Here is a 97,700-nt window from a genome sequence, read left to right as displayed (position 1 = left end):
GCCGAGTGGGCGCACCGGGTCTTCGTCAGCGAGATCGGCGCGCTGCTGCGGGTGCCGCAGCCGAGCGCGTCCCGGCTGATCGACGACAGTCAGACTCTCGTGCGCGAACTGCCCGGCACCCGGGCCGCGTTGGAGGCCGGGACGATCAGCTACCGGCATGCCCAAGTGATCCTCGACCAGGCTAAGACCCTGCCCGCCGAGGTGCGGGCCGCGTTCGAGGAGGCGGTGTTGCCGCACGCATTCCGGCTGCCGGCCGGTCAGCTGCGCCGGAAAGCGGTCGCGTTGCGGGAACGCCTGCACCCCGACTCCATCCGCGCCCGGAAACGGGCGGTCACGGCGGAGCGGCGGCTGGCGTTCGAGGCGGCGCCCGACGGGATGGCCTGGTTGAACCTGTTCGGGCCGGCCGCCGACGTGCTGGCCGCGTTCACCCGGGTCGACGAGATCGCCCGCAGGCGGCAGCATCCGACCGACCCGCGCACCCTCGCTCAGCTGCGCGCCGATGTCGCCGTCGAACTCCTGCACGACGGGGAACTGTTCGAGCCGGGCGAACTGACCGCTGAACTGCAGGGCCTCCTCGAGGACGCCCGCGCCGACGCCGGGAAGCCCGTCCGGTCCACGCGGCGCCGGAGGCCGGGCCGCGGCATCCGGCCGACCGTGATCGTGACCGTGCCGGTGTTCACCCTGATGGGTCTCAGTGACGAACCGGCCACCCTTGACGGGTACGGCCCGATCGACGCCGACACCGCGCGTGAACTCTGTGCGAAGGCGCCGTCGTTCCTCCGGTTGCTGGTGCACCCCGAGACCGGCGTGCCGCTCTCTCTTGGAACTGAGCACTACCGGGTGCCCGAAGATTTGAAAATCTGGTTGCACACCCGCGACGGCACCTGCCGGGGCGTGAACTGCGGCCAACCCGCCGCGACCAGCGAGATCGACCACACCATTGCCCGCGCTTTCGGCGGACCGACAGACGCCGTCAATCTCGCCCACCTCTGCACACCCTGCCACCGGCTCAAGCACGCCAGCACCTGGCATCCGGTTCAGCAAGGCGACGGCGTCATTGCCTGGACCTCACCCACCGGCCGCGTCTACACCACCCGGCCCGCGCTCGATCTGCCCGGCACCAGCCTGCCCGACCCAAGGATGCCCAGCACCAGCCCGCCCGGGGTCGGGTCTACCGACACAGTCCCATCGACCCACGATCTCATAGACGCGCAACCGCTCCGTGAATCACAGACCGCGCCGCACCTCGAGATTGAACCGCCGCCGTTCTGACGCCGACGCGCTTCAGCAGCTCAGCTTCAGGAGCTCAGCACATCCGCATTACCGAGGCGATCGCCACATGGTCGTCACGACCGCACCCGTCGACGCGATGAACTCGCCGCGGCGCTCGAATCCCACGCTGGCGTATCTGGCGTCGTTCGCCGGATTCGATGACTCCAGATAAGCCGATGCTCCGAGCACGTCGATCCGCGCCAGGTTTTCACGGAGCAGATTCATTCCGAGCCCTTGTCCGCGATGCGCACTATGCGTCGCCAGCAGACTCAGGTAGTAGTGGGAATCATCGGGACGGACATCCTCGAATTGCTCGACGAGACGCTCGATCCCGGCGGCAGCCGGCTCCCCGACCAAGTGGTTCAGAAACTCTTCGAAGCCAGCCGATTCTTCGTCAGTCAGCTCGGTGCTCCCCGGCGGCAACCACACCGCCGCCGACTCCACCTGGTCAGTGACCAAGGTCCAGGGGTATCGCAACGCAGAACCGGCCAGGTAGCGCCAGAACTGCCGCATCTGCGTCTCGCGTCGTGCCTCATCCGGAAACATCGGCGCCCAGAGCGGGTCGGCCAGGAATGCCGTCGACACCGTCGACACGAGTGCCTCGAGATCGCGATCCGTGGCGACCCGCACGGGAGTGAACCCTTCCAGCTTCTGCATGACATCAGGCTACGGCCCTTTGTTCTCCGCAGGGCGGAGCTGAGACTCGACATGCGGTGCTTCGCAGACGAAGAAAGCCGGGCGCTGAATCAGCGCCCGGCTTTCGGAATGTACCGGTGAGAGGGATTCGCCCCGATCAGCTCAGCTGATCATCACCCGTGATCAGCTGTTGTCGGCGACGAACTTCTCGAATGCCGCAGCGTCAGTCAACGAGCCGGTGAAGGGCTTGCCGTTGACCAACGTGGTCGGTGTGCCCTCAATGGCCTTCACGTCCGAGCCAGGAATAGGACCGGCCAGTGCCGCGTCGTTCACGCTCTGAATCCAGGACGTGTAGGTACCGTTCGCCACGCAATCGGCGACGCTCATCGCCCCCACGCTGACAGCGATCTCACCCAGCTGCTCATTGGTCAGCCCCTCCGAGTTCTCCTTCGGCTGCTCAGCGAAGAGCGCGGTGAAATAGGCCAGAGTCTTTGACTCGTCCTGAGCCGCAACGCATGTCAACGCCGAGCCGGCGCGAGAGGAGTAGTCGGTTCCCTGCGAGAACCGGTTCAAGAAGTTCATCGGGTGCAACCGCAACGTGATCGCTCCGGTGTCGACCTGGTCGGTCAAGAACGCACCGTTTGTCTTGTCGAACACACCGCAAATCGGGCACATCGGGTCAAAGTACAGGTCGACGACGGTCGCCCCGGTGCCGACCTTGAGGTAGCCCTCATCGAAGAACGCAGCACCCTCGACTCCGGTGGGGATGGGCGGCGGTGTCGCCGTTGATGACCCGCCTGAGCCCCCGCCCGCACTCGGCTCCGGCGCGCATCCTGCAACCCCGAGGGTGACGAATGCGGTGATCGCCATTGCGGTCACCAGGGTGCTGAAACGGCGGGAGGTCAGGGTGCTGCGAGCCATCGTGATGCTTTCGTGTTGAGGTGAACCGGCTGGATCAGCCGATTGTTTCGAACGGGTTAGGCGGAGGGTGCCGTCTGAGCGATGCGCCCGAGCAGGCCATTCACGAAACCGGCTGAGTCGTTCGTCGACAGCACCTTGGCTGCTTCGACGGCCTCATCGATGGCCACGGCGTGCGGAACGGCATCGTTGAAGAGAATCTCCCAGATGCCGATGCGCAGAATCGCCCGGTCGATCATGGGCATGCGTGACAGCGTCCAGCCCTGCGAGTACGTCTCGATGAGTTCATCGATTTCTTCGCGGTGGTCGACAACGCCATCGACGATCTCGCGCGCATACAGCCACGAGGCCAGACGATCGGGCTCGCTCGCTGCACGCACCGCCTCAGCGGCGAGAGCATCCTCAATCGTGGTCTGACGAACGTCAGCAGAGTAGAGAATGTCGATGGCGCGCTTGCGCGCCTTGGTACGAGCGCTCACTAGTTGACGCGGCTCAGGTAGTCACCGGTACGGGTGTCCACCTTGACCTTGGTGCCGATGTCGAGGAACAGCGGAACCTGAATCTGGTAGCCGGTCTCGACGGTCGCCGGCTTGGTGCCACCGGTCGAGCGGTCGCCCTGCAGGCCGGGCTCGGTGTAGGTGATCTCCAGAACGACGGATGCCGGCAATTCGACGTAGAGCGGGTTTCCGTCGTGCAGCGCGATGGTGACGGCCTGGTTCTCGAGCATGAAGTTCGCGGAGTCGCCCACGACGACGGCCGGAACGTGAAGCTGGTCGTAGTCAGAGACATCCATGAACACGTACGAGTCGCCATCGGCGTAGAGGTACTGGAAGTCGCGACGGTCGACGTTCTCGGTCTCGATCTTCGCACCGGCGTTGTAGGTGCGGTCGACGGTCTTGCCGCTGACGACGTTCTTCAGCTTGGTGCGCACGAAAGCGCCACCCTTGCCCGGCTTGACGTGCTGGAACTCGATGACGGTCCAAAGCTGGCCGTCGATCTTCAGTACAACGCCATTTTTGATATCGGCGGTAGATGCCATGGAGGGATGATCCTTCGATTGGGAAAGTGGTGGCCGGAGAGGGCCTCAAACGAGTGTAGTTGCCGCAGCCGCCTGAGCCAAAGAGAGCGGTTAGGCGCGGTGCGTCAAAAAGTTGAGCGCGAGACGGTACGAATCGAAGCCGAAACCGGCGATCACACCGGTCGCGACGGCACTGACCACACTCGTGTGGCGGAAGGTGTCGCGGGCGTGCGGGTTGGAGATGTGCACCTCGATCAGCGGCACCCCGGCCTTCGTGACCAGCGCAACGGCATCCCGCAGCGCGTAGCTGTAATGGGTGAACGCCGCCGGGTTCAGGATGACAGGGCTGCCCGTGTCGACCGCCTCGTAGAGCCAGTGGATGAGCTCGGCTTCGTCATCACTCTGGCGCAGGTCAATGGTGTCGGTCGGGCCGGTCTCTGCTTGCAACATCGTGCGCAAATCGTCAAGGTTGGCCGAGCCGTAGACATCAGGCTCACGACTGCCGAGCCGGCCGAGGTTCGGTCCGTTGAGAACGAGAATTGTGCGCATTCTCTCAGCCTAGAGCAGTGCGGATGCCCGCCGACGGAGCCGGAGAGTCGCACTGTTGGGTGTGCGGAGTCGTTCAGTGCACGATGCGGTAGGTCAGATGGGTGACGAGCTCCGAGCTGCTCACCGCCACCTGTTCTAAGGCGAGATCGCTGACGCCGTCGAACAGTCGCTCGCCGGCGCCGAGCAGAATCGGTGCCAGGTGCAGGCGAAGCACGTCGATCTGGCCGGCCTTGAGATACTGGCGCACCGTGTCGGCGCCACCGGCGACAGCCACGTTGCGCGGTCCGGCCGCGACGCGCGCCTGCTCCAACGCTGAATCGATGCCGTCGGTGACGAAGTAGAACGTGGTGCCGCCCTGCATCTCCACCGGAGGGCGCGGATGATTCGTGAGCACGAAAACGGGGGCGTGATAGGGCGGGTCTGCTCCCCACCACCCGGTCCAGTCATCAACCCATTCGCCCCGGATCGGGCCGAACATGTTGCGCCCCATCACGAAGGCACCGGCGTCGACGATGGCGGCGATCGCGTCGGCGTTCTCGTCTGGCTCCTCGAACATCCACCGGTGCAGGAGTTCACCGCCTTTACCGAGCGGATCCTCGAGGCTCTGATTCGGCCCCGCCACGAATCCGTCGAGCGAGATCCCGATATCGCAGGTCACTGTCGTCATCGTCGTCTCCTCCACCGGTTGCCGCCGCGACACATCCAAGCATCGTTCGCCTGGTTGCGCGAGGGCTGGGGCGGCGCTTAGCCGGGCGCCTACGCCTTCCGTCTCCCCCGCTGCTTCACTGTCGCGGTTGGCTCGTTCGGCCCGTTCTCGCCATCCGTCGCCCCATCGAGGCCCGGTCGCTCCGCGCCGCGGGCCGGGCGCCCACCACGCAGCAGCCACACCCCGACCATCACCCACCAGACCGGAACGATCAGCCATCCGCCTCCAGCGGCGAAGACTCCGAATCCGAGAATAAGCAATTGGGCGATGTGGAGCGGGGGAAGCAGCAATCCGAGGGTGCCGAACACGAGTCCGACCATCACGGCCAGGCCGATCAGCCAGCCGAACGTGCTCACTCCGCGAGGCAGCAGCTGCCGGCGGTGCATCTGGCGATTGAACCAGAACAGCCACACGCCCTGCAGGAACAGCACCAGAATCGAAACTGCGACGGAGATTGTGTATGACACGACATGTGCGACCAGCAGAATCCCCGAGCCGGCGCCGACAATCAGCAGAACGGCGAGTACCGGCGTGAGCACCTTTTCGCCCGCTGACGGCCCCGCGAAGTGACTCAGGTGCATGATCAGAGCAGCCGTCAGCGCATTGGTGACCGCCGTCAGCACCTCGTAGCCGGCACCGAAGACATACGGCCCGTCGTACGGCACCTCCGTGGCAAACATGACCAGGAGCATCACGCTCGCAATCAGTCCCAGAATGGCGACCGCAAATGCGACCCACGCCATCTGTGCATCACGCGTCACGCTGGCCATGTGTTACTCCTGATCTGATTCCCCACCGATTCCTTCCTCCCTCGACGATACGCCGATCCGAGGGGGCTGAGCTGCACCGAGCGGTCCCGGGCGCCCTCCTCCCGACCACATGCACTCTTACCAACGGTGCTCGAGCAGGCTACGCTCGGGCACATTCGGTCATCGCGTGCAGGCACAGTGGCGCCGGGTGATCGCCGCGACGAACAAACAGATCGGACATCACCATGAAGGCACTCGTCTACAAAGGACCCGGACAGAAATCGTGGGAAGAGGTCCCGACGCCGACGATCCAGCATCCGACCGACATCATTGTGAAGATCGACACGACGACGATCTGCGGCACCGACCTGCACATTCTGAAAGGTGACGTTCCCGCAGTCACCCCCGGCCGCATCCTCGGCCACGAGGGCGTCGGAACGATCACCGTTATTTAGCGAGACCTACGGGACGCTTGATGCGGTCGTGGGTTCCAAATACGAAACCCGGCTGGCCCTAAGCTCCTCGGTCATCCTGCCTCTCGAACCCAACAGGCTGAATGTCGAATCATGCACGATCCTGGCGGGCCGATACAGCGCTCCCGATCAAATCGGCATTCTTGCTCAAACAGAATTAGTGCGATCAGGTGGTCAGGTTGTCGCGTCGCCCCGATTGCCGAGCGCATACCCACTCGTTGCCAGTTTTCTTAGCAGGCTAGATCGATTTGTCCCGATTCTTCTCGGCAGCATCGGCGCCATCATCTCAACGCTGCAATATCGAATGAGGTCAAGCGAATTCGCCGCGTATCGTTTCTCTGGAACGCGAAAAGGCGCGCTTTTTCAGATGCTGATGATCGAACAGTTGATCTGTGCGGGCGCATTCGCCACTTCCGGGATTTTCGCTCTCTATCTCTTCCGGACTCGGCTGGAGTTTCCCGAAATTTTGGGTGCGTGGATGATGGTGGCTGCAGGAGCATGGGTGGCAGTGTTCGCGATGACAGCGCCATGGCTCATCCTCAGAAATCCGATGCGCTTAGCAAAGGATAGGTAAAATTGGGTCCCGCTGCCTCACCGAACACGTTCAACAGTAAGGTCGGAGCATGACCGATCCATCTGGTACACAAGAAAGAAGCGTCAACATCTCGTCGGGAGGGGGAGGAAGAGTCCAGAGGCCGACGGACTGGCTCTCGAGTTTGGCTTTTTTCTTCTCGCTTGTGGCACTTGGCGCAGCCGTCTTCTTCGGATTTGGCGCCGTGTCCACCTTCAGTATCGGCCTTGCCTACGTGTCGATTCAGAGACGGAAACTGCGGTCTCAACCGCGCAGCGTTCTCGCATATATGGCTGTGATCATCTCCTATGCGACCGCAGCGTTCTCACTAATTCTCAGTCTCTATATCGCGGTGGCGACTCGCCAGCAATTCCCAATGTTTGGCTAATTAGCGAACACAGCGGAAACCGTTCTCGGTTTTCTTGATCCTGATGAAATTGCAGTGTTCGCATAGTGAATCTCAAAAAAGGACCATCTTCCGGCGTATCGTCCGATCTGGCGGGCTCAGCCCCGATTCTCGTTTGACGCACCCGAACTGTCTCGAAAATCTAATGATTTCCGAGACGCCCGACAAGGCCTGCGTGCGAGAACGTTCAATCGCGAAATTCCGCGCATCGGGATTGTCTCGATAAGTCGTCTCGCTGCACGGCGTGTCTCGCCCTGGTCAAATGGGGTTTGTGAGACATGCTGAGGGGATGAGGCTTCTTGGATACACCCGTGTCAGCACCAGCAACCAGGATGCACAACTTCAACTCGACGCACTCCTCTTAATAGGGGTGCAAAAACGAGACGTATTCGCCGACGTCACCTCAGGCAGCAAAGCGGCCGCCGCACGGCCCGGCATGCAGCGGCTTCTCGACTACGCCGAACGCGGCGACACAGTTGTGGTCTGGCGAGTCGACAGACTCGGCCGCTCCCTCATCGATGTCCTCAACACCGTGAACGGTTTCCGCGACGCCGGAATTAATGTCCGTTCGATCTCGGACGGCATCGACCCTGCTACTTCTACCGGCCGGCTGATGTTGAACATGCTCGCCACTCTGGCCGAGTATGAACGCGAGCTCATCATCGAACGCGTGAATGCGGGCATCGCTGTCGCCCGCGGATCAGGTACCCGATTCGGCCGTCCGATCAGCGATCCGGCCGTCAGCAGTGAGAAACTCGAAATCGTAGCCCGGGCGCGGGCCTCAGGGAAGACCGCAGAGCAAGCAGCTCAGCTTGTCGGCTGGAGCAGGGCGACGCTCTACCGTCACCAGCAAAACCACGCCACGAATTTCCCGACGTAACTTTCGCCACCCAGCCCGCAGGAGTCCGCCGGTGTCGAGGATCTGCCCGCTACCGAACCCCACGTGGTAGAATTTTACTACTTAGTAAAAGGTGGTGGGTATTGTGGCGGCAACGATCCTCGCACGGTCCGCGAGAGCGGCCAGCGGTCTCAGTCAGAGCGAGCTCGCGCTGCGTTCCGGAATCGCCGGGTCCTCGCTCTCCCTCATCGAGCACGGCAAACGCGAGCCAACGGTCGCAACTTTGGAATCGCTCCTGCGCGCCACGCGTCATACAGTGGTCACGATTCCCACCGTGCGCAGCGACGCGGCCCGCATCGCATCGGAGATCAGCTCCGCCCTCGCCAACACCGATGAGGCCTTGGCGTTTCGGCGCTTCCTACAGCTCGCCGACAACCTCGCCGCCGAACACGGCGCCACCCGGGTCGGCCTCACGCTGACCGAACCGCCCCCGACGGGATCCAAGCAGTGGGATGCCGCAATCGCCGCACTCTGCGAATTCCGTCTCAACACAGACTCCCTCCCCGTTCCCGACTGGGTCAGCACAAAGACGGGGAGCCCGGGGAAGCCCTGGGCACCACGGACCAGTGACTACGACATCCCGGCCGACCCGGCACAGGTCCCGACCGAGTTCCTCAACCGCGGCATCCTGATTGAGTCCGCAACTTTGGAAAGCATCTAGTGCCCGGCGATCAACTCGACCGCGACGATCTCATCAACGGCATCAACGCGGTCATCACGAAGCTCCGTGCGGCCGGCCAATCGGCTGGCATCCGCATTGTCGGCGGTGCCGCGCTCGCACTCCGCTACTTCGACCGCCGCACCACTACCGACGTCGACGCACACCTGCAACCCGAGCAACCGATCCTCGCGGCCGCCATGGAAGTCGCGAACGAAAACGGTTGGCCACACGATTGGCTCAACAGCAACGCCAGCATCTTCATCCCCGCCTACGGCGCCGACCCTGAATGGGAAGTCCTCTACGCCAGCGAGGACATCACCGTCGAAGTCGCCTCGCCACGCGCTCTGCTCGCCATGAAGCTGAACGCCTCACGCCCCGGGCGGGATGTGCAGGACATTGCCAACCTTCTCGCCATCTGCCACATCCGCGACGTCGACGCGGCTGAAGAGCTCCTCAACGGTTTCTACCCCGGCGACGGACTTCCCGACAAAGCCCTTCGCCTCCTGGAACCCATATTCGCTCATGGTCTCCCCGGCATCCCCGAGGTACCACCCGCACCCTCGATTGGAGGACCACCCTCAGCGTGTTAGCGCGGAAGGGACCCTCCCCCGAGTGGGGAGGCGCGATTCTCATGGTCACGAATCGACCATTTACTACACGATCAGCTCTGGAACGAGAGCGATCCTTAGAGAGATATGATCCACGATCAGTACTTGCAGACTCGAACCCTTCTAGAGCAGCATTGGGCCGGGCATGATGTCGGGCAACTAAATGTCCAAATTTCGCCCGCGCGGGCGAAAATCCAGCTCGGTCCGGCACCTGGGACCGATTGATATGCCCTGCAGGAGTGGCGCGTGCGTGGAAGCGGGGGTGGAGTTATGCCTTGGCGACCGTGGGAGTCATCGCGACTGCCGCGGGATTCTACTGGGACGCGCAAAATGCCAAAGCGCCGTGGTTCGCCGTTCGATAAGCGCACGGATGCTGGCCACGCCATCGGGGAATGGGCGACGGCAAAAGGCGTGAAGTATCTGCCCACTTATGTCGAGAGAAATCTCGGTGAGCTGGGCGCAGTTGGTGGTCCTTCAGCCGAAAGGCAACGGAGCCGCCGTTGTATGAAAGGCCCGTCACGTTCAATGGCGGGGCGGGCATGTATTAGCGGGAATGTACTGGGGGCCTTCCTGCAATGCTGCCCCGCGAACGCGAAAATGGGGCCGGAGAATCGTCTCCGAACCCCACTTTTTACCTGTAGTCCGTCGTTATTTTGCAGACTGCGTGCGCCCCTCTGCGATGGTCAGAACGTGCTCGTCTGGCGCTCGCACCTCAATCTTGCGGGGCTTCGCCGTTTCACTCACCGGGATCGCAATGGTGAGCACACCGTTGGCGTACGTCGCGTTGATCTGCTCGGTGTCGATACCCTGCCCCAGACTCAACTGGCGCAGGAACGATCCGGACAGGCGCTCCCGGGTGATCCATTTCACGTTCTCGTGACTGGCCATGGTGCGCTCGGCGCGAATGGTCAGTAACTGCCCGTCCACGTCGATGTCAACAGAACCGGGGTCGATGCCGGGCATGTCGGCGTTGAGGATGTAGACGTCGCCCTCCCGGTAGAGATCCATCGGCATTAGACGTGGCCCACGGATGTCCATGAGCGCGCCGGTGACACGGTCCAGGTCACGGAACGGATCGAAGTTCACAGCCATGTTTCAACTCGCTTTCTCTCGGGGCCCGGTGACTCGGACCGCCCACTATTCATCAGAGTCGAGCCCTTCCGGCTCGGCTATTGCCGATATTAATCCCGTTCTCACCGGTTTCAAGGGCCCCGCCGGCGCTCAGCTGCGCGAATCAGCGGGGTTGATCATGTCCGGAAGGGGATCGCTCAACGACACACTTTGTCACCACCCGTCAGTACCGTTCTATTCGACGGAGCAATGTCGGTGTGGCTTTTGCCGAAAAGTGGCGGTGTTCTTTCGCCGCAGAATGGCGATATCGCCATCTCACAAGGGGAAGGTCATATGGGCGTCGGTGTGCCGGCGGTTCGACGCAATCGCCCGTGTCCTGATTGCGGAACCTCCAACGGACAGTCTCGGTTGCAAGTGCGGCAGCGGCAAAGCCGTCGCGAACAGCTACCGGCAAAACCAGGCGCAGGCGCGTGAGCAGTCTGGGCTGCTGCCGACGTGCCTCGGGCCCAGCAGACCATCACTGATAGGGTCGGGCCGATAGCATGGTCCACTTGTTTGAGGAGACAGACGTGAGCTCTGAAAGATTGATGCGACACACTCGCCGCAGAAGGTTTGGAGTTCTTTCTGTGCTGCTTCTCGTCATAGCTGTGGGGGCGGCTTGGCTCGGTGTGATCGTTCTGACGAGCGATATCCAGCCCGCGAACCTCATAGTTTGCGATAGCGCTTCAGACCTTCGGTGCAGCGACAGCTTCTTTTTCGGCCGAAAAGGTGGGCAAAACACTCTTGGGGCTGCGCTTGTCGCGCTAGCTGTCGTGTCCGGTTTCGTGTCAGGCGGCCTAGCGGTGTCGGCGGCGCGGAAGCCAGTCGGTGAAACCGCGCCGCCGACACATGCCTAGTTAGTCAGTGGCACCCAGCCAGAATTGTTGTCGAAGAACGCACGCACATTCGCAAAGTAGCCGAAGACAGAGCAGGAACGGCCTCCACCTGACGCCACGCCTTCGCAGGGCTTTTCGTTCGTGCCTCCTGTGTTGATTCCACTGATCACGCCCACACCGAGCACACCGCCGCCGGCAGCGCCGACAAGGATTGGACCCCCGCTGTCGCCATTGCCAAACAGCGGGTCTGTCGTCACGCTCTTGACTGTGACCAGGTTGTTATAGCAGGAGCCGCCGAAATAGCAGATGACATCATTCGTCGACTGCACTTCAGCACGGCAGTTGACACCCGAATATGAGCCGCTCGGGCAAACAACGTCTCCCTTCACCGGGTAGTACGCACCCTTCACATTGTTGTACTGGCCCGAGTTGTAAACACCGACGTAGACGCTTCCTTCGTAAGATGCGCCGCCGAGTCGGCGGATATCTGAGCCGCCCGAGTTCCCGCTTTGAAGCGTCCCGACGGACCAGTTGCTGCTGGCAGCTTGGCCGGAACGCCATGACTCGCCTGTGCTGCCGCAGTGATCCGCGGTGAGCATCGCAACGGCGCTGAATCCAGTCTGTCGATTGATCACCGGGAATGCGGAGGTGCAGGCATTCCCAGCCGGACCATAGATTCTTGCCCCGCCCCAGAACGGCGAATCATCACCCCAGCGCCACCCGTTTGCTTGCTGTGGCGCGGTACCAATGCTCTCAAATCGGAGCGGAACGACACTCATCGACTGCAACTCCTTCTGATCTGAAGGTGCATTTCGCTTTGAGGTCTTCCCCTCTACGAGTGTGACAATTAGACCGCTGTTATTCTTGGCTGGACTCACCGACGCGATCGGGACGCCCGAAGCTACGCCTTCGTTGGCGAGCTCATAGGCCAGCGACGAGAGCTCTGCCGAGCTGTACTCGTCCTGCACGAACCGATATGCGCCTGGGAATGCCTCGCCCAAGATCGGCTCCAATTCGGGACTGTTGCTACCGACGACGTGTACTTCCAGAGTCGAAGTCGCTGCGTCCCAGACCAGATCGTTAATCTTCTCGCCCGCGGATGATTCCACGGTTCGCTGTATTGCCGCGCGTATCTCGGGTGGAATCCCCTGCTTGTCAGGCAGCGAAACGAGGGATCCCCCTTTGCCATCAGGTGTGACGTTCAGCGTTTCCCCTGCGGCAGCTGGCGCCGCCGAAACAATTCCGATTCCTACAGCGACGAGCAGTGCGAGCACTCCTCGAGTTGAAGCCGTTGTTTTCAGCATTCTTTTCCTCCCCTTGGGATGTTGAACGACTGGCTTCTTCGAAAAGCTATCGGAGGTCAGACAGAATCGTCAATCATTCATGCGCATGCGGACGTCATGGAACCGCCGCCACGGATGGGTGGACAACAACGGAGCCTGCACTTCGCTGGGGCTGCTGCGACCGCATTCAATCCCGCAGACGCGCCTCGAGGCCAACTACTCGGCTGGTCTTCCCCAACCCCCGAAACCCGCGAGACCCCCGTCAACACGGGGATTTCGTACGTCAACACGTTCGCAACTTCGACCTAACCGATCACGGCCGGGTAGATCGCGCCTGGTCTCGATCGTCAGATCAACCATCGGCATATGACTGCGCGTCGCCCATAGCCGCCCAGAAGCCGGACCGCCAGTGGACACTCCCTTGTGGGGGCTGGACTCCGCTGAGCGTGCGGGCATGTGTTGGCCGTATGACCCGCCCGAGATTAGGCCCGGGGGCGTCTTGCGCAACAACCATCGTGTGTCGAATTCGTTCGTATTTGCTACACGGCCCCCGCCCCTTCCGCGGTCCCCATCCGTTGATTGAAATTGTGGGCGGTGAAATCGGGTTCTGTACTGTGGCTTTTGGCGCTTGATGGCGGTGTTTCTTTGACGCTTGACGGCGGGATCAGGTCGGTCCGAAAGCGAGGGTGCTGCGCGCGGCTTCGATGACGTCGTTGGTGATGATGTCGAGGTCGTTGATTTTGAGGACGCGTTCGATTTGTGGGAAGAGGCGTTCGAGGAGCTTGAAGTTGCCGCGAGTGATACGTTCGGCGGTGGCGAAGGCTTGGGCGTCGGTGAAATCGTGGAGGTCGAGCGTTTTGTTGCTTCCACTGACGCGTGAGGACGAATTGCAGTTCATCGTGACCGAGGGTCCGGTATTGGTGGGCGAAGCCGAGCCTGCTGTGCTGGGTTGACGGGCGCGACGCTGCGTGCGGACTCCTGAACCTGCGTGCGCCCCGCTGTCTGCCAGCGCGGTCGGGGGTCGTCCCGCCGGCGCGGCGGCCGAGGTCGATCTGCCGAGCGAACGTCCCATCCATATCCGCTTGAGCTCCAGCTGAAACGGCAGTCTCGCCGCCACGGCGCGAACTTGCTCATCGATGCTCTCATGCGATCGACACCATCGCCGCCTTCGGACACTCCTGGCGGATCCCACGAGTGGAGCTGCGGCTCCGTGGGGAACCACTCCTCTGCCGAGGCTGCCGCAAGTCCCATCACCACGACAAAGCCCCGAGGGATCATCCCTCGGGGCTTCGTCTTTTCGCCTCCTACTCGGCAGGCCTCCGGTTAGCTGCTCTGCCCATCAGTAGCGTTCCTGCCTGCGCCGGCGGCGGATGACCATGAGAACCAGACCCCCTCCGACGAGCAGCGCCGCGGCGGTCAACAACACACCGGTGAAGCCTGCACCTGTGTGTGCGAGGCTGTCGAGCATCTCCGACACGCTGGGCACTACAGGCACTACAGGCGGTGCAGTGAGCGTGACCGAGTCGTCGGTGTCCGGCGTCCGATCGGAGGTAGCCGTCGCTGTGTTGACGAGCTCCCCCGTGTTCACATCTGCGGCCGTGAGCTGGTACTCGGCGGTCGCAGTTGCAGTTTCACCCGGGGCGAGGACCCGATCCTCGTCTCCGGGCCACGTGTACACCAGATCCGACAGGCCCGGCATCGGGTCGGTCACGACGACGCCCTGGAGGGTCACGTTCCCGGTGTTCGTGATCGTGAAACCGTAGCTGACCGTATCGCCTTCCTGCCACACCCCCTGCTTGATGGTCGCGGTCTTGTCGAGCGTGATCGCCGGAGCGGCCGAGATCACGAGGGTGAGCGAGTCATCATCGGTGACCGGTTCATCACCAGGCGTGATGCCCTTCGTGGTCGCAGTGTTCACCACCTTTCCCGCATCCACGTCCGCCTGCGTCAGTGTGTACGACGCGGTACCGACGAGAGTCGCGCCAGGTTTGAGCACCTTCTCCTCGCCCGGCCAGTCCAGATCGATGTCCGACAGGCCCTCCATCTCGTCGTCGAGCTCGACTCCATGCAGAGTCAGCACGCCGAGATTGGTGACATCAAACCGGTAACGGACAACATCGCCGGCCTGGGCCGGGGCGCCACCCTCGATCCGACCGGTCTTCACGATCTGAATCCCGGCATCCACTGGCGTCTGCAACGTGACCGTATCCTCACCATGCACCGGAACGTCACCCGGACCCATGCCGTCCACGGTCGCCGTGTTCGTCACCTCACCGGGCCCGTCGACATCCGCCTGGGTGACCGAGTACTTCGCGGTCGCGACCACGGACTGCCCCGGAGCAAGCACGCCTTCCGCCCCCGGCCAGGTGTATGCGAGGTCAGAAAGGCCTGGCAGCGGGTCCGTCACGACCACGCCGGTCAACGTCACGTTGCCGGTATTGGTCGCGGTGAACTCGTAGTGGATGATGTCGCCGGCCTTGCCACGTTCGCCCGGCGTGTACTTGCCGTCCTTGTCGAGCGTGATCGCCGGAGCGGCCGGGATCACGAGGGTGAGCGTGTCATCGTCGGTGACCGGTTCGCCCTGACGCGGCGGGGTGCCGCGCGTGGTCGCCGTGTTCACCACCTTTCCCGCATCCACGTCCGCCTGCGTCAGCGTGTACGACGCGGTACCCACGAGAGTCGCGCCCGGTTTGAGTACGTTCTCCTCGCCCGGCCAGGTCAAGTCGATGTCCGACAGGCCCACCATCCGGTCGTCGAGCCCGACCTCGCCGAGAGTGACGACACCCAGGTTCGTTACCTCGAACCGGTAACGGACGACATCACCAGCCTGCACCGGCGCATCACCCTCGATCCGACCGGTCTTCACGATCTGGATGCCCGCATCGGCCGGGGTCTGCAACGTGACAGTGTCCTCACCATGCACCGGGGTGCCGGCGGGACCCGTACCGTCCACGGTCGCCGTGTTCGTCACCTCACCGGTCCCGTCGACATCCGCCTGGGTGACGGTGTACGACGCGGTCCCGACCACGGCCTGTCCCGGCGCGAGCACACCCGCGACACCCGGCCAGCGATATTCCTTGTCGCTGAGGCCCGGCATCGGGTCCGTCACGACCACGCCGGTCAGGGTCACGTTGCCCGTGTTGGTCGCCGTGAACGTGTAATTGATCGTGTCGCCGGCCTCGCCCCGCTCGCCCGGCGTGTACTTGCCATCCTTGTCGAGCGTGATCGCCGGAGCGGCCGGGATCACGAGGGTGAGCGTGTCATCGTCGGTAACCGTTTCATCACCGGGCGTGATGCCCTTCGTGGTCGCCGTGTTCACCACCTTTCCCGCATCGACATCCGCCTGCGTCAGCGTGTACGACGCGGTACCGACGAGCGTCGCACCCGGTTTGAGTACGTTCTCCACGCCCGGCCAGGTCAGATCGATGTCCGACAGGCCCACCATCACGTCATCAAGCTCGACGCCATGCAGAGTCAGCACGCCGAGATTAGTGACCTCGAACCGGTAACGGACAATATCACCAGCCTGCACCGGCGCATCACCCTCGATCCGACCGGTCTTCACGATCTGGATCCCGGCATCCACTGGCGTCTGCAACGTGACCGTATCCTCACCATGCACCGGAACGTCACCCGGACCCATGCCGTCCACGGTCGCCGTGTTCGTCACCTCACCGGCCCCGTCGACATCCGCCTGAGTCACCGTGTACGACGCATTCACGACCACGGCCTGCCCCGGCGCGAGCACACCAACCACACCCGGCCAGTGATATTCCTTGTCGCTCAGTCCCGGCAGCGGGTCCGTCACGACCACACCGGTCAGCGTCACGTTGCCCGTGTTGGTCGCCGTGAACGTGTAATTGATCGTCTCTCCGGCCTCGCCCCGCTCGCCCGGCGTGTACTCGCCGTCCTTGTCGAACGCGATCGCCGGCGCCCTGGTGATCGGGATCGTGAACGTGTCGTCATCACTCACCGGCGTACCGGTCGGTGTGCGCCCGGACCCGGTCGCCGTGTTCACGACCTGCCCCGCATCGACCGCAGCCTGCGTCACCCTGTACGTCGCCGTCGCCGTCACCTTCTCCCCCGGGGCGAGCACGTTCGGCCCGCTCGGACCCCACGTGAAATTCCACCCGGTCAGGCCCGGCAGCGGGTCAGCGATGGCCACGTTCTGCAACGTGATCGGACCATCATTCACGAGGACGAACGAATAGGTGACCACGTCACCGGCACGCGCGGGCGTGCTCTGACTCGTCTTCGTCAACGTGACATGCGGCACCGCGGTACTCGTCACCGTGTGCGAATCCGTGTCGGTGACCTTCTTACCTGCCGGAGGCTTCCCCGAAACAGTCGCCGTGTTCAGAACCCGACCGGCATCGATGTCCGCCTGCGTGATCGTGTACTTCGCCGTCGCGGTCATCGGAACACCCGGTGCCAGCAGGCCAGTCGAGCCGGGAGGCCACGTCAACTGGATGTCGAAGACATCCTCGAGCTCGTCACTGATGTCGATGTCCGTCAGCGTTACATCGCCGGTGTTCCGGATCGCGAACGTGTAGGTCACGACATCCCCCACCGCAGCGTACGTCGGCTGCTCCGACCCCTTCACGAGCGTGATCTCCGGGCGCGTGACCACGGTGTCGCGGTCTTCCGCCGTGCCGGTCAACGGCTTTCCGGGGTTCGCGGGATCCGGCGCCGACACCCGCGCCGTGTTCACCAGCTCCGCGGTATTGATCGTGGATGACACCCGCACCGTCACCGTCCGCGTCAACGAACCCTGACCCGGCATGTTCGGAAGCGCCCAGGTCACCACACCACCGGACTCCGTGCCGCCGTCCGAGGCCGACACGAACGTCACCCGAGAGGGCAGCGTGTCGGTCAGAGTGGCACCGGTCAGGGTCTCGAAGTCCAGCGGGTTATCGACGGTGATCGTGTACGTCAGGACGTCACCCGGCCGCGCAGTCGTCACCCCGTCCGTCTTCATCACGCCGACATCACCGGCCGCGGCCGTCGGCTTCACCGACATGTCATCATCGTTGTTCGGCATGTTCCCGTCGAACAACAACCCCGACACGTCTGCCGTCATCGTCAGTGCGCCCGTCGTCGTCGGCCGCACCGGGATATCCAGCGCCTGCGGTACCCCCTTCGCCAACTGCGCCGTCGGCGTGCAGGTCAGGACCGCCGGACCGATCGCGGTGCCGAACACCGGAGTCCCGTTGCCATCCACCGCGGTACACGTCCACCCCGTCGGGCTGAACGAGGTCACCTCAAGACCCGCGGGGATCGCGACCTTCACCTCACCCGTCGTGAATGGCGCACCCCCATGGTTCGTCACCGTCCACGGCAACACCCCCGGCCGGCCTTTCTGCAACTGTGGTGTTCCCGCCACGACCGCAAGATCGGTCTCTTCGATCGTCGCAGTCACCGGCGCCGGCTCCGACACGTTGCTGAGCCCGGTCGCCTTCACCGCGAATGAGTTGCTCGCCTTCGCCCCAAATCCCGGTGCATTGATCACCGCACCCGTGTACTGCATCGAGAACGAATCACCCGCCGCCAGCACCCCCGGCCGCACGACCTTGATCGCCTGCGCACCAGAGGAGGTCGTACCCCATCCGCTCACACACCCCGGCACCGTCGCAACCTCGGCACGGCACGGCTGCGTCGACGTCGAGAACGTCGCCGTCGCACCGTTCGTGGGACCAGTCACCGATGCCACCGTCTCCTGGAACGTGGACCCCCGCGGCGTGGACAACGTCGCGGTACTCGTACCGGTGTCGCCTACGTACGGGAGGATGTCATACCCCACCACGTCAGACAACGGCGTGTTCCCCGTGTTCGTCACCGAGATCCGATACTTAATGCTCGTTGAGTTCGGCGGCACCCCGACCGCGTTGTTCGGATCCGAATACCACTTGCACCCGTCGGGCTGCGACGCGTCGGGCAGACAGATCTCCTTCAACACCTGCATCGCCGCGACGCTACCGACCGAGACACTCGCCGGAGGATTCGCCTCCGAGAACCGCGTCGTGGCCGGATTACCATCGAGATCCGGGGTATCCGTGAACTGGTTCGTGAAAGTATCACCCGACTTGACTGTGTTCGTGTTCGCAATGAACCCCCGCGCCACGTTCGTCCCCAAGGGAGCGGCCGCGGTCGGACGGGCGACCACCGACATGACCGGCAGCGTCATGTTCTTGCCCCACGCTGTCCCCGCCGGCCACGACGCGACCGCCACCTGACGCGGCACCCCGGCGACGGTGACCGTGCGGTACGTGAACTGCACGCCAGCCGGCACCGACCCCGCCGGGAACTTCGCCGAACCCGGCGTGATATTCCACCCCACCGGCGCCATGAACACATACTCCGGCGTGATGTCCCGAGTCAGCGGAACCTGCGCGGTCGTCCCGCCCACGGTGAAGGTCACATCGGTCGTGGTCGTCGCCTTGCTCGCCCCACCCGCGATCGTCGGATTGCCCATCGTCGCCGTGAGCACCGGGTTCGGGCCCACCAGGTGCACGGTGAACGTGTTCCCGGCCGTCAGGTTCGGCACACTGGGGTTCTGATAGTCGAGAGAGCCTGTGAACGTGTTCGCGTGCGAGGAATCCGGCGTCGCGTTCGGACCGAGCGTGCCGCCCAGGGTCATCACGAAGCTGTTCCAGCCGCCATCGGCCGGCGTCGTCGAACCGCCCGTGATCGGGTTCACGGTCGTCGCGGTGAACGAGGCGATCCGCCGCCCGGCCGGGGCGTTGTAGACGGTGACGTTCGACGCAGTGCCCGTGGTCCCGTCGTCCAGGGTGTACTGGATGTTCGCTGAAATGTGAATGCAGCAACCGCCGGCACTGGACCAGGTCAACGGCTGAAGCGAGGTGATCGGAAGCTCCGGATCGTTCAGCGTGGTGTCGGTGATCGTCGCGATTGCCGGCGCATTCCCGGAGTTCACCGCCCAGACGTTCCACCAGAAGGACTTGTTCGAGGTCGGGATCGGAAGGTCGACCGTCCCCGACGGGTGATCATTGTTGTTCCCGCCGAGGGTCTGACTCGAGTCGTTGGACGTGTACCCGCCCTTCCAGGCGGCGATCCGCCCGAACGGGGCGATCAGCACGACGGTGCCCGTCGTCGGGCCCAGTACCGTGTCTGGGAATTCTGGATGCCCCGGCCATTGCATCACTGCCGACGCGGTGTTCGTGCGCCGCGCACCCCCCGGCGCGCTGGGACTCACCTTGTACAGATACCGCACCGTGAATGCGGTGCGGAAGGTCTGTTCCGGGATGGTGTTCGGCGGGGCGAGGGACGGCGACGTCACCTTTGACGTCGCGAACCGGAACCCGGCCGGCGCATCCGCCGTGCCCGTCGAGGTTCCCGACACGGTCGTCGTCCCGTCCGTCGCCGTCCACACGATCGTCGAGCCCGCAAGAGCCACGATCTGATAGACCGGCAGGTCCGGCTGATCCAGGGTGTTGTCGGTGACTACCGCGACCCCGGGAATGTTCGCGGTGTTGTATGTCGTGACGCGCCATTCCTTCAGATTCACCCCGGTCGCCGGCACCACCACCGTCGCGTCCGCCGTCAACGCACGCCCAGCACCGTCGTACGTCGACTGCTTCGGATCCATCGCCGCACGCGGGAACGGATCCGAACACTTCAACTGGAACGGGCCGCTCGGAGCGAGCGTCGCGAATTTCTGCACGCCCGGCGTCGCCGGCAGGCTGATGTAGGTCGCGTCGACACGACCCGTCGGACCGTTGAACTGCGTCGTAAAATTGCACGGCTGCCCCGCCGGCGCGACATTCGCGCGGGGAAAGGTGATCGTGATCGTGTGCGGGTTCGCCGCCCACCCGACGAGCGACGTATCACCCGTGTTCGCCCACGGCGGACCGACCCACGTCAACAACCAGCCCGTCGCCGCACTCCCCGTCTTGGTGTAGCTGCCGGGGGCACTGACCAGCTCCGCGCCCGGCGGCAACTGATGCGTGACCGTGTACGCGGACGAGCACTGGAAGTCGTAGGTGAACCGGTTGGCTTCGTTCTTGCACCCGGTCGACATGCGCAGCTGGTAGGTGATGTCGGTGTCGGTTGAGAAGAAGCCAGATGCCGGGGCTTGGATGTTGGTCGAGATCGTCGGATCCGGGGTGGGGATATGCCAGATCACGGGCGTCGTCGTCGCGGTTTGCTCACCGACCGCCGTTGTGGCGTTTCCGCGCACCGCCTGTGTGATTTCGAAGCCGTCCGGGAAGATTGCGTACGCGGAGTCCTGCCGCTCCGGTGTGTACCCGGACTGGCCCAGGTCCTGCCACCCATACTCGAGCGTGAACTGACCCGACGCACCGGCGGAAAGGTTGCCGAGCGCGACGGTGTACCCCGCCGTCTCCGACCCGGCGAGAGATCCGCCGCTCAGCGGGGGCGTGAACCCCGTCTGCCTCAGCAGACGGTAGAAGTTGTAGTTCGGGTCCAGCTGCGTCGGATCGAACTTCACCGTCGCGCTGTCGCACGCCGCCGACACACACGAGAAGTCGACCCTGAAACCGATCCGGCGCGGAGACTGCGACGAAGTGAGCGACGTGATCGGTGCGCCCGATGCGGAATCCACTGCGACCACGGTGACCAGGAGCTGCGCGGTCCCCGCCGCCTGCGCCGACGGCACACCCGACCCGAACAACAGCGACAACACCATCAGCGGCACCATCAACGCCATCGCCAACAAGCGCACCAATCGATTACGTCCAGCCATCACACTCGCCTACCCCGTTGTTCGGCCCTTTGAGTAAAGCCACACTAAGTGGACTCGCGAGAGCTCGAATCCTTACGCGAGTTTCGCATATTCGCCTCGTCATGCGGGGACGACATGGGTCTTCGTGCCGGCGGCGTTGTCGCCGAACGCGTCCCCGGCCTGATCGAGCTCGTCGACGCGCTTCACGGTGTACTTCTCGTTCTGGTGGCGGGGTGCACTTCATGACCACGCCGAACACGCGCTCACCGACGAAGCCGTTTGCTCCGGCGCCGAATAGGGGCCGTAAAGTTCTCGCGCAGCCATTGGTTGCCTTCAGCTGGTGTGAAGCGCTCGAACTAGGCCCGGCCCGGCATCTCCGAGTTCCCCTTATCCGCGTATCCAATAGCTATGTGTCGACGATGCTCGCCGCGAAGAACCGTTCGATGTCACTCTGTTCGATGTCAACCGATGCGAGGTTGCCGGCGGCTCTGCCTCTCCGTACTTTCCTACATACAAGAATCCCGCCTTGCACTTGCCGGGGGAGGCAAAGCTGAGGCGGGATCGACCTCAATCCTGGCACAGAAGACAATTCTTCTGCCGTGACTCGGCGCATCGGCCCTTGGCCGTAAGGGGAATCCCCTGCGGGACGCTCGTTGCGGGAGCGAGTAGCGTGTGGCTTTCGGCGCTATGTGGCGGCGTTCTGTGATCGCTATTTGGCGCATCTACATGGTTGCCGCGCTAGTTGAGAGCGGGTAGTCAGCGTCTTGTATCCCATGAGATATAAGCATGGGTTACGAGACGGCTCACCCCCGCGGGAGCATTTGCAGCAGCGTCAAAATGCCAGCGCGGTTCTGGCGAATCAGGGACTACACGTGGAAGAGGCATGGTGGGTACGTGACATCAAACCGCGATCACTAAGTGATACGACGAATGCCGCCCGCGGAAGCTTCCGTTATCAGGTAGCAACAAACCAAGTCGTGATTGGTCTCTCGACTTGAGTTCACACTCTCTCGAAGAGGGTTGAACATTTCAGATTGCCCCAAAGCTGGACTGATTTTCTATTGGCTCGAAAGAAAAGCGATTATCGCTGCGAGGAGCAAGAACGCATCGACAACTGCCGCGAGATATCCGATCGTCCTGAAACGAAGAAAGACCTCCCAGAAAATCCGTCCAAGAACTCCTATCCACATCCCACAAATTGACACCAATATTGCAATCCCGATGATGGGGTCGGACGGAAGAAAGAGAGCGCCGTAGACGAGCACAAACACCCCAGACAACAGACCGAGACCGCCATAGATAGCAATCTGACCGAAAAGATTAACCCGAAGCTTCTTCGTGACTAGCTGCGCCAATACGTTGAGGATGGCTGCGGCCGGGATCCCAACGACGCTGGAGATGGCGATGTATGAAAGCCACCTGCCGAGCCAACCGGGAACGTCTATGTCCGGTGAAACGCTTGTGTAGGTCAATGCGACAAACAACGCTCCAAGAACGATGGCGGTCTCTACAGAAGAAAACAGCAATACCGCTTTCTTCTGCAGGGACAAGTCACCTGCCGCCGGACCCGCCTGTCGAGTGGACATGCTCCTAGCTGCTGTACTTTGAGGCGTTCGTGCTGCGTTCACCGCACACTCCGGTCAAGCAGATGAATCCTTCGTTGTCGTATTTGAACAGGGATTCCCACGTGTACTTGAAAAGGACCCAACCCGCATGGTTTGGTGCGGGGAGACGAGTCCCAATCACTTCTACAAGTCCCGATGAGTAACTTCGCACGAGGACACCGTACGAAATTGCGCCGGCATTGCAGAACGGATTGCCAACGGAATGCGTAATTCTGGCTTGAGCGTAGGTAGAGGAAATCTGTTTGTCGCTGAAAGTAATTCCCGTCGAGGGGGCAGTCATTTGCTGGTACAGGACGCCGTTCTTATAAAGATGTGTCGTGCCAACGTACTTCGTGGTTGAAAGCGAGGCCGAAGTAAAGCCTGCGTTGACATAGACAGAGGTCCTGTAGTCGTCGTCGCCGGGCGGAACATAACCTCTACCGTCACCTCCGAATTGCATGCCTGTTTGAAGGGTGCATGCGAAGACGTCATTTCCGGACACCATCGCCACTGGAATAAAAGTGTCGTATTCAAATACGACTCCTGACACGGCAGCGGAAAGTGTAAGCGCATCGTTGGCGGCTGAGAGGGCGTCCTGTCGAGAGTTCTCATCAACCGCTCGTGGAGTTGCTACGGAAAGTGTGAATGAGCTGGAATCGCCGTCCGTTGCAACTGGGTCGATGTTGTAGGTGTATTCAGTGCCGGGCGTGAGGGCGGCATCGGTAAACTCTCGATCATTCACCGTCCTCTCTCGGGTGCCTTCCGAAACTGTATATCCGGATAGGTTGTCGTTTGCCCATGCCAGCGATACTGAAGTCGGAGTTACGGCAACAGCAAACGTGGGTTTGAAGAGTTCCTTCGGGACTACCGGATTGGTCTCGGAAGTAACTGTCTCCTCTACCTTCCCCGGATTCATCGCCGTCGAGTTCTGGAGTGCGTCCTCCGCAGCAATTTCAGGATCCGGTATCACTGCTTCACCGGTCGGAGGAGCACTAAAGATGCGAATCAATACCGGTTCTCCAGCTGTGTTCCGGCCAACAACTACGCGTTGCCCTATCTCATCGGAATCCTTGATGATCTCGATGGGCTGGCCCAATTTGTCTACAAATGACTTTGTGTTCTCGAGCACAAGCGCAATTGGCGAGCCAGCCTCGTCCGCCGAAGCTGGTGCAACGAAAGCCCCGCCAATAGTTATTGCAAGAACTGCCGAAAAAACGAACAGCTTTGAACGTTTCATGGTCCCCCCAATGGTTGTTCCTCCATACTCTAGGAGCTTTATCCCTCTACGCCCGGTCCGGAGTGCCGGCGCGGCGGCGCTCTGACCCTTTGCCCCGAGAGCTGCAGTGACGGTTCGTATGGGGATCGGTCAGTGACCCAAACCCCTGATTGAACCTGGAGTAGTCCAGGGTTCAATCTTCGCCACGGTGTAAGGAGAAGGAATAGGCCGTAAAGTTCTCGCGCGGCCATTGGTTACCTTCAGCTGGTGTCAACTTCATGAAGTGCTCGAACTCGGCGCGGCCCGGCATCTCCGAGTTCCCCCTTATCCGCGTATCCAATAGCCATGTGTCGACGATGCTCACCGCGAAGAACCGTTCGATGTCACTCTGTTCGATGTCAACCGAAGCGAGGTTGCAGGCGGATTCGCCTCCGTACTTTCCTACATACGATGACATCCCCGCTCTACCTTGTCTCGGAGAACGAGCTGACGCGTTAGAAGAAGGCTTTCTAGCTTTGTGGAGGCATTACTGTCAGTCCGATGGCGGCTCTTAACTGGTCGGGAACGCGCGGTACAGACGCCGAACGACTAACGAATCAGCCGGTAGGCGCCTGGCCTCGGACCTCTCCCGGCCTGACCCGAACGGGTCGGCAGGCGTACACTCCCCTCATGGATGACCTCGCGAGCATCGACGCCCCGATCTGCCCCGACTGCCTCACACAGGGCAAAGTGATCGATATCGGATCTCATTCGTACTGTGTGTGCACGGGTCGTCATGTACCAATCGGGAGCAACTGGAAGGTGAGCTGATGCGGATCTACACAGACGCCAAGAAGGGCGACGAGACGATGCGCGTCGAGGTGCACGCCGACAAGTTCCATGCCGGCCTCGCAGAACTGAAAGCGAAACTACCCGAGGGCTGGCAGATTCAAGCGATCGAGGTTGACCCGGACGAGCCTGTCGGCGGTCAGTCGTAGGGTCGCCTTCGTCGGGAGGGAGCAGGCGCTGATGAAGGTGTACGCAATGGTCTGGCACGGGGACAATCCCGAGTTCGTCGAGTTCGAGGCCGACGACTACTCTTCGGCAGTGAAGCGGCTTCGTGCTCTCGTCGACGCAGGCGAAGATGCGGTATGGATCGACGCTGACGATGACTTCGGCGGGGACTAAGAGTGTCACTCCTCCTGGCCTGATTCGAACGGGCCGGGAGGCGTACACTCCCTGTCATGGACGACATGCTCGGCGTCGAACCCGTGTGCCCGGTGCACTTGTTGCCGTATGAGATCGGGGGCCTGCCCTACCGTCCGTACTGGATCTGCCCAGAATGCAGAGTGCCATTGATCAGCAGCAGAAGGGCGTGACTGTGAGGCTCATAGCGGTTATCCGCAACGGCGGCCCCGACGGCGAGACGAACCAGATCGAGTCCGAAGCCGACTCCTACCTGAGCGCGTTCCATTCCCTGTGGGCCCAAGTGCCGGTTGGGTGGGTCATGCTGTTCGTGCAGCAGAAGTAATGGCCGTCAGCAGCGGGTTCGTGGTCGTGGCGCGAAGTCTCCGCCCACATCGGGCGGTGTTCCGGAGGATCATTCCGGCATGCTCGCCCTGCTATTCGTCTCAGGCACGCCGTCAGTTGGCGTCAGCCTAGAGATCGATCGGTTCGATCAGTGCGGGGTCGACTTTCGCTGCCTCGTCGCGCACGCTGTTGACTCGGCGCGAGACGGGATACGTGGTCATGGTTCGCGCCATGGCCAGGGACGACCGGTCGAGCATAGCCAGCATCTCGTCATTCACTTCGAGCTTCCCCTGATGAAGCCATTCGTCGAGTACATCAGGAGTGAGGAACACCGGCATGCGGTCGTGGATCTCCCCGCTGGCGTCTGCGGCTTCTCGGGTGATGATCGTCATCGATAGTGCCCACGCGCCGTCGTCTTGCTTCTGCGCTTCGTACAGGCCTGCAGCGGCGAGGATGCTCTCAGGGCCGTGGATGAAGTACGGCTGTTTCCCGTCCTCGAGCGTTTGCCATTCGTAGTAGCCGGCCATCGGTACGACGAGGCGTCGCGATACGAAGGCGTTGCGGAAAAGGCCGTTCGTCGCGACAGACTCGAGGCGTGCGTTAATCGGCGCCGGGCCTTTGCCTTTCGCCCACGACGGCTTGAGGCCCCATGTCGCGCCGTCGACGCTGCGCGTCAATTCGCCGTGATGTTCCCACTCTCGAACCACCGGTACACGATCGGTGGGGGCAACGTTGTACGACGGCCGCCAATCGCGAAAGTCGCCGCCCTGGGCCACGAACTCGTTGATGAGATCGTCGGTGTTCTTGTCCATCACAAAGCGTCCGCACATGCGGCAAGCTAACCTCGTTCATCGTCAGAGGGCAACGGATGGCGAGGGCCAATCCAGACTTCGTTAGAAACTCGGCCGACGTCGACGACGCCGGGTCTTGCGCTGAGCAAGTGAAAGCACGGCCAAGGTGATTAGTCCGATGGCGATCCACGGGTGCGCGGTAGCTGCTTGCGTAAACATGTTCAGCAGGGCCACTGCAGCGGTCGAAAGACCGGTGAAACATTCCTTGCAGGATGAGGTCGGCGAGAAGATTAGGTTCCATGGCCAAACCGTAGTGGTGAGCGCTGACACTCGACAGGCGACCGAACCAGTATCTGCAATTCGAGGGCTGGCAGGTGCCGATGCAGACGATCATCGTCGGCCGCGACCATTTCGTGGAGCAGCCGGAGTAGCATCGCCGGCATGGATGACCTCGCGAGCATCGACCCGCCGAACTGCCCCGACTGCCTCGCGCGCTGTCAAGCAGTCGGGATCGGCTCAGTCTCGTACTGGGCGTGTCCGGAATGTCGCATCCCCATCCTGAGCGATTGGAAGGCGCGCCGATGAGGATCTACACGACCATCACAAATGGTGACGAGTCCGAGCGAATCGAAGTGCATGACGCCGACTACGACACTGCGATTATCAAGTTGCTTGCGCTCGTTCCTGAAGGCTGGCTGATGCAATCCCTGCGCGTCGACCGGGATAGCACTGTCGGCGGTCAGTCGTAAGGTCGGTTCGTGGCTTTCCCGAAACCGATCCGTTATGACGTCGACACCTGGCTTTGTATGCGCACCGACCCGGTGCTTCCGAAAGCTCTCATCCAACGCGTGCACGACGTCAGCGGAACCGACGTTTATCTGCTCTTCAAATGGGATCTCGACCCCGCAAAGCGCGTGATGGTCGGTCGGTACCCGTCGCTCGAGAAGGCGGACGAGCTCGTACTGTTCGACAACCCGGACAAGCGGCCCAATCTTCCGCCAGGGTCGCGGCCGGAGGGGCCTCGCTGAGCTTCGCTAACCAATCCGACGGTAGGCAGTCGGCTCGACGTCGGCGCGGGTGTATTCGATCAACCACAAGCCGGGTACGACCTCGCCCGATTGATCGAGCGGATCGACCAGGACCGCGGGCAGTTGACCGTATTCGTTCAGTTCAAGGGTCACAGTCCGTCGCCTGTTCCACTTATCGGCGGCAAACAGCGTGATCTCAATTGAACGCGGACTTGGCATCGGCCCCTCAGACCTTGAAGAATTGTGCACGTATTGCCCCGAAACAAGTATCCCGCCTTGCACCTGCCGGGGGGACAAGATGAGGCGGGACCGACTCAATCCTTGCACAGGCGACAATTCAGGAAAGTGCTACCCCGGCCCACAAGACCTACAAAAAACGCCGCGGACCTACCGAAGTAGATCCGGGGAGTGGTCGCGCTGGAGATGCCTTTTTCTGCCTTCAGCCGACTCTGATGAACGAAGAACGGTAGCATGGGCTGCTCCGCCGCTGCCGCTCCTGTCTCATAAGGCGTTGCTTCGCCCGTGACACTCGCGCATCGTTTTCCCGGTCGTACACTCGGATAGTTACAGGGCCGCGTTCCCTCGAGGAAGAAGTGCGCGAGACATGACCGACGACGTTTTTGAGATGCCGGCGAGCGTTCCGGGACCGGTGATGCACGGCAATCCCTCGAGTGGCCTGAGTCGGTGGTTGCTCCGTGACGCCGTGCAGCCCGTGGGCCCAGAAAGCGAGGAAAATCGCACTGCCGCGCTCTCCTGGTGGAAGGTCATGTGTCTGACGGGTGTCGACTATTTCTCCACGCTGTCTTACCTTCCAGCCATCGCAGCTTTGGCCGCCGGTGCGTTGTCTCCCTTGGCGACGCTGCTGATTGTGGCTTTGACGCTACTTGGGATGCTGCCGATGTATCGCCGAGTGGCCAAAGAAAGTCCCAACGGCCAAGGCTCTGTCGCGATGCTCGAACGGCTGCTTCCGTTCTGGTGGGGCAAACTGTTCGTCCTCGTTCTGCTCGGCTTCGTGGCCACCTCCTGGATTATTACCATTACTCTCTCCTCCGCCGACGCGACGGTGCACTTGCTGGAGAACCCTTACATCCCGGAGGAGTTCAGAGGACTTGCCGTGCCGGTCACCGTGCTCTTTCTGCTCATTCTTGGCGGCGTCTTCCTGATGGGCTTCACTGAAGCAGTCCGAGTAGCGATCCCGCTGGTGGCTGTTTTCCTCGCCTTGAATGCGGTCATAATCGGCGTAGGCCTGGTGGACATTGCGACCCATCCGTCGACGGTGACCGACTGGTTCTCCCTCTTGACCTCCACCGGCGGAGGGCTCGGAGGAATCCTCGTGCCGGCGCTCCTGGCCTTCCCCCTGCTCGTGCTGGGGTTGTCTGGTTTTGAAACAGGCGTGAGCATGATGCCTCTGGTCGCAGCGCACGGCGCAACGCCAGCCGGGCGGCTGGCTTCCCGAATCCGAAATACGCGAAAACTACTGACCGCTGCCGCCTTGATCATGAGTGTCTACCTGCTCGCAAGCAGCATCGTGACTACTCTGCTCATCCCTCCTGGCGAGTTCCAGGAAGGCGGACAAGCCAACGGCCGCGCGCTGGCCTACCTGGCCCACGAACTGATCGGAAACGGCTTCGGGACAATCTACGACTTCAGCAGCATCCTAATTCTCTGGTTCGCCGGCGCCTCGGCCATGGCAGGCCTAATCAACATCGTGCCCCGCTACCTACCCGCCTACGGAATGGCGCCGGAATGGAGCCGCGCCGTCCGCCCGGTCGTCCTGGTGTACACCGCCATCAGCATTATCATCACCATCGGATTCGGCGCGGACGTCAACGCCCAAGCGGGCGCCTACGCCACCGGCATCCTCGCCATGATGGTCTCCGGCGCCTTCGCCGTCGCCGTTTCCGCCCGCCCGGCTAGGGTTTGGATTCCTTACCGTCGTCCTGCTGTATGCGCTGTTTGAAAACATTCGTGAGAAACCTGACGGCATAGCTATCTCAGCCATGTTCATCCTCGGCATCGTCGTGGTCTCCCTGGTGTCCCGCATCACCCGCACGACAGAGCTTCGGGCGGATCGGATCGAATTCGACGAGGCCGCACGACGATTCATCTCCGATTCCCTCCACCACGACAACAAACTCAACCTTGTCGCCCACCGCCGCCAACGCGGCGACCGCGCCGAATACGCTGAAAAAGAAGAAGATCAACGCTGGATCAATCCAATTCCCGACACCGCGGACATCCTCTTCCTTGAGGTCGAAGTCGTTGATCCCTCCGAGTTCCGCGAGGTTCTGCACGTCAGAGGTGAAGAGGTGGACGGGTACCGGATCCTCCGCACCAGCAGCCCCGCAGCGCCCAACGCAATCGCCGCGAACTTGATAGCGCTCCGCGACACCACCGGTGTGCGCCCGCACGCCTATTTCGAATGGTCCGAAGGCAACCCGCTGATCCATATGTTCCGCTACCTCCTTCTAGGACGAGGCGACACCCCACCGGTCGTTCGAGAGATCCTGCGCGAGAGCGAACCAGATCCGCGCAAACGTCCCCTCATCCACGTTGGCGGCTGACCAATATCCCGCGGTTCACCTGGTCAACAGCCTCCGCGAGGCCAGGATCAACGTCCGATCGATTTCGTTGCCTCACCGAGGGGCTTTGTGTTCGCAAGGGGATCCTCTTACGGACACGCTATTGACATTCCTTCAACTAAGGGCCAGCCTTCGTTTACCACATAGCTAAATATCATGCAAATCGACTCGGGGGGGGGGTCAACATGAAAGTTGGCAACAAACGATTAACTCTGGCCGCGACAGGCTTCCTTGCGGCAGCGGCCCTTATCGTGGGTTTTCCAGCCACAGCGCAGGCCGCCAATTGGTATACCTGGTACGACTCAGGTGCAAGCAACGTTGCCCAGAACGTGTGGCATTCGGTGACCACGGGCGCCTCATATAACGGCGCGGTTGTCACATCGTATGGAGATTCCGCCCTCGCTTGGGTTTCAATCACCGGCATGGGCGCGACAAGTGCAACCGCCAAGGTGACGGTGACTTTCGCCTACCAGCCTGTCAGCGCATCGTGCAAGTGGACCGCTGCCTTTGGCACTGTCGGTCCTCTGAAGTGCGACCTGCGTTTCTAGACCACAAGACAAACCAGAATGGACTGGCTCAAATGAACTCAAAAATCTTCAAGACCCGCCCCCGGCTTACCAAGAGACTCGCATTGGCACTCATCCCCCTAGCCGCCCTCGGGTTGGTAGGCGTGGGTATCAGCCAAAGTGCGAACGCTCAGGATTCGAATGACCCGGCAGTGGAGGTTGCACAAGGAACAATTTCCGCGTCCTTCGACGCGACTCAGGCCGTGGCCGACGAATTGCCCACGTTCCTGCAAACAGGGCGTCAGGCACTCGAAGGAGTGGTGACAAGCACCACACGGCATCTTGGCACCAACGACGGTGTCGAATATTGGATTGCGGCCAACGATAAGGATCAATTCTGCCTAGTAGTCCTTCTACCCGGGCCGGGGCAATACGCGTCCATGACTTGTCAGGATGGGAACAAGATCCTTTCAAGTGGAATCGGAATGCAAGCCGCGGACCGTGAGCACGCCATCGTGGCATATGTCCTCCCCACGGGATACGACGCTGACCTCGCAGGTTTCACGAAAGTTGGTGACCAACTGCTCGTTGGGGATTCGAGCGTAGCTGCACCCGAGCTCACCGCTCATAAGTCCGGATCGATGTCAAAGGGCGTCGTTGACGAGATCACTCTCCCGAACTTTCCGCCATTGAGCTCAAAGGACGTGGGTTAGATATGTCTTCTGACACAATTCAACGGCAAGATGTGGCTCCATCACGGACAGTCGGCGCGCGTGATGGCCGAAGATCCTTACCCTGGGCCGTCGCTGCGCTTGTTGCCGTGATCATGGTTTTCGCCAACCCTCTCTCGGCGTCTGCCGCCACCCACACGTACAAGAATTCCGACATAGGTGTGGGTGTGTGGGCGAACGACACCTACGGATACAGCCATGCCAACAGCGTTGAGGCAGAGGGACTGATATCTCAGGTGCAAGTTTCGAATGGAGTGTTCACGTCAACCGGAGAGGGCCTCATTACACAGACCTACGCTCAAGCTCAGGTCTGGGCCAAATGCCGCTGGATCACTCCCCCAGGAGTATCCTGGACCCAGAACCTCAGGTGCTGGGATACGTACTAGGCGCTCGTGCGGTTCGTCCAAGAGGGGACCGAGCATATGCTCAAGAAAATTCTTGTCGGAGTCGGTCATGTTCTCCAATGGGTCGCTTCCGTCATCACCCAAGTTGGCGGCGCGCTCAACGGCGGTCGATCCGCTGACGCTTCTGCGCGATCGCTCTATGAAGAGAGAAAAGATTTCCGCCCGTAGCCATCAGGGTGTGTACTCGAACTCGTAGCACCGATGTAGGCCGGCCACGTTTCTGTGGCCGGCCTTTCGTGTGGGATTGCTGCTTGATCGGTTTCCCGAGATAGCTTCACGCTTCCGGAACGTCTCCTGGCCTCAAGTCTGGGCGAATCCGACGCCACATTGGATGCCTCATCCGGCCATCCGAGGTCCATTCCAAGAACTCGACTTCGATCACGATTCGTGGTCCCGCGACCCCGTCGCCCACCACAGATTGCTTGAGCTGTTCCGCGAGGCGCGAGCCGTCGAATTTGTTCCAGCCTCCGGTGAGCGTTCCCACATACCGGAAGCCGCCGGCGGTCGCGTCGGGGACTGCAATGGTCAACTCGGCGACCGACCGGTTCCCACCCGGCCGCCAGCCTGTGACCACCGCGAGGTGTTCCAGGTTCAACTTCGCCTTTACCCAGTCTCGGGACCGTTTACCGGGCAGGTAGAGGCTGGTTCGTCGCTTGGCGACCACGCCTTCCAAGCCCCATTCCGCTGCCGCGGCCAGGGCCGAATCTATGGCGCCGTCAAAGGCCGGCGGCACATGGATTAGTGACCTCTCGACTACCATCTGCCCGAGTACCTGCCTCCGAACGTCGTAAGGGCTGGTAGTCGTGTCAACGTCATCGAAGGACAAGACGTCGAACAACATCAGGTGGGCGTGCGCCCCGGCGCCAACTCTCGGCGCGCGATTGCGTCCGGCGCGCTGTTGCAGGTGAGAGAAGCTGGGGATTCCGTCCGGTCCCAGGACGACAAGCTCACCGTCCAGAATGGCTCTGTCGACGCTCACGGCGTTCAAGAGCGGCCCGACAAGCTCGGGGAATGCTGGTGTCAGGTTGTTGCCGTTTCGGCTGCGGAGAAGGGCTTCCGACCCGTCGACTGACGCTTGCACCCGGAAGCTGTCCCATTTCACCTCAAACGCCCACTCGGGTCCGGAAGCCACCGGCCGACGTCATTCGTCGGCTGCGACTTGCATATCAGGTCGCCGGGCTGCTCACCGAGCGGGACCAACCGCGAGTTGTCCAGGCATGGTTTCAAGGGATGAATCCGCAGCTCGAGGACACGGCGCCGGCGCGGCTTATTCGCGAGGGCGATCCGGATGAAGTTGGTCCCCGCGTGTTGGCTGCTGCTCGCGCATTCGCCGCCGTCGGATAGTGGGCATTTCACCGGAGACGGCCAACCGTTTGGCCGTCCGCACGGAGCCCGGCGAGGTCTGGCGCATCGGATACGGGCCGGCCCCGTGGAACTGGGTCGATTGGGCTCACGCCATCAATGGGCGATTCAACGGGCGTTGGGACGCACTCGGCTCGGCTTACCGCACGATCTACGCAGGATCGAGCCTGTTCGCGTGTCTCGTCGAAGTCCTCGCGCGCTTCCGCCCTGACCCCATGCTCCAAGCCGATATGGCTCAGATTCAGGTCGATGAAGTGGACGCCGCTCTCTATGCGTCCGTGCCAGCAGGGATCGTCGACGAGTCGTGGCTCAGCGCCCGCCGGGCCTCCCGCGCGACCTTGAGAGGGCGCTAGATCGGGGATGCCGTCACGACGCTCGCCGTCGGCGACCAGGTGATCCTGGCGTGCATCTCGGCCTGCGGCAAATGCGACTACTGCAAGCAGGGCGTGTTCTCGCACTGTCTGGGCGATGAAGGCTCCCCCGGCATCGGCTGGATCTTCGGCCACCTCATCGACGGCACCCAGGCCGAGTTCGTGCGCGTTCCCTACGCCGAGACATCCGTCTACCGGCTCCCGATCGGGGTCAGCCCGCAGCTCGGCACGATGCTCTCGGACATCCTGCCGACCGGGCATGAGATCGGAGTGCAATACGGCGCCGTGAAGCCCGGCGACATCGTCGCCGTCGTCGGCACCGGGCCCGTCGGCTTGGCCGCCATCGCCACCGCCGGGCTCTACGGTCCCTCCCGCATCATCGCGATCGACATTGACGCCAACCGCACCGAGGCTGCCCGATCGTTCGGCGCAACGGATGCCGTCGTCTCGACCGATGCGGACTGGAAGGAGCAGGTGATGGCGCTGACCGACGGCCTCGGCGTCGACGTGGCCATCGAAGCGGTGGGGGTGCCAGCCACTTTCCAAATGTGTCTCGACATCGTGCGGCCCGCCGGTCACGTCGCCAATGTGGGCGTTCACGGCAACCCGGTCGAACTGCCCCTGCAAGATCTATGGATCTCCAACGTCACCATCACGATGGGACTCGTGAACACCAATACGCTCGGCACGCTGCTCAAGATGGTGGCCCAAGGCAAGATCCCGGCGGAGAAGTTCATCACCCACACCTTCGCACTCGCCGACATCCTCGAGGCATATGACGTGTTCGGCAAAGCGGCCGAGACGAAGGCTCTGAAAGTGGTGCTGAACGCCTGAGCGGCGCCTGGACGCGCGGCCCGGGCGACTCCTGATCCGAGGATCACAACACCGGATGCGACGCGTGAAATGTCAAACTGCTGAGAGTAGTGTGTCGGCATCCGCGAACTGCACCGTCGGCCGGTTCGCACAGTGGGGGTTCAAGAGACGCGCCAGGTTTCCGGTCCTGAACCGTCACGGTCGACAACCGGAGAAAGAAGCGCATGATGTTGCGCAGCGTCGGTGTTGCAATGGCCCGCCACCGCCTGGTGGTGCTGCTCAGCTGGGTCGTGTTCCTCACCGTCTGTCTGGCGACCGCGCTCTTCGGCGTGACTGGGGAGAGTCTCTTTCAACGGCTCTCCAGCGCTGGGCCGACGGTATCCGGCGAAGCAAGCGAAGGCGCCGCCCTCATCAGCGCCGACACGAATGCGACGACCGAATCGCTCTCTCTGCTCGTCTACAACGTCGACCCTGCGTCGCCGCAACTGAACGCGATTCTGTCCGACGCCACGACCGAACTGGAGACGATCGACGGGGTGACCGAGGTCATCAATCCCTTGGTCGTCCCCCCGCTGCCGAACGGGCAGCCCTCGCCGATCGCCGGCGCCTTGCTCTCCCCCGATGGAAAGGGCGTGCTGCTCAACGTCTCGATGGAGACCACCGATGGCACGCTCAGTGACAGCCTGCTCACCGAGGTGGAGGCTCAGCTGAATGCCACAGCCGACGAGATCCGACTCGCGTACCCCGACGCGACGGTCGAGGTCGGCGGCAGCCCCCTGGTCGTGAAGTCTCTGGTCGAAGTGGCGCAGAACGATCTGAAGACGGGCGAACTCATTTCGTTGCCGATTGCGCTGCTCGTGATGCTCGTGATCTTCGGCGGGTTTCTGGCCGCCGCGATGCCTCTGATCGGCGCGCTCGCCTCCATCGTCGGCGCCCTGGGCACGCTGTTCGCGTTCACGTTCGTGATGGACATCAACATCACCGTGATGAATGTGATCACGGTGATTGGCCTGGGCCTCTCGATCGACTACGGCCTGCTCATCGTCAGCCGGTTCCGCGAGGAGTTTCGAGGTCGAGTCGCGGCGCTCGGCCCCGACGTGCGGCAGAGCCGGACCGAGCGCCACGAGGTGATGCTGCAGGCCGTCGGCGCCACCGTCGATACCGCGGGGCGCACGGTGCTCTTCTCCGGGTTGACGTTCGCGATCGCCACGCTGGGCCTGCTCGTTTTCGAACCGGCCATCATCAAGGCCATCGCGATCGGCGCCGTCTGTGTCGTGGTGATCGCCATCCTCACCGCTCTGGTGCTTGTTCCGGCGCTGCTCGGCTACTTCGGAGAACGCCTGCTGAAGCCTGGACTGTTGACCAGGATCCCGGGTCTCGGCGGCATTCTCACCCGGTTCGGCGATGTCGCCCCTCCCGAAGGATTCTTCTCGAAACTCACGCGCCGCATCCAACGCCGGCCGATTCTGGTCGCGCTCGGCAGCACCCTCGTGCTGCTCTTGCTCGCCAGCCCGGCGCTCTCGCTCGTCGTCTCGAACAGCTCCGACGAGGCAATCCCGGCGTCATCGACCCAGTCCGGCTTTCTGACTGCGCTGGGCGAGCATTTCCCTCAGGCCACTCCGGCGAAGGTCGAGCTGATTTCGAAAACGGACCAGGGGTCGGCCGCCGCCTGGGCCGAACAGGTTGCCGCGTTGCCGTATGTCACGGGCGCAACTCCCCCGGTCGCGGTCAACGGCTACTGGGTGTCCCGGGTGAGCGTGGCACCGCATGAAGGGACGTCGGTCGTTGAGGAGATTCGCGCCGACCGGCCCGACTTTCCGAATTGGGTCGGCGGGGTGGATGCGGCGTCGGTCGACTACATCAACTCGCTGCTGGCCAGCACACCCTGGGCAATCCTGATCATCGCGGTCGCCACCTACCTGCTGCTGTTCCTGATGACCGGGTCGGCGATCATTCCGCTGACGGCTCTGATCATCAGTGTGCTCTCGCTCGGAGCGTCGGTCGGGGTGCTCGTCTGGGGTTTTCAAGAGGGGAATCTGGCCGGCCTGCTGAACTTCGACGCCGCATCCGTCCCCGGGGTTGACGCCCTCGTGCTCACGCTCGTGCTCGTCTTCGGCTTCGGGCTTGCCATGGACTATGAGATGTTCCTGCTGGCGCGCATCAAAGAGCATCATGACCGCGGTGAGAGCACACGGCTGGCAATAGAGACCGGATTGCAGAGCTCCGGCCGGATCATCACCTCGGCCGCCCTCATCATCGTGCTGGTGTTCGCCGGGTTCGCCACCGGCGAGCTGATGCAGATGAAACAGATCGGTGTCGCCCTGGCTGTGGCGGTGTTGCTGGATGCGACGCTCGTGCGTTCTGTGCTGGTGCCGGCGGTGATGACGGCACTCGAGAAGGTGATCTGGTGGGCGCCCCGTTGGATGCAGCGCATCCATGGCAGGTTCGGCCTGAGCGAGGCCCCGTCAGAGCCGCGAACCATGGCGAATGACCAGTCTCACGTGTGAAAAATGGTCATTCGCCACGGTTCGGCGGCTGAAGAAGCGAGTTTAGGAGCCGATGGCCTGGTACGCAGCGAACAGCAGCGAGGTGTCGGGTCCTTCGAGAACCGTCGGCTTGCCGATGTCGTCGAGCACGATGAAGCGCAGCATTCCACTGCGGGTCTTCTTGTCGCGCTGCATGGTGGCCAGGAGGGTCTTCCACCGGCCGACCGGGTAGGTGGTCGGCAGTGTCAACGATTCGAGGATGCGGCGGTGCCGGTCGACGACCTCGACCGGGAGGCGCCCGCTCAGGCTGGCGAGTTCCGCCGCGAACATCATGCCAACGGCAACGGCGGCACCGTGACGCCAGCCGTAGCGCTCCGCGTGCTCGACGGCGTGCCCGAGGGTGTGACCGTAGTTCAGGATCTCCCGGAGGCCGGTCTCCTTGAAGTCCTCCCCAACAACGCGCGCCTTCATGGCGATCGAGAGTTCGATCACGCGGCGGAACTCGGGCGTCGTCGGATCCGTCGCCACCGCCACATCCGCTTCGATGATGTCGAGGATTTCGGGAACCTGGATGAAACCGGCCTTCACGATCTCGGCAAAACCGGCCAGGATCTCGTTGCGGGGCAGGTCGTCCAGTGTGTCGAGGTCGCAGATCACGGCGGCCGGTGCGTAGAAGGTGCCGACGAGGTTCTTGCCCTCTGCGGTGTTGACACCGTTCTTGCCGCCGACCGACGCGTCGACCATGCCGAGCACGCTCGTCGGAACTTGAATGAGCTTCACGCCGCGTAGCCAGGTCGCTGCGACAAAACCGGCGAGGTCGGTGACGGCTCCGCCACCGAAACCGATCACCGCGTCGGTGCGGCTGAAGTCGGACTGGCCCATCACGCCCCAGCAGAACGCGGCTACCTCGACGCGTTTAGCGGCCTCGGCGTCGGGAACTTCGGCGAGCAGAACCTCATAGTTCGGAAGCAGGCTCTCGCGCAGAGCAACCGCACGCGCACCGACGGTCGACGTGTGCACGATGAGCACCTTGCGCACTGTCCCGCCGAGCTGTGCCACGATCTCATCGCCCAAGCCGCGCCCGACGATGACGGGATAACTGTCGACACCGCTGACGGTGATCGTCGTGACCTCCGTTGCTCCCGAGGTGTTGGCGTCGGCGTTCAGTTCAGTCGGTTCAGTCATGATCTCTCTTTTGCCCACGTCACGATCTCGTCGGCGATCTGATCGATCGGCCGATTCGAGGTGTCAATGTGGATGCTTGCCAGCGCCTCGTAGATGGGGCGCCGTTCATCGAAAATACGTTGCCAGTCGGCGATGCCGTTCTTCAACAGCGGGCGCTTGGAACCGGTGATCCGGCTCTTCACCGCCTCGGGGGTCGCGCTCAAGAACACGACGGTGCAGGCGAGGAGGTCGGCCTGTGTGGCCGGATCGAGCACGGCGCCGCCGCCGAGCGAGACGACCCCTGCCGTACCGAGCGCGTCGACCACGGCGGCGCGCTCAAGTTCGCGAAACCGTTCTTCGCCGTGCACCGCGAAGATGTCCTTGATCGGGCCGTGAGTGGCGACGACTCGCTTGTCGGTGTCGACGAACTGCACGCCGAGGGCCGCAGCGACGCGTTTGCCGATGCGGGACTTGCCGGCAGCCATCGGCCCGATGAACACCATCGGGAACGGCGTGCGGTCGGCGCTCATTACAGGGAGGCGTCGCTTGACGCGCCCGTCTTGACGTTCTCCGGGATGTTGGCGAGGTACGACTCGAGGTTGCGACGGGTTTCGGCGACCGAGTCGCCACCGAACTTCTCGAGCACCGAGTTGGCCAGCACCAGGGCGACCATTGCCTCAGCGACAACACCGGCAGCCGGAACAGCGCACACATCGGAACGCTGGTGGTGAGCGGCCGCCGCCTCCCCGGTTGCGATGTCGACGGTGCGGAGGGCGTGCGGGATCGTGGCGATCGGCTTCATGCCGGCGCGCACGCGCAGCACGGTGCCAGTGCTCATCCCACCCTCTGTGCCACCCGCACGGTCGCCGACACGCTGAATCGCACCATCGGCGTGCACGAGCTCGTCGTGGGCGACGGAACCGCGACGCGTCGTCGTGGCAAAGCCATCGCCGACCTCGACGCCCTTGATCGCCTGGATGCCCATCAGGGCAGCCGCGAGTTGGGAGTCGAGTCGACGGTCCCAGTGCACGAACGAGCCGAGACCGGGAGGAAGGTTGTAGGCGAGCACCTCGACGACACCGCCGAGGGTGTCACCGTCTTTGTGCGCGGCGTCGACTTCGGCGACCATCAGTGCAGAGGTCGCGGGGTGGAAGCAGCGCAACGGATCGGCGTCGAGCACGTCGACATCCGACGGAGCCGGCAACGGCGCATCGTCAGGCACCCGAACCGGACCGATCGACAGCGTGTGGCTGACAAGTGTGATGCCGAGCTCTTCGAGGAATCCGCGTGCCACTGCACCGAGGGCGACGCGTGCCGCCGTCTCCCGCGCGCTCGCGCGCTCGAGTACCGGGCGGGCATCCTGAAAACCGTACTTCTGCATGCCGACCAGATCGGCGTGGCCGGGTCGCGGCCGGGTGAGGGCGGCGCCGCGTCCGCGGGCGAGCTTCGCCGGGTCGACCGGCTCCGCGCTCATTACCTCGACCCATTTGGGCCATTCGCTGTTGCCGATGCGCAGGGCGACCGGGCCGCCGAGTGTGAGGCCGTGGCGAACGCCACCGGAGATGTCGAGCACATCTTCCTCAAACTTCATGCGAGCGCCTCGGCCATAGCCGAGTTTGCGGCGCGCGAGATCGAGACGGATGGATTCCAAAGTGACCGGGACTCCGGCGGGCAAACCCTCGACAATGGCGATGAGTTCGGGACCGTGGGATTCTCCGGCAGTGAGCCAACGAAGCATGGGTCTATCTTTCCATAGCCACAGCAACTGCGATCACCGCGCTCCACTGCGTCAGTTGAGAGTTGGCAGCACTCCCCGCATCGCCGCCAGCACATCGTGCTCACGCTCCACCGGTTCGAACGGATCGCCGTTGACAAAGATGCGCACCTGGATGAGCGCCTGGTGCAGCAGCATCGACAATCCGTTGAGCACTGTGCCGTCGACCTGCTGCCAGGCCGTCGCGAATGCGCTCGGCCAAGGCGAATAGCTCACGTCAAAGAGAACGGTGTCGCGGCGGAAACTGGCCGGAAACACGTCGCCCAGTTGGGTTCCTCCGGGCAGAGTGCTGATCATCACGTCAGCCGGGTCCGCCAGAGCGGAGACCTGTGCGGTGTCGTTCGGTCCGGTGGCGACGGGCAGCTCCGACACCGTCACCACGAGTCCGCGCGAACGCCCGAGTTCGACCAGGGGCGCGGCCTTTCGGGGAGTGCGCACCAGGATGTCGACTGACTCGGCCCCGATTTCGGCGGCTGCGATCAGCGCAGAGGATGCCGTGGCACCGGCGCCGAGGATGACGACACGGCGTGCCACCGTCACTCCGCCCTCCGCGAGGGCGCGAACCAGCCCGGTGACATCCGTGTTGAACCCCGACAGTGTGCGGCCCTCTGAGCCTTTCTGCAGGAGCACGGTATTGACCGCCCCGGTGTGCTGGGCGAGCGGATCGAGATCCTCGATCAGCGCCGCCGCCTCCGTCTTCAGCGGCATCGTCAACGACAGTCCGCGCCATTCAGCGCCGAGCCCGTCGACGAATTGGGTCAGTGATCCCTCGGACACCTCGATGGCGTCATAGGTCCAGTCCAGGCCAAGTGCCCCGTAGGCGGCCCGGTGCAGGGCCGGCGACTGGGAATGCGAGATGGGCGAACCGAGCACGGCCAGGCGTGCTCCAGAAGTTCCACGTGGTGCCTGCGTGATCGGTGCCTGCGTCATTGTCTAGCCCTCAGCTTGTCTAACCCTTAGCCATATTCGGGGTGCTCATCCATCCACGCTAGCCACTTTGCCACTGCCGCGTCGTGTTCCTCGATGGTGGTCGAGAAGATCGTCTCCCCGGTGTCCAGGTTCCAGGTCACGAAGTAGAGCCAGGTTCCGTCGGCCGGGTGCAGCGCCGCATCGATGGCCAAGTCGCCGGGGTTGGAGATCGGCCCGACCGGCAATCCCGGATGAATGTACGTGTTGTACGGGTTGTTCGCGTCTTCGCGCTCTGCATCGGTCGTGCTGACCCGGTGGGTGTTGCCGGTACCGTAGGCGACCGTCGCATCGGATTGCAGCAGCCCGCTCGACCACTGACCGGGATCGAGGCGGTTCAAGAAGACACGCGACACCTTGTAGTAGTCGTCTTTCAGACCTGCCTCACGTTGGATCAGCGAGGCCAAAACGATCGTCCGCCACCGGTCGGCCGGAGCAACCCCGGCCGCGTCGAGCGCCTCGAACTGACGATTCACCAGTGTTTTGATGACGTCGTGAGCGTTCGTGCCCGGATTGAACGTGTAGGTGGCCGGAAACAGGAATCCCTCGAGTTTCGTCGCTTCGGGCGGCAGCCCGTACGAGGAGACATCGGCGGCGGCAGCCTGCAGATCAGCGAGCGGCATATCCAGGCCCTCCGAGACCAGCTGAAGCACGTCGGCCTCAGCGGTCCCTTCCGGGATGATGACGGTCTGGTCGAGCTTGTTCGCCGGGTCCATCAGCGCGGTCAGCGCCGACCGAGCACTCATCTCCTTGGCCAGCTTGTAGACGCCCGGTTGAAAAATCGGCGACGGGGACTGCTTGAGCAGCAAGGAATAGAAGGCGTCAAAGCTCGCGACGACCTTCTGGTCGGCCAGCGTGTGCGCGATGTCTTCGCCGGTCTCGCCCTCGTGAATCATCACGTTGACCGTTCCCGTTCCAACGCCTTCGAAGTCGGCGGGCCCCTGGGTCTTCGAGATCAGCGCGTTGATCGGACCCTGGAAAGCGAATGCTCCAGCGGCCATCAGCGCGATGAGAACGAGGAGAACAATCAGACATCCCCACGCCCCCTTACGGCTCTTCTTCTCCCGGGGCGCCTCAGCCGAGAGCTGAGCACGGCGCTGGGTGCGGTCGTGGCTGTGCGGTGCCTGTTCTGATTCGCGGGCAGCACGTCGCGACCCGGGCGCAGACTCGTGAGTGGCGTGCGCCGACTCGTGCCCGAGGGCAGACTCGTGCGCGCCGTGCGCCACCTCATGGTGGTGAGCGGATGGCCGGGCGGCACCCGAGACCGGCGGTGGCAGCGTTCCCTGCGAGTCGTCGGTGACTGCGGCAGCACCTCCGATGAACTCATCCCAGCTCAGCTCGCGGTGCGCCTCAGAGGCAGCGCCAGCCGCATCGCCTTCGGACGACGGATCAACATCGTCGGCAGGCTTTTCGGGGAGGGAGTCCGACACTGTCACGGCCTTTCGGTCAGGTCAACGGGTGAGCCAGCCGGCTGCCCGGAGGAACGCTCGGTGTCAAGAGCGTGTTGCAAAATGATAGTTGCGGCGACCTGATCGATGACTGGACGCTGCGTTTTCGCCTTGCGTCCCGACGCCCGAAGGGCCGACTGCGCCGATACGGTCGACAGACGTTCGTCGACAAGCCGAACCGGCAATTCGAGCGCAACGGCCAGGGCCCCGGCGAAGTCGCGGGCATCCTCGGTCGAGGCTGTCGACCCGCCCGACATCGACAACGGCAGGCCGACGATGATCTCAACCGCGTCCAGCTCGGCGACGATCACGCGGATCCGCTCGAGGTCGGCGTGGCCGCCCAGGTCACGGCTGACCGTCTCGACCGGAGTGGCGAGCATGCCGTGAGCATCGCTTCGCGCCACCCCGATCCGTGCTTTTCCGACGTCTACGCCCAACCGAACGCCGTGACGCATGCCTTAGCGGCCCACGGCGTCACGCACGGCGTCCAGCGCTGCGGGAACCGCAACCAGGTTCGGTCCGCCACCCTGCGCCATGTCGTCCTTGCCGCCTCCGCCACCGCCGAGAATTCCCGCCACGGCCTTGGCCAGCGCGCCGGCCTTGTGGCCGGCGTCGCGCGCTGCCTGGTTGGTGGCCACAATGACGACCGCCTTCTCGCCGACGGATGCCGAGAGAGCGACCACTGCTGGCTCGCTGCCGAGCCGTTCGCGGGTCGTGGTGACCAGCATCCGAACGTCGTCTGCGGAGTTCAGGGTGCCGAGATCCTCGGCGACCAGCATGACGTCTCCGGCACGACTGGCCTTTTCGAGCAGGGCCGGAACACGGTCGGAGAGCGACCGTGCTTCGAACGCGGCAATCTTCTTCTCCGCAGCCTTGAGGCTCTGCACCAGGTCGTTGATGCGCTCGGGCAGTTGTTCGCGCGGGGTCTTCAGGTTCTGGGTGAGTGTGGAGACGATTGCTCGCTCGGCGGCCAGGTCACGGAAGGCGTCGAGGCCGACGAGCGACTCGACACGACGGTTGGTCGAACCGACCGAGACCTCACTGACCAGGTTGATCATGCCGATCTCGGCGCTCGTCGCCACGTGGGTGCCGGCACAGAGCTCACGCGACCAGGGGCCGCCGATGTCGACGACGCGCACCCGGTCGCCGTACTTCTCGCCGAAGAGCGCCATAGCGCCGAGCGCCTTGGCCTCAGCCAGCGGCAGTTCGCGGGTGACGACCTCGAGGTTGTCGCGGATGGCGTTGTTCGAGATCTCTTCGATCTCGGTGCGGGTCGCGGGCGACAAAGCCTGGTTCCACGAAAAGTCGAGTCGGAAGAAGCCGGCCTTGTTGTACGACCCCGACTGGTGGGCGTTCGGGCCGAGCACCTGACGGAGAGCCGCGTGCAGCACGTGCGTTCCGGAGTGTGCCTGGCGGGCGCCTCGACGCCAATCGGCGTCAACGATGCTCGTTGCCTGCTCACCGACACCGACCTCGCCGGAGCGCACGGTGACCTTGTGGCTGATTAGGCCCTTGACGGGCTTCTGCACGTCGAGAACCTCGAGCTCGAAACCGGCACCGACGATGAGGCCGGCGTCGGCCTCCTGTCCGCCCGACTCGGCGTAGAGCGCGGTTTCCTGCAAGATCACTTCGGCGGTTTCGCCGGCGACCGCGCTCGTCACCGAGACGCCGTCAACGATGATTCCGAGAACGGACGACTCGGTCTGCAGGTTGTTGTAGCCGGTGAAGACCGTCTCGCCGAGCGCCCGGAAGGTGCTGTAGACGGAGAGGTCGGCCAGGTGGGTCTTCTTCGCCTTGGCGTCAGCCTTGGCCATGGCGCGCTGCTTCGACATCAGGGTGTCGAACGCCTCGCGGTTGACCGAGAGTCCGGCCTCCTCAGCCATTTCGAGGGTGATCTCGATCGGGAACCCGTAGGTGTCGTGAAGCAGGAACGCGGTGTCGCCGGCGAGCTCAGTTTTGTTCTGGTTCTTCGTCTTGGCCACGGCCAGGTCGAGAACGCTGCTGCCACTCGCGAGGGTGCGCAGGAACGTTTCTTCTTCGGCGTAGGCAGCCTGGCTGATGCGGCTGTAGTCGGCCTTGACCTCGGGGTACGAGGAGCTCATCGCATCGCGCGAGGCCGGGAACAGTTCGGGGAAAGTGGCGTCTTCGACACCGAGCAGGCGCATGGCGCGCACGCTCCGGCGCATCAGGCGGCGCAGGATGTAGCCGCGGCCCTCGTTCGACGGCATCACGCCGTCGCTCATCAGCATCAACGAGGAACGCACGTGGTCGGCGACGATGCGCATCCGCACGTCGTCACCGTGGTCGGCTCCGTAACGGCGACCGGACAGCGCGGCGGCGCGGTCGAGCACCGGACGCACCTGGTCGATCTCGTACATGTTCTCGACGCCCTGCTTCAAGAAAGCGACGCGCTCGAGGCCCATGCCGGTGTCGATATTCTTCTTCGGCAGTTCGCCGAGAATCTCGAAGTCATTCTTGCTGGTGCCCTCGCCACGCAGGTACTGCATGAAGACGAGGTTCCAGATTTCGACGTAGCGGTCGTCGTCGGTGGCCGGGCCGCCGTCGGCACCGTAGGCCGGGCCGCGGTCGAAGAAGATCTCGGAGCAGGGGCCGGCCGGGCCGGGCTGACCGGTCGACCAGTAGTTGGTGTCCATGCCGAGGCGCTGGATGCGCTCCTCCGGCAGGCCGAGTGCGCGCCAGTAGCGAATCGCCTCGTCGTCGTCTTTATAGACGGTGACCCAGAGGTCCTTCTCCAAGAAGCCGTAGCCGCCGGCGTTCTCCGGGGTCGTGAGCAGCTCCCAGGCATAGTTGATCGCCTGTTCCTTGAAGTAGTCACCGAACGAGAAGTTGCCGTTCATCTGAAAGAACGTGCCGTGTCGAGGGGTCTTGCCGACCTCTTCGATGTCGTTGGTGCGAATGCACTTCTGAACGCTCGTGGCCCGCGGGAACGGCGCGGGAACAAGACCGGTCAGGTACGGCACGAAGGGAACCATCCCGGCGACGGTGAAGAGCAGTGTCGGGTCGTCGCTCACCAGGGACGCCGAGGGTACGACCGTGTGTCCACGATCGGCGAAAAAGTCGAGCCAGCGCCCGCGAATGTCTGCAGTCTGCATGTGTTCCGTAGTTCAGAGATGTCGAATGGGAGGAAAAACTGAAAGTGTGCGTTACTTGGCGTCGTCCGACGCCGCTGCCTTGTCCGACGCTGCGGCATCGTATGCGGCATCGTCGGCTTCGATGTCGACCGACGACTCGGCGACCGGGGCCGTCGTCTGTGCGGAGGGCGCCGTGTACGGCATGGCCGACGGAGCGCTCGGCGCATCGACGTCACCGAGGGCGGCACGCAATTCGGCTTCGCGCTGACGGTAGCCGTCGGACATGGCCTCGCCGAATTCGCGGGCTTTGGCATCGAGATCACTGAAGAATTGTTTGCCCTGCTGGGTCTTGTTGACCTCGTGCGCGACGACGAAACCGGCCGCGACTCCGACAACCAACCAGATGAAGTTCTTCATTGCAATGCTCCCTGATGTCTGGTGACCGGCGCGACGTGCGCGCCCGGTCTTCGTTCAAGAGTAGTGGCTCAGCCTTTGCGGCGGCTGGAGCCCGAGCGACGGCCTGTTGCCAACGCCGCGCGCACGCCGGCCGAGAATCCGGCGATTTTGATCAAGGGGCCACCGACGGTGGCGGCGAACAAGGCGATGAGCGCCGACACGTTGCCGGTCACATCCGCCACGTTCGTGGTGATCGTGTCGACTCGGGCCAACTGCTTGTTCGTCTCTTTGATCGTCTCGGCGCTCTCCTGCAGAAGCGGCGTGACGTTGTCGCTCACTTCGCGGATGGCGTGGGTCGTCTCGTCGAAGACACGACCGAGTTTGATGAGCGGAATGGCGAGGAATCCCACCAGAACTGCGAAAACAAGTGCGGCGATCAATCCGACGATGTCTCCACCAGTCATGTGAAAAACCTTTCATTCCAGAAATGGCATACATCCACGCGAATCGGGCGTGGATACGCAAAGGGCGGACCATCCAATGGATGATCCGCCCTCCAGCGTAGTTCAGTTGCGAAGCAGTGTGCTGCTTAGCGTGCTGCGTAGTACTCGACGACGAGCTGAACTTCACAGGTCACGGGGACCTCTGCACGCTTCGGGCGACGCACGAGGCGGGCCTGCAGCTTGTCGAGTTCAACCTCGAGGTAGACGGGCAGCTTCGGCAGAACATCGACGTGACCGCCGGCTGCTGCAACCTGGAAGATGTCCATGCCTTCGCTCTTCGGCTTGACGTGGATGAGCTGACCCGGCTTCACGCGGAACGACGGGCGGTCAACGAGCTGGCCGTCAACGAGGATGTGACGGTGCACAACCATCTGACGAGCCTGCGCGGTGGTGCGAGCGATAGCCGAGCGAACGAGCAGAGCGTCGAGACGGGTCTCGAGGATCTCGACCAGGTTTTCACCGGTCAGGCCCTGGGTGCGACGTGCTTCCTGGAAAGCAATCTTCAGCTGAGCTTCGCGGATGCCGTACTGGGCACGCAGACGCTGCTTCTCGCGCAGACGAACTGCGTAGTCGGAGTCAGCCTTGCGCTTGGTGCGGCCGTGCTCGCCCGGAGCGTACGGACGCTTCTCGAGGTACTTGGCTGCCTTCGGCGTGAGGGCGATGCCCAGCGCGCGCGACAGGCGGGTCTTGCTACGGGTACGTGACTTGGTAGACACGGTGTCCTTTCAATAAATCTCAAACAGGGAATCCCAGGCACAGACAGGCTGTCACGAAGACAGGGCCGGATGCCCGGGGAAAGTCAGAGGGGTGTTGCCACGGGCCGCTCGGCTACAGAGCGAATCCCAACTCTCTGATCTCAGTCGCAGCCGCACGCCGAGATCAGTAGTAGGCAGCGACCAGACTAACACAGAGTGCCGCCCTCACGAGTGAGCGCGGCACCGCGGCATGTCACTCTCCCCGTACGATCCTGCGGATCTTGATCAGTCGGGCCGAGATTTCGCGCTCGTTGCCGTGCTCCGTCGGTTCGTAGTAGCGCACTCGCTTCAATTCGTCGGGCGGATACTGCTGAGCAAGCACGCCCAGGGCGTCGTCGTGGGGGTACTTGTACCCCTTGCCATGCCCGAGCCGCTTGGCGCCGGCGTAGTGGGCATCGCGCAAATGCTTGGGCACGCGACCGGCCTTGCCGGCGCGCACATCACCGATGGCGGCATCGATGGCCATGTACGCGGCGTTGGACTTCGGCGCGGTGGCCAGATGCACAACCGCCTGCGCGAGCGGGATCCGCCCCTCCGGCATGCCGATCAGCTGAACCGCGTCGGCCGCGGCGACAGCGATCACAAGCGCCTGCGGGTCGGCCATCCCGATGTCTTCCGAGGCGAGCACGATAATGCGGCGCGCGATGAAGCGGGCGTCTTCGCCGGCCTCGATCATGCGGGCGAGGTAGTGCAGCGACGCGTCGACATCCGAGCCGCGTACCGACTTGATGAACGCGCTGATCACGTCGTAGTGCTCGTCGCCGTTGCGGTCGTAGCGCAGCAGCGCGCGGTCGACGGCCAGGGCGACGACCTCGGTCGTGATCACGGGCTTGCGTGTCGCCGTGCTTGACTTGCGTGCTTTGGCCGTGGTGCTGGGTGCGACGAGAGCCGAGGACGCGGCAGACACCGACGCCGCCTCCAACGCGGTCAGTGCCCGGCGTGCGTCGCCGGATGCCAACCGGATGATTGCGGCGCGCGCGTCGGTTTCGAGCACGAACCCGTCGGCCAGACCTCGGTCGTCGACCACAGCGCGATCGACGACGACGCCGAGGTCTTCGTCGCTCAGTACTTCGAGGGTGAGCAACAGGGAACGCGACAGCAGCGGCGAGATGACCGAGAACGACGGGTTCTCGGTGGTGGCGGCGACGAGAATAATGACGCCGTTCTCGACGCCCGGCAGCAAGGCGTCTTGCTGCGCTTTGCTGAACCGGTGGATCTCATCGAGGAAGAGCACCGTCGAGAGGCCGTAGAGGTCGCGGCTCGTGCGCGCCTCCTCCATCACCTGACGCACGTCACGCACCCCGGCGGTCACCGCCGAGAGTTCGACGAACCGACGGCCTGAGCTGTGCGCGATCGCCTGGGCCAATGTCGTCTTGCCCGTGCCGGGAGGGCCCCAGAGAATGACCGAGACCGAACCCTGCTGCCCGGTCTTGTCGCTCGCCAGGCTGACGAGAGGCGAGCCCGGCGTCAGCAAATGACGTTGACCTGCCACCTCGTCGAGACTTTTTGGGCGCATGCGCACCGCAAGAGGCGTGGCGCCTCGCTGCAGTCCGGGCTGCAGGCCTGGTTGAGCATCCGACATGCCTCAAGCGTAGTTTGTGCCGCCGACGGCGAACGCCTGGCCGTTCAGGCATTTGTTCAGTTTCGCCAGGTTGCGTAGAGTTCAACGAGGTCCGGGGCTGTGATGTCCCGGCCTTCTACTGTCTGGCGACCGCACGGGCGCCACCAGAACCGCCGGCCCCCCGGCCAATCAGGAGGACTCGAGTGGCACAGAACCCCAAGCAGGATCGCGAAGCACGTGCTCGCGTGCGCAGCTACCAGGCGCGCCGCACCGTGAACGAAGCCCAGCAGAAGCGTCGCAAGCGGGACAACATCGTCGCCGGCAGCGTCCTTCTCATTGTGCTCACGCTTGCCCTCGGCGCCCAGCTGCTCTATTTCAACGGCGGCCCGGGAACCCCCGAAGCGACTCCGTCGGCAACGCCCTCCGCCTCGCCGTCTCCGACGCCGGGAGCTCCCGCTGCAAACACCGGCGATGTCCCGCCGAGCACGCTCGCCGAAGACCGCACCTGGACGGGCACACTGACCCTCAACGACGTGCCGCTCGGCTTCGAGCTTGACGGCGCCGCGGCCCCGCAGGGCGTGTCGTCGACCATCAGCCTGATTCAGAAGGGCTTCTACAACGGGGTCTCCTGCCACCGCCTTACCAACGGCGGATTCTTCGTGCTGCAGTGCGGCGACCCGAGCGGCGACGGCACCGGCGGTCCGGGCTACAGCTACGGACCCATCGAGAATGCGCCGACCGACGATGTCTACCCGGCCGGCACCCTGGCCATGGCTCGCGCCGGTGGCAATGCGTCCAGCATGGGCAGCCAGTTCTTCATCGTCTACGACGACACCACGATTCCCGCGGATGCCGCCGGCGGCTACACGGTCCTCGGAAAGATCACGAGCGGGCTCGATGAGCTCAAGGCGAAAATCACGGATGCCGGCGTCGTCGACGGCAAAACGGATGGCGCCCCAGTGGTCCCGACGACAATCACATCAGTAACAGTTCAGTAGTAACTTCCGGGTGCCGGTCGGCTTGCAATAGGCTTGTGCCCGTATTGGCCCGTTGTATCGGCCCGTTGACGGGCGGACAACTAATTTAAGGTGAGGCTCTTGACTACGACAGATCAGCAACCATGGGGTCGCGTAGACGAAACCGGCACGGTTTACGTGCGCGAGGCGTCAGGCGAACGTGCCGTTGGGCAGTACCCCGACGCCACTCCGGCGGAGGCGCTCGCTTACTTCGAGCGTAAATACGTCGAATTGAACGGTCAGGTGACGCTTCTCGAGCAGCGTGCCAAGGGCGGCGCTCCCGCTGCCGACATCGCGAAGGCCGTCGCCAACCTGCAGGCCGCACTGGTGAACGCCAATGCAGTCGGCAACCTCGCCGCGCTCACCGAGCGTCTCGGAGCCCTCGGCGGCACCGTCAGCGAGCTGACAGAGCAGCAGGGCGCAGAGGCCAAGGCTCAGTCTGCCGCCGCCCTCGCCGAGCGTGCAGCCATCGTCGAAGAGGCCGAGCGGCTCGCCGCTGAAGACCCCGCGAAGACGCAGTGGAAGCAGACCAGCGCAGCCCTCGACGCTCTCTTCGTGAAGTGGCAGGCGCACCAGCACGACGCGCCGCGCATCCCGAAGGGTGAGGCGAACGAGCTCTGGAAGCGGTTCCGTGCCGCGCGCACCACCATCGAGCAGAACCGCAAGGCATTCTTCGCTGAGCTCGACAGCGCACACAAAGATGTTCGCAACCGCAAGCAGCAGCTGATCGCGCAGGCTGAAGCCCTCGCCCCGCAGGGTGCCGACGGAATCAACAGCTACCGCACCCTGCTCGACGAGTGGAAGCTCGCCGGCCGCAGCGGCAAGAAGCAGGACGACGCCATGTGGGCGAAGTTCAAGGCTGCCGGAGATGTGCTCTACGGCGCGAAGTCCGAAGTCGACGCTCTCGAGAACGAAGAATTCGCCGGCAACCTCGAGCAGAAGCTTGAGCTTCTGACGGAGGCCGAAGCGCTGCTCACCGAGACCGACCGCACCAAGGCGCGCACCACGCTGTCGGGCATCCAGCGACGCTGGGATGAGATCGGCAAGGTTCCGCGCGACCAGGTCAAGGTCGTCGAGGATCGCATGCGCAAGGTCGAAGCTGCCGTGCGCAAGCTCGATGACGACCACTGGAAGCGCAACAACCCCGAGACCCAGGCGCGCACCGCCGGGCTCGCCGGCCAGCTGCACGATGCGATCGCCAAGCTCGAGGCCGAACTGGCCGAGGCTGAGGCGAGCAAGGATGCCGCGGCTATCGCCGAGGCCACCGAGGCTCTCGCCGCCCGCAAGGCCTGGCTGAACGCAATCGAGAAGTAACGCTCCACAGCGTCACGAGGCCAGGATCTGTCCACAGATCCTGGCCTTTTTCTGTGGGCGCGACCCTCGACCACGAGTCTGGGCGAATGAATTACCGACTCGCTTCCGTGCTCAGCGCTGCCGAACTTCCGATCGCGGAGCTGTCGAGCGCCCGCCTCGATGGCGAACTCTTCGGTCTCGGCGAGTTATGGTGTCCGATCGATGTGCGCGTTGAACCTGCCACTCGGGCCCTGGCCATCGCACGTCTCCTCCCCCGCCGCGCGATCGTCGAGCTGTCGAGCGCCGCCTGGATTTACGGGGTCGCGCCTGAGCCGGCTCAGCACCGAGTCTGCGTTGACACCCGGGCGCGAGCGGTCATACCGTCGTCACCTCGGTTTCAGGTGCGCGAGCTGCGGCAGGTGAGTGAAGACACCCAGCTGATCGGCGGGATTTCGGTCACGACGCCGCTCCGCACGGCCATCGATCTGACCCGGTGGGAGTCATCGAGCGCGCCGGCTCTTCCCTGCATCGTGGCGCGCCTGCTTCGGTACAGCGGTCACAGCACGGTCGATCCCGTCGCCGACGGCCTCATCGCGCATTCCAAGGCGGAGGCGCTGCGAGCACTCGGGCGGTTGACGGCGACGCAGCGCATCCTCGACGGCGATGGCGAGGATGCGTTGCTGGGCCGTGAATGATGATGCCCCGCGCGGTGACGATCTAGCCGTCGCTGACCCGGTACACGTCGTAGACGGCGTCAATGCGCCGCACCGCGTTCAGCACCCGGTCCAGGTGGGTGGTGTCGCCCATCTCGAACACGAACCGACTGAGCGCGAGCCTGGCGCTCGACGTGTTGACCGTCGCAGACAGAATGTTGACGTGATGCTCAGACAGCACGCGAGTGACGTCGGAGAGCAGTCCGGAACGGTCGAGAGCCTCGATCTGAATCTGCACCATGAAGAGACTCTTCGAGGTGGGCGCCCACTCGACGTCGATCATCCGCTCGGGTTCCTTGAGCAGCGATTGCACGTTGTGACAGGACTTCTGGTGCACCGAGACGCCGGAACCGCGGGTGATGAACCCGACGATCTCGTCGCCGGGAACCGGAGTGCAGCACCGTGCGAGCTTGACCAGGATGTCGGGGGCACCGCGCACGAGGATGCCCGAGTCGCTGCTGCGCAGGGTCTGCGTGCGGCCCCGCGGTGCTACGGGAAGATCGGTGCTGTAGATCTCTTCGACGGTCTGCAGTGACGCGACGACCTTCTCGAGCACCGACTGGGTCGACACGTGACCCTCGCCGACGGCAGCGTACAGCGCCGAGACGTCTTCATACTTCAGCTGAGCCGCGACTTCCGCGAAGGAGTCCTGGTTCATCAGCTTCTGCAACGGCAGGTTCTGCTTGCGCATCGCACGGGCAATGGCGTCGCGGCCCTGCTCGATCGCCTCGTCGCGGCGTTCTTTTGTGAACCACTGGCGAATCTTGTTGCGTGCGCGGGGACTCTTGACGAAGTTCAGCCAGTCCTGACTTGGACCCGAGTCGGGGTTCTTCGAGGTGAAGACCTCGACGACGTCGCCGGTGTTGAGCGTGCTCTCCAGCGGCACGAGACGGCCGTTGACCTTGGAGCCCATCGTGCGATGCCCGACCTCGGTGTGCACGGCGTAGGCGAAGTCAACCGGGGTCGCGCCGGCGGGCAATCCGATCACCCGGCCCTTCGGCGTGAAGACGTAGACCTCTTTGGCACCGATCTCGTAGCGCAGGGAGTCGAGGAACTCGCCGGGGTCGGCGGTCTCGGCTTGCCAGTCTGAAATGTGCGCGAGCCAGGCCATGTCGGTGTCGTTCGGCGAGGAGCCGCCGGCCGACTTGCCGTTGACCTGCTCCTTGTACTTCCAGTGGGCGGCCACACCGAACTCGGCGCGCTGGTGCATTTCCTGGGTGCGGATCTGAATCTCTACCGGGCGACCGCTCGGGCCGAGCACGGTCGTGTGAAGCGACTGATAGAGGTTGAACTTGGGGGTGGCGATGTAGTCCTTGAACCGACCGGGCAGCGGCGTCCAGCGGGCATGGATCGCACCGAGCACCGCGTAACAGTCACGCACCGAGTTGACGAGAACACGGATGCCGACCAGGTCGTAGATCTCGTCGAACTCGCGACCGCGCACGACCATCTTCTGATAGATCGAGTAATACTGCTTCGGTCGCCCGGCAACCTTGCCCCGAATGCGTGCGGCCTTCAGATCTTCATTGATGTTGTCGATGACCTGCTGCACAAACTCTTCGCGCTGCGGAGTGCGCTGTTTGACGAGGCTCTCGATCTCGGCGTAGAGCTTGGGGTAGAGCACCGCGAAGGAGAGGTCTTCCAGCTCCCATTTGATCGCCTGGATACCGAGGCGGTGCGCGAGCGGGGCATAGATTTCAAGCGTTTCGGTCGCCTTGCGAGCCGCCGACTCCGCCGGCACGAAGCCCCAGGTGCGCGCGTTGTGCAGCCGGTCGGCCAGCTTGATGATCAGAACCCGGATGTCTTTCGACATCGCCACAATCATCTTGCGGACGGTCTCAGCCTGAGTGCTGTCGCCGTACTTGACCTTGTCGAGTTTGGTGACGCCGTCGACCAGCATGGCGATCTCGTCACCGAAGTCGGCGCGCAACTGGTCGAGGGTGTACTCGGTGTCTTCGACGGTGTCGTGCAGCAGTGCCGCCGCGACGGTCTTCGGGCCGATGCCCAGATCGGCAAGAATCTGCGCGACGGCGACCGGGTGGGTGATGTACGGCTCGCCGCTCCGGCGTTTCTGGCCGGAGTGGGCACGTTCTGCTGCGGTGTAGGCACGCTCGATGATCGCCAGATCGGCCTTCGGATGATGCATCCGAACCGTCTTGATCAGCGTGTCAACGGCGCCGACCGGTTGCGCTCGGGAGAAGATGCGGGGAACTAGACGGCGCAGTGACGCGGCCGACGGAGTCGTTGTGTCGCTCATCACGTGACCTCACCTCTACGAGCCACCAAGTGCTCAGTTCTTAATTATCGCTGCTGCAGTGAGGGCGCGTGACCAGGATGCCGACACAGAACCCTCGGAAACGACGAAACGGGGTACACCCGCCGCTCACGCAGCAGACGCCCCCGTCTCGTCGATCACCGAGCAGATCAGACCGTGACTTCGGATCCGGCCTGCTGGTCGGCCTTGGCCCGGAGCGCGAGCGCCTTCTTGTCGGCCTTGCGAATGGCCGGCTCGTTCTCACGCAGCTGCGAGTAAAGCGGAGCTGCGATGAAGATCGTCGAGTAGGTGCCGACGAGCATACCGATGAGCAGAGCCAGCGAGATGTCGCGCAAGGTACCGGCACCGAGCAGGAACGCTCCGATGAACAGAATCGACGCGACCGGCAAAAGCGCCACCACTGAAGTGTTGATCGAGCGCACCAGGGTCTGGTTCACCGCGAGGTTCACCGAGCCCGCAAAGGTGCGGTTCGACTCTTCTGCGGTGTTCTCTCGAACCTTGTCGAAGACCACGACCGTGTCATAGAGCGAGTAACCCAGGATCGTGAGGAATCCGATCACCGCGGCCGGGGTGATCTCAAAACCGGTGATGCCATAGACGCCGGCGGTGATGATCAAGTCGTGAATCAGGGCGATCATCGCCGCAAGCGACATCTTCCAGGTGCGGAAGTACAGGGCCATCACAACGGCGGCCAGCACCAAGAAGATGGCCAGGCCGCGCAGGGCCTGTCCGGTGATGTCGGCGCCCCACGACGGGCCGATGAACGAGGAGGTCACCTGGGTGCCCGGCACGTCGTACGCCGTGGCGAGGGCGTCGCTCAGCTCACGGCTCTGATCGCTGGTCAGCTGGTCAGTCTGCACACGGATGGTGTTGGTGCCGACGGTGGTGACCTTCGGTACAGCCTCGGGCACGACCGAAGCGACGGCCTCGTTGGCCGGCGTCTGGTTCTGAGTGGGGACATCCGAGATGATGAACTCGGACCCGCCGGTGAACTCGATCCCGAAGACGAATCCGCCGCGCAGGAATGGGCCGACGAGGGCGATCAACATCATCACCACGGCGATCGAGTACCAGAGCTTGCGGCGACCGATGATGTTGAACGAACGCTTACCGGTGTGCAGGTCGTTTCCGAACTGGGCGAAACTAGCCATTAGGAGTTCTTCCCCTCGGTCGACTGATCGGAATTCGCGGCAGCCAGTTCGGCGGCCTTCCGCTCGGCGATGGTCTGACGTTTGGCTGCTTCTTTACTGGAAGAAGCGACCTTGGTGGATGCGACGGCCGCCGACGGCCGGAACTGGGCCCGGCCCCGATAGGCGGCGCCCAATGCTCTCGGATCGAGGCCGCTGAACTTGTGGCCCTCGCCGAAGAACCGGGTCTGACCCAACAGCTGCAGCACCGGGTGGGTGAAGAGGATGACGACGATGACGTCGACGATCGTGGTGAGACCAAGGGTGAGTGCAAAGCCCTTGACGCTGCCGACCGCGACGATGAAGAGCACGGCGGCGGCGAGGAAGTTCACGGTGTCCGAGGCAAGAATCGTGCGGATCGCCCGCTTCCAGCCGGCCTCGATCGACGATTCCAGACCTCGGCCATCCCGGAGTTCGTCTCGAACGCGTTCGAAGTAGACGATGAACGAGTCAGCCGTAATACCGATGGCGACGATCAGACCGGCCACACCGGCCAGCGAGAGTCGATAGCCTTCCCGCCACGACAGGATCGTGATGACCAAATAGGTGATGAGGAATGCGACGGCCAACGAGGCCACGGTGACGAAGCCGAGCATCCGGTATTGGATCAGCGAATAGATCACCACCAGGATCAAACCGATCAGACCGGCGATGAGGCCGCTGACCAGCTGGGTGGTGCCGAGAGTCGCTGAAATCGTCTCGTTGCTCTGCACGACGAAGCTGATCGGCAGGGCGCCGAACTTGAGCGAATCGGCGAGGGCCTTGGCCGACTCCTGGGTGAAGTTACCGCTGATCTCCGGCTTGCCGTTGGTGATCACGGCGAGGGTGCGCGGGGCCGAAATGACCTTGCCGTCCAGCACGATGGCGAACTGGTTCTGCACGCCCTGGAGGCCGCTCAGACGCTGGGTGACGTCGGCGAATGCCTTGGTCCCCTTCGAATCGAAGGTCATGTTGACGACCCACTCGCCGGTGGTCGCTCCGCTCTGGGTGGTGCGCTGACCACTCGTTGCGTCGGTGATGCTCTCACCGCTGACCTCGACCGGGCCGAGGATGTACTTCACGGAGCCGTCGGTCTCACACGTGATCAGCGGTTCGTCAGCCGGAGCGACGTTCGTCGTGTTGATCGTGCCGCAGTCGAAGGCGTCGTACTCGGCCTGCAAGGCGGGGGTGATGTAGGCGAGGTCACTGGCATCCGTCGGCTTCGCGGTCGGCGTGGTCGACAGGTTCGGGTCGATCGGGGCCGGGGTGGGCGAGGCTGTGCCATCGCCGCCGACGCTCGATGCGGACGGCTGGCCGGCGGCCAGGACGGGCCGGAACTCAAGCTTGGCCGACGATTCGATGCGGTTGATCGTCTCTTTGTCCGGGGTGCCCGGAATGGAGACGACGATGTTCTGACCGCTGGTGTTGATCTCCGCCTCGGAGACTCCAGAGGAGTCGATGCGCTGACGGATGATCGACACTGCTTGGTTGAGCTGCTCTTCTGAGACAGTCTCGCCCGACGCCACTTTCGGCGCGAGGATGATCTGAGTTCCGCCCTCAAGGTCAAGAGCGAGCTTGGGTGTCCACGATCCTCCCCCGGTAAAAACGCCAATGGCGTTAATCGCGAAGAGGCCGATAATAATCACGCCTAGCCAGGAGAGAGAACGCCAGGCCTTCTTAACCGGGGACGACTTTGCCACCTATGAACTCAGCTTTCTATGCTCGTGCCCGCGCTGAAGAGCGCGGGCACGGGAGAGGGATTGTTACGCGTTGCCCTTTTTGGGCTCGCTGTCACCATCGGTGTCGACGCGCTGACCGAATTCCGGCTCACCCAGGAGAGTGGCGTGGTCCTGGTTGAGCTCTACACCGTCGGTCTCATCGGCGACGACGGCCTCGATGGGCTCGACGACGCGTGCGATGGTCTGACGGTGAATGTTGACGATCGTGCCCGGAGCAATCTCGAGCGCAACCTTGTTCTGTTCTTCGTCAATCGACACAATGGTGCCGTAGAGACCGAAGTTGGTCATCACGTCGGCGCCCGGAACCATCGTGGACTGCAGCTTCTCCTGGTCAGCCTTGCGCTTGCGCCCATTGCGGAACATGAAGAAAACCAGCACGGCCAGTACGGCGAGCATGACAAGAGTCATTAGATCCATGAAACTCAGAAAACCTTTCGATTGCGGCTAGTCAACCGCAGCAGTTGAATACTGAGCGGGAATGCGAACCAACCTGAATTATAGATCATCAAGTGTGAGACCAGCCTGAGGATGACTCAATCCAAAATGACTCCATGCCGAGGGCGTTGCGACACGGCCTCGCGGCGTGCGTGTGAGGAATCCTATCCGCACTAAGAAGGGCTCAACGACCGCTTCGACAGTTTCGGCCTCTTCTCCGACCGAAACGGCCAGCGTATTCAGGCCAACCGGCCCACCCCCAAAACGGGTCAGAATGATCTTCATGACCTCGCGGTCGAGTCGATCCAGACCGATCGGGTCGACATCGTAGAGTTCGAGCGCGGCGTGAACGGCGTCGAGATTCGCCTCCCCGCCCTTCTCTCCCCCGCCATAAACGAGGGCATAGTCTCGCACCCGGCGCAGAAGCCGGTTGGCGATACGCGGCGTGCCGCGTGAGCGACCGGCGATCTCGGCCAGGGCGCGCTTGTCGATTGTCAGTCCGAGCAGTGGCGCGGCCCGGGTGAGCACCTGCTCGAGCTCGCTCTCCGCATAGAACTCGAGGTGCGCGGTGAAGCCGAACCGGTCGCGCAGCGGGTTCGGAAGCAGGCCGGCCCTGGTGGTCGCCCCCACCAGGGTGAAGGGGGCAAGGTCGAGCGGAACCGACGTCGCTCCTGCGCCCTTGCCGACCATGATGTCGATCCGAAAATCTTCCATCGCCAGGTAGAGCATTTCTTCGGCCGAGCGTGCCATCCGGTGGATTTCATCAATGAAAAGCACCTCCCCCGGCATCAGCGACGACAGCACAGCGGCCAGGTCGCCGGCATGCTGAATCGCCGGGCCACTCGACATGCGCAGTGGCCGGTTGCCCTCATGGGCGACGATCATGGCGAGGGTGGTCTTGCCGAGCCCGGGCGGACCGGCGAGCAGAATGTGGTCGGGGGTGCGCTGCTGCATGGTGGCTGCGGTGAGCAGCAATTGCAGCTGGCCGCGCACCTTCTCTTGACCGACGAACTCGGCCAGGCTGTGAGGGCGCAACGCTCCCTCGAAGGCCAACTCAACGTCACCCTCGATGATCGGGTTCGTCAGATCGTCACCGGCTTGTTCCGCCTCGTACATCGAGTTTTCACCGGGTGTTCGCCCGAAGACTGCGTCAGGGCTCATGAGCGTCGTCCGGCCGTGTGCTGCGCCGGGCCCAGACGGGCCAGCGACAGGCGAAGAATAGAGGCGACCACGGCCTGATCGGCCTCCGGCGCGTCGCGCAGTGTCTCTTCGACGGCTTCAGCGGCGACACGCTCCGACCAGCCGAGTCCGATCAAGGCAGCCTGCACCGTCGCGGACACCGATGAGGCGTTGCCGGGTCGGGTTGCGACGCCGTCGCCTGCTGAGGCGGCGCTCACATGCACCTTGCCCGCCAGCGACACGACGATCAGCTTGGCGGTCTTCGGTCCGATGCCGCTGACCTTGCGAAATGCCGCATCGTTTTCAGTCGTCACCGCCTGAGCGATTTGGTTGGGCGTCAGCGCCGCGAGCACACCCAGCGCCGACTTGGGGCCGACGCCGGTCACTCCCACCAACAGTTCGAAGACCGCGAGTTCTTCTGCGCTGATGAAGCCGTACAGGGTGAGTGAGTCTTCGCGCACGATGAGGGTGGTCATCAGCCGGGCTTCGTCGCCGATCCTCACCGACAAAGCGGTGGCGGGCGTCACTTGCAGGGCCAGGCCGATGCCTCCGACCTCGATGACGACAATGCTGCCAAGGGCAGAGAGAACGGGGCCACGTACTGAGGAGATCACCGCTTTAGACTACGCGGCACCGCTGACACCGAGGCGTTGCGCTCCGCGGCGCGCCATGCCTGTTGTGCGGGAGTGAGGCTGCCGGCCCCGGCGGGCGAACCGGCGCCGGCTGCGAGGGAGCCGACGGTCGGCAGGGTTCCGCCTGCGGCGCCGGTGCGCCAGGCGTGACAGATTGCCAAAGCCAGCGCGTCGGCGGCATCCGCGGGTTTCGGGATTTCGGCCAGGCCGAGGATGCGGGCGACCATCGTGCCGACCTGCTTCTTCTCTGCGCCACCGAAGCCGGTGATCGCGGCCTTCACCTCACTCGGGGTGTGCAATGTCACGGGAAGCCCGCGCTCGGCGGCCAGCACGAGGGCCACGCCACTGATCTGGGCAACGCCCATCACCGTGCTCACGTTCTGCTGGGCGAAGACGCGCTCGATCGCCACGAATTGAGGCTGGTGCCGGTCGAGCAGTTCGGCAATGCCACGACTGATCAGCAGCAGTCGTTTCTCCAGCGCCATGTCCGGTGTGCTGCGGAGCACCGTGACGTCGACCAGCGTTGCCGAGCGGTTGCCGGCAACGTCGACAACGCCGACCCCGCACCGGGTGAGGCCCGGGTCGATTCCGAGCACCCGGACCGACACGGGACTACTCGGACTCGGCTTGAAGCTCCGCCTGAACCTCGGGCGAGAGGTCGTAGTTGCTGTAGATGTTCTGAACATCGTCGAGGTCTTCGAGGGCGTCGATCAGGCGGAACACCTTGCGGGCGTTCTCGGCGTCGACCTCGACCTTGAGCGACGGCACGAAAGCGGCATCCGCTGAGTCGTAGTCGATCCCGGCGTCCTGCAGCGCGGTGCGCGTGGCAACGAGGTCGCTGGCCTCAGAGAAGACCTCGAAGGTCTCGCCCTCGTCGACGACCTCTTCGGCACCGGCGTCGAGAACGGCCATCAGCACGTCGTCTTCGGTCAGGCCGGCGATCTTCGGAACAACGACGATGCCCTTGCGGTGAAAGTTGTAGGCGACGCTTCCCGGATCGGCCATGGTGCCGCCGTGGCTCTTCATGGCGGTGCGCACCTCGGCGGCGGCGCGGTTCTTGTTGTCGGTCAGACACTCGATCATGATGGCGACGCCGTGGCCCGCATAGCCTTCGTACATGATCGTCGTGTAGTCGACCGACTCACCGCTGAGCCCGGCGCCGCGCTTGACGGCGCGGTCAATGTTGTCGTTCGGAACAGAAGTCTTCTTCGCCTTCTGGATGGCGTCGACCAGGGTCGGGTTGCCGGAGAGGTCGGCGCCGCCCATCTTGGCGGCAACTTCGATGTTCTTGATGAGCTTCGCGAATGCCTTCGCCCGACGCGAGTCGGTAATGGCCTTCTTGTGCTTGGTGGTGGCCCACTTGGAGTGCCCGGACATGAATCTCCCGTTGTGTCGCTTGCTCGTTGCCTGAGTTGCACGTGCAAAATCGGTGCACCCACTGGGTGCCCACCCATTCTAGAACAGCACAGCCCCCGCGCGGAGAGACCGCGCGGGGGCTGTGAATTCTCGAGAAGTCAGGCAGCGAATGCCGCGGTCTGAACCTTCTGCAGGAAGTACTCGTGAAAGCGGTGCTCCCCCGTGATCTCGGGGTGGAACGAGGTTCCAAGCAGGTTTCCCTGCTCAACCGCAACGCAACGACCGTCGGGCAGTGTCGCCAATGCTCGCGCACGCGGACCGACGGTCTCGACGACGGGCGCCCGGATGAACGCCGCGTGAACCGGTGCCCGTCCGAGTGCCGGAACAGCCAGGTCGATCTCGAAGGACTCGGTCTGCGAGCCAAAGGCATTGCGACGCACGGCGATGTCCAGCCCACCGATGCCTTCTTGGCCGACGATTCCATCAAGAATGGTGTCGGCGAGCATGATCAAGCCGGCGCAGGTGCCGTAGACCGGCAGCCCAGCGCGCACGGCAGCACGCAACGGTTCGGCCACGCCGAACGTGCGGGCCAGCTTGTCCATCACGCTGGACTCGCCGCCCGGAATCACCAACCCGCTGATGCGGGCCAGTTCTTCCGGGCGACGAACGAACGTAACGTCGGCGCCCAACTCACGCAGGACATCCGCATGCTCACGAAAATCGCCCTGAAGGGCAAGTACTCCGACGCTCATCAATCGGTGGTTACCAGCCGCGCTCGGCGAGACGGTGCGGTGCAGCGAGGTCGGCGACGTTGATGCCGACCATGGCCTCACCGAGTCCGCGGGACACCTCGGCGATGACCTTGGCGTCGTCGAAGAAGGTGACAGCCTTGACGACGGCTGCGGCGCGCTGAGCCGGGTTGCCCGACTTGAAGATGCCGGAACCGACGAACACGCCGTCAGCACCGAGCTGCATCATCATCGCGGCGTCGGCCGGAGTGGCCACGCCACCAGCGGTGAACAGGACGACGGGGAGCTTGCCGGTCTCGGCGATCTCGGCGACGAGAGCGTACGGGGCCTGCAGTTCCTTGGCGGCAACGTACAGTTCGTCCTTGCTCATCGACGACAGGGCAGCGATCTCGCCCTTGATCTTGCGGATGTGCTTGGTCGCCTCTGAGACGTCGCCGGTGCCGGCTTCACCCTTCGAACGGATCATCGCAGCACCCTCGTTGATGCGGCGGAGTGCCTCACCGAGGTTGGTCGCGCCACAGACGAAGGGAACGTTGAAGTTCCACTTGTCGATGTGGTTGACGTAGTCGGCCGGGCTCAGAACCTCTGACTCGTCGATGTAGTCGACGTTGAGGGCCTCGAGAACCTGAGCCTCGACGAAGTGGCCGATACGGGCCTTCGCCATKACCGGGATCGAGACCTCGGCACGGATGCCGTCGATCAGGTCGGGGTCGCTCATGCGGGCGACGCCACCCTGTGAACGGATGTCGGCGGGAACGCGTTCCAGGGCCATAACGGCGACAGCGCCGGCATCTTCGGCGATGCGGGCCTGCTCAGCGTTGACGACGTCCATGATGACGCCGCCCTTCAGCATTTCGGCAAGCCCACGCTTGACGCGGCTGGAACCAAACTGCGAGTCGGTGGTGTTAGTCATTGTTCGATTCTATTCCTTGCGTAATGGGGTGATGGGCGCAGCCAAGGGCTGCTGGTGGGAGGAAAAACTAGGCTTCTTCTGCCGGCCACGCGTCGGCGATCTCTCGCCGGACATCGCCGAGCAGCCGTGGCAACGCCTTAGTGCCGGCGATGATCGGGAAGAAGTTTGAGTCGTGGTTCCAACGCGGCACCAGGTGCTGATGCAGGTGGTCGGCGATGCCGGCTCCGGCCATGCGCCCCTGATTCATGCCGATGTTGAAACCGTCGCAGCGCGACGTCTCCGTCAGTACGCGCATCGCCGTCTGGGTGAGGCTGGCGATCTCGGCGACTTCTTCGGCAGTGGCGTCGGCATAGCTCGCCACGTGGCGGTACGGGCAGACGAGCAGGTGACCGCTGTTGTACGGGAACAGGTTGAGCAACACGTAGGCGTGGGTGCCCCGCGCCACGATCAAGGCCTTCTCGTCGTCCATTGCCGGAGCGAGGCAGAACGGGCAGTCGTCGGAGTGCGGCTGCTGCCCGTCTTGGATGTAGACCATGCGATGCGGCGTCCAGAGACGCTGGAACGCGTCGGGCACGCCGGCGAAGTCGGAGGAGTTCTCGATCTCCACTCCCCCTACTTCGTCGCCACCCCCACCAGTCACGTTAGATCTGCCCCTGCGTCGTCACCTGGGCGCGGGTCTCAATCGAGGCCACGATGCGACGGATGGCGTCGGCGACGGGAACACCGTTTTCCTGCGTGCCGTCGCGGAACCGGAAGCTGACCGCGCCGTTGGCCTGGTCTTCTTCACCGACGATGAGCTGGAACGGAACCTTGGCCTTGGTGTGGTTGCGGATCTTCTTCTGCATGCGGTCGTCTGAGTTGTCGACCTCGGCGCGCACGCCGGCGGCCTTGAGCTGCGCAATGACGTCGTCGAGGAACGGCGCGTACTGCTCGCTGATCGGGATGCCGACAACTTGCACGGGTGAGAGCCAGACCGGGAATGCGCCGGCGTAGTGCTCGGTGAGCACGCCGAAGAAGCGCTCGATTGAGCCGAACAGGGCGCGGTGAATCATCACCGGGCGCTGGCGTGAACCGTCGGGAGCCGTGTACTCGATTTCAAAACGCTCCGGCGTGTTGAAGTCGAGCTGAATCGTCGACATCTGCCAGGTGCGGCCGAGGGCGTCCTTCGCCTGCACCGAGATCTTGGGGCCGTAGAACGCGGCTCCGCCCGGGTCGGCGACGAGTTCAAGACCGGATGCCTCACCCACCTCGGCGAGAGTGGCTGTGGCTTCCTCCCAGATCTCGTCGCTGCCGACGAACTTCTGGGGGTCCTTGGTCGAGAGCTCCAGGTAGAAGTCGTCGAGCCCGTAGTCCTTCAGCAGCCCGAGCACGAAGTTGAGCGTCTTGGTGAGCTCTTCCTTCATGCGGTCGCGTGTCGTGTAGATGTGCGCGTCGTCCTGCGTCATACCACGCACACGAGTGAGCCCGTGGATGACGCCCGACTTCTCGTAGCGGTAGACCTGGCCGAATTCGAACAGACGCAGCGGCAGATCGCGGTACGACTTCGCCGTCGAACGGTAGATGAGCGTGTGCATCGGGCAGTTCATCGGCTTGAGGTAGTAGTCGACGCCCTCACGGGTGACGTTGCCGTCGGCATCCGTCTCTGCATCGATGTGCATGGGCGGGAACATGCCGTCGCGGTACCAGTCGAGGTGACCGGAGACCTCGTAGAGCCTGCCCTTGGTGATGTGCGGGGTGTTGACGAAGGAGTAGCCCTCTTCGGTGTGGCGCTTGCGGGAGTAGTTTTCCATCTCCTGGCGAATGATGCCGCCCTTGGGGTGGAAGACCGGCAGTCCGCTGCCGAGTTCTTCGGGGAAGCTGAACAGGTCGAGTTCAGCGCCGAGCTTGCGGTGGTCGCGCTTCGCGGCCTCCTCCTGGCGAGCCTGGTAAGCGCGCAGTTCGTCTTTCGTCGGCCATGCGGTGCCGTAGACACGCTGCAGCTGCGGGTTCTTCTCGGAACCGCGCCAGTAGGCGGCGGCGAGGCGGGTGAGCGAGTAGCCGTTGCCGATCATGCGGGTGTTCGGCAAGTGCGGGCCGCGGCAGAGGTCTTTCCAAATGGTCTCCCCGGTCTTCGGGTCGACGTTGTCGTAGATGGTGAGTTCGGCACCGCCGACCTCAACCGACTCGTTGTCGCCGCCGAGGTCACCGGCTTCGACGGCAGCCGGGTCGGCGACGCCACCCTTGATGCCGATCAGTTCAATCTTGAAGGGCTCGTTCGCGAGTTCGGCGCGAGCCTCGTCATCCGTCACAACCCGGCGCACGAAACGCTGGCCGGAGCGGATGATGCGATCCATCGCCTTCTCGATCGCCTTCATGTCTTCGGGGGTGAAGGGGTTCTTCACGTCGAAGTCGTAGTAGAAACCGTCGGTGACGGGCGGGCCGATACCGAGCTTCGCCTCCGGGTTGATGGTCTGCACGGCCTGGGCGAGCACGTGGGCGGCCGAGTGGCGAAGAATGTTGAGGCCGTCAGGCGAGTCGATCGTGACGGGCTCGACGACATCCGTCGTCTCGAGTTGGGTCGCGAGGTCTTTCAGCTCACCGTTGACGCGCATTGCGACAACAGACCGGTCGGTGAAAAGCGCGAAGCCGTCAGCCACGTTAAAACTCCCTGTTTCGATGTACTCCTCAACTTTAGCGGGAGCTGGACACCGCGGTGACGGCAGCGGTATTGCGTACAAAAATGACAAGCCAGCTGAAAATGAGCGCCGAGGCGATCAGCTCGAATGCCGTGAGGTTGTAGTAGCCGACCGGAAAGAACATGAACGCGGCAACGCCGATGCAGATCAGAAAGGCGTAGCCGAGGGAGAAGAACGTTTGGGGATAGCCGGGAAGGAGTCGCTTCAGCGCGATCATCAGCACGACGAAGATGACCACCATGCCGGTGGCCACGGTGTTGTGGATGATCAAGGCCTGATTGACCGGCACGAGCCCCACACAAGCCAGCAGCACGCCGATGGCCACCAGCGCCCATTTCAGCAGGCGGATGTGCGGGGTCGCGCGCCCGACCAGATTCTCGGTCCAGACGGCCAGGTCGCTCGTCACGTAGTCGGCGAGAATCGTGATCGTCGCACCTGTGATGATCAGCGTCAGATTGAACGTGAGGCTTGAGAAGTCGCGGGTCGTGCCGAGAATGCTGAAGTTGGCCTGCCACCAGTGCGGATCGGTCGTCGTCGTCATGCTGAGCAGAATGCCGCTGCTGAGAAAGACGGAGAGAAGCGTCGACATCTTGTTCGCCGTCGTCGTCGCGGCCGAGAGGTAGAGGAAGTAGGCGCTGGCTGCGCCGCTCAACGCAACCATCATCGTGCCGGTCAACGTGTCGACCTCGAGTCCCTGGAAGGCCTGCTGCAGGGTGGAGAACAGCACGAGGCCGAGCATCGCCAGAATGGCGACATGGGTGAAGGTCAGTGCGGTGGTGTCCCAGATGAAGCGAGGGAGTGTGCGCGGGAGGCTGCCTGATTCTCGTGCCCGACGGCGGGAGTCGACGGCGCTCAGGCTATAGGCGCCCGCACCGATGACGACTCCGACGATGATGGCCAGCAAGCCGACCGACCATTCCTTCCAGATCGGCAGGAACGTGCCGTGCATGACGAGAAGTCCGACCAGGCCGGACAGCAGAAAGGCGCCGGCCGCCACGATGATGGCCCGGGACTCGACCCTGACCGCGTGGGTTTGAGCGAGCGAGCGAATGGTTGAGGGCATCGAGGTGAGTTGCACTCGGTTGAGCCTATCTGGCCTGCGCATCCGCTCCCCCGACGGGGATGTCCCGCAAACACAAGAAGCCCACCAGGTCTCCCTGGTGGGCTTCTTTTTTCTGAGCGGATGACGAGATTCGAACTCGCGACCCTAACCTTGGCAAGGTTATGCGCTACCACTGCGCCACATCCGCATGTGTTCAACTCAGCAGTGCACGCCGGGCGTGTTTTGTTGAGCTGAACGAAGAAAACCCCCGTTTTACCGGGGGTTTTTCTCTGTGGGCGATACTGGGATCGAACCAGTGACCTCTTCCGTGTCAGGGAAGCGCGCTACCGCTGCGCCAATCGCCCATATCTTGCGAACTAGTCTCAAGAATGGAGGTGGATACGGGATTCGAACCCGTGTATACGGCTTTGCAGGCCGCTGCCTCGCCTCTCGGCCAATCCACCGTGTTGGGTTCACCACCAAATGAAGAGAACCGCTTCTTTCGAAGCGATTCCATTCCATTCGAGCGGATGACGAGATTCGAACTCGCGACCCTCACCTTGGCAAGGTGATGCGCTACCACTGCGCCACATCCGCAACTCGCTCGCATTTCTGCGTGCGTTGAAGACTCTAACCGATTCCGCCGCCAACATTCAAACTGAGCAAACCCTGGCGTGTCGCGATGGGTGCGCTGAGCCGCTCCCCTGGCTCCGTTCCCAGTGTTTTGCTGGCTCACACGTCTTAGCGCGGCACCTCGATGCGAACTGGCGGGACCGATACAAACTGGGGACGACTGGTGAGCTCCCTGAAAAGAAATCTCACGTTCGTCGCATCCAGAGCCGAGAAAGGCGCCGATGTGCGTTCACCGTGCGGTGTGGGCTAGTATCGTGAATCGCGGTTGAAGAAGCTTTCACCGCATGAGGGCGATTGGCGCAGTTGGTAGCGCGCTTCGTTCACACCGAAGAGGTCATCGGTTCGAGTCCGGTATCGCCCACAACAAAACCCCCGGTTATCCCGGGGGTTTTTTGTTTCCGGCGCGATCAGACGCCGGCACCCGGTCAGTCCGCCAGCGGAACCACCTCGACACGTCCTCCCTCACCGGTGAGCACGAGAACGCGCTTGCCCGCCACTCCGTCCAAGACCCGGGCGAGTTCGCCGGCATCGGGCGCAGCTCCCGACCCAACGGCCGGTCCGGTCGCGGCCTCCGACCCGGCACCGACGACCGCCGCAGCGCGCCGCCACACCGTGACGGATGCCCCGGTGACGTTCTCAATTTCGCGCTTCTGAGCATCCGCGTCGGCGCCCGTGACCAAGATCACGCGGTCGATCAATCGCTCGCGAGTCGGGCGCTCCACCGCGAGAACCGCCCGATCGTGCCGCCACACACTGAAGTGGTAGCCACCGACCAGCCCGGTCGCCACGAGCCATCCCAACGGCGCCCGCACTTGTTCGATCAGGCCGCCGTCCACCCCGGGGTCGAGCGCGAACTCGAAAACACGGTATCCGACCGTCAACAGTGCGATGAGCGCCACCACGGCACTCAGACCGAACATCGCGACCAGATACACCCGACGGCCGGAGTATCCGGCCTCGTCTGCGCTGACGGGCGACGTCGGCCTCCACATCCGCCACCAGACCGGACCGCCGACCACGAGCGCGCTGATTCCACCGAACAGCAGCGAGCGGGCGTCTGCGCCGGCCAGGGTCGTCGTCGTCGAGGCGAGGACCGCATTCAGGATCACCCCGACCCCCGCAGCTGCCGCCACCACGCCGACACCCGACGTGACGAGAGCGCCGGCCCGTCGAGTGGCGTCGGAGCGGAGCCGTGCGACACCCCAGTGATAGAACCACACGAGGGAACCGACTGCCGCTGCGGCAATTGCCTCACCCAGCGGGTCAAGGAGCGTGTTGACCGGCTCGCTTCGGTCGAACGCGAGCCGGAGCAGTACGAACAGCACCGTGGCTATCCCGGTCAGAGTCAGGATGCTTGCTCCGAGCACCCCGACGACGATCAAGGCCACGGCGGCGAATCCGGTCTTCAGATGTTTGGCGTCGTCGTGCGTCCAGTGCCACCACCAGATCGCTCCCCCGGCGATGGCCGAGAGGAGCGCAGGGAGCGGAGTCTGCCACCAGGGGATTCCCGCCAGTGTCGCGGTCGCGGAACCTCGGATCGCCGTGTCGAACAGGTATCCGAGTGCATTGACGGCACCGCCGACTCCGAGCACGAGGCCGTACACCGAACCCAGGACGATCGGCACAGTGCGTAGTCGAACCTGGCCGAGTTCCGGCCGGTTCCACATCCAGCGGTGCCAGAGCCAGACCCCCGCCCAGACAATGCCGGTGGCGAATTCCCTGGGTTCCCAGGCCCCGTCGACGAGTGCGGATGCCGTGGCCACCAACGCGAGTGAGAACGTGATGAGGGAGACCACATACATACCGGCCAGGTAGAGTCCGAGCGTCAAAGACGACCGCTCTGCCTCACCCCGCAGTTTTCGCCAGACCGACCACCAGAGGAGGGCAGCGAGCGGCCCGCCGACCAGGGTGAAGGCGAGGGACAGCGCGAGACCGGTGGTGCCGCCGTCTGCCAGGTCGCTGCCCGTCTCAAGCAGCCGTGCGAGCAGACCGCTGAGCCCGATGGCGCCGATGGTCACAAGGGCGAACAGCAGCACGTACACGATCACGCGACGCACGGTCTGTTGGGCTGAACCGACCGACGGAGCGGCCGAGGTGTGAACGTCGCTCATCAGAGCCCCGATTCCCCGCAGATCGTGAGCTCCCACGGTGTCTTCTCGATCAACCATTCGTCGCCAATCTTGGTCAGGCCGAATTCATCTGCGGACTCATACTCGGACGGCCCGAACAGACCACCGCTGTACGAGGTGACCAGCGAGACCTTCACGTCGGCAGAGTCGGCCCGCTCCGCCGTATCGACCAGGACCACTCTGAGGTCGTCGGTGTAGACGTTCTCGAACCGGTCACACGTCGCGCGCACTGCAGGAGTGAGAAACTGCTGCGCCGCAGATTCATCCCCGGCGATGACGGCGGCAGCGTAACGCTGCACGACGCCCTGCGGGGTTGCCGCATCAAGGTTCTGTGGCGTACCGCGAGAGAACACGACGGCCAGAGCAATGATGACGAGGGCTGCGATGACGGAAAGAATCACCACAAGAGTGCGGTCCATCCTGGGGCGCGGGTTGGTGCGCGGGGTGGTCTTCGGGGTGGTCATGCAGCTCATCCTGGCGGAGTCAGCCCGCATCCGGGTGGATTCAGCGCCTCGCGGGTCAGCGTGGCGAGGCGGGTTGAACGAGCTCGGCGCGCTCAAGGTGCGCCCGCAGGCGATGGCCGACCAGGCGCATCCGCTGCAGAACCGCATCACGCGGATCGCCATCGGCTGACTCGGATTCAGACCAGTTCGCCAGCACCGCATAGGCATAGGTGCCGGCGGCCGCCTCGATGATCCCGACGTCTGCGCGCACCGTGCTGTCAGTTCCGGTCTTGTTCCAGAGACGTGAACCGCGGTCGGTGCCCGCATGCGCGAGTGGATCGAACCCGAACGCCGACGCGACCATCGAGAGATCCGTGTTGAGCATCATCCAGGCCAGGACCTGGTCGGAAACCGGGCGAGAGACCACGTCGCCGGTATGCAGTCGCCCCACGAGCTGCGCGAGTTCGACAGCGCTCCCCCGCGACAGCGTCGGCGGATGCTCGGGCCGGCGTTCGTCACGCACCCGGTCGAGCAATGCCGACCGGCTGAACCCGAGTGATCGCGTCATGGACGTGACGGCGTCGAGTCCGACCCGGCGCAGCAGAACGTTCGTCGCGAGGTTGTCGCTGACCGCGCCCACCAGCGCGCAGGCGTCGACGATGCTGAGCGACTCGGCCTGGAGCGTGTGCCAGACCCCGGAATCGGCGACGAAGTCGTCGGCTGTGCGAGTGAGCAGTTCGGCCGGGTCGAGTGTGCCCGCGTCGAGCTGCCTCGCCACTTCGATCAAGAGAAACAGTTTGCCGACACTCGCGGTCTGCAGCACCAGATCGGGTGCGAGCGACCACACCAGCTCACCCGTCACCGGGTTCGATACGACGATCGACCAACGTACCTCCGGCACAGCGAATTCGTTGACATCCATGTCGACCATGATGGATCAGCTCCAGCCGTAACGGCGAGCCAGCGCTGCCTGCACTCGTGCGTAGCGTGGGGCGTCGAGCGCAGCCGCCTCCCGGCGCATGCCGTCTGGCCAGACGCGGAAGACCCGGTCGATGTTCGCCCAGCTCGGCCGGCCCTCCCGATCCCACGGGCCGCTGCCCAGCTCGACGAAGTCGCCTTCGCCGGTGTGATCCTTGCTCGTCAGCTGCACCGCCAGCAGCGAGCCAGGCTTCTCTCTGGCGACGATGATCACCGGGCGGTCTTTGCCACGCCCGTCGTTCTCCTCGTAGGGCACCCAGGTCCAAACGATCTCGCCGGGGTCGGGATCTCTGTCCGGGTTCGGTGAATAGGTCGTCTGCACGGGCCGGATGCGGTGCGGGTCGACTTCCATGGTGGCTCGGGGGCCGGATCGACCGGGGGTCGCCTCAGACGGCGTCGTGTCCCGCGTGGATGCCGGCGGTCGCCGTGCGGGTGGCGGCTCGGTGTGCGGCTCGCGCGACGGGCGGAACAACGAGAGAAGGGAGGTGAGGAAGCGTTGGGTGCCTGACACACCCGAACACTACCTCACCTCCCGCGACCTCAATCGGTGGCTGCCGACGTGCGCCGGCGCATCCGCTCGGCGATCACCCGCGCGACCACGTCACGCAGTCAGACCCGCTCGAGCGCGTAGCCTTCTTCGCCGTGGACGAAGGTGTCGATGCCGGCGATCTCGTCTTCGTTCTTGACCCGGAATCCGATCGTCTTCTCAATGGCGTAGCCGAGCAGTAGTGCGACGACGAAGGAGTAGATCAGCACCGAGAAGGCGGCGATCGCCTGCACGGTCAGCTGGCCGAGGCCGCCGCCGGTGAAGAGACCGGTGTCGATGGCAAAGAAGCCGAGGTACAGCGTGCCGATGATTCCGCCGACCAGGTGGATGCCGACGACATCGAGTGAGTCATCGAAACCGAGCTTGAACTTGAGCTCGACGGCCATCGCGCAGACTGAACCGGCGACGACGCCGAGCACCAGGGCCCAGCCGGGTTCGAGGTTGGCACATGCCGGGGTGATGGCGACCAGACCGGCGACGGCACCGGATGCCGCGCCGACCGACGTCGCCTTGCCATCCTTGACCTTTTCGACAATCAGCCAGCCGAGGATTGCCGCGGCGGTGGCGCCCAGCGTGTTGACGACGATGAGACCGACGTTGGCGAGACCGTTCAGCCACTCGGCGCCGGCGTTGAAGCCGAACCAACCGAACCAGAGGATCGCGGCGCCCATCAGAACCAGCGGAACGTTGTGCGGCTTGGTGATTCCCTTCTGGAAGCCGACACGCTTTCCGAGAACCAATGCGAGCGCGAGCGCTGCGGCACCGGCGTTGATGTGTACGGCGGTTCCACCGGCGTAGTCGATGACGTTCGGCAGCCCCAGCGTGTCGCCGAGGCTCATGATCCAGCCTCCGCCCCACACCCAGGCCGCGACCGGGAAGTAGACGAGGGTTGCCCAGACGCCGGCGAAGATCATCCAGGAACCGAACTTGGCCCGGTCGGCGATCGCCCCGGAGATCAGCGCCACGGTGATGATGGCGAATGTCGCGCCGAAGGTGGCGCCGAGTAGGTTGGTGTTCGAGTCCTCACCCGTGGCCAGCGCACCGAGGCCGAAATCAGCGAACGGGTTGCCCGCAAATTGCAACGGGCTCGAAACCGTGCTCATGCTGAATCCGTAGAGGATCCAGAGCACACTGATCAAACCGAGTGCTCCGAAACTCATCATCATCATGCTGACGACGCTCTTGGCCTTGACCAGTCCGCCGTAGAAGAATGCGACGCCCGGGGTCATCAACAGCACCAGTGCGGTGGCTGTGACTCCCCATGCAATGCTTCCCGTGTCCATAGCTTGTCCTCACACTCTCAATTTGCTTCGGTGCACCGCGAGGACCGATTCCTGGAGATCGCCGGGGCGGACTCGGGTACGGCAACAGCTTCGGGCGTAGACGTTTCACACACCGGCATGTTGTGTTTCGGCCGGGTTACGAGCTGGCCGCGCAGGTTAAGAGAATGTTTCGGGCAGCACAACGCCCGTGCGCTCTCCTGGAGCGCACGGGCGTTGGAGCGCGATCGAGCTAGCCCGCGTGGGGCGGCAGCTCCCCCGTGGTCAGAGCGACCATGCGGGAGAGGGAGCGCAGGTACTTCTTGCGGTAGCCGCCGCCGAGCATTTCGGTGTCGAACACGTCGTGCAACGGCAGGCCGCTGGCGATGATCGGAATCTCTGCGTCGTACACCCGGTCGATGAATGCGACCAGGCGCAACGCATCCGTCTGATCGGTGAGCAGAAACACGTTCTCCAACACGATCACGTCGATGCCGGCGATCATCTTGATGTACTTCGACGGGTGCACGGTGCCGAGATGCTTGATCAGAGCGCCGAAGTCGTCTTCGCTGACCCGCGAGCCGCGAGTGAGCAGCGCGCCCACCAGGTGTTCGGCCTGCTCGGGAGCCGTCGCCACGGCCAGTCCGGAGGTGTCCCGGCGGCGATAGTCGAGTCCGTCGATGCGCAGGGTTTCGAAGTTCGACGACATCGCCTGAATCTCACGCAGAAAGTCGACGGCCGCGAATCGGCCCTCGCCGAGCGAGTTCGGCGGGGTGTTCGACGTCGCTGCGACGCGGGTGCCCGTGGCGACGAGCTCGCCGAGCATCCGGGTCATCATCATGGTGTCTCCCGGATCGTCGAGTTCGAACTCGTCGATGCAGATGAGCTTGGCTCCGGTGAGCTGCTTGACCGTGTCGGCGTAGCCGAGTGCGCCGACCAGGGCGGTGTATTCGATGAACGTGCCGAAATACTTCGGTCCCGGTGACGCGTGCCAGAGTGATGCGAGCAGGTGGGTCTTGCCGACGCCGAACCCACCGTCGAGGTAGATACCGGGAAGCTCGGTCTTCGGCTTGCGATTGCGCGAGAAGAATCCGCCGGGGCGCTGCTGGGCACGCCAGACACCGGCGAACTCACGGAGGCGTTCGACGGCCCCCGCCTGCGACGGGTAGTTCGCGTCGGGGCGGTAAGAGTCGAACGACGCGTTCTCGAACTGCGGCGGCGGCACCAACTCGGCGACAATTTCGGCACCCGAGATCTCCGGAGAGCGGTCGGCCAGCCGGTTCGGCTGACGGTGAGTGTGCTGTTCCGCCTCTGCGGTCATGTGTCGTACCCGTGTTTCGTTGGTCGAGAATCCGTGCCGAAGCATGACACCGGATGCAGGCGGCCCCCGCACCGCGTAGATTCGATCTGTCGGCAGGCTCCCAAGCCTAATCCGCACCCACACCAAACTTTGCGCCGTGACGGCGTGCTTCTGGAGGTTCGCCATGTCCGTAGAACTCGATCCGGCTGAAAAATTCGCCGCCTACGCCCACCCGGAACGTCTCGTCTCCACCGAGTGGCTGCAGGCGCACCTCAATTCGCCGGGCCTCGTCGTCGTGGAATCCGACGAAGACGTGCTGCTCTATGAGATGGGGCACATTCCCGGAGCAGTGAAGATCGACTGGCACACCGACCTCAACGACCCGGTCGAGCGCGACTTCATCGGCGGCGAGGCCTTCGCCGCGATGCTCGGTTCCAAGGGTGTGTCGCGCGACTCCACCGTCGTGATCTACGGCGACAAGAGCAACTGGTGGGCGGCATACGCCCTCTGGATCTTCACCCTGTTCGGCCACGAAGACGTGCGCCTTCTCGACGGCGGACGTGAGAAGTGGATCGCAGAAGGCCGCGAGCTGACGACGGATGCGACAGTGGTCACCCCGGTGGAGTACCCGGTGGTCGAACGCAACGATGCGCCCATCCGTGCCTACAAGGACGACGTGCTCGCCCACTTCGGCAATCCGCTGATCGATGTGCGTTCTCCCGAGGAGTATTCGGGACTTCGCACCACGATGCCCGCCTACCCCGAAGAGGGCGCCCTGCGCGGCGGACATATTCCGTCGGCGGCATCGGTTCCGTGGGCTCGGGCAGCCGACACCGATTCCACCTTCAAGCCGCGCAGCGAACTCGACGCCATCTACCGTGACGAAGCAGGGCTGTCCGACGGCGACGCTGTCATCGCCTACTGCCGGATCGGTGAACGCTCAAGCCACACCTGGTTCGTGCTCACGCACCTTCTCGGCTTCGAAAACGTGCGCAACTACGACGGTTCGTGGACCGAGTGGGGCAGCGCCGTGCGCGTACCGATCGTCACCGGTACTGAGCCCGGCGTCGCGCCGGCGCCGCGCTAACCCGACCTGTCAGGAGCGGGGGCATGAAAGAATAGACACGATGACTGAGACCGCGCTCCCCACCCAGCTCGCCGAGATTCGAGACGACTTTCTCGAACTCGAGCAAAAAGACCGCTTGCTGTTGCTGCTTGAGTTCTCGAATGAGCTGCCGGCGTTGCCTGCACGCTATGAGGATCATCCCGATCTTTTCGAGCGCGTCGTCGAATGCCAGTCTCCCGTCTTCATCTTCGTCGAGGTCGACGAGCAGGGCGGCGTGCACCTGTACGCCACGGCCCCGCGTGAATCGCCGACGACCCGTGGCTTCGCGTCGATCCTGGCGCAGGGTCTCGACGGCTTGAGCGTCGACGAGGTGCTCAGCGTTCCGGATGACTACCCACTGACGATCGGTCTCACACAGGCGGTCTCGCCGCTGCGCATCCGTGGCATGACCGCTCTTCTCGCTCGCGCCAAGCGTCAGCTGCGGGAGCGCGTCGCGGCCCTCTAGCCTTCGCTCATGCGTTCTGGCGTGCGAGGCGCGCGAGCCACGACGTGATTGCTGCATTCCACGGCGTCGGGTCGTGGTTCCACAGCTTGGTGTGGCGCGCCTCGGAGAACGGCACGAAAGTGACGATGTCCGGGCGCGCTGCGGCCAGTGCCCGTGACCCCGTCGACGGCACGTAGCCGTCGTCATCACTGTGCATGAGCAAGATCGGCACGTCGAGATCGTCGGCCCGTGCAACGACATCGAGGCGGGCGAACGCAATCGGTACTGCTTGTCCGGTGACCGCGCGCCCCCACCGGTGCCCCATCACGGTCATCGCGCCCTGCGCCACGACAGCGGGGAGGTTCAGCAGCCTCCCCTGGAAGGCGACGACATCTGCCCAGTCAATGGCCGGCGAATCGAGCACGATCCCGGCGATGAGTTCCCGGTGACGCGCTCGCGCGAGGGTCTGCAGAGCAATTGCTCCCCCCATCGACCAGCCCATCAGCACCACACGCTTGGCACCCCGATTGCGAGCGAACTCCAATGCTGCCTCGACGTCTTCCCACTCGGTGTCACCCAAGCCGTACTTGCCGTCGGCGCTGGCCGGGGCATCGCCGTCGTTGCGATACGAGACCAGAAGCGAGGTGTACCCGGCCTGCCGAAAGGCCGGCACGGCGCGCAGGGTTTCCTGCCGGCGCACGCCGCGACCGTGTACTTGAATCACCCAGTTGTCGCCAGCCGAATCTGCTTCTGCCGGGATCAACCAGGCAGGGGCGAGTCCCACTGCCGCGGGAATCAGAACGTTCTCATAGTCGACACCGAGAGCCCACGGCCCGAGATAAAACCATCCGCTCCAGCGCCCCGCCGTCGCACGGTCCAGATCACCGAAGTCGACCGCTTCGACCACGCGCGTCACCGTCTGGCCGTCACGCGACAGAATCTCGCCGAGCCGAGCATGACCTGCGTCGCCGGAGAACCAGAAACCGTACAGGCCCACCAGCACGGAGTCGGGTGTCGCCTGCAACGTGACGGTTCCGGCAGCCCGGTCGTAGGCGAGCACGCGGATGTCGTCAATCTGACGTTTGGGGGGCGTCACGACAGCTCGAGCCATGACCGCGGCCAACACCCCGCCGCCCACCACAAGAGTCACCGAGAGTGCCGAGACCGCAACTGCGGCCAGACCCAGAATCCGCAACGGGTCCGGGCCATTCCGCTTTGCTGCCATACGCACCTCCAGCTGGTCGGCGTGCCTCTGAGACAGCGCACGGAAAAAACTCTAGTCTGCACTCGTGCCCCAAACAGAGGACAAGTCGACACTTCCGCCAGAGTTCGCCAGAGCGGTAGATGCAATTCACCGTGCGCAGAGCCGGCCCGAGCTTGTCATGACCGAAATATCAGCGCCCGGCAATCTCGCTCCCTATGCGATCGCACTGGCCGCTGACGTCGCTCCGTCACGCCACGGCAGCGATTCGGATCTCGGCACCGGTCGCTTCATTCTGCTGTACGACCCCGAGGAGCCAGAGGAGTGGGGTGGTGCATTCCGCGTCGTCTGCTTCGCTCAAGCTCCACTCGAGACCGACATCGGACTCGACCCCTTTCTCGCGGGTGTCGCCTGGGCCTGGCTCGTCGATGCTCTCGAAACTCGCGGCGCCACATACACCGCGGCCTCGGGCACAGCCACCAAAATCATCTCGTCCGGTTTCGGCGAACTTGCCGAGCAAAGCGACGGCGCCCAGATCGAACTGCGCGCATCGTGGAGTCCGCTGAGTTCGGACCTCGCGGCCCATGTCGCCGGCTGGGGCGACCTGCTCTGCATGCTCGCGGGCCTTCCGCCCACCGGCGACGCCATCAGCATCCACTCTGTACGACGAGCTCCCCGAGGCTAAAACCATGACCGAAACCTCCTCAGAACACCATGTGATCAGCACCCGCGATGAGTATCTCGACGCGGTCGCGCTGCTTGAACGCGGCACCGGTCCGATCGGCATCGACGCCGAACGAGCATCGGGGTTCACCTATTCGCAGCGCGCCTACCTGATCCAGGTGTTTCGGAGAGGTGCCGGAACGTTTCTTTTCGACCCGCCGGCAATCGGTGATTTCCGTGAACTGAATGATGCTTTGGCTGATGCGGTGTGGATTCTTCACGCGGCGAGCCAAGACCTCGCCTGCCTGCGCGAAGTCGGGCTCGACCCGGCCCGGATTTTCGACACCGAACTCGCTGCCCGTCTGCTCGGGTTGCCCCGGGTCGGCCTCGGCACCGTTGTCGAGGAACTGCTCGGCATCCACCTGGCCAAGGAGCATTCCGCGGCGAACTGGTCGACCCGTCCGTTGCCCGATGCCTGGCTCGTCTATGCCGCGCTCGATGTCGAACTGCTGCCTGACCTCCGCGACAAGATGGTCCCGCTGCTCGCGGAGTCCCAGAAGACCGAGATTGCCGAGCAGGAGTTCCAGGCTGTCCTCGCCAAAGAGCCGAAGCCGGCCCGCGTGGATCCCTGGCGCAAACTTTCCGGGGTTCATTCCCTGCGCGGCCAGCGCAATCTGGCCATCGCCCGCGAACTCTGGCTGTCACGGGACGCATTGGCTCAGCACCTCGATGTCGCCCCCGGACGCCTCGTTCCCGACGCATCGTTGGTTGCCGCGGCGCGAGTCGCTCCGTCAAACAAGCAGGCGTTGGCCAATCTGCGCGAGTTCAGTGGGCGCGCAACCCGCACCGAAATCGACCGCTGGTGGACCGCAATTTCGACCGGGCTGACCACCACGGACCTGCCCGACACACGGGTGAACGGTGACACGTTGCCTCCTCCCCGCGCCTGGGCCGAACGCAATCCCGAGGCCGATCTGCGTTACAAGGCGGCGCGCGCCGCGGTCACCGAACTCTCCGAGGCTCTCTCGATCCCGACCGAGAACATCCTGACCCCCGACTTTCTGCGCCGCGTCTGCTGGTCTCCGCCGGCGGGTGAGAACGCCGCATCGATCGCCGCGGCACTCGCTGAACTCGGCGCCCGCCCCTGGCAGATTGACGCAACTGCACAGTTGATTGCCGATGCCTTTGTGGATGCGCGCCAAACGACACCGGATACGGACTCCCCCGCTTCGTAGAAAGAAGCAAAGGATTCTGCTCGGGTTCCGGTCCGTCCCTAGGATCAATCCTGGTTTGACTGATTAGTGGAGGCATTGTGGCCGAAAGAGCAGAAGTCGTCTTTGTGGATGGGGTCCGTACCCCGTTCGGACGCGCCGGTGAAAAGGGCATGTACTGGGGCACTCGTGCCGATGATCTGGTGGTCAAGGCCATCATCGGCCTGATGGAACGGAACCCGCAGGTTCCCGGTGGTCGCATCGACGAGGTCGCCATCGCCGCCACCACGCAGACCGGAGATCAGGGACTCACCCTGGGCCGCACCGCCGCTCTGCTCGCCGGATTGCCGAAGTCGGTTCCCGGCTTCGCCATCGACCGGATGTGTGCCGGCGCGATGACAGCTGTCACCACGATGGGCTCCGGCATCGGCTTCGGCGCCTACGACCTGGCGATCGCCGGAGGTGTCGAGCACATGGGCCGGCACCCGATGGGATCGGGCGTCGACCCGAACCCGCGTTTTCTTTCTGAGCGTCTCGTCAGCGAAGACGCACTGATGATGGGCGCAACGGCCGAGCGCATTCACGACCGGTTCCCGGCGTACACCAAGGACCGTTCCGACCGCTTCGCACTGCGCAGCCAGCAGAAGGTCGCCGCCGCCTACGCAGCGGGCAAACTCCAGCCCGACCTCGTGCCCGTCGCCATCCGCAGCGAAACCGGCTGGGGCTTGGCCACACGCGACGAAGCGCCCCGGCCCGAAACGACCCTCGACGGCCTCGCCACGTTGAAGACACCGTTCCGCCCGCACGGTCGGATCACGGCCGGCAACGCCTCGGGGTTGAACGACGGCGCCACCGCGTGCCTGCTCGCCAGCGCCGACACGGCCGCAGAGCTCGGCCTCAGCGTCAAGATGAAGATGGTCAGCTTCGCCTTCGCCGGCGTCGAGCCCGAGGTGATGGGCCTCGGCCCCGTTCCCTCGACCGAAAAGGCGTTGCGCAAGGCCGGCTTGTCGATCACCGACATCGGCCTCTTCGAATTGAACGAAGCATTCGCCGTTCAGGTCATCTCCTTCCTCGACCACTTCGGCATCGACGACGACGACTCACGTGTCAACGAATATGGCGGCGCCATCGCGATCGGCCACCCGTTGGCTGCGTCGGGCGTGCGTCTGATGAACCAGCTCGCCGCGCAGTTCGCCGAGCACCCCGAGGTGCGCTACGGCCTGACGGCCATGTGCGTCGGCCTCGGCCAGGGCGGCACCGTCATTTGGGAAAACCCGCACTTCAACCGGAAGGCACGCTGAGAATGACCGACTACTCCACCATCGACTTCACCCCCCTGGTTGAGTTGTCGGCCGATGAGGTCGTCACTCATTCGCTCGTGCGCGACATCGGGCTCTCCGGCGGCCGAACGTTGGCACTCGTCACGCTCGACAATGGGCGCGACCACACCCGTCCCAACACCCTCGGCCCACTGACCTTGCTCGAGTTCGCCTCGACGATGGATGCGCTGAAGGCTCGCGCCGACCGCGGCGAGATCCAAGGTGTCGCCGTCACCGGCAAGCCGTTCATCCTGGCCGCCGGCGCCGATCTCAGCAAGGTCAGCGAGATACCCAGCTTCGCCACCGCGAAGCAGCTGGCTCAGCTCGGCCACTTCGCGCTGGGCAAGCAGTCCGAGCTCGGCGTTCCGTCATTTGTGTTCATCAACGGCCTCGCCCTCGGCGGCGGCCTTGAAATCGGCTTGAACGCCGACTACCGCACGGTTGACCAGAACGTGGCGGCGATCGCTTTGCCCGAAGTCTTCCTCGGGCTCATTCCGGGCTGGGGCGGCGCCCACCTGCTGCCGAACCTGATCGGTATCGAGAACGCGCTCAAGGTCGTCATCGAGAATCCGTTGAAGAACAACCGCACGCTCAAGGGCAAAGACGCCTTGTCGCTCGGAATCGCCGACATGATGTTCCCGTCGGCGACCTTCTTGGAGAAGTCGATTGCCTGGGCCGACGGCGTCATCGCCGGCACCACAAAGGTCGCCCGCCCGAATGCACCCGGCAAGGTGGAACGCCTGGTCAAGTGGGATGCTGCGATCGGCATTGCCCGCAAAATGCTGGAGAGCCGCATCGGGACGGTCGCAAAGTCCCCGTACCTGGCGCTTGATTTGCTGAAGGCTGCCAAGAACGGTACGAAGGCCGAAGGATTCGAACGCGAAGACGACGCCCTCGCGACCCTCGTCAGCGGCGACCAGTTGCAGGCCAGCATCTACGCCTTCAACCTCGTGCAGAAGCGGGCCAAGCGTCCGGCCGGGGCACCGGACAAGGCATTAGCGAAGAAGATCACCCAGGTCGGAGTCATCGGCGCCGGCCTCATGGCCAGCCAGTTCGCGCTGCTCTTCGTACGTCGCCTGCAGGTTCCGGTGATCATCACCGACCTCGATCAGGCACGCGTCGACAAGGGCGTCGCGTACATTCACGATGAGATCGCCGCGCTCCAGGGCAAGGGACGCATCTCAACGGATGAGGCGAATCGCCTGCAGGCGCTCGTGACCGGCACCACCGACAAGTCAGACTTCGCCAACTGCGACTGGGTCATCGAGGCCGTCTTCGAAGAGCTCGGCGTGAAACAGGATGTCTTCGCCGAGATCGAGAAGCACATCGCGCCCGACGCCATCCTCGCGACGAACACCTCATCGCTGTCGGTCGAAAAGATCGGTGCGAAGCTTGCGCATCCGGAACGCCTCGTCGGCTTCCACTTCTTCAACCCGGTGGCCGTGATGCCGCTGATCGAGGTCGTGAACGCCCCGCAGACCAACGAGGTGACGTTGGCAACGGCCATGGTCATCGCGGCGAAACTGCGCAAGAACGCGGTCATCACGAGCGACTCCCCCGGCTTCGTCGTCAACCGCGTGCTCGCCAAGCTGCTCGGCGAGGCGATGCACGCCGTTGACACGGGAACCCCGTTTGAAGTTGTCGATCACGCGCTTGACTCGTTCGGCCTGCCGATGACTCCGTTCGAGTTGCTCGAACTGGTCGGGCTGAAGGTCGGCGCTCATGTGCTCGACACCCACCACGCCGCGTTCCCCGACCGGTTCTTCGAGAGCGAGAACCTGCACAAGCTCGCCGAGTACGGCAAGATCTTGGACCGCGACGCGAAGGGCAAGATCAAGGGCTTCGACAAGGGCGCGATGAAGATCGTCGCCGGTGGAACGACACCGATGACCGCCGACGAGATTCTGCGTCGCGTCGAAGACGGCCTCGCCGACGAGATCAAGCGGATGCTCGACGACGACGTGGTTCACGCAGCGGAAGACATCGACCTCTGCATGATCCTCGGTGCCGGCTGGCCGTTCCAGGCCCCCTGTCGGGTCTCGACAAGCTCGACCAACGGACTAGCGGTTCAACGGAGTCATGTCGGAATAGCGGTCACCGGCGGGTGCCTCGATCGCCGAGAGCCGCGCAAGCTGATCTGCGCTCAACCTGAGCGCATCCGCCCCCACGTTCTCCTCCAATCTGGACACCCGTTTCGTGCCGGGGATCGGCGCGATGTCATCGCCTTGCGCGAGAAGCCAGGCCAGCGCCACCTGGGCCGGCGTCGCGTCGAGTTCTCGCGCCACCGCATCAACCTGCTCGACGATGCGAATGTTCGCGGCCAAGTTCTCACCCTCGAAACGCGGATTCGACCGACGAAAGTCACTCTCATCGAGCTGGTCGAGCGAACGGATGGTGCCGGTCAAGAATCCGCGACCCAACGGCGAATAGGGCACCAGGCCGATGCCGAGCTCGCGCAGCACCGGAAGCACCGCCGCTTCGGGGTCGCGTGTCCAGAGTGAATACTCCATCTGCACCGCGGTGACCGGATGCACGGCATGTGCTCGTCTGATCGTCGCCGGCGCCGCTTCGGAGAGGCCATAGTGGCTGATCTTGCCGTCGGCGATAAGTTCACTGAGCGCGCCGACTGTCTCTTCGATCGGCACGTCCGGATCCATCCGGTGTTGGTAGTAGAGATCGATGTGATCGGTGCCGAGGCGACGGAGCGAGCCCTCGACTGAGGAACGCACGTTCGCCGGCGTGCCGTCGTAGCCGCGGCTTCCATCCGGCTTTCGCACGATGCCGAACTTGGTGGCAATCACGGCATCGTGGCGACGACCGGCGAGGGCACGGCCCAGAAGCTCTTCGTTGAGGTACGGACCATACATCTCGGCGGTGTCGAACAGGGTGACCCCGAGATCGATCGCACGATGGATCGTGCGCACCGATTCTGCGTCATCCGCCCCGGCTCCCGAGTAGAACGCCGACATGCCCATGCAGCCGAGGCCGAGGCGGGAGACCTGCAGGCCGGTGGTACCGAGATCGATGATTTTCATGAGGGTGCAACCTTTTCTGAGTAGAGGGAGATCTTGTGGTCGATCGCGGCGAGACTGCGTTGCAGCTCGTCGAGTTGCGCGACGACACTGATGCGGTGGCGCAAGAGGAGTTCGAGCCGATCGGCGCTGGTGCCGTCGCCCGCGCGAGCAAGCTCGACGTACTCCTTGATCTGGGCGATCGGCATCGAAGTCGATCGGAGGCGCGTCAGAAAGACGACCCAGGCCACGTCGCGCTCGGAGTAACGGCGATGCGTCGACGACGCCCGTTCGATCTCGTTCAACATGAGCCCCGCACTCTCGTAGTAGCGCAGGGTATGCGTGGTCAATCCGGTGCGTTCTGCAGCTTCGGCAATGGAGAATTGCTTCGAAATAGTGGGCATAGGGCAACCCTAAAACTTCGAGTGCACTTCAAGTCAAGCTCGGCGCTGATTGGATGCGTCGTGTCGGCGTTCGCGGGAAACGCACCGATGCTTCCTGTCATCTGCGGCGAATCGCTCGCGCGATATTCAGGCGCGCCAGGCTGCGTCTTTGACATACGTGTCGGCGAACACGGCCAGGCGCGAAACGAACTCAGTGATCGAGGCGACCGCATAGTGCTCAGGGTCCCAACAGGCGTGGATCGGCAGACACACCGGTTCTCCGGCTGAACTGGCGATGAAGACCGGGTAAGCGCCGAATCGCGGCAAGTCGGTTGCCACACCGACGCCGCGACCAGAGGCAGCAAGTGCCTGCACCAGGCGGGGTGACGGCACCTGCTCAAACGAGCCATACCGCAGGCCTTCAGCGTTGACCGCGTCGTCGAGCACGGTGCGCGTTGGATGATTCTGGGCCGGTAGCACCAGGTCTTCCTCCAACAGCTCTGCCACGCTGATCGTGGTGACCCGCTGTGTCGCCCAGGGATGCGCCAGGGACGTGTAGGCCCGCAAGGGAACACGTGTCAACGCGAGCGAGTCAAGGCCGCTGCTCGGCGGGTGTGAGGCCGAGATTCCAATATCGCAATTGTCACGGACCGCGTCGTGAACCCGGTCGGGGTCGACAGGCCGCACCGTCACGAATGCGTCGCCGGCGTCGAGGGAGGCGACGAATGGTGCCACGATCTCGGTGATTGTCGTGTCGGCGGCCGCAATCGAGATCCGGGACAGCGTTCCCTTGGCCATCTGCCTGGCGAGCATCTCGACGCGGTCCGCACGTGTCACGAGGTCAGATGCGACGTGCACCATCTCTCTCCCTGCCGGCGTCAGCGAGAGCCGCGGGCCTGTGCGAACAAACAGGTCAACGCCCAGCTCCTTCTCGAGGGCTTGGAGCTGCCTCGAAATCGCCGGTTGCGCCACACGGAGGTGTTCGGCCGCCGAGGTCACCGTGCCGTGCTCGACGACGGACAAGAAGTAGCGCAGGTGCCTGATTTCCATGAGCTGGATTATGCCATGGAGGCATAGCTATTGCCCAGCAATAGGCATTGGACAGAATAATGCCGCTCCGAAACGATTGACCAAACGTTCAAGCGCCCATTACTCAGACAGCCCATTACTCAGACAAAGGAGTCGTTGTGTCCCTACTCTCACTCGACACGTGGCTCACGCCGCCACATAATCGTCGTTCGCTGCACCAGGTCGACAAACTCGTAGCCACGGATGTGATCTCCAGAGGCGATCGTGCGCCCCTCCCCCTGCACGCCTCGGATTCACCGCAGAACCTCGAGGCGTGCACCGTGGCTCTCTCGCCCGAGCGCGAGGCACCGCTGCACGAGTTTCTGGCGCTGACCAACACCGATTCCATCATCGTTCTCCACGACGATGAGATTCTCTACGAAAAGTACTTCGACGACAACACGCCGGAGTCGCGCCACATCGTCATGTCGATCTCAAAATCGGTATGCGCGATGGTCGCGGGAATTCTCGTTGGCGAGGGTCTTCTCGACGTCGACGCTCCGACCATCAGGTGCATCCCCGAGCTCGCCGGCGGCTCCTACGGTGGAGCCACCGTGCGCCAGCTTCTGGACATGACCGCCGCCCCTGACTTCGACATGAGTTACACCGATCCGTCGACCGAAGTGCAGGCCGGCGACCGCTCGGCCGGCTGGCGGCCGCGGCGCGCTGATGACGCAGACGGAACGCGGGCGTTTCTCGAAGGGCTGCAAGGTTCCGGCGAGCACGGAGCGGCATTCCAGTATTGCTCCGCGACCACGGATGTGCTGGCCTGGGTGCTCGAAAGGGCGGCGGGCATCCCCTATGCGCGGCTTCTGGAGACGAAACTCTGGCAGCACCTCGGCGCCGAAGCTGATGCGCTCATCACCGTCGACAACCATGGCACGCCCTATGCCTGTGCGGGCATCAACATGCGATTGCGTGACCTCGCCCGATTCGGCCGGCTCATCCTCGATGGCGGCCGGATCGACGGGCGTCAGGTCATCCCAGAGGAGTGGATTCGCGCGACCTCCCGCGGCGGCGACTTCGACACGTTCAGCGACGAGGAGCCCCGCCCGGGCACCTACCGAAACCAGTGGTGGGTTCCCGGAGACAGCCACGGCTCGTTCTATGCCGTCGGAATCTTCGGCCAGTACCTCTGGCTCGACCCGACCACCGGAGTCATCATCGCGAAATTCTCCAGCGAAGTCGACCCACTCGGACACAGCAGCCAGCACATCAACGCACTGCGATCCATTGCCTCCCGCGCAACCGGTTCGCGCCCCGCCGACAATCGCCCCGAAAGGACGAGCAAATGAGCACCGATCAGCCGCGCACCGGCGCGCTCGAGCAACGCTCCATCGACTACATTCCACTCAACGAGCGTCACGGGAAGCCGTGGCACCTGTTCACCGTCTGGTTCTCCAGCAACCTGCAAATCACCGGTCTCGTCACCGGCGCACTGGCCGTCATCGTCGGCCTCGATCTTGTCTGGGCGATCATCACGATCGTCGTCGGCAATCTCATCGGCGGGGTCTTCATGGCCTACCACTCCGTACAAGGACCGCGGATGGGCGTTCCCCAGATGATTCAGAGTCGTGCGCAGTTCGGATTCCTCGGTGCGCTGCTCCCGGTCGCAATCGTCCTCTGCATGTACGCCGGATTCGCCATCGAAGGCGGGGTCGTCACCGGACAAGCGTTGGCCACCTGGGCGCACATCCCCTTCGCCAGCTCCGTGATCATCCAGGCCTCGATCGGCGCCGTCATCGCAATCGTCGGCTACCGCCTCATCCACATCACCAGCCGAGTCGTCACCGTCATCTCGACGATTCTGTTCGCCGTGCTGACTATCGCCCTGCTCTCCCAGCTGCCGAGTGAGCTTCCGGTTGGCCCACCGCCCGCGTTCGGCACGGTGCTGCTCGCGCTCTCGATCTTCATCTCGTGGCAGATCACCTGGGCGCCGTATGTCTCCGACTACTCGAGGTATCTTCCGGCCAACACCCCGGCGAGCACGACGTTCGCCTGGACCTACGTCGGCTCCACGCTCGGGGCATCCTGGGTGATGATCCTGGGCGCCCTCGCCGCTTCGATCAGCGCAGAGAACATGGGTGAGGACGCCATCGGCTTTCTGAGCGGCCTGGTGCCCGGCCTGAGCGGGGTCATCCTGTTCGCGCTCCTGATCAGTGTCATTCCCGCCGGCGCCAACGGAGCATACGGCGCATATCTCAGCTTCATCAGCGCCGTCTCCGCCGAAGGAAACGGTCGGGCAACGCCGAGGGTCCGAACCATCTTCGTCATCGTCTTCTCCGTCATCGTCTCCACGATCACTATCGCGGCCAACGGAGACATCCTGGGAACCGTCCAACAGATCACCCTGTTCTTGCTGTACTTGCTGGTGCCGTGGACGGCGATCAACCTGACGGACTACTACTTCGTGCGTAAGGGCAATTACGAGGTCGCTGAGCTCTTCAAACCGCGCGGGGTGTACAAACTCGTCAACTGGCCGGCTGTCATCATCTACCTGGTCGCGATCGCCGCCGAGATCCCGTTCATCAACAGCACCCTGTTCGTCGGCCCCTTCGTCCCGCTCCTCGGCGGCGCAGACCTCGCCTGGATCGTTGGTCTCGTGCTGCCCACCGTGCTCTACCTCGGATATGCACAGACGCAGAAAGTGAAGTCACCCCAATCCGACCTGGCCGCCGATATCGTCGGCTGACAGGAGATTCCACTCTCTTGATGTGAGAAGCGGTCGGGACCAGGTCTGGTCCCGACCGCTTTCGGTCTTCAAGTGCCACGTGCCCCGGGCCGGCGGCGGTGTGGGCTACGCCTGCGGGTGAAAGATCACCGGAATTGCGCCGGTGTTCGTGCCGTCCGCGGCCAACGCCCGTGCCCGGGGAAGCTTGCTGCCCTGCACCATCCCGATGACATCGTGCGAGATCTTCTCAGCGGTCAGACCGACCCGCTCGAGAATCTCAGCACGCGTACCGTGGTCGAGGAACTCGTCGGGCAGACCCAGCTCGGTCACGGCGGTGTCGACGCCGGCTTCGCGCAGGTCTTGACGGATGCGAGTTCCCACGCCCCCGACCCGGATGCCGTCTTCGATACTCACGACGAGGCGGTACTCGGCCGAGAGGGTCACGATGCTCTTCGGCACCGGAACCACCCAGCGCGGGTCGACGACCGTCGCCCCGATGCCGGCGGCGGCCAGATTCTCGGCGATCTCGAGTCCCATCCCGGCCATCGGCCCGACCGTGACGATCAGCACATCTTTCTGTGCCGACTCGCGAAGGATATCGGCCCCGTCGTCCAGTCGACGCACCGCCGGGTAGTCGGTGCCGGTGCTGCCCTTCGGGAACCGCAGTACCGTTGGGGCGTCTTCCACCGCGACGGCCTCGACGAGCTCTTCGCGCAGACGAGGTTCGTCGCGCGGGGCCGCCAGACGGATCCCCGGCACGACCTGAAGAATTGCGAGGTCCCACATGCCGTGATGGCTCGGACCGTCTGGACCGGTGACACCGGCCCGGTCGAGAACGAAGGTTACCCCGGCCTTGTGCAGCGCGACATCCATCAAAACCTGGTCGAACGCCCGGTTCATGAATGTCGCGTAGAGAGCGACAACCGGGTGCAGGCCGCCGAAGGCCAGCCCGGCTGCACTGGTCACCGCGTGCTGTTCGGCGATGCCGACATCGTGCACCCGGTTCGGAAAACGCTCGGCCATGCGGTGCAGTCCGGTCGGGCGGAGCATCGCGGCTGTGATTCCGACGAGGCGTTCATTTTCGGTGGCGAGCCGCAGTAACTCATCGGCGAACACCGAGGTCCAGCTCGGGGCACCGGCCAGCTCGACCGATTCACCGGTCTCCGGGTCGATCTGGCCGACGGCGTGGAATTGGTCTGCCGTGTCCTGGATCGCCGGCTCGTAGCCTTTGCCCTTCTGAGTGATCGTGTGAACGATCACCGGGGCGCCGTAGCCCTTGGCCTGGTTGAGGGCTTCCTGCATCGCGTCGAGATCGTGACCGTCGACCGGGCCGATGTACTTGATGTCGAGGTTCGAGTAGAGCGCCTCGTTGTTCGAGAAGCGTGAGAGGAAGCCGTGGAGGCCGCCGCGCACACCGCGGTAGAAGGCCCGCCCGGGCGAGCCGAGCTTGTCGAAGGCGTCACGACTCGAAATGTACAGATTGCGGTAGCTGCGCCGGGTGCGCACCGTGTTCAGGAAGCGGGCCATGCCGCCGATGGTCGGTGCGTACGAGCGGCCGTTGTCGTTGACCACGATGATGAGGCGCCGGGTGTTGTCGTCGCTGATGTTGTTCAGCGCTTCCCAGGTCATGCCGCCGGTCAGCGCGCCGTCGCCGACGACAGCGATCACGTGGCGGTCGTTCTGTCCGGTCATGGCGAAGGCCCGGGAGATCCCATCAGCCCACGAGAGCGAACTCGACGCGTGCGAGCTCTCGACGATGTCGTGCACCGACTCGGAGCGCTGCGGGTAGCCGGCCAAGCCGCCGGTCTGGCGCAGACGGGCGAAATCTTGCCGTCCGGTCAGCAGTTTGTGCACATACGACTGGTGCCCGGTGTCGAAGATGATCGCATCCTTGGGCGAATCGAACACACGGTGGATGGCGATGGTCGTCTCGACGACGCCCAGGTTCGGGCCCAGGTGACCACCGGTCTTGGCAATCTCCTGCACCAGAAATTCGCGGATCTCAGCGGAAAGCTGAAGCAGCTGTTCCTTCGAGAGGGCGTCGAGATCGCGGGGACCAGTGATCGACTCAAGAAGGGTCATGCACTGCCTTTCGTGTACCGGCACGCCGGTCGAACTGAAAGCACAAGTCTATGCCGTGCGACTGGTTGAACTCCGAGCATCGCCTTTCGCGCGCCAGAGTCCCGCATCCGGCATGATGGACCGCAGTCGAACGTTCGAGGGAGAGCAAGGATGCAGGTCGAGACCATCGGCGCGGATGCCGCACCCGCCGTCACCATCACCAGTGGCCGAATTCGCGGTGTGCGCCTCGCACAGATCGACCGCTATTGGGGCGTTCCGTACGCCGCAGCCCCCGTCGGCGCGAATCGGTTCGCCGCCCCGCAGCCCGTTGCCGCCCACGAAGGCGAACGCGACTGTCGGCAGATGGGCGCCACGCCCCCGCAGTTGCCCTATGCCGGCGGAATGGAGAACTACCTCTCCACAGTGACGGTCCCGGGCGACGAGATCTTGAATGTGAACATCTGGGCGCCGGCCGCGACTCCGGCCGAGTTGCCAGTATCCGATGCGACAGCGTCCGCAGCGACAGCATTCGAGGCGGCAACATCCGATGCTGCACATCCGGTGATCGTCTGGATCCACGGCGGTTCGCTCAGCCGCGGGTCGAATGCGATCACGGCCTACGACGGAACCGCCTTCGCGCGCGACGGCGTGGTGTTCATCGGGGTCAATTACCGGCTCGGCGCCGAAGGATTTTCGGTGCTCGACGACGCCGACACCAACCTGGGCCTTGCCGACCAGGTCGCGGCACTGCAGTGGGTGCGGCACAACGCCGCCGCGTTCGGCGGAGACCCGGCCAACGTCACGGTGATGGGTGAATCAGCGGGCGCGATCTGCATCGCCGCGTTGCTCGCGCACCCCGATGCATCCGCCCTCTTCGATCGCGCGATCATGCAGAGTGGTCCGCCCGACTCGCGGCCCCGCAAGAAGAGCCGGCTCATTACCGATCTGATGGCGAAGGACCTGCAGATTCCCGCCAACCGGGCTGCGTTCTCCGCCATGAGCGCGACGCGGCTTCTCGAAGCGCAGAAACGTGTGACGGCCGGCACGACGCCGATCACCGGCGGCCCGGCCTACACCCTCACGCTCGACTCCAACCTGGTGCCGAGAAATCCCGGCACGGCCCTCGCGGCCGGCGCCGGCAGAGGCATCCCGCTCCTGATCGGCACGAACACTGAGGAGTACCGGCTCTGGTTCATCCCGACCGGACTGATGCAGAAAGTCGGCTGGCTGCACATCCTCGTAGCGATGCTGAAGTTTCGCATCTCGCCGCGCACAGTCAGCCGCTATCGGCGCAACCGGCCCGGCTGCAGCGTGGGCGAGCTCTTTGGTGCTCTCGCCACCGATCTGCTGTTGCGTGTGCCGGTGAACCGCCTGGCCGACGCCCGTTTTGCCCAACCGGATGGGGCGACCACGCACGTCTACGAGTTTGCCTGGCGCTCCCCCGTCGCCGACCTCGGCGCCTGCCATGCGCTCGAACTCGGATTCGTTTTCGACACCCTCGCAAGCGACGATGCGCAAGGCATGGCCGGGCCGACGGCTCCGCAGCAGCTGGCCACCGACATGCACGACGCCTGGGTGCGCTTCGCGAAGACGGGAGATCCCGGCTGGCCGACCTGGAATTCCTACCGCCCGGTTCGGGTCTGGGATGGCACGGCCAACCCGCTCGCTCATTCCCCACGTGAAGACGAGCGGGCGAGCTGGCGGTAGCTGCCGACTGGAGCCAGCAGCCGCCTTACGAGCAGGTACCCCACAGGCCAACGCCCGATGACCGGGCGGAGTCTTCGGCCCAGCGAAGGAGCTCCGAGTAGGCGTCGTTCGGCGCATAGGTGACTTCTTCGGCCGCACCGCCGGCAACCAGCTCGTAGTTGACGAAGTGGCCGTCCTCGGTCCACAGATAGAACAGGCTGCGGCCGTATTGATCGAGCGGCTCGACGTCGCCCGTGACACCGACCTCAGTCCCCTCCGGCAGGAGCGCACGCAGCTGCTCGGTCGCTTCACTGCCGTAGCATTCGGCGTTGTCGCCGACCTCGGGAGTGTCCAGTCCGAGGAGACGCACTTTGAGTCTGCTGGAGTCCGACGTGGCAGCATCGGCAGGCAGGAGAAAGAGTGTGTCGCCGTCGTGCACATAGTCAACGGTCATCACCGTGGCATCGGCCGGGCGGGCAGGGACGTCAGAACTGTCGGCCCCAGCGGCCTCCTCCGGCACGACATCCGCCGGTACCGCCCCGCTTTCGGCATTCGCGGTGAGCGACTCCGAACTGCCGCCCTCCGTGGCTGAAGCCAGCATGGCTCTGAACGAAGCCGGAGCAGACGAAATCATCGGGACAATCAACGGCGAGAAAGCGAAGACCGCCGCCACAATCACGGCCCCGACGGTGAACGTGCCGATTCGCTTCACGCTTCGATTCCCCATCATTTGAGACTAGGACACACGTGGATGGCCGGAGATGCACAGAGGGCCGGATTCCGTTCGGAATCCGGCCCTCTGAGTTGCTACGGGGTGTGACTACGCGACGAGCGAGCGCAGCACGTACTGCAGAATGCCGCCGTTGCGGTAGTAGTCAGCCTCACCCGGGGTGTCGATGCGCACGACGGCGTCGAACTCAACGACGGCCTTGCCGGCCGGCGAGTTCTCGGTCGGGGTCGCGACGACGCGCACCGTCTTCGGGGTGGTGCCGTTGTTCAGCTCGTCGATGCCCGTGATCGTGACGGACTCCGTGCCATCGAGGCCGAGCGACGCCCAGCTTTCACCGGCCGGGAACTGCAGCGGCACGACACCCATACCGATGAGGTTCGAGCGGTGAATACGCTCAAAGCTCTCGGTGATGACGGCCTTGACGCCGAGCAGGCTGGTTCCCTTGGCTGCCCAGTCACGCGACGAACCGGAGCCGTACTCCTTGCCACCGAAGATGACCAGCGGGGTGCCGGCTGCCTGGTAGTTCTGCGATGCGTCGTAGATGAACGACTGCGGGCCGTCGGCCTGCGTGAAGTCGCGGGTGTAGCCACCCTCGACGCCGTCGAGCAGCAGGTTACGCAGACGGATGTTGGCGAAGGTGCCACGAATCATGATCTCGTGGTTTCCGCGACGCGAGCCGTAGGAGTTGTAGTCGATGCGAGCGACACCGTGCTCGTCGAGGTAACGGCCGGCGGGGCTGTCGGCCTTGATCGAACCGGCGGGGCTGATGTGGTCGGTGGTGACCGAGTCGCCGAGCTTCGCGAGAACGCGCGCGCCCTCGATGTTGGTGACCGGCGTGGTCTCCATGGTCATTCCCTCGAAGTACGGGGGGCGACGCACGTAGGTCGACTCGGGGTTCCACTCGAAGGTGGCACCGGTCGGGGTCTCCAGCGAACGCCAGCGCTCGTCACCCTCGAAGACGCCCGCGTACTGCGTCTCGAACATGCCGGAGTCGATCGACTCGTCGATGGTCTTCTGCACCTCGGCCGCGTCGGGCCAGATGTCCTTGAGGAACACGTCGTTGCCGTCGTGGTCCTGACCCAGAGCATCCGTGTCGAAGTCGAAGTTCATCGACCCGGCCAGTGCATAGGCGATGACCAGCGGCGGGCTGGCGAGGTAGTTCATCTTCACGTCGGGGTTGATGCGCCCCTCGAAGTTGCGGTTGCCCGAGAGAACTGCCGTGACGGCCAGGTCGTTCTCGTTGATCGCAGCGGAGATTTCGTCTTCCAGCGGGCCGGAGTTACCGATGCAGGTCGTGCAGCCGTAACCGACCAGGTAGAAACCGAGGTCTTCGAGGTAGCCGTTGAGGCCGGCCTTTGCGTAGTAGTCGGTGACGACCTTGGAGCCCGGAGCAAGCGTGGTCTTGACCCACGGCTTCGACTTCAAGCCCTTCAGCGAGGCGTTGCGGGCTAGGAGACCGGCAGCGAGCATCACCGAGGGGTTCGAGGTGTTGGTGCACGAGGTGATTGCGGCGATGGCGACGGCACCGTTGTCGATCGTGAACTCACGGCCGTCGGCCAGGGCGACCTGGGTCGGCTGCGTGTGTGAGACCGGCGCGTGGCTCGCGTGGTGTGAGTCGCCCGACTGGTGCGAGATGCGGTGAGCGGTCTCTTCATCCTGCGGCGTCAGACCGATCGGGTCGGAGGCCGGGAAGGTGCCCTCGATGGCCGCGTCGACACCCGAGATCGGGGTCGAGGCGTAGTTGTCGAGGTCGATCTCGAACTGGCTCTTCGCCTTCGACAGCTCGATGCGGTCCTGCGGACGCTTCGGGCCGGCGATCGACGGTACGACGGTGCCGAGGTCGAGTTCGAGGTACTCGCTGAAGACGGGCTCAGCGTCTGCGTTGTGCCAGAGGCCCTGCAGCTTGGAGTACGCCTCGACGAGGGCAACCTGCTCGGCGCTGCGGCCGGTGAGGCGCAGGTAGTCGAGGGTGACGTCGTCGATCGGGAACATGGCAGCCGTGGAACCGAACTCCGGGCTCATGTTTCCGATGGTGGCGCGGTTCGCCAGCGGAACGGCGGCAACGCCGGCTCCGTAGAACTCGACGAACTTGCCGACGACGCCGTGGCGACGCAGCATCTGAGTGATCGTGAGCACGACATCCGTTGCGGTGACGCCGGTCGGGATGGTGCCGTTGAGCTTGAAGCCGACAACCTTCGGGATGAGCATCGAGACGGGCTGGCCGAGCATCGCTGCTTCGGCTTCGATTCCGCCGACGCCCCAACCGAGCACGCCGAGGCCGTTGACCATGGTGGTGTGCGAGTCGGTGCCGACGCAGGTGTCGGGGTAGGCCTGGAGAACGCCGTTGACCTCGCGGGTCATGGTGACGCGGGCGAGGTGCTCAATGTTAACCTGGTGAACGATGCCGGTTCCGGGCGGGACGACCTTGAAGTCGTCGAACGCGGTCTGGCCCCAGCGCAGGAACTGGTAACGCTCGCCGTTGCGCTCGTACTCGATCTCGACGTTGCGCTCGAAGGCGTTCTCGGTGCCGAAGAGGTCGGCGATGACGGAGTGGTCGATGACCATCTCGGCCGGAGCGAGGGGGTTGATCTTCTTGGGGTCGCCGCCGAGGGCTTCGACTGCCTCACGCATGGTGGCGAGGTCGACGATGCAGGGAACGCCGGTGAAGTCCTGCATGATCACGCGGGCCGGCGTGAACTGGATCTCGGTGTCGGGCTCTGCGGTGGGAACCCACTCGCCGAGAGCACGGATGTGTGCGTCGGTGATGTTGGCGCCGTCTTCGGTGCGGAGAAGGTTCTCGAGCAGCACCTTCAGGCTGAATGGGAGCTTTTCGAAGCCCGCTACCGCGTCAAGACGAAAGACTTCGTAGTCTGTCTCGCCGACGCGGAGGGTGTCCTTTGCCCCAAAGCTGTTGACCGCTGATTTTCCAAGCTCCGACACGGTGCCCTCTCCTTCGTGGAGAACCGGTGGAAAGCCACCAGTTCAATCCAATCTTTGCTGCCGAACCCCCACTGTTGCCAGCAAGGTTAGCCTAAGTGCGGGCCTGCAGGCCCGGCTGTTCGAGATACCTAAAGTATCTCGATGTCGAGATAACTCTAGCAGCAGCTGCGACCCGCGTGGAGAGGTCTGGTCGGTGTGTTCCGGGGGGATCAGGCCGGGGCATCCGTGGCCGCGGGGCCGGTCGGCGCATCACGACGATAGATCGCCCGCACGACCAGCCAGGAGAGCAGAAGAAGCGGTGCGTAGAGCGGGATGCCCATGATGAGTTTGGTCACGGCGAGCCCGGCCACGTTGTCGGCCAGGTAGAGCGGGAGCTGCACGGCCAGCCGGGCGACGAACATGCCGAGCCAGGCGAGCGTCAACAGCTGCATGGCACGGTACTTGCTCTTGTTCGCACGCCAGGCGACGCCATCGCCCATCAGGTAGCCGACGGCCAACCCAATCAGCGGCCAGCGCACAAGAAGCGAGATCAGCAGCACGGCGGCATATCCGGCGTTGGTCAGCAACCCGAGCACGAAGTTGTCGCTGCCCTTGCCGCTGAACAGCGCGAGGGCCGCAGACGCCGCAACGCCGATGAGTCCGGCCAGAGCCTGGGTGATCGGCGTGCGACCGACGATTCGAACGATGGTGAACACCACGGCCACCGCCACGGATGCCCCGAGCGCGAGCGGCAGGTTGAAGGTAAAGGAGTAGAGCACGAGAAAGACGAGGCCCGGCAGGATGGTTTCAGCCATTCCGCGGATGCCGCCCATCGCTGCAAGCAGGGCGGCACCGGTCGGTGCCTGACCGTCGGCTACGCCGCCGAGACCGCTGCGCTTGGCCGCCGCAGCGAGCCCCTGGCCGAGCGCGTTCGAGAACGATTCGGGAGCGTCGCCCGAGCTCCGCGGTTCAACGCCGGAATCCTCCGGGTCGCCTGCTGGCTGCTCATCGCGGGCATCCGTCATCGACACGTGCTCCTGCCTGACTAAATCTCGTTGGGCTCTGACGGACCGGCCGGCGTTGCCGGCATCCGCAGCGGAATCAGGTCGCGTGGCGGCATCGGGGTGGAGCCGCGCACCACGACGATGCTGCGGAACAGGTCTTCGATCTGCAGTGCGGCTTCTTCATTGACGGCGCCTTCGCCGGCGATGACACCGCGGAGGAACCAGCGAGGTCCGTCGACGCCGATGAAGCGGGCGAGACGCGTGGATTCGGTGGTGTCCTGACCTGCTGCAACGGGGATCTCGGCAACGAGCTCCGGGCCGAAGGGGCCTTCACGCAGGGTCGTGGTACCGCCCTGCTTGCCGATCTGATCGGCGATCTGGTCGCGAATCTCGTGCCAGAGGCCACTCGAGCGGGGGGCGGCGAACGGCTGCACCTGCAGCGTCGAGCCGGCGTAGTCGAGGCCGATGGCGACGACGCGCTTGCTGCCCTCTTCGATCTCAAGGCGCAGGTGCAGTCCCTCGCGGGGAAGGATCTTCACTCCACCCAGGTCGACATAGGGGCGAACCGGGTTGGCTTCGGCCTCATCGAGGGGGCCTTCGGTCTCGCGGTCTTCCGGCGCGGACTTCGGCATGTTCTCCGATGTGGCGTCGGGGTTCACAATGTCACTCACAGGGCTTCTCCTGACAGGGGTGTGGACGTAAAGGCAGTGACGCCCGTCGAGCCGAATCCGCCGTGTCCGCGTTGGCTGCCCGGAAGGCGGTCAACGGGAACGAAGGTGGCGCGGGTGACGGGCATGACGATGATCTGGGCGATCCGGTCGCCGATTTCAATGTCGAATGACTTCGTCGCATCGGTATTGAGCAGTGCGACCTTGATCTCGCCGCGATAGCCGGCATCGACGGTGCCCGGCGAGTTCACGATGGTGATTCCGTGCTTGGCGGCCAGGCCGCTCCGGGGAACGATGAACGCGGCATAGCCGTCGGGAAGGGCAATCGACACTCCGGTCCCCACAAGTGCGCGCTCACCGGGCGCAAGTGTGAGGGATTCAGCTGAGTGAAGATCGGCCCCGGCATCGCCCGGATGCGCGTAGCTCGGAACAACGGAGGCGGTAATCAGTACTTCGACGCTTTCTGTCACGTGTCGAGGGTAGTGCAGAAGTCTGATCGAATAGAGCCATGCACGAATATCGCGAAAAACTCTGGCCCTCCCCCTGGGTCTTCCTGGCCACCGCCCTCGTCATCCCGGCGAGCCTGCTGGTTCTGCTCCCCATTTCACTGTTCGCCGGCATCGTCACCGCCATCGTCTTCTACGGCGGAATCGTGCTCGTGCTGGCGCTGACGTCACCGCGCATTGAGGTGGCCGACGGCATTCTGACCGCCGGGCACGCACGAATCTCGATCGAGCAGCTCGGTGAAGTCGAATGTTTCGACGGTGCCGAGGCGACGGCCGAGCGGGGCCCCCGAATGGATATGCGCGCGTGGCTGCTGATTCGCGGGTGGATCACGTCGATCGTGCGCATCGAGATCACCGACCCCAACGACCCGGCTCCGTACTGGATCATTTCGACGCGGAACCCACAAAAATTGGCCGCCGCGATCGAAGGATCGCGACGGCCAGTCTCAGACAGCTAGCTTCGAAAAGCGAGCGTCAGATCAATGTGTGTGACTAAGCGTCGCACTCCTTGCACACAGGGCCGAGCTTTGATTCACGAGACATCTGTGAGCGGTGCTTCACGAGGAAGCACTCAACACAGGTGAACTCGTCGGCCTGCGGAGGCAGTACAACAACGTCGAGGTCGAGGTCGGACAGATCTGCGCCGGGCAGATCGAAACCACCGGGGTTGTCGGCATCGTCGACATCCACGACTCCGGACATCTTGTCAGGGACACGCTCCTTGAGGGCCTCAATCGACTCAGAGTCGTCTTCGGTCTTTCGCGGTGCGTCGTAATCGGTTGCCATGCCCATCCATTTCAGTAACGCCGATAAACGAAATCGGCGGCCATAGTTTGCAACAATCCCCGCCGAATAGCAAACCCTATTTTCAGGTCTTGTGCCTAACAGTGGGGTCAACTTCCGGCACGCCCGGTGTATTCCCAGTTAAAACCGTGAATCCGTGACATTCTGGGGCCTAACAGTGATCGCGAGAGGGCTTTCGCCATGCAGGAATTGAAAGTTATCGGTGTCGAGAACGGCGCGCTGCTTGCAGCGAGCGAAGAGGGTGATCGTTTTCGAATTGCCATCGACGAAGTTCTCCAATCGAGACTTCGCCAAACCCAATCGGAACCGTCGAATGGGGCGAAATTATCGCCCCGAGAAATTCAGTCGCACATTCGTTCTGGGATGTCGGCTGAAGATGTCGCCGATGTGACGGGTGCGTCGCTCGACTACGTGCGTCGTTTCGAGGGGCCGGTGCTCGCCGAACGCGAATACATCGTCTCGTCTGCGCTGAGCGTGCCGGTGCACACCGCGATCGACCCCGACCCCACCGACGGCGACGCCAATTTCGGCAACGTCATCCGCGAGCGTCTTGCGTCGCTCGGTGCCACCGATGAACGGTGGGCGAGCTGGAAAGAACCGGCCGGAGGCTGGATCATCAAGCTCTCCTTCACCGCTGACGACATCGATCACGATGCACGCTGGGGCTTCGAGCCCAAGAAGAACTCGCTGACCCCGATCGGCAGCGAGGCCATCGCGCTCTCGCAGCAGGGCGAACTCAAGGGTGCGCTCATCCCCCGCCTTCGTGCGGTCGGTTCTGAGACGAGTCCCGCAGACATCTCGCGTTTTGACAGCGGTGCGTTCACGTTCAAAGAGCTGCAGAACGACGAGGTGTTGAACGACACGGCGCCGATCCTTGACCCGGTGCCGTACGCCCGCCCCGGCAGCACCACCGACGCAGTCGCCAACGCGGCAATCAAGCGGGCCGTCGAACCGGCGGCAACTCTCTCTGAGACCGCCGATCTTCTCGAAGCGCTGCGTCGCCGGCGCGGTGAGCGTGAAGCCGCCGCCGCTCCGCAGTACAACGAAACGATGGAACTGCCGACCCTGCCCCCGAGCTTTGCGACGACGCCGACAGCGCTGCCCACAGTGTTGCCGACCGTCTTGCCCACCGCGGTGCCGAACATCTCGGCTCCCGACGTTCCGTCGATCAGCCCGGCCTCGACCGCCGATGTCGACAGTGAGCACGATGCCGCCGGCTCCGCTCCCGTGTCCACACCGGCCGCCATGCGGCTCGTGTCGGATTCGTCAGCAGTGCCGGACTCGGACTCGACCGGTTCCTCCTCCGCGGAATCCGC

Annotated in this window: 85 protein-coding genes, 5 tRNA genes and 5 pseudogenes (1 of these 95 cut by a window edge); 33 read left to right on the top strand and 62 right to left on the bottom strand. The window is 63.7% G+C overall.

Features of this window, described 5'->3' with window-relative positions; translation table 11 throughout:
- Window positions 1–1,272 (top strand): DUF222 domain-containing protein (locus AB4Y63_RS17795; protein ID WP_441792394.1); only part of this gene is annotated, 1,272 nt, incomplete at its 5' end.
- 48 nt (window positions 1,273–1,320) lie between these two features.
- On the opposite strand, the gene AB4Y63_RS17790 is transcribed toward AB4Y63_RS17795, so the two are convergent.
- The 7 genes from AB4Y63_RS17790 to AB4Y63_RS17760 all read right to left on the bottom strand — a co-directional run bounded on the left by AB4Y63_RS17790 (window position 1,321) and on the right by AB4Y63_RS17760 (window position 5,869).
- Window positions 1,321–1,929, bottom strand: coding sequence for a GNAT family N-acetyltransferase (locus AB4Y63_RS17790; RefSeq protein ID WP_441792393.1), 609 nt, complete (start codon window positions 1,927–1,929; stop codon window positions 1,321–1,323).
- 162 nt (window positions 1,930–2,091) lie between these two features.
- Complete coding sequence (locus tag AB4Y63_RS17785) at window positions 2,092–2,829, bottom strand: DsbA family protein (RefSeq protein WP_441792392.1); 738 nt, start codon at window positions 2,827–2,829, stop codon at window positions 2,092–2,094.
- Between the two features lie 56 nt (window positions 2,830–2,885).
- Entirely contained in the window at window positions 2,886–3,305 is a 420-nt protein-coding gene (nusB, locus tag AB4Y63_RS17780) for a transcription antitermination factor NusB (protein ID WP_441792391.1), read from the bottom strand.
- A complete protein-coding gene (efp, locus tag AB4Y63_RS17775; RefSeq protein WP_345062454.1) occupies window positions 3,305–3,865 on the bottom strand; it encodes an elongation factor P in 561 nt (186 codons plus the stop codon). Before efp ends, nusB begins: the two co-directional genes overlap by 1 nt.
- Window positions 3,866–3,955: 90 nt before the next feature.
- Window positions 3,956–4,393 carry a type II 3-dehydroquinate dehydratase gene (locus tag AB4Y63_RS17770; RefSeq protein ID WP_441792390.1) on the bottom strand — a complete coding sequence of 146 codons (438 nt, stop codon included), beginning with the start codon at window positions 4,391–4,393 and terminating at the stop codon, window positions 3,956–3,958.
- Between the two features lie 73 nt (window positions 4,394–4,466).
- Window positions 4,467–5,060, bottom strand: coding sequence for a dihydrofolate reductase family protein (locus AB4Y63_RS17765; RefSeq protein ID WP_441792389.1), 594 nt, complete (start codon window positions 5,058–5,060; stop codon window positions 4,467–4,469).
- 89 nt (window positions 5,061–5,149) lie between these two features.
- Window positions 5,150–5,869 carry a hypothetical protein gene (locus tag AB4Y63_RS17760; protein ID WP_441792388.1) on the bottom strand — a complete coding sequence of 240 codons (720 nt, stop codon included), beginning with the start codon at window positions 5,867–5,869 and terminating at the stop codon, window positions 5,150–5,152.
- A gap of 224 nt (window positions 5,870–6,093) precedes the next feature.
- Between AB4Y63_RS17760 and AB4Y63_RS17755 the strand changes: the two are divergent.
- From AB4Y63_RS17755 to AB4Y63_RS17730, 6 genes and pseudogenes are all read left to right on the top strand, one after another.
- Window positions 6,094–6,300, top strand: a pseudogene (locus AB4Y63_RS17755) (alcohol dehydrogenase catalytic domain-containing protein); the annotation flags it as partial.
- 31 nt (window positions 6,301–6,331) lie between these two features.
- The gene (locus AB4Y63_RS17750) at window positions 6,332–6,895 is read left to right on the top strand and encodes a hypothetical protein (protein WP_441792387.1); all 564 of its coding nucleotides are present in this window, start codon (window positions 6,332–6,334) and stop codon (window positions 6,893–6,895) included.
- A gap of 49 nt (window positions 6,896–6,944) precedes the next feature.
- Complete coding sequence (locus AB4Y63_RS17745; RefSeq protein ID WP_441792386.1) at window positions 6,945–7,280, top strand: hypothetical protein; 336 nt, start codon at window positions 6,945–6,947, stop codon at window positions 7,278–7,280.
- A gap of 307 nt (window positions 7,281–7,587) precedes the next feature.
- The gene (locus AB4Y63_RS17740) at window positions 7,588–8,178 is read left to right on the top strand and encodes a recombinase family protein (protein ID WP_441792385.1); all 591 of its coding nucleotides are present in this window, start codon (window positions 7,588–7,590) and stop codon (window positions 8,176–8,178) included.
- Between the two features lie 103 nt (window positions 8,179–8,281).
- Entirely contained in the window at window positions 8,282–8,857 is a 576-nt protein-coding gene (locus AB4Y63_RS17735; protein WP_441792384.1) for a helix-turn-helix domain-containing protein, read from the top strand.
- A complete protein-coding gene (locus AB4Y63_RS17730) occupies window positions 8,857–9,447 on the top strand; it encodes a DUF6036 family nucleotidyltransferase (protein WP_441792383.1) in 591 nt (196 codons plus the stop codon). The genes AB4Y63_RS17735 and AB4Y63_RS17730 overlap by 1 nt, the downstream gene beginning before the upstream one ends.
- A 666-nt stretch (window positions 9,448–10,113) precedes the next feature.
- Here AB4Y63_RS17730 and AB4Y63_RS17725 read toward each other — a convergent pair.
- The 7 genes and pseudogenes from AB4Y63_RS17725 to AB4Y63_RS17695 all read right to left on the bottom strand — a co-directional run bounded on the left by AB4Y63_RS17725 (window position 10,114) and on the right by AB4Y63_RS17695 (window position 24,672).
- On the bottom strand, window positions 10,114–10,557 hold the full coding sequence (locus AB4Y63_RS17725) for an Hsp20/alpha crystallin family protein (RefSeq protein ID WP_441792382.1): 444 nt from the start codon (window positions 10,555–10,557) through the stop codon (window positions 10,114–10,116).
- 871 nt (window positions 10,558–11,428) lie between these two features.
- A complete protein-coding gene (locus tag AB4Y63_RS17720; protein WP_441792381.1) occupies window positions 11,429–12,715 on the bottom strand; it encodes a hypothetical protein in 1,287 nt (428 codons plus the stop codon).
- A 643-nt stretch (window positions 12,716–13,358) separates the two neighbouring features.
- Window positions 13,359–13,638: pseudogene (locus AB4Y63_RS17715) on the bottom strand (AAA family ATPase); the annotation flags it as partial.
- 395 nt (window positions 13,639–14,033) lie between these two features.
- Window positions 14,034–21,416 carry a DUF7507 domain-containing protein gene (locus AB4Y63_RS17710; protein ID WP_441792380.1) on the bottom strand — a complete coding sequence of 2,461 codons (7,383 nt, stop codon included), beginning with the start codon at window positions 21,414–21,416 and terminating at the stop codon, window positions 14,034–14,036.
- A gap of 1,037 nt (window positions 21,417–22,453) precedes the next feature.
- The gene (locus AB4Y63_RS17705; protein WP_441792379.1) at window positions 22,454–22,981 is read right to left on the bottom strand and encodes a hypothetical protein; all 528 of its coding nucleotides are present in this window, start codon (window positions 22,979–22,981) and stop codon (window positions 22,454–22,456) included.
- A gap of 4 nt (window positions 22,982–22,985) precedes the next feature.
- Window positions 22,986–24,236, bottom strand: coding sequence for a hypothetical protein (locus AB4Y63_RS17700; RefSeq protein ID WP_441792378.1), 1,251 nt, complete (start codon window positions 24,234–24,236; stop codon window positions 22,986–22,988).
- 172 nt (window positions 24,237–24,408) lie between these two features.
- A complete protein-coding gene (locus AB4Y63_RS17695; protein WP_441792377.1) occupies window positions 24,409–24,672 on the bottom strand; it encodes a hypothetical protein in 264 nt (87 codons plus the stop codon).
- Between the two features lie 352 nt (window positions 24,673–25,024).
- Between AB4Y63_RS17695 and AB4Y63_RS17690 the strand changes: the two genes are divergently transcribed.
- The 3 genes from AB4Y63_RS17690 to AB4Y63_RS17680 all read left to right on the top strand — a co-directional run bounded on the left by AB4Y63_RS17690 (window position 25,025) and on the right by AB4Y63_RS17680 (window position 25,725).
- Window positions 25,025–25,192 carry a hypothetical protein gene (locus tag AB4Y63_RS17690; protein WP_441792376.1) on the top strand — a complete coding sequence of 56 codons (168 nt, stop codon included), beginning with the start codon at window positions 25,025–25,027 and terminating at the stop codon, window positions 25,190–25,192.
- Window positions 25,193–25,223: 31 nt separating this feature from the next.
- Window positions 25,224–25,382, top strand: a complete 159-nt coding sequence (locus AB4Y63_RS17685) for a hypothetical protein (RefSeq protein WP_441792375.1) — start codon at window positions 25,224–25,226, stop codon at window positions 25,380–25,382.
- A 154-nt stretch (window positions 25,383–25,536) separates the two neighbouring features.
- A complete protein-coding gene (locus AB4Y63_RS17680; RefSeq protein WP_441792374.1) occupies window positions 25,537–25,725 on the top strand; it encodes a hypothetical protein in 189 nt (62 codons plus the stop codon).
- A 127-nt stretch (window positions 25,726–25,852) separates the two neighbouring features.
- Here AB4Y63_RS17680 and AB4Y63_RS17675 read toward each other — a convergent pair whose 3' ends face one another.
- Entirely contained in the window at window positions 25,853–26,554 is a 702-nt protein-coding gene (locus AB4Y63_RS17675; RefSeq protein WP_441792373.1) for an SOS response-associated peptidase, read from the bottom strand.
- A gap of 542 nt (window positions 26,555–27,096) precedes the next feature.
- Here AB4Y63_RS17675 and AB4Y63_RS17670 point away from each other — a divergent pair.
- Window positions 27,097–27,264, top strand: a complete 168-nt coding sequence (locus AB4Y63_RS17670; RefSeq protein ID WP_441792372.1) for a hypothetical protein — start codon at window positions 27,097–27,099, stop codon at window positions 27,262–27,264.
- A gap of 9 nt (window positions 27,265–27,273) precedes the next feature.
- Window positions 27,274–27,543 carry a hypothetical protein gene (locus AB4Y63_RS17665; protein ID WP_441792371.1) on the top strand — a complete coding sequence of 90 codons (270 nt, stop codon included), beginning with the start codon at window positions 27,274–27,276 and terminating at the stop codon, window positions 27,541–27,543.
- Between the two features lie 6 nt (window positions 27,544–27,549).
- Here AB4Y63_RS17665 and AB4Y63_RS17660 read toward each other — a convergent pair whose 3' ends face one another.
- Window positions 27,550–27,696 carry a hypothetical protein gene (locus AB4Y63_RS17660; protein WP_441792370.1) on the bottom strand — a complete coding sequence of 49 codons (147 nt, stop codon included), beginning with the start codon at window positions 27,694–27,696 and terminating at the stop codon, window positions 27,550–27,552.
- Between the two features lie 472 nt (window positions 27,697–28,168).
- Between AB4Y63_RS17660 and AB4Y63_RS17655 the strand changes: the two are divergent.
- The 3 genes and pseudogenes from AB4Y63_RS17655 to AB4Y63_RS17645 all read left to right on the top strand — a co-directional run bounded on the left by AB4Y63_RS17655 (window position 28,169) and on the right by AB4Y63_RS17645 (window position 31,344).
- Window positions 28,169–30,107 (top strand): annotated as a pseudogene (locus AB4Y63_RS17655) (amino acid transporter).
- Between the two features lie 203 nt (window positions 30,108–30,310).
- A complete protein-coding gene (locus AB4Y63_RS17650) occupies window positions 30,311–30,673 on the top strand; it encodes a hypothetical protein (RefSeq protein ID WP_441792369.1) in 363 nt (120 codons plus the stop codon).
- Between the two features lie 32 nt (window positions 30,674–30,705).
- A complete protein-coding gene (locus AB4Y63_RS17645) occupies window positions 30,706–31,344 on the top strand; it encodes a hypothetical protein (RefSeq protein WP_441792368.1) in 639 nt (212 codons plus the stop codon).
- 696 nt (window positions 31,345–32,040) lie between these two features.
- Here the strand turns inward: AB4Y63_RS17645 and AB4Y63_RS17640 are convergent.
- On the bottom strand, window positions 32,041–32,898 hold the full coding sequence (locus AB4Y63_RS17640) for an ATP-dependent DNA ligase (RefSeq protein ID WP_441792367.1): 858 nt from the start codon (window positions 32,896–32,898) through the stop codon (window positions 32,041–32,043).
- Between the two features lie 211 nt (window positions 32,899–33,109).
- Between AB4Y63_RS17640 and AB4Y63_RS17635 the strand changes: the two genes are divergently transcribed.
- From AB4Y63_RS17635 to AB4Y63_RS17625, 3 genes and pseudogenes are all read left to right on the top strand, one after another.
- Window positions 33,110–33,481 carry an RES domain-containing protein gene (locus tag AB4Y63_RS17635; RefSeq protein WP_441792366.1) on the top strand — a complete coding sequence of 124 codons (372 nt, stop codon included), beginning with the start codon at window positions 33,110–33,112 and terminating at the stop codon, window positions 33,479–33,481.
- Window positions 33,482–34,333 (top strand): annotated as a pseudogene (locus tag AB4Y63_RS17630) (zinc-binding dehydrogenase); the annotation flags it as partial.
- 203 nt (window positions 34,334–34,536) lie between these two features.
- Window positions 34,537–36,819 (top strand): MMPL family transporter, encoded by a 2,283-nt coding sequence (locus AB4Y63_RS17625; protein ID WP_441792365.1) that lies wholly within the window; start codon window positions 34,537–34,539, stop codon window positions 36,817–36,819.
- Between the two features lie 42 nt (window positions 36,820–36,861).
- Here AB4Y63_RS17625 and aroB read toward each other — a convergent pair whose 3' ends face one another.
- From aroB to AB4Y63_RS17570, 11 genes are all read right to left on the bottom strand, one after another.
- Window positions 36,862–37,983 carry a 3-dehydroquinate synthase gene (aroB, locus tag AB4Y63_RS17620; RefSeq protein WP_441792364.1) on the bottom strand — a complete coding sequence of 374 codons (1,122 nt, stop codon included), beginning with the start codon at window positions 37,981–37,983 and terminating at the stop codon, window positions 36,862–36,864.
- Window positions 37,980–38,492, bottom strand: coding sequence for a shikimate kinase (locus tag AB4Y63_RS17615; protein ID WP_441792363.1), 513 nt, complete (start codon window positions 38,490–38,492; stop codon window positions 37,980–37,982). The genes aroB and AB4Y63_RS17615 overlap by 4 nt, the downstream gene beginning before the upstream one ends.
- On the bottom strand, window positions 38,492–39,700 hold the full coding sequence (gene aroC / locus AB4Y63_RS17610; RefSeq protein ID WP_441792362.1) for a chorismate synthase: 1,209 nt from the start codon (window positions 39,698–39,700) through the stop codon (window positions 38,492–38,494). Before aroC ends, AB4Y63_RS17615 begins: the two co-directional genes overlap by 1 nt.
- Before the next feature lie 51 nt (window positions 39,701–39,751).
- Window positions 39,752–40,666 (bottom strand): shikimate dehydrogenase family protein, encoded by a 915-nt coding sequence (locus AB4Y63_RS17605; protein ID WP_441792361.1) that lies wholly within the window; start codon window positions 40,664–40,666, stop codon window positions 39,752–39,754.
- 26 nt (window positions 40,667–40,692) lie between these two features.
- Window positions 40,693–42,132, bottom strand: coding sequence for an endolytic transglycosylase MltG (gene mltG, locus AB4Y63_RS17600; RefSeq protein ID WP_441792360.1), 1,440 nt, complete (start codon window positions 42,130–42,132; stop codon window positions 40,693–40,695).
- Between the two features lie 2 nt (window positions 42,133–42,134).
- Window positions 42,135–42,605, bottom strand: a complete 471-nt coding sequence (gene ruvX / locus AB4Y63_RS17595; RefSeq protein WP_441792359.1) for a Holliday junction resolvase RuvX — start codon at window positions 42,603–42,605, stop codon at window positions 42,135–42,137.
- 3 nt (window positions 42,606–42,608) lie between these two features.
- Entirely contained in the window at window positions 42,609–45,263 is a 2,655-nt protein-coding gene (alaS, locus tag AB4Y63_RS17590; protein WP_441792358.1) for an alanine--tRNA ligase, read from the bottom strand.
- A 51-nt stretch (window positions 45,264–45,314) separates the two neighbouring features.
- The gene (locus tag AB4Y63_RS17585) at window positions 45,315–45,659 is read right to left on the bottom strand and encodes a hypothetical protein (RefSeq protein ID WP_441792357.1); all 345 of its coding nucleotides are present in this window, start codon (window positions 45,657–45,659) and stop codon (window positions 45,315–45,317) included.
- 68 nt (window positions 45,660–45,727) lie between these two features.
- The gene (locus AB4Y63_RS17580; RefSeq protein WP_441792356.1) at window positions 45,728–46,102 is read right to left on the bottom strand and encodes a DUF948 domain-containing protein; all 375 of its coding nucleotides are present in this window, start codon (window positions 46,100–46,102) and stop codon (window positions 45,728–45,730) included.
- A 125-nt stretch (window positions 46,103–46,227) separates the two neighbouring features.
- Window positions 46,228–46,857 carry a 30S ribosomal protein S4 gene (rpsD, locus tag AB4Y63_RS17575; protein ID WP_441792355.1) on the bottom strand — a complete coding sequence of 210 codons (630 nt, stop codon included), beginning with the start codon at window positions 46,855–46,857 and terminating at the stop codon, window positions 46,228–46,230.
- A 232-nt stretch (window positions 46,858–47,089) separates the two neighbouring features.
- The gene (locus AB4Y63_RS17570; protein WP_441792354.1) at window positions 47,090–48,478 is read right to left on the bottom strand and encodes a replication-associated recombination protein A; all 1,389 of its coding nucleotides are present in this window, start codon (window positions 48,476–48,478) and stop codon (window positions 47,090–47,092) included.
- Between the two features lie 182 nt (window positions 48,479–48,660).
- Between AB4Y63_RS17570 and AB4Y63_RS17565 the strand changes: the two genes are divergently transcribed.
- The 3 genes from AB4Y63_RS17565 to AB4Y63_RS17555 all read left to right on the top strand — a co-directional run bounded on the left by AB4Y63_RS17565 (window position 48,661) and on the right by AB4Y63_RS17555 (window position 51,461).
- Entirely contained in the window at window positions 48,661–49,455 is a 795-nt protein-coding gene (locus tag AB4Y63_RS17565) for a peptidylprolyl isomerase (protein WP_441792353.1), read from the top strand.
- Between the two features lie 99 nt (window positions 49,456–49,554).
- On the top strand, window positions 49,555–50,787 hold the full coding sequence (locus AB4Y63_RS17560; RefSeq protein ID WP_441792352.1) for a DUF349 domain-containing protein: 1,233 nt from the start codon (window positions 49,555–49,557) through the stop codon (window positions 50,785–50,787).
- 86 nt (window positions 50,788–50,873) lie between these two features.
- Entirely contained in the window at window positions 50,874–51,461 is a 588-nt protein-coding gene (locus AB4Y63_RS17555; protein WP_441792351.1) for a type IV toxin-antitoxin system AbiEi family antitoxin, read from the top strand.
- A gap of 22 nt (window positions 51,462–51,483) precedes the next feature.
- Here AB4Y63_RS17555 and AB4Y63_RS17550 read toward each other — a convergent pair whose 3' ends face one another.
- From AB4Y63_RS17550 to AB4Y63_RS17470, 17 genes are all read right to left on the bottom strand, one after another.
- The gene (locus AB4Y63_RS17550) at window positions 51,484–53,736 is read right to left on the bottom strand and encodes a RelA/SpoT family protein (protein ID WP_441792350.1); all 2,253 of its coding nucleotides are present in this window, start codon (window positions 53,734–53,736) and stop codon (window positions 51,484–51,486) included.
- A 167-nt stretch (window positions 53,737–53,903) separates the two neighbouring features.
- A complete protein-coding gene (gene secF, locus AB4Y63_RS17545; RefSeq protein ID WP_441792349.1) occupies window positions 53,904–54,905 on the bottom strand; it encodes a protein translocase subunit SecF in 1,002 nt (333 codons plus the stop codon).
- On the bottom strand, window positions 54,905–56,620 hold the full coding sequence (gene secD, locus AB4Y63_RS17540) for a protein translocase subunit SecD (protein WP_441792348.1): 1,716 nt from the start codon (window positions 56,618–56,620) through the stop codon (window positions 54,905–54,907). Before secD ends, secF begins: the two co-directional genes overlap by 1 nt.
- 63 nt (window positions 56,621–56,683) lie before the next feature.
- A complete protein-coding gene (gene yajC, locus AB4Y63_RS17535; RefSeq protein WP_441792347.1) occupies window positions 56,684–57,076 on the bottom strand; it encodes a preprotein translocase subunit YajC in 393 nt (130 codons plus the stop codon).
- A 78-nt stretch (window positions 57,077–57,154) separates the two neighbouring features.
- Window positions 57,155–58,210 carry a Holliday junction branch migration DNA helicase RuvB gene (ruvB, locus tag AB4Y63_RS17530; RefSeq protein ID WP_441792399.1) on the bottom strand — a complete coding sequence of 352 codons (1,056 nt, stop codon included), beginning with the start codon at window positions 58,208–58,210 and terminating at the stop codon, window positions 57,155–57,157.
- A 41-nt stretch (window positions 58,211–58,251) separates the two neighbouring features.
- Complete coding sequence (ruvA, locus tag AB4Y63_RS17525; RefSeq protein WP_441792346.1) at window positions 58,252–58,887, bottom strand: Holliday junction branch migration protein RuvA; 636 nt, start codon at window positions 58,885–58,887, stop codon at window positions 58,252–58,254.
- The gene (gene ruvC, locus AB4Y63_RS17520) at window positions 58,884–59,513 is read right to left on the bottom strand and encodes a crossover junction endodeoxyribonuclease RuvC (protein ID WP_441792345.1); all 630 of its coding nucleotides are present in this window, start codon (window positions 59,511–59,513) and stop codon (window positions 58,884–58,886) included. Before ruvC ends, ruvA begins: the two co-directional genes overlap by 4 nt.
- Before the next feature lie 4 nt (window positions 59,514–59,517).
- On the bottom strand, window positions 59,518–60,282 hold the full coding sequence (locus AB4Y63_RS17515; RefSeq protein ID WP_441792344.1) for a YebC/PmpR family DNA-binding transcriptional regulator: 765 nt from the start codon (window positions 60,280–60,282) through the stop codon (window positions 59,518–59,520).
- Window positions 60,283–60,419: 137 nt separating this feature from the next.
- Window positions 60,420–61,013, bottom strand: a complete 594-nt coding sequence (gene pdxT, locus AB4Y63_RS17510) for a pyridoxal 5'-phosphate synthase glutaminase subunit PdxT (RefSeq protein ID WP_441792343.1) — start codon at window positions 61,011–61,013, stop codon at window positions 60,420–60,422.
- 10 nt (window positions 61,014–61,023) lie between these two features.
- Window positions 61,024–61,923 carry a pyridoxal 5'-phosphate synthase lyase subunit PdxS gene (pdxS, locus tag AB4Y63_RS17505; protein WP_441792342.1) on the bottom strand — a complete coding sequence of 300 codons (900 nt, stop codon included), beginning with the start codon at window positions 61,921–61,923 and terminating at the stop codon, window positions 61,024–61,026.
- 67 nt (window positions 61,924–61,990) lie between these two features.
- Window positions 61,991–62,530: an HIT family protein gene (locus tag AB4Y63_RS17500; RefSeq protein ID WP_441792341.1), complete on the bottom strand. Its 540-nt coding sequence runs from the start codon at window positions 62,528–62,530 to the stop codon at window positions 61,991–61,993.
- A gap of 34 nt (window positions 62,531–62,564) precedes the next feature.
- Complete coding sequence (gene thrS / locus AB4Y63_RS17495; RefSeq protein ID WP_441792398.1) at window positions 62,565–64,514, bottom strand: threonine--tRNA ligase; 1,950 nt, start codon at window positions 64,512–64,514, stop codon at window positions 62,565–62,567.
- A gap of 79 nt (window positions 64,515–64,593) precedes the next feature.
- Window positions 64,594–65,661 carry a hypothetical protein gene (locus AB4Y63_RS17490; RefSeq protein ID WP_441792340.1) on the bottom strand — a complete coding sequence of 356 codons (1,068 nt, stop codon included), beginning with the start codon at window positions 65,659–65,661 and terminating at the stop codon, window positions 64,594–64,596.
- A gap of 115 nt (window positions 65,662–65,776) precedes the next feature.
- Window positions 65,777–65,848, bottom strand: a tRNA-Gly gene (locus AB4Y63_RS17485).
- Window positions 65,849–65,933: 85 nt separating this feature from the next.
- Window positions 65,934–66,005 (bottom strand) — tRNA-Val (locus AB4Y63_RS17480).
- A gap of 25 nt (window positions 66,006–66,030) precedes the next feature.
- A tRNA-Cys gene (locus AB4Y63_RS17475) sits at window positions 66,031–66,104 on the bottom strand.
- 61 nt (window positions 66,105–66,165) lie between these two features.
- Window positions 66,166–66,237, bottom strand: a tRNA-Gly gene (locus AB4Y63_RS17470).
- Window positions 66,238–66,561: 324 nt separating this feature from the next.
- Between AB4Y63_RS17470 and AB4Y63_RS17465 the strand changes: the two genes are divergently transcribed.
- Window positions 66,562–66,634 (top strand) — tRNA-Val (locus AB4Y63_RS17465).
- Between the two features lie 64 nt (window positions 66,635–66,698).
- Here the strand turns inward: AB4Y63_RS17465 and AB4Y63_RS17460 are convergent.
- From AB4Y63_RS17460 to zapE, 6 genes are all read right to left on the bottom strand, one after another.
- Window positions 66,699–68,384, bottom strand: a complete 1,686-nt coding sequence (locus tag AB4Y63_RS17460; RefSeq protein ID WP_441792339.1) for a DUF5671 domain-containing protein — start codon at window positions 68,382–68,384, stop codon at window positions 66,699–66,701.
- On the bottom strand, window positions 68,384–68,866 hold the full coding sequence (locus AB4Y63_RS17455; RefSeq protein ID WP_441792338.1) for a hypothetical protein: 483 nt from the start codon (window positions 68,864–68,866) through the stop codon (window positions 68,384–68,386). The genes AB4Y63_RS17460 and AB4Y63_RS17455 overlap by 1 nt, the downstream gene beginning before the upstream one ends.
- A gap of 55 nt (window positions 68,867–68,921) precedes the next feature.
- On the bottom strand, window positions 68,922–69,767 hold the full coding sequence (locus AB4Y63_RS17450; RefSeq protein ID WP_441792337.1) for a serine hydrolase: 846 nt from the start codon (window positions 69,765–69,767) through the stop codon (window positions 68,922–68,924).
- A 15-nt stretch (window positions 69,768–69,782) separates the two neighbouring features.
- A complete protein-coding gene (locus tag AB4Y63_RS17445) occupies window positions 69,783–70,334 on the bottom strand; it encodes a type II toxin-antitoxin system PemK/MazF family toxin (protein WP_441792336.1) in 552 nt (183 codons plus the stop codon).
- Between the two features lie 98 nt (window positions 70,335–70,432).
- Entirely contained in the window at window positions 70,433–71,653 is a 1,221-nt protein-coding gene (locus AB4Y63_RS17440) for an ammonium transporter (protein WP_441792335.1), read from the bottom strand.
- Between the two features lie 229 nt (window positions 71,654–71,882).
- Window positions 71,883–72,950, bottom strand: coding sequence for a cell division protein ZapE (gene zapE / locus AB4Y63_RS17435; RefSeq protein ID WP_441792334.1), 1,068 nt, complete (start codon window positions 72,948–72,950; stop codon window positions 71,883–71,885).
- A gap of 163 nt (window positions 72,951–73,113) precedes the next feature.
- Here zapE and AB4Y63_RS17430 point away from each other — a divergent pair, with 163 nt between their 5' ends.
- Together AB4Y63_RS17430 and AB4Y63_RS17425 are read left to right on the top strand one after the other, a co-directional pair.
- On the top strand, window positions 73,114–74,016 hold the full coding sequence (locus AB4Y63_RS17430) for a sulfurtransferase (protein ID WP_441792333.1): 903 nt from the start codon (window positions 73,114–73,116) through the stop codon (window positions 74,014–74,016).
- Window positions 74,017–74,056: 40 nt separating this feature from the next.
- Window positions 74,057–74,500: a SufE family protein gene (locus AB4Y63_RS17425; protein WP_441792332.1), complete on the top strand. Its 444-nt coding sequence runs from the start codon at window positions 74,057–74,059 to the stop codon at window positions 74,498–74,500.
- A gap of 7 nt (window positions 74,501–74,507) precedes the next feature.
- Here AB4Y63_RS17425 and AB4Y63_RS17420 read toward each other — a convergent pair whose 3' ends face one another.
- Complete coding sequence (locus AB4Y63_RS17420; RefSeq protein WP_441792331.1) at window positions 74,508–75,704, bottom strand: alpha/beta hydrolase family protein; 1,197 nt, start codon at window positions 75,702–75,704, stop codon at window positions 74,508–74,510.
- A gap of 64 nt (window positions 75,705–75,768) precedes the next feature.
- Between AB4Y63_RS17420 and AB4Y63_RS17415 the strand changes: the two genes are divergently transcribed.
- The 4 genes and pseudogenes from AB4Y63_RS17415 to AB4Y63_RS17400 form a co-directional block, all read left to right on the top strand.
- Window positions 75,769–76,365 carry a DUF3000 domain-containing protein gene (locus AB4Y63_RS17415; protein WP_441792330.1) on the top strand — a complete coding sequence of 199 codons (597 nt, stop codon included), beginning with the start codon at window positions 75,769–75,771 and terminating at the stop codon, window positions 76,363–76,365.
- Window positions 76,366–76,369: 4 nt separating this feature from the next.
- Complete coding sequence (locus AB4Y63_RS17410) at window positions 76,370–77,578, top strand: HRDC domain-containing protein (protein WP_441792329.1); 1,209 nt, start codon at window positions 76,370–76,372, stop codon at window positions 77,576–77,578.
- Between the two features lie 77 nt (window positions 77,579–77,655).
- A complete protein-coding gene (locus tag AB4Y63_RS17405; protein WP_441792328.1) occupies window positions 77,656–78,855 on the top strand; it encodes a thiolase family protein in 1,200 nt (399 codons plus the stop codon).
- Between the two features lie 2 nt (window positions 78,856–78,857).
- Window positions 78,858–80,897 (top strand): annotated as a pseudogene (locus tag AB4Y63_RS17400) (3-hydroxyacyl-CoA dehydrogenase NAD-binding domain-containing protein); the annotation flags it as partial.
- Between the two features lie 36 nt (window positions 80,898–80,933).
- On the opposite strand, the gene AB4Y63_RS17395 reads toward AB4Y63_RS17400, so the two are convergent.
- From AB4Y63_RS17395 to AB4Y63_RS17385, 3 genes are all read right to left on the bottom strand, one after another.
- Window positions 80,934–81,908 (bottom strand): aldo/keto reductase, encoded by a 975-nt coding sequence (locus tag AB4Y63_RS17395; protein ID WP_441792327.1) that lies wholly within the window; start codon window positions 81,906–81,908, stop codon window positions 80,934–80,936.
- Window positions 81,905–82,288, bottom strand: coding sequence for a MerR family transcriptional regulator (locus AB4Y63_RS17390; protein ID WP_441792326.1), 384 nt, complete (start codon window positions 82,286–82,288; stop codon window positions 81,905–81,907). The genes AB4Y63_RS17395 and AB4Y63_RS17390 overlap by 4 nt, the downstream gene beginning before the upstream one ends.
- A gap of 126 nt (window positions 82,289–82,414) precedes the next feature.
- Window positions 82,415–83,317 (bottom strand): LysR family transcriptional regulator, encoded by a 903-nt coding sequence (locus AB4Y63_RS17385; protein WP_441792325.1) that lies wholly within the window; start codon window positions 83,315–83,317, stop codon window positions 82,415–82,417.
- Between the two features lie 137 nt (window positions 83,318–83,454).
- On the opposite strand from AB4Y63_RS17385, the gene AB4Y63_RS17380 reads away from it, so the two are divergent.
- Together AB4Y63_RS17380 and AB4Y63_RS17375 are read left to right on the top strand one after the other, a co-directional pair.
- The gene (locus AB4Y63_RS17380; RefSeq protein WP_441792324.1) at window positions 83,455–84,630 is read left to right on the top strand and encodes a serine hydrolase domain-containing protein; all 1,176 of its coding nucleotides are present in this window, start codon (window positions 83,455–83,457) and stop codon (window positions 84,628–84,630) included.
- Window positions 84,627–86,027: a purine-cytosine permease family protein gene (locus AB4Y63_RS17375; RefSeq protein WP_441792323.1), complete on the top strand. Its 1,401-nt coding sequence runs from the start codon at window positions 84,627–84,629 to the stop codon at window positions 86,025–86,027. Before AB4Y63_RS17380 ends, AB4Y63_RS17375 begins: the two co-directional genes overlap by 4 nt.
- A 105-nt stretch (window positions 86,028–86,132) precedes the next feature.
- On the opposite strand, the gene dxs is transcribed toward AB4Y63_RS17375, so the two are convergent.
- Complete coding sequence (dxs, locus tag AB4Y63_RS17370; RefSeq protein ID WP_441792322.1) at window positions 86,133–88,088, bottom strand: 1-deoxy-D-xylulose-5-phosphate synthase; 1,956 nt, start codon at window positions 88,086–88,088, stop codon at window positions 86,133–86,135.
- A 150-nt stretch (window positions 88,089–88,238) separates the two neighbouring features.
- On the opposite strand from dxs, the gene AB4Y63_RS17365 reads away from it, so the two are divergent.
- A complete protein-coding gene (locus AB4Y63_RS17365) occupies window positions 88,239–89,774 on the top strand; it encodes a carboxylesterase/lipase family protein (RefSeq protein WP_441792321.1) in 1,536 nt (511 codons plus the stop codon).
- A 25-nt stretch (window positions 89,775–89,799) separates the two neighbouring features.
- Here the strand turns inward: AB4Y63_RS17365 and AB4Y63_RS17360 are convergent, their stop codons facing one another.
- The 5 genes from AB4Y63_RS17360 to dut all read right to left on the bottom strand — a co-directional run bounded on the left by AB4Y63_RS17360 (window position 89,800) and on the right by dut (window position 95,544).
- The gene (locus AB4Y63_RS17360) at window positions 89,800–90,480 is read right to left on the bottom strand and encodes a thermonuclease family protein (protein WP_441792320.1); all 681 of its coding nucleotides are present in this window, start codon (window positions 90,478–90,480) and stop codon (window positions 89,800–89,802) included.
- A gap of 93 nt (window positions 90,481–90,573) precedes the next feature.
- A complete protein-coding gene (locus tag AB4Y63_RS17355; RefSeq protein ID WP_441792319.1) occupies window positions 90,574–93,423 on the bottom strand; it encodes an aconitate hydratase in 2,850 nt (949 codons plus the stop codon).
- A gap of 209 nt (window positions 93,424–93,632) precedes the next feature.
- A complete protein-coding gene (locus AB4Y63_RS17350; RefSeq protein WP_441792318.1) occupies window positions 93,633–94,427 on the bottom strand; it encodes a DUF3159 domain-containing protein in 795 nt (264 codons plus the stop codon).
- Window positions 94,428–94,447: 20 nt separating this feature from the next.
- Window positions 94,448–95,038, bottom strand: coding sequence for a DUF3710 domain-containing protein (locus tag AB4Y63_RS17345; protein ID WP_441792397.1), 591 nt, complete (start codon window positions 95,036–95,038; stop codon window positions 94,448–94,450).
- Window positions 95,039–95,073: 35 nt separating this feature from the next.
- On the bottom strand, window positions 95,074–95,544 hold the full coding sequence (gene dut, locus AB4Y63_RS17340; protein ID WP_441792317.1) for a dUTP diphosphatase: 471 nt from the start codon (window positions 95,542–95,544) through the stop codon (window positions 95,074–95,076).
- Between the two features lie 38 nt (window positions 95,545–95,582).
- On the opposite strand from dut, the gene AB4Y63_RS17335 reads away from it, so the two are divergent.
- On the top strand, window positions 95,583–96,038 hold the full coding sequence (locus AB4Y63_RS17335) for a DUF3093 domain-containing protein (RefSeq protein ID WP_441792316.1): 456 nt from the start codon (window positions 95,583–95,585) through the stop codon (window positions 96,036–96,038).
- 34 nt (window positions 96,039–96,072) lie between these two features.
- On the opposite strand, the gene AB4Y63_RS17330 is transcribed toward AB4Y63_RS17335, so the two are convergent.
- The gene (locus tag AB4Y63_RS17330) at window positions 96,073–96,366 is read right to left on the bottom strand and encodes a DUF4193 domain-containing protein (protein ID WP_441792315.1); all 294 of its coding nucleotides are present in this window, start codon (window positions 96,364–96,366) and stop codon (window positions 96,073–96,075) included.
- A gap of 198 nt (window positions 96,367–96,564) precedes the next feature.
- Between AB4Y63_RS17330 and sepH the strand changes: the two genes are divergently transcribed.
- A protein-coding gene (gene sepH, locus AB4Y63_RS17325; RefSeq protein WP_441792314.1) for a septation protein SepH crosses the window boundary here: on the top strand, window positions 96,565–97,700 show its 5' portion. The gene runs 196 nt beyond the window's last position; the window shows 1,136 of its 1,332 coding nt (coding positions 1–1,136); its start codon is at window positions 96,565–96,567; its stop codon lies beyond the right edge, outside the window.

Origin of the sequence: Leifsonia sp. YAF41 (genome assembly GCF_052113185.1) — a bacterium.
Lineage (GTDB): Bacteria > Actinomycetota > Actinomycetes > Actinomycetales > Microbacteriaceae > Cryobacterium.
The sequence above is the reverse complement of the archived record's forward strand: the minus strand, read 5'-3'. Positions and strand labels throughout refer to the sequence as shown.

Bases quoted from the DNA above. Each gene is read 5' to 3' on its own strand.
- AB4Y63_RS17790 (WP_441792393.1), bottom strand. From the start codon at position 1,929: ATGCAGAAGCTGGAAGGGTTCACTCCCGTGCGGGTCGCCACGGATCGC.
- AB4Y63_RS17785 (WP_441792392.1), bottom strand. From the start codon at position 2,829: ATGGCTCGCAGCACCCTGACCTCCCGCCGTTTCAGCACCCTGGTGACC.
- efp (WP_345062454.1), bottom strand. From the start codon at position 3,865: ATGGCATCTACCGCCGATATCAAAAATGGCGTTGTACTGAAGATCGAC.
- AB4Y63_RS17770 (WP_441792390.1), bottom strand. From the start codon at position 4,393: ATGCGCACAATTCTCGTTCTCAACGGACCGAACCTCGGCCGGCTCGGC.
- AB4Y63_RS17765 (WP_441792389.1), bottom strand. From the start codon at position 5,060: ATGACGACAGTGACCTGCGATATCGGGATCTCGCTCGACGGATTCGTG.
- AB4Y63_RS17760 (WP_441792388.1), bottom strand. From the start codon at position 5,869: ATGGCCAGCGTGACGCGTGATGCACAGATGGCGTGGGTCGCATTTGCG.
- AB4Y63_RS17745 (WP_441792386.1), top strand. From the start codon at position 6,945: ATGACCGATCCATCTGGTACACAAGAAAGAAGCGTCAACATCTCGTCG.
- AB4Y63_RS17740 (WP_441792385.1), top strand. From the start codon at position 7,588: ATGAGGCTTCTTGGATACACCCGTGTCAGCACCAGCAACCAGGATGCA.
- AB4Y63_RS17725 (WP_441792382.1), bottom strand. From the start codon at position 10,557: ATGGCTGTGAACTTCGATCCGTTCCGTGACCTGGACCGTGTCACCGGC.
- AB4Y63_RS17720 (WP_441792381.1), bottom strand. From the start codon at position 12,715: ATGCTGAAAACAACGGCTTCAACTCGAGGAGTGCTCGCACTGCTCGTC.
- AB4Y63_RS17710 (WP_441792380.1), bottom strand. From the start codon at position 21,416: ATGGCTGGACGTAATCGATTGGTGCGCTTGTTGGCGATGGCGTTGATG.
- AB4Y63_RS17705 (WP_441792379.1), bottom strand. From the start codon at position 22,981: ATGTCCACTCGACAGGCGGGTCCGGCGGCAGGTGACTTGTCCCTGCAG.
- AB4Y63_RS17700 (WP_441792378.1), bottom strand. From the start codon at position 24,236: ATGAAACGTTCAAAGCTGTTCGTTTTTTCGGCAGTTCTTGCAATAACT.
- AB4Y63_RS17695 (WP_441792377.1), bottom strand. From the start codon at position 24,672: ATGTCATCGTATGTAGGAAAGTACGGAGGCGAATCCGCCTGCAACCTC.
- AB4Y63_RS17690 (WP_441792376.1), top strand. From the start codon at position 25,025: ATGCGGATCTACACAGACGCCAAGAAGGGCGACGAGACGATGCGCGTC.
- AB4Y63_RS17685 (WP_441792375.1), top strand. From the start codon at position 25,224: ATGAAGGTGTACGCAATGGTCTGGCACGGGGACAATCCCGAGTTCGTC.
- AB4Y63_RS17680 (WP_441792374.1), top strand. From the start codon at position 25,537: ATGCAGAGTGCCATTGATCAGCAGCAGAAGGGCGTGACTGTGAGGCTC.
- AB4Y63_RS17675 (WP_441792373.1), bottom strand. From the start codon at position 26,554: ATGTGCGGACGCTTTGTGATGGACAAGAACACCGACGATCTCATCAAC.
- AB4Y63_RS17670 (WP_441792372.1), top strand. From the start codon at position 27,097: ATGAGGATCTACACGACCATCACAAATGGTGACGAGTCCGAGCGAATC.
- AB4Y63_RS17650 (WP_441792369.1), top strand. From the start codon at position 30,311: ATGAAAGTTGGCAACAAACGATTAACTCTGGCCGCGACAGGCTTCCTT.
- AB4Y63_RS17645 (WP_441792368.1), top strand. From the start codon at position 30,706: ATGAACTCAAAAATCTTCAAGACCCGCCCCCGGCTTACCAAGAGACTC.
- AB4Y63_RS17625 (WP_441792365.1), top strand. From the start codon at position 34,537: ATGATGTTGCGCAGCGTCGGTGTTGCAATGGCCCGCCACCGCCTGGTG.
- aroB (WP_441792364.1), bottom strand. From the start codon at position 37,983: ATGACTGAACCGACTGAACTGAACGCCGACGCCAACACCTCGGGAGCA.
- AB4Y63_RS17615 (WP_441792363.1), bottom strand. From the start codon at position 38,492: ATGAGCGCCGACCGCACGCCGTTCCCGATGGTGTTCATCGGGCCGATG.
- aroC (WP_441792362.1), bottom strand. From the start codon at position 39,700: ATGCTTCGTTGGCTCACTGCCGGAGAATCCCACGGTCCCGAACTCATC.
- AB4Y63_RS17605 (WP_441792361.1), bottom strand. From the start codon at position 40,666: ATGACGCAGGCACCGATCACGCAGGCACCACGTGGAACTTCTGGAGCA.
- ruvX (WP_441792359.1), bottom strand. From the start codon at position 42,605: ATGCGTCACGGCGTTCGGTTGGGCGTAGACGTCGGAAAAGCACGGATC.
- alaS (WP_441792358.1), bottom strand. From the start codon at position 45,263: ATGCAGACTGCAGACATTCGCGGGCGCTGGCTCGACTTTTTCGCCGAT.
- AB4Y63_RS17585 (WP_441792357.1), bottom strand. From the start codon at position 45,659: ATGAAGAACTTCATCTGGTTGGTTGTCGGAGTCGCGGCCGGTTTCGTC.
- AB4Y63_RS17580 (WP_441792356.1), bottom strand. From the start codon at position 46,102: ATGACTGGTGGAGACATCGTCGGATTGATCGCCGCACTTGTTTTCGCA.
- AB4Y63_RS17570 (WP_441792354.1), bottom strand. From the start codon at position 48,478: ATGTCGGATGCTCAACCAGGCCTGCAGCCCGGACTGCAGCGAGGCGCC.
- AB4Y63_RS17555 (WP_441792351.1), top strand. From the start codon at position 50,874: ATGAATTACCGACTCGCTTCCGTGCTCAGCGCTGCCGAACTTCCGATC.
- AB4Y63_RS17550 (WP_441792350.1), bottom strand. From the start codon at position 53,736: ATGAGCGACACAACGACTCCGTCGGCCGCGTCACTGCGCCGTCTAGTT.
- secF (WP_441792349.1), bottom strand. From the start codon at position 54,905: ATGGCTAGTTTCGCCCAGTTCGGAAACGACCTGCACACCGGTAAGCGT.
- yajC (WP_441792347.1), bottom strand. From the start codon at position 57,076: ATGGATCTAATGACTCTTGTCATGCTCGCCGTACTGGCCGTGCTGGTT.
- ruvB (WP_441792399.1), bottom strand. From the start codon at position 58,210: ATGTACGAGGCGGAACAAGCCGGTGACGATCTGACGAACCCGATCATC.
- AB4Y63_RS17515 (WP_441792344.1), bottom strand. From the start codon at position 60,282: ATGTCCGGGCACTCCAAGTGGGCCACCACCAAGCACAAGAAGGCCATT.
- pdxT (WP_441792343.1), bottom strand. From the start codon at position 61,013: ATGAGCGTCGGAGTACTTGCCCTTCAGGGCGATTTTCGTGAGCATGCG.
- thrS (WP_441792398.1), bottom strand. From the start codon at position 64,514: ATGCGCGTCAACGGTGAGCTGAAAGACCTCGCGACCCAACTCGAGACG.
- AB4Y63_RS17490 (WP_441792340.1), bottom strand. From the start codon at position 65,661: ATGCCCTCAACCATTCGCTCGCTCGCTCAAACCCACGCGGTCAGGGTC.
- AB4Y63_RS17460 (WP_441792339.1), bottom strand. From the start codon at position 68,384: ATGAGCGACGTTCACACCTCGGCCGCTCCGTCGGTCGGTTCAGCCCAA.
- AB4Y63_RS17455 (WP_441792338.1), bottom strand. From the start codon at position 68,866: ATGACCACCCCGAAGACCACCCCGCGCACCAACCCGCGCCCCAGGATG.
- AB4Y63_RS17450 (WP_441792337.1), bottom strand. From the start codon at position 69,767: ATGGATGTCAACGAATTCGCTGTGCCGGAGGTACGTTGGTCGATCGTC.
- AB4Y63_RS17440 (WP_441792335.1), bottom strand. From the start codon at position 71,653: ATGGACACGGGAAGCATTGCATGGGGAGTCACAGCCACCGCACTGGTG.
- zapE (WP_441792334.1), bottom strand. From the start codon at position 72,950: ATGACCGCAGAGGCGGAACAGCACACTCACCGTCAGCCGAACCGGCTG.
- AB4Y63_RS17430 (WP_441792333.1), top strand. From the start codon at position 73,114: ATGTCCGTAGAACTCGATCCGGCTGAAAAATTCGCCGCCTACGCCCAC.
- AB4Y63_RS17425 (WP_441792332.1), top strand. From the start codon at position 74,057: ATGACTGAGACCGCGCTCCCCACCCAGCTCGCCGAGATTCGAGACGAC.
- AB4Y63_RS17420 (WP_441792331.1), bottom strand. From the start codon at position 75,704: ATGGCAGCAAAGCGGAATGGCCCGGACCCGTTGCGGATTCTGGGTCTG.
- AB4Y63_RS17410 (WP_441792329.1), top strand. From the start codon at position 76,370: ATGACCGAAACCTCCTCAGAACACCATGTGATCAGCACCCGCGATGAG.
- AB4Y63_RS17395 (WP_441792327.1), bottom strand. From the start codon at position 81,908: ATGAAAATCATCGATCTCGGTACCACCGGCCTGCAGGTCTCCCGCCTC.
- AB4Y63_RS17390 (WP_441792326.1), bottom strand. From the start codon at position 82,288: ATGCCCACTATTTCGAAGCAATTCTCCATTGCCGAAGCTGCAGAACGC.
- AB4Y63_RS17385 (WP_441792325.1), bottom strand. From the start codon at position 83,317: ATGGAAATCAGGCACCTGCGCTACTTCTTGTCCGTCGTCGAGCACGGC.
- AB4Y63_RS17375 (WP_441792323.1), top strand. From the start codon at position 84,627: ATGAGCACCGATCAGCCGCGCACCGGCGCGCTCGAGCAACGCTCCATC.
- dxs (WP_441792322.1), bottom strand. From the start codon at position 88,088: ATGACCCTTCTTGAGTCGATCACTGGTCCCCGCGATCTCGACGCCCTC.
- AB4Y63_RS17365 (WP_441792321.1), top strand. From the start codon at position 88,239: ATGCAGGTCGAGACCATCGGCGCGGATGCCGCACCCGCCGTCACCATC.
- AB4Y63_RS17360 (WP_441792320.1), bottom strand. From the start codon at position 90,480: ATGGGGAATCGAAGCGTGAAGCGAATCGGCACGTTCACCGTCGGGGCC.
- AB4Y63_RS17350 (WP_441792318.1), bottom strand. From the start codon at position 94,427: ATGACGGATGCCCGCGATGAGCAGCCAGCAGGCGACCCGGAGGATTCC.
- AB4Y63_RS17345 (WP_441792397.1), bottom strand. From the start codon at position 95,038: ATGCCGAAGTCCGCGCCGGAAGACCGCGAGACCGAAGGCCCCCTCGAT.
- AB4Y63_RS17335 (WP_441792316.1), top strand. From the start codon at position 95,583: ATGCACGAATATCGCGAAAAACTCTGGCCCTCCCCCTGGGTCTTCCTG.
- AB4Y63_RS17330 (WP_441792315.1), bottom strand. From the start codon at position 96,366: ATGGCAACCGATTACGACGCACCGCGAAAGACCGAAGACGACTCTGAG.